Origin of the sequence: Niallia tiangongensis (genome assembly GCF_044704065.1) — a bacterium.
GTDB lineage: Bacteria > Bacillota > Bacilli > Bacillales > Cytobacillaceae > Niallia > Niallia tiangongensis.
Genome location: NZ_CP162613.1, coordinates 4897227 through 5012569 on the forward strand (window position 1 = coordinate 4897227; position 115343 = coordinate 5012569).

Consider the following 115343-nt stretch of genomic DNA (forward strand, 5'->3'; position numbering starts at 1 on the left):
CTACAAAATCGTCAGTGATTAGTTCTGCTGTCCGAGGAAATAAAAACTCAAATGGGAAGGTAGTTAATTTAGCCATTTGGATAGAAGTCGGCATCATCATGCATGCAATTAAGAAAATAAACAGGAAGATCATTTTTGGCCATGTTAATAGATTCTTACCCTTAAATACATTTGTAGGTGTAATAATAGACTTAAAATATTGCATCAAAAATGGTTCCGTTTTCTTCATTGTAATCCCACTCTCTTACTTTAAAATTCTTCGCTGTTTTCTTTATATGCTTCTTATTTTTCGAGACATCCGCACCACTCACTGGGTTTTAGCGCCCCCCACTAAACGAACATTTTCTTATTTTTATCCTTTTGAACCACCGCTAGTTAAACCAGATACGAAGTTCTTTTGCAGGAAGAAGAACAAGACAACAATTGGTAAGGCTGCTAGTACTGCACCTGCTGCAAACAATGCTACCTTTTGTTCACGAGGGTTGGATATTAGTGTTTGCAAACCAACTGCTAATGTTAATAATTCATTGGATCGTAATAAGAACTTAGATAATAAGAAATCATTAAATGGTGTCATAAATGCCCATAAAGCTTGAACTGCAAGCATTGGACGCACTAATGGTAAATTAATTTGTACAAAGATTCTCAAATGACCTGCTCCATCAATACGTGCACTTTCATCAAATTCACGTGGAATTGTATCAAAGTATCCTTTCATTAACCATACGTTCATTGGGATTCCTCCACCGATATAGATTAATGATAGTAACCAATATTGATCAATTGCTCCAAGGACTGTTGCTAGTACGTAGTAAGCCGTTAATGCTGCCATTGTTGGCACCATTTGAATAACTAGGAAGAAAATTAAGCTATATTTTCTTCCGACAAAGCGATAACGACTGAATACATATCCAGACAGCGTTACCAATGTTACTTGCACAATCATTACTGCGATAGCGATAATAATCGTATTTTTATACCAGCTTAAATAATTGGTTTCACTGAAAAGTCTTCGGAAATTATCTAGTCCCCAGTTTGCGTCCAATTTCAACGTAAATGCCGCCATATTGGTTGCTTGAAATGCACTTGATGCTGTTACCAATAATGGGTAAATGATTACTATTGATAGGATTCCGAGAAAACCATACGTCAATATTCTATTTATTAGTCTCGATGTTCTCATGCTCATCCTACATCATCTCCTCATTGCCAAAAGCATTTGTTTTCTTAAACGTTATGAGTGATACCGCAATAACGATTGCAGAAATAATCAATGTTACCGCTGCTGCAACTGCATATTGAGGTGCCTGACCTGTTGTAAGCTTATAAATCCAAGAAATTAAAATATCTGTTGATCCTGCGTTCCAGCCGATACTTCCCGGACCACCTTCATTAAATAAGTAGATGATAGAGAAGTTGTTAAAGTTAAATGTATATTGTGTAATCATAACTGGTGCTGTCGCAAATAAAATCATCGGTAATGTAATGTTACGGAATTGCTGCAAAGCAGTTGCCCCGTCAAGATTTGCTGCCTCATATAAATCATCTGAGATAGATTGCAATACTCCTGTTACCATTACAAAAATATACGGGAATCCAAGCCAACCTTGAATCATAATAAGTGCTGTCTTTGTCCAAGTAGCATCTGTCTTCCAAGAGATTGCCGGTATATCAATGAGCGGCAAATGATTAATCAACGGGATTACTTGTGCGTTAATGGCACCGATACTGTCATTGAACATATTAGAGAATCCCATGATAGAAATAAATGCTGGTACTGCCCATGGTAATAAGAATAGAATTCGGAAAAATGATTTTCCTTTTACATGCTTCTGATGTAATACAACCGCAGCAACGACTCCAAGAACAATTTGTAAAGTGGTTGCTCCAAATGTCCAAATCAATGTCCATACAAGAATTTTCATAAATGTTGCACGATAAGAACTTAAGAAGAAAATATTTGTAAAGTTCTCAAACCCAATCCAGTCAATTAGCTTAAATGGTGGGATATGCTGAAAATCGTAGTTTGTAAAGGCAATAAATAATGTAACTAATACCGGGAAAATAATGATAAAAGCCATTAATATATAAGATGGGAATGTAAAGATATAAGGGAATCCTTGCTCCCAAAGATTTTTCAAAATATCAAGTGTCTTTGTATTAATCTTTTCTCCTCTGTCTCTTAAAGTCCCAATTTTGCGAGCATCAAGGATATTCAAGATATAGAAGAATAAAAAGATAACAGATAAGATTAATTGCAATGTTCCTTTAATCATTAGGAATAACGAGTGATCATCACGAGGTATGCTTCCTAATGTAATTAGTCCTTCTAAAGCCTGAAATCCAGTAAGTGCCATCTCTATTGCAAAAACTAAAAAGAGAGCAAAGAAGATTATTCCTTTAAATGCTTGTTTATTATAAAACTGTCCTAACCCAGGAATAATGGATAACAGGGATGCTTTCTGTTTATGGTTTGTTTCATTTTTACTCATTACGGGCTATCCCCTTTCTATAAATTGCATATTGTTGCATATATGATAATTTATTGATTTACCAAAAAAAATCATCACTCGACCAACTTTTTTTGATAAACCAACTCTCGTTTGAAAGCATTTCCAATGCAAACGATTGCGTTAAGGAAAGAAGAAATTTCTAATTATCTGCTGTGATAATTAGAAATTTCGACTGAAGGGAGCTAAATACCTCCCTTCCCTTTTGATAACTTATTTGTATTTTTGTTCAATTGATTCTTTAATATTTTTAACTGTATCCTCTGCAGATTGCTCAGGTGTTTTCGCACCAGAAACTGCATCAAACATTAGATATTGTCCGCCATCCCATACTTCAGCCATTTGTTGAATATTAGGCATTGGAGAAGCGTTTTCAAAGTTTGCAATAACAGCTTGTGCTAATTCGTTATCTGCAGGAACTGCTTCACGTGCGATAGTGTTTGCAGGAATTTCGTTTGTTGCTTCAAAGAATTTTGTTGCATTATCCGCATTACCAACATACTCTAACCATTTAGCAGCTAATTCTGGATCTTTTGCATAAGAAGAAGCTACCCAAGCTTTTCCTCCACCAAATGCAGCGAATTTTTCACCGTTTGATAATGTAGGAATTGCACCAACTCCATAGTTTACACCAGCATCTTTGTAAGTAGATGCCATCCAAGGACCATCAATAATGACAGCTGTTTTACCAGTAGTAAACATTTCTGTGATAAAGTCACCGGAACCGGTTACGTCTTGCATACCTTTAGGCCATTGATCATACCAAGTTTTTGCATATTTAATTGCATCGATTGTACCAGCATTGTTTAAACCGATATCAGTTGGATCTGTTCCTTCGCTTCCGAATGCATATCCACCATATCCAGCAACTAATCCATAGCTAAAATAGAAGTCTGTCCATTTTGCTAAGAAAGCAGTGTTCTTGCCAGACTCAGATGCGAATGCATATTTGCTGTCTTTTGTTAATGCTTCTACTTCTGAGAAATCTTTTGGCATTTCACTTACTAAGTCTTTATTATAGTAACCTACTAATGTTTCGATAACAAATGGTGTACCATATTGTTTTCCATCAAACGTAACTAGTTTTGATTCTGTATCTGTAATTCCTTCTGGCTGTGTTGTTACTTCAGCTAAATGACCTTGGCTACCCATTGAACCAACGCGGTCATAAGGAGCGATAAATACATCTGGACCAGTTCCAGCAGGACCATCTAATGCTAAAGCATCCGCTTGGTCTGTCATTGCCATCACTACTACTTTTACTTCTGCATTATTTTCAGATTCGAAATCACCTTTAATGCTTTCAATATATTTTTTATACCCATCGCCATCAACTGACACGGTCAATGTTTGTTTTCCGTCAGTAGATCCGCCTTTTGAACTTTCTTTCGTATCATTGCCGCCGCAAGCGGTTAAAGAGAATGCAGTAAGTAATGCTACTCCTGACATTAATAGTTTTTTATAACTTTTCATGAAATTTTCCCTCCTTGTTTATCTCACATTCTTATTGTAAATTTGAAAACGCTTTAATGCAATCGTTTTCTCTGTGTTACCGATAACAGAATGTAACATGCAAACACATCAATGTATAGATTACGCTATTGTTGGGTAAATATACATATTTCCCTACGAATTAACCGTAATGGATCAAGGTAATGCTACGAATTCCTTCTTCTGTTATCTTTTCGGTTTCGTTATAGTGCTAATGGGCTTTGAGGGGCGCTTCTCTGTTGTTACCTTTCCAGCTTTTATTTATTGCTTGCGGGCTCAGAGGAGCGTTCTCTGTTACCTTTCCTCCTTTTATTTACTGCTTGCGGGCATAGAGAAGCTCTCTCTGTTACCTTTCCAGCTTTTATTTACTGCCTGCGGGCTCAGAGGAGCGTTCTCTGTTACCTTTCCTCCTTTTATTTACTGCTTGCGGGCATAGAGAAGCTCTCTCTGTTACCTTTCCAGCTTTTATTTACTGCTTGCGGGCTCAGAGGAGCGTTCTCTGTTACCTTTCCTCCTTTTATTTACTGCTTGCGGGCATAGAGGAGCTCTCTCTGTTACCTTTCCTCCTTTTATTTACTGCTTGCGGGCTCAGAGGAGCGTTCTCTGTTACCTTTCCTCCTTTTATTTACTGCTTGCGGGCATAGAGAAGCTCTCTCTGTTACCTTTCCAGCTTTTATTTACTGCTTGCGGGCATAGAGGAGCGTTCTCTGTTACCTTTTCGACTTTCGTTTCCTGCTAACAGGCACAGAGAACGTCCACCTTCACACGATAAACAAATAAAAATAGCCAAAACTATCCCTATTTAAGCGGACAGTTTTGGCTATTTTTAATAAATTTATCCTTTTACTCTTTTTAACGAAACTTTCCCCATATTAAGTTTAGAGAAAATAATTGTTAGAATAATTGGTACTGCAATTGCGACAACCATTGCAATCGCAAATGTTACCATATATTTTGGTTGAATCGATAGAATTCCTGGGATTCCACCTACTCCAATCGAGTTTGCCATTACGCCAGATCCAACAGAGATAATCGCGGCAAATAAAGAACCGATCATGGCAGCTAGGAATGGGAAGCCATATTTTAAATTAATACCAAACATGGCGGGTTCTGTTACTCCTAAGTAACAAGAGATAGCTGCTGGGATTGATACTTGTTTTTCTTGTTCGTCTTTACGATTTAAATAGATCATCGCAAGTACCGCTGATCCTTGTGCGATATTGGATAATGCGATCATTGGCCATAGATTCGTTCCGCCAAATTCGCTCATTAATTGTAAATCGATTGCATTCGTCATATGATGTAATCCTGTAATTACAAGTGGTGCATAAGCAAAACCAAATACTGCTGCAAATAACCATCCTAAAGTAGAAGTTAATCCAGAGTATACTACATCTGAAATTACTGAACCTATCTTCCATCCGATTGGGCCTAGTACTGTATGTGCAATTAATACAGTAGGTACTAATGCAAAGAATGGTACAACAATCATTGAAATCGCATTAGGTACTATTTTACGTAAACGTAACTCTAGGAATGAAAGTAATAAACCTGCTAAAATGGCGGGAATCACTTGCGCTTGATAACCAATCATTTCTACTTGAGCAAAACCAAAATCCCAAAATGGTACTTCTTGTGTTCCAGCTACTGCATATGCATTTAATAATTGCGGAGATACTAATGTAATCCCTAATACAATACCAAGAATTTGAGTAGCTCCCATTTTTCTTGCTACTGCCCACGTAATCCCTACAGGAAGAAAGTGGAATATCGCTTCACCAATTAACCATAAGAAACTATTCGTCCCAGCCCAAAACTGAGAAACTTCTACTAATGTTTTGGTTCCACCATCGACTAATTTAATTTCACCAATAACATTTCGGAAACCAAGTATTAATCCCCCAACTACGATAGCTGGGATTAACGGTGTAAAAATATCCGCTAAATGAGCTATCATTCTTTGCAGAAAGTTCATATTTTGTTTCGCTGCTTCTTTTGCAGCATCCTTTGAAGTATCACTCACTCCTGCAATGGCAATAAATTCATTGTAGAAAGAGGAAACCTCATTTCCGATAATAACCTGGAACTGTCCCGCTTGTGTAAATGTTCCTTTTACAAGCTTGATTTTTTCAATACTGTCTATATCCGCCTTCGATGGATCGTTTAAAACAAAGCGCATTCTTGTCGCACAGTGTGTCACAACAGAAATGTTATCGCTTCCACCAATGTGCTCAAGAAGCTCCTTTGCCTGTTCTGTATATTTCCCCATCATTCTTCCCCCTTTGTCTTTTCCCTCATTTATTTATTAATCCATTATCATTCTCTAACATACCCAAATCCTGTATATACAAGTATTGGTTACGTTTTCATTATAGTTGTATATACAGGTGGTGTCAATATAATAAAAAAATAAAATTTTTGGTATTAAAAGGGGCTATTTTAAATATAAGAGTAAGCAAAATAACTATGAATAATAAAAAAACAAACCCATATAATCTATTCATTATAAGCAGATTAAATGCCCTCGTAATGAATGATTATATGAGTTTAATTATTTTGGTAGTATTCCAAACCTACATAAATAGTGCGATGCTAGTAGCAATTAGAATCATCGTACCGAAATATAGATAATCAAATAAAGTGATATACGTCTTCTGAAAATATGTTCTATCCCTTTCCCCTGTAAATCCCCTTACTTCCATCGCAATCGCCATTTGCTCCGAACGACGGATTGCTTGTGTTAACAAGGGAACTGCATAGCGGAAGAAAGCTTTCCAAGTTCCACTATATTTATATCCTCGAATCCGATGTGCTTCTTTTAATTGTGCTAAATCAGATTGAAACATTGGAATACAGCGAAAGCCAGCCATCATTCCATATGCCCATTTCGGAGACAATTTCCATTGATGGATAAGACTCATCATTAATTCATATAAATTAGTCGTAGTAGTAAATAGCAGGCCAATCGTAACGAAGGCAAGCATGCGTGTAGAAATGAGGAAACCACTTCCCATACTTTCTTCTGTTACTTGAAACCAAGCCCACTTCCAAACCACTGTTTCTCCTTTTCCAAAAGCCGCTAGCATCCAAAAGGTAAGCACAAAAAAAACCGAATAAGGAAGAAGAACTTTAACAAGAAATTTCCCCTTCCATCCTCCAAGTGTTAAACCAAGTATCAACACATATATCCAAATTGCTAATGTAGAAAATGCGCTTTGAATCGTCATTAAGATAACCATTAGCAAAATATGTGTCATTAATTTCATCGCTGGATTAAGATGTGATAGATAAGACTCGTTGCTTTTGATTGTCTCCAGCCTCCTTTAAATCTGCGATTAATTGATAATGAAGAGGAGGCACAATAGCTAGCCTCTTACAAAGCTCTTGATTGGAAAAAAGAAGATACGGATGGTCAGCAAAAGCCATATTCTTCTGATGTAGGACTGCTACCTTATCTGCATATTGATCGACAATATCCATATCATGTGTAACCATAATAATAGAGGTTCCTTCCATTTTTCTTTTTTTAAGAACCTGTAATAAATCATGAGAAGATTTCGCATCTTGCCCAAAGGTAGGTTCATCCAACAGAAGAATATCTTGATCTAATAACAGCATGGTTGCTACACTCAATCTTCTTTTCTGTCCAAAGCTAAGGGTAAAAGGATGTTGATTTTGATATGGCTCTAAACCAAATTCCTTCAAAAGCTCTGTCGTTCGTTTATTAATATCCGCTTCCTTCCATTGATACTGAACACCAGAAAACGAAATTTCATCAAAGACCGTTTGATTAATAAATTGAAGCTCAGGATTTTGGAATACGAAACCTAAGCGCTGATACAAGTCTCTGTCTCGCCACTTTTTCAGATTCTTCCCATGAAAGCGTATATCTCCCTTTTTGCTCTTTTTCAAATGAGCAAGTATCTTTAAGAAAGTACTTTTTCCTGCCCCGTTGTTACCAATAACAGCAATCCATTCTCCCTTATTCACGGTAAAATCAATGTTTTCTATAATAGTTTCTTTATTATAAGCAGCTTCTAAATGATTCATTTCAAGAACCGGATCGTATAGCTTTTCAGACTCTATCTTTGCTTTTTTACTTTCATATTTATTGATTAAGTCTATTCTTCTTGGATGACTTCCATTTTGAATTAACTCATCCCACTTATAAGGGAACACTTGAGGTATCCATATTCCAGCATCTTGCATCTCCTCTTTATACTGTTTAAGGACCATTTCCGGTTTTCCATCCGCAATTATTTGTCCTTTTTTATTCAAAAGAATAACGCGATCCATCCATTCTATACAGCCATCTAATACATGCTCAACCATCACCATCGTTTGTCCGGTTCTAGCTGCTGTATTTTTTATTACCTCAAAAACTTCTTTTCTACCAGACGGATCAAGCTGCGCAGTTGGTTCATCCAAAAAGAGTACTTCTGGCTCTAATGCTAATAGGCAAGCTAGTGCTAATCGTTGCTTCATTCCTCCTGAAAGATTCGCAATAGGAGTATGGGGTTCTATCATTAATCCTACTGTTTCAAGCACATCCAAGATTATCGCATCCATTTGCTCCCTAGGCACTTTTCTATTTTCCAAACTAAAGGCAATTTCTTCATCTACATGCTGCATACAAAACTGTGTATCAGGATTTTGGAAAAGGACACCTGCCCTTTTCCTTCTAATCACTTCTCCTGACACATATGCTTCTATATGTTCCGGAATAATGCCAGCTAAAACAGATATAATAGTAGATTTACCGCTGCCACTCGGACCTAAAATCAAAACTTTTTCTCCTTGATTAATATGCAGTGTTACTTCTTTGAGGACAGGTTCCTTATCCTCAAAAAAGCGCACAGATAGATGGTTACATCCTAACAATGAACTCATCATTATTCTCCTTCTTCCGATTCGATCTATAAATAGCATATCCATTCAGGACACCTGTTTTACCAAGCCCCTCAACAATTGCTTTTGCTAATAATCCTCCTAAAATAAGACCACTAATCACTTGAATAATAAAGGTTAGAACAAGTGTTGTCGTCGTATAATAGGAAAAACCATTTGCTATTATGCTATATAACATGCTTCCACAAGCTGCTAATGCTCCTGACAGCATTAAGACAGAAACATGGTATTTTTTATAGCGAAATACCGCAAATGCTATTTCTGCTCCAATTCCTTGGAAGACTCCTATTAAAAGTGCTGATAATCCAAAATGGCTGCCAATTAACAGCTCAACCGAAGCTGCAACTACTTCTGCAATTAAGGCTGCGCCCGGCTTCTGTATAATATAGGCAACTATTGGACTAGCAATAACCCAAATTCCAAACATAAAGTTAGCACCAACTGGACCAACGAGTGCTGAAATCGGAAGCCACAAAGTGGACCACCCCATATAAAGAACGCCACATGCTACGGCAATAACAACTAATAAGACAACCTCTTTGATTTTCCAGTTCATACAGTCACCTCAAGGGTTTTCACTGGCCATTCCTCCAGATTATAAGCCATATCCCAAAACTTATATTCTAGTTGGCAGCTTAATAGAAAATACTCCGTTAGCTTTTCCTTCTGTTCTTCATTGAGCGTTTCAGCCAGTTCATCTAATCGCTGACAAAGAGATGTAGTAACAGTCATAGGACCATCTCCGTAGAAATGAATCCAGTCATAAAAAGGATGTGTACTATCTGGATTTACCTCTTCTAAAAGCTTTTTCCCGATTTCTACATATGTCCATGGACAAGGCAAAAGGACCGCTATAATATCAGCGATTCCGCCTTGATGAGCAACTGTTAGCATATGACGGATATAATGGTGAGCAGAAGGAGCTACTGGAAACCCTTGTAGGTCTTCGTATTTAACGCCTGCTACTTCACAAAAATTATTATGAGGATGAGTTTCACTATGTAGCACAAAGGAAATTTGGTTATTAAATAGCTCAATATCCTTTCTATTCGTGCTTTTTGAAATCGCCAATCCGTAAATCTTCATAAAGGCATTTAAATATTCAAAGTCTTGTTTCACATAATGAATAAGCTGTTCTTTCTTTAAATCCCCCTTCCTGATTCCTTGAACAAACGGATGTTCAAAAATTGCCTGAAAGATTGGTTCAGCCTGTTTACGTAATGCTTGTGAAAAACTCATTTGATTTCCTCCTTCTTTTGGTCTTCTAAGACCAACCATTAAGATTTTTTTGAAAAGGAAAACATGGAGCAACTTTTATATGCAAAAAAGCCACTCCAAAAAATGGAGTGGCTTTATATGAATAAAATAACATTTACATTCTATGCCGACTCCACTTTCCTACGCTAGTATGAACTAGATCAGGTTCAAAGGGTCCAAGTATCCTTGTCTCAGCCAAAAAGGCTCCCCCAGTGGATTTTCCTATTCAATTACTTATTACATTACCGAATGTCTCTGATTTTTGTCAATCATTTTCTTATAATTATTTTTTAATTATTCTGATTATCACTTTGTTAAAAGGGGATAGCTATAACTGAAATTTTAATAATGGCGTTGAGGTTTCCTTTTCTTAAAGAAACTTTCACAAAATCGACATATTTATGTGATTTTTTTCACATAATTTAAGTATATAATCACTATATAAACAGTATTAACATTTTACAAAAGAATGAATTTTAAGATACTATGGAGAATAGTAGCAACAAAGTAAATTATTAACGAATCTTGTTCTCCATTTAGTAATGAAATGGCTTTAAATACTATTAATCTATTAAATTTGAAAAAGGGAGTTGCAAAAGAATGAAACAACAAAATATAAATCGCGTCGTTTTAATTGGTACAGGTGCTGTAGGATGTAGCTACGCTTATTCATTAATTAACCAAGGTGTTACAGAAGAACTTGTTTTGATAGATGTAAATAAAAAAAGAGCAGAAGGGGAAGCAATGGATTTAAATCATGGTATCCCATTTGCTCCAGCACCGACAAAAGTATGGGCTGGCGACTATTCTGACTGTGGAGATGCGGATTTAATTGTCATCACTGCAGGTCTACCTCAAAAGCCTGGGGAAACTCGTTTAGATTTAGTTGCAAAAAACACAGCAATCTTCAAAAGCATTGTAAAAGAAATTACTGCTAGTGGATTTGATGGCATTTATTTAATCGCAACAAACCCAGTTGATATTCTTACTTATGTCGTTTGGAAAGAGTCTGGTCTTCCTAAAGAGCGAGTAATCGGTTCTGGTACTACATTAGATTCTGCCCGTTTCCGCTATATGCTTGGTGAGTATTTCGATGTAGATACACGCAACATACATGCTGCTATTATTGGTGAGCACGGAGATACGGAGTTGCCTGTATGGAGTAGTACAACCATTGGATTAGAAAGCATTGAAACAAAGCTAGCTAAAAATGATAAATACGCTCAAAAAGACCTAGATGAGATTTTCATTAATGTCCGCGATGCCGCTTACCATATTATAGAACGAAAAGGTGCCACTTATTATGGAATCGGAATGTCACTTGTCCGTATCACAAAAGCTATTCTCGGAAATGAAAATTCTATTTTGCCAGTGTCTGCTTACCTAGATGGCGAGTATGGCCATAAAGATATCTATATTGGGGTTCCCGCAATTATTAATCGTCAAGGAATCCGTGAGGTTCTTGAGCTAGAACTAAATGAAAAAGAAGAAGAACAATTTAACCACTCTGTGGAAGTTCTTAGACAAACTATGAACTCTGCCTTAAAATAACAGAGATGAAAGCCTATTGCTTTTTTACTGCAATAGGCTTATTAATTTTCATCCATTAGATGCAGCGGCTCATAACCGTACTCTATTAAATGAACCGATCCATTTTCCGCAAATACAATACCTTCTTCTTCTAACATCCTTCTTTGAAGTTGCCCATGTTGACCAGGTAATCCGATACAGCCTTTACTATTAAGTACTCTTTGCCAAGGAAGCTGATACTTTTCCGTTAAAGTATGAAGAATCCTAACCACTTGTCTTGCTGCCCTTGGACTGCCAGCAATCTTCGCAATTTGCCCATACGTCATTACTTTTCCCTTTGGAATATCCGCAATAATTTCGACAACCAACTTTGTAAATGGCCTCATTCTTTCACCTCCATTCTTATTTGGGGTCCTCTCAAAACTTTTTCTTTATTTTATCAGAGTTTTATTGCTCTTTTAATGGAGATTATGCTTTTATTGGTTAACTGTGGTTTTGTTATACACCTTTGTATGTGAAATGGATTCTTTTCTTACCGATTAGGCTGCTTTACTTACGACCTTTCTCCTTTTACTTGCGACTCTATCAACTTTACTTGCGGTTTTTCCCCTTTTACTTGTGACTATACATACTTAACTCACACTTCATCATTTCCCCGTAATCCTCTTTATTCCACTAAACCTTCCATACTCCATTTCAAACTATTTAAACTTTTTTATAAAATTCCCTATAAAACTCATTTTTTTCTTTTTATAGGGAATAAACGTACTAATAAGACATAGGAAGGAGTAATACGAATGAAAAAAATTCTATTCTTTTCACTCTTCACCTTTTCTCTCATAGCAAGTAGCTGTTCCAATGATCCACCAGGCAGTCAAACAGAAGCATCTACACAGGAAACTAATGTAGCAGGACAAGCTAATCAAACCACTGACAACAATAAAGAAACACCTTCTACTGGTAATCAGATAAAAGAGCTTCGATCGATGCTTAAAATGAAAGAGAACAAACTACCGACAAAATTCCCTGTAACCGATAATGAATATGTAGGCACCAAAATAAATAAAAATGAAACGGATGAATATTCTATTTCATTTTATCAAACACAAGAACCTGTACCAATTAACGATAAGTCTTTGTCTACAAATAATAACAGAATTGCGACCTTTAAAGCAGAAACTTTCGATGACCCAACTAAACAAAAGGAGCTGTTTCCCGAGGTTTCATTAGACTCTATACCAGATGATATGAAGGTAGATTTAGCCCATCAAATTAACGGTATGAAGGAAGGAGCAGCTGGAAGTTCGTATTTAGTTTGGAAGGAAGGACGCTGGGTGTTACAAATTAAATTCATTTCTGCTGATGAATTAGACACTGCCGATATTGCTAGAAAAATGGTTGACTATTTGGAAGAGAATGCACTCCCAATTCCGAAGGATAACGGACGGATGGAGGTTAGCTATCCGCACAATGCAGAAGACGTTGAGGTAATGGTAAGATGGGAAGAAGAAAATATTGTTTATACTTTAGAAACTGGAGAAGTACCGATAAATGCTTTAATGATGACTGTCTCAACAGAATGATTTATAACTGGGGATAGTACAAACTTGAATAATTCGACTATAACTAACCTGATTTCAGCAGGATTTTCGGTTTATCGGATCACCTCAATCTGCTTTTTAGTTAAACTTTTTGGGGTTTCAGCCTAAACTCACATGCTTTTCAGCCAAACCTCTATATAACAAAAAAGAATTATTGGAAAAGCAAATCACCTTCTCCAATAACTCTTTTTCCTTACAATCAACTGAAATTAAGCCCGTACTTTCATTACTGAACAATCATCGCATTGAATCATGTTTTTGATTAGTTCTTTGTTCTTTTCTTCAAATAGTTCATTATGAGACGACACCATTGCGCTATTGCTTGCTTCAGGCTGGATATATAATTTAGCTTTATTGACTGCATTTGCTGCATCTTGGAAAGCCCCTGCAATTAAATGAACTTTGCCTTCATGCTTTAGAATATCGCCAGCGGCAAATATACCTGGTACAGATGTCTCACTATTAACATTACCTGCTATGTAAAAATCTTCAAGCATGTCAATTTTTAATTTACTATTTTTTAATAGAGAAGAATCCATTTCATAGCCATGGTTAATAACCACTTCATCTACCTTTAGAGTAGTTACTTCTTCTGATTGTGTATTTGTTAATTCAACAGAATCAATACGATCATGATTTTCGTTAGCAATCAGTTTCGTAATAGATGTATAGAATAAACACGCAACATTGCTTTCTAATAATTCTCTTGCTTTTGCCTCGTGTCCTGCAAGTGTATCTTTTCTACATGTTAAATACACTTTCTTTGCTATCGGCTCCAGTTCAAGTGCCCAGTCAACAGCTGAGTTTCCGCCACCAGAAAGAACAACCACTTTGTCTCTAAAGTGCATTAAAGATTTCACCGTATAGTTTAAGTTTGACACTTCAAACCTTTCGGCACCTTCTATTTTTAATTTTTGTGGAGTGACTATTCCGCTTCCTACTGCTACAATAACTGTTTTGGAATAATGAATTTCTCCCGAATCAGTTTCTAATAAGAAAATGCCTTCCTCATTTTTAGAAATAGAATGAATCTTCGTATTTGTTACTACTTCGGGCTTAAAGGTCAAGCCTTGCTGTACTAGCTGCTCTCTTAACCTCTCACCTGGCATTGGAGTGATGCCGCCAACATCCCAGATCATTTTCTCAGGATATAAATGCAGCTTTCCGCCTAACTGTGGTAAAAACTCAATAATTTTTGTTTTCATTTCTCTTAGCCCACTATAAAAAGCAGAATACAGTCCTGCTGGTCCGCCGCCAATTATTGTCACATCGAATAGTTCTGTATGATCCATTAACCCGCTCACTCCTATTTTGAAAGTTTTATACTATCTATATATGATTAAATCGTTCTTTTATTAGTTAAATTGATTATCATTCTCATTTAAATACTACCTTTTTTTTCGATTTTTTTCAATCCTATAACAAAACTTTTATTGAACAGTTTATGAAATGGAATAACTTCCTTTATAAAGGATATAGTTTCACTGAAAATTGAGATCATACGTTCTTTTTCAACCTATCAATGTACAGAATCAAGAGTTATTTAGTGAATTAGGCAGTATTTTTAAGCATACAGCCTATTTAATTCAATCAGAAAAAACTTTACGAACGATATAAACTGTATATGCTTTATTTTCACGTTTGCGCTATATAATACTTGTTTTATATAATAAGGGTAACTCTACAGGAGAAGGATATGGATAAGTCCCATTACTATACTGGGAGTAACACAAGCAAGTAATACTATACTCAACACTATATTTACCCAAAGTTCCACTATAAGTATTGCCATAATACTCGCTTAATTCCTACTATTCCTCTATAAATAATCAAATTATATTTTTCAATTTCTAATTATTTATCCATATTCGGAAAATCTCCAAGATAAACCCTTTTAAGGAGAAGTGATTCATGCATAAAATCGAAGTCAAAAATCTCACTAAGATATTTGGAGGTAACCCGAAAGAAGGGCTTAAAAGACTCCAAGCAGGCGAAGAAAAAACGAAAATACTGAAAGAAACTGGGATGACAATTGGAGTAGATAATGCTTCTTTTCATGTAAAACAGGGAGAATTTTTTGTCATTATGGGTTTATCCGGGAGTGGAAAATCTACACTTATTCGTCTAATTAATCGACTTATCGAGCCAACTTCTGGTGAAGTGTTGATAGATGGGAAAAACATTACCACAATGAACAAAAAAGAACTTATAGATACCCGTCGGAAAAAGCTTAGCATGGTTTTTCAGAATTTTGCGTTATTTCCTAATCGAACTGTACAGGAAAATGTAGAATACGGCTTAGAAATCCAAGGCCATCCTAAGAAGGATCGCGCCGAAAAAGCTATAAAAGCCATACATGATGTTGGTCTAAAAGGCTATGAAGCAAGTTTCCCTAATCAGCTAAGTGGCGGTATGCAACAACGCGTAGGCCTTTCAAGAGCATTAGCAAATGATAGCGATATTCTTTTAATGGATGAAGCCTTTAGCGCGTTGGATCCACTTATTCGCAAGGAAATGCAGGATGAACTCCTTCGGTTACAGAACAAGCTAGGTAAAACGATTATTTTTATCACCCATGACTTAGATGAGGCACTCAAGCTTGGTGATCGAATTGCAATCATGAAAAATGGTTCCATTGTACAATTAGGAACAGCTGAAGAAATTTTAGAAAATCCAGCGAATGACTATGTATCTACCTTTGTAGAAGATGTCGATCGTTCTAAAGTATTAGTTGCTGGTCAAATTATGAAGCAGCCAGATCTTATTACCACTTGGAAGGATGGACCGAGGGTGGCAGTCCGCAAAATGGAAGAAGCTGGTCTATCAAGTATTTTTGTAGTTGATAAGGATAAACAACTAAAAGGTATCCTGACCATTGATGCTGCCATTAATGCGTACAAAGAAAATAAATGGGTAGAAGATGTTTTAGAGCATGATTTCCATTCCACCACATTCGATACCCCGTTAAATGATTTAATTGGAATCGCAGCTGAATCAAGATTCCCCATTGCAGTCACAGATAATAATAGATTGCTAGGAATCATCGTACGAGTCTCTATATTGTCTGGACTGATTCTCGGAAAAGAACAAAAGGAGGCTATCATATGAATTATTTCTTCTTTCCACTAGAAGATTGGACAAATCAATTTGTAGACAATTGGCTACTGCCAGTGTTAGGTGACTTTTTCAACTCCCTTAGCGGAGTACTAAGCGTATTTATAAACGCTGTCACTAATTTATTTACCTTTATTCCTGCTGAAATAATCGCAATACTTTTAGCGCTTTTAGCTTGGCGTCTTGCTGGAAAAGGAATAGCTATTTTCACTATTATTGGATCCCTTTACTTAGGATCCGTTGATCTTTGGACAGGAGCTATGCAAACATTATCTATTGTTATTGTAGCAACCTTTTTCTCCATTGTTGTTGGGGTTCCTTTAGGTATATTTACGGCAAAAAATCGAACATTAGATCATATCGTTCGACCAATCCTCGATTTTATGCAAACATTACCAAGCTTTGTGTATTTAATCCCTGCTATTCTACTCTTTGGTTTAGGAGAAGTTCCAGCAGTTATCTCTACTTTCGTTTTTGCTACTCCACCAGCAGTACGCATGACGAGCTTAGCAATTAAACAAGTTCCAGCTGATATCGTAGAAGCTGCAAAAGCTTTCGGTTCGACATCTTGGCAGTTACTGGTTAAAGTTCAGCTGCCAAACGCCATTCCAACCATTATGGCTGGAATTAACCAAACGATAATGCTCGCACTATCAATGGCCGTTATCGCTTCGATGATTGGATCACCAGGTTTAGGTAGCACTGTTTTATCCGGTATCTCTAGTGTAAATGTTGGATTAGGTCTTACTGGTGGATTAGGAATCGTTGTACTAGCCATCATACTTGATCGAATAACGCAAGGTTTAGGAAAAAAAGCGTAAAACTCTATCACAAAAATTAACAGGAGAAGGGAAGTATACAAATTTATGAAAAAATTAAAACTTAGCTTTTTAATGTTATTACTATTTACTCTTTTAATTGGGTGTTCCTCTCAAAGCCAAGAAACAGGGGGAAATGAATCAAGTAATAAAGAAACCATTACATTCGGTGTTACCCCTTGGACCAGTACCATTCCTCCAACAAAAGTTGCGAAGCTATTATTAGAAGATATGGGCTATACTGTAGAGGAGAAAAATGCAGATGCTGGCGGCGTTTATACTGGTCTTTCACGTGGCGATTTAGATGTATTTATGGATGCTTGGTTACCTGATATGCATGCAAATTACATGGATAGATACAGTAGCCAATTAGAAGATCTAGCAGTTAGCTATACAGAAGGTGAACTTGGCTGGGTTATTCCATCTAATGTAGAAGGAATTGAAAGCATTGAAGATCTAAAAGGCAAAGAAGATCTCTTTGGCGGAAAAGTATATGGTATTGAAGAAGGAGCAGGAATGACTGTTACTTCTAAAGAAATGATTGAAGAATACGGCTTGGATTTAGAATATGTTGCTTCTAGTGAAGGCGGAATGCTAGCACAAGCCTCTAAGCTTATGAAAAGTGGCGATCCTGTTCTTTTCCTAGGATGGCGTCCACACCCAATGTTTGTTGATTATGACTTAAAAGTATTGGAAGATCCAAAAGGTTTCTTTAAGACTTCAGAAGTTCATGTTGTTGTAAATAATGGTCTGAAAGAAAAGGCACCTGAAGTTCATGAATTCTTAAGTAAATGGAGCATGCCTGTTGAAGATATTGAAGAAATGATTGTCAAAATCGAAGAGGGTGCTGATGAAGAAGAAGTTGCTCAGGAATGGATTGACAATAATCAAGATAAAGTCGATGCTATGTTAGGGAAATAATCAAAAAACGGATACCTCAAGGGTAACGGGTTCCGTTTTGGGAGAGAAAACGTGAAATAACACTTTGTTTTTCATCCTAAATAGCACCCATATTAACACGAAATTTACAATGAATTAACCAGAAAAACGCTTGGAATTCCGAGCGTTTTTTACATTACTTACTTTACTTTAATTTAAAAGGGATTTCTTCTTCATATGCCTTTTTGTATTTTTCAATAAGTTCTTTCTTTTCTTCGTCACTATTAAAAGGTATATCCCCGCCAACAGGTATTACAGTGTGCCAATTTTCTTCTTTTAAGTACCTTGTGGCAAATAAATACGTTTGTCCTTCAACAAGAAGTTTGTCATCTTCCATCAGATACAAATATTCACCCTCGTACCCACCTTGTTGATTAACTTTAATAGTACCTTTCAACTCTCCCTTGATACTATCGAGCACTTCAACCTCAAATTGTGTTTCTGGATAACCATTTAGTGACTTTGTACCAACTTGTTTTATGACCTTTCCTAAAAATACATTATCTGAAAAACCTACAACTTCTCTTGGGTTGTATATATCAATAACAGTATTTGTTTCCATTGTTCTAATAATAGGGTTTTCTGGCGGATTATTTGAAAAGTAATTGGGACCGAAAATGCCTAAAGCAATTGATGCTGCTATTACTGGTCCTATAATATAAGACCATCTCCGTTTTGATTTTCCCATCTCTAATTTTGCTTTTGAAACACCCATTTTGCTTCTTTCACTTAGTTCTTTTGGTATTTCAATTCTATTCATTTCTTGTTTAATCTTATTGCTCATATAAACCAACTCCTTTCAAATCTTTACGGAGCTTGTCTAAAGCTCTATATAAAATTGTCTTTGCTGTACCCAAAGGTATTTCAAGAGTTTCTGATACTTCTTTAATTGTAAAACCTTCATAAAATCTTAAAATGATTACACTTTTCTCATCTTCGTTTAATCGTTCGATTAGGTCTCGAACTGTCATTTCTAAATCAATATCTTCATTGACATCTCCAATTATGAATTCCTCAAATTCTGGCTTCATTTGAACTACGTTTTTCTGCTTACGAAGCAGATCAATGGCACAACTAATTGCAATTCTTATTAACCAAGTTTTAAAGTATTTAGGTTCTTTCAGATTTTTAATTGATTTGAATGATCGATATGCGGTCTCTTGAACAACATCAAGAGCATCACTTTGGTTTTTTACATATATAAATGCTGTACGATAAATATCTTGTTCATATTTCTGGAATATTGTTAAAAACGCTTTGTCATTTCCGTTTTGAGCTTTCTTTATTAAATTCAACAACCGAGCCACCTCCTTAATTACCTTTCACCTATTAGACGGACAATAAATTCATTTGGCTTTATTTTTTATAAAAAATCACCCTGTCATTAAACAGGATGATTTACCTTAGATAAAGTATATCGTTAATTTGAAAAATCCTTTCAGTAATCCCTAATCTTTGTGCAGGGGTACGCTTTTCACCCTCAAGGCTTCACAAAAGTTATAAAAGGTACGAAGGATGGTTAAAGCATACTGTGTGCATGGATATAACTTTTACCATCGCCTCTTGCTGTAACAAGCGGTCTTTCTAATATCGACAGTCTTCTGCGAATTTGTTGCATAAAATTGTTCGTTGAATAGTCACTTACATTCAATACGAGATTGGCAATTTCCTTTGGCTCTAAAGAAGATAAATCCGTTTTACAGTCCACATAATAGAATCCTTTGTCCCTTGTTGGTATCGGGTGTTCAATTGGGGTTTCCGCCCATTTATGATGGTTTTCCGAGCCAACCATTAAACCTCCATTTCTTCTAACCCAAGTTGTTTAAGCAATCGCTTATTATTTCGTTTTTTCATAGCCCAATCAACAAACTCTTCGTCAGTAAGGATGTTCTTTAAGAATTCATCTACAACTTCACTTTCGGTATATTCACTGTACTCCGAAAACGCAGCTACAATGTTTCTTGTTTGTTCTGAGATAACCCAATTCACTCGCTCTGAATTAAGGTTTTTAGGCTTTATATAGTTGAATTTCTTCATCGGATTATTTCAATTCCTTTCTTTAAAATAACCATCCTTTTAACATATCTTTTAGCAGTAATTTTAGCACAACATTTTAACAGTGGACAACAACTATTGTCCTATTAAAAATTCATATGCTAATAGTACAGTTATTTCCAATGTTAATTCATCATAAACGTTTATTTGACAATCGAGTAGAGGGAAAAGTTAAGAACTTTCCGCCCCTCTCACACCACCGTACGTACGGTTCCGTATACGGCGGTTCAACTTATATTTCAGTGTGTACTTTTACGTATCGTTCTAAGGCAAAGGGGATTCCCCTTTGCCTTAGTCGCTTGTTAGACAAGGCTTTGTGTATAACTTTCGATAGGCCAATGAATCGGTAACCTTTCCTACAATATGTTAGGCCTTTGGCTTCTTCCTTCGGAATGCCAAGTTGAACAAGAGATTTAATTCTCTTCTTGTTGTTCTTCCACTGTTTCCAAATGATTACCCGAATTCTGGAGCGGACTTTTGCGTCTATGGAGCCAAGGATTTTCTTCATATTGGCTATCTTGAAGTAGTTAACCCAGCCGAAGATGACCTGTTTTAGCTTTACGATTCTGACATCTAATGAGATGCTCCAATTTCGTTTCGTAAGCTGTCGCAGTTTCCTTTGAAATTTCCGAATCGACTTTTCATGTGGCTTAGGTTGAAACTTCTGTTTGGTAGAATCATAATAAAACCCAAATCCCAGAAATTTCGTTTTACTTGGACGTGCGTTTCTGCTCTTTTCCAGATTCACCTTTAACCCTAATTTCTTTTCGATGAATTTTGAGATAGAAGTAAGTACCCTATTCGCTGCTTTTTCGCTTTTAACGAAGATAAGGCTATCATCTGCGTATCTAACGAAACGCAATCCCCTTGCTTCTAATTCCTTGTCCAACTCGTTCAACATAATGTTGCTTAGAAGGGGGCTAAGGTTGCCTCCTTGTGGTGTTCCAACTGGCGTGTCTTCATATTTACCACCCACCATCACGCCACTGACGAGATATTTCCTAATTAGGGAAATGACATCCCCATCTTTGATTGTTTGGGAGATGATTTTCATTAATTTATCGTGATGAACAGTATCAAAGAATCGCTCTAGGTCAATGTCTACTAACCATTCATGTCCGTCATTTACGTACTCTAATGCTTGAATGATTGCCATCTCACAATTTCTTCCCGGTCGGAAACCATAGCTGTATTCGCTGAATTGCTTTTCAAAGATTGGACTCAATTTCTGACTGATTGCTTGTTGTACCACTCGGTCGACAACCGTTGGGATTCCTAATTTGCGCTTTTTCCCGTTTTCTTTTGGGATTTCTACTCGTAGTGCGGGTGCTGGTTGGTATTTTCTTTTACGGATTTGAGAGCGAAGTTCATCTTTATGTTCTTTAAGATATTCCTTCAGTTCCTCCACACTCACTCCATCTATTCCGCTTGCACCTTTATTCCGATATACGCGCTTATAAGCCTGATTCATATTTTGGTTGCTTAAGATTTCTTCTAAAAGTTCCACACTCGTTTCTCCCTTTCCTCTCACGTGACGGTAAGACACTTCTCTTTTGAGTATCCTCTGAGATACGCTCATACTTTCCTCATTAACACATTCTGAAGTATATCTTCCGTGCATTCATGGTGTAGAAACACTATAAATTGTTCAGCCCTTCGTGATTTCTCACTACTATGGCTTCGGCTGACTTCTCACGATAAACCTTTTTCGACCAGCTTTCTTAATAGGGGACTCCTGAGCTGTCCGTGAGATCTCCCAGGGTAAGACAACTATCTTTCCTCTTTTACTCGCCTGATTTACTCCGTAGGATTACGCACACCTTTTAGGACTTTGACTTGTTATGTAGCCTTATCCTCCTACCAAGCCTTAGTATCAGATTTCTATTCGTCGAGCCAAGATTTTGATACACGCTTCCTTCAGCCCTTACCTCGCGATAAGTACCTTGCGCTTCTCTAGTGGTTAGTTGATGTGTACCTCCACAGTGGACTTTCACCACCTAGATAGTCGCCATGCCTGGCGCACATAAAAAAGCAGACCAAATCGCAATGCGAATTAGTCTGCCAATTGATGCTCTAATTGTAGTGTTTCTCTCCCTTATCGGAACCCGTTACCTCAAGGGTGTCCGTTTTTTGATTTAATTAATCTTCTTACTTCACCTATTAGGACGGTTTAATAACTATCCAATCCCTCATATCGGAAGTAAGCAAAGTCGGCGTGGGAGGCTGCTTTTTTATCCATATCGTGGACACCTATACCAATGAAATTACCTGTAAAACCTCCTGCTAAAAACAACAGGTCTTGACTGGTTCCTATTTCTTGCCAATCTTCCTCTTGGTCTGACCGGAAATAGAAATTTCCTATTGCACCATCCCCAATAACTTTTAAATATACTTCTTTTGATGTAATAGGGATGATACTTGGCTCTAATTGAAACACTCCTTGTTCACACCGCATAAACCGGATAACACGACCTTGTTCTTCATCAAAGGTTATGTAAGCATAAAGATAATTAGTATCGTTTAAATAAAGCATGAGTCCGGCCATTTGGTTATAGGTAGTAGGATGAAATTCAACTTTTGTTTCTGCAGAAAAGTGAAAGTCCTTTTGTCGGATTGCTAATAGATGATGCTCGAAAAGAGATTGAATGGATTCACCTGAAAACATACGTAAATAGCCTTTCCTACTTGTTAAATCACACCAAGATTCATCTGCTAAGATTCGCAACGTGTTCCACTCTTTTTTTAATGGACCTGTAAAATCATCCTCAAAATTAGTATCCTTTTTAAGAGCTACCGGTTCCTCTGTTATAATTTCTGTTAACAAACTAGGACCGTTTTCCCCTGTTACCAGTCTAATCCAGCCATCTTTTGTCCAGTAAACTTCTTCTATTGCTGTTTCTCTTCCTAGAATGGCTGCCTTTTTTTGCAAGGGGCGAGTTGCTAAATAAACCATATACCAATTTCCAAGTGGTGTCTGCACGATACTTCCATGACCTGAACATTGAAGGAGTGATTCTGGTTTATCACTGGCTGTCAGCATTGGATTTTTCGGGTCTAATTCATATGGACCCATTATTTCTTTTGAACGGCAAACCGTAACAGAATGACCTTTTCCAGTCCCTCCCTCTGCCGTTATTAAATAGTAGTAATCTCCATAGTGGTAGAGATGGGGCGCTTCGGTTTTAGCTAATTCTGTTCCATCAAAAATTTTATATACAGGACCGATTAACGCTTTTTTAGTTGGATTAAATTCTTGCATCACAATCCCTGCCGATTTATTTCCAGTTGTCATGCGATAATCCCATATCTCATTGAGCAGCCACTTACGCCCATCTTTATCATGAAATAAAGATGGATCAAAACCACTGCTATTTAAATAAACAGGTTCTGACCAAGGGCCATTTATCGTGGGGGCGGTAATCAAATAGTTATGAGAGTCCTTAAATGGCCTCTTCGTACTTTTTACATCTGTATAAATAAGATAGAATATCCCATCAGAATAGCTAATTTGTGGAGCCCATATACTGCCGTTTTGCGGATTTCCTCTTAAATCTACTTGGTCGGTTAGTACATCCGTTTCATGCTCCCAATTCACGAGATTGGAAGACTTATAGATACGAATACCTGGTAACCATTCGAAGGAAGATACTGCTATAAAATAGGTATCCTCTACTCTTATTATATTGGGGTCTGGATTAAACCCTCTCAATATCGGGTTTTTAATGGGAGTTCGGTACATAATGTTCTCCTCTCTTTGTAGAGCTAGCTACTTTTCGAAATAAACAGAAAGCTGCTGCTAGGAAAAAAAGAAACGCAATGGGAAAGGCAATAAATTGGGTACCGATTAAGGTTGAGAGTCCAGCAAACAGATAGAGTATAGCAGCCCACTTTGGAAAACGTTCTTTCCAAATGAAAGCCGTCGCAACCAATACGAGAACTAGTACAAGTAACAAAGTAATACCGAACCATATCGCCAAAGCATTCATTGCTTCCAAGCTATCATTTACATGACTGATAGAAACCCCCTCTTGAAGAATCGGAAATACCGTTTCTTTATAGGTCTCTTGATCCATAGAGGTCATCGTTAAAGAAAACCCTCCTAAAAAGATGATACAGAAAATAACACCCACCATACCAATGCTTACTTCCCATTTACGCTTCATGTTCTTCCGTCCCTTTCTACTTGGGTTCTATCTGAATCCAATCTAACTTTTTTATCAAATCCATTTGTTCATATACGTTGTCTTTTTCCTTATATGTTACGGTTTCTCGGTTCTCCTTCCGTCCCCAATCGTCCCATCTATCTGGATGAATATGAGCACCCATTCTACATTGAGAAAAAGTAACCTTCGCATAAGGTCTCCAAGGTCGGCCCAAATAAACATTCTCTACATTAGATTCTGCTGTTACATAGCAATGTGAAAAAGAGAATCCAATTTTTCCTTTTGGTGTACTTGCTGCCGTTATATACCCTGGCTGATCAGCTGGACGCTTAAGGGATTTCAATTCACAGTTTTCAAACAGGCCTTCTCCCCCACCAAAGATAAAATCCACTGTCCCTTCTATATAACAATGAATAAAGGATATTCGCTTATTTGGATATTCGTGCTTCATCTCAGGGGTTGAAAATGGAGAACCGTCCTTTTGCGCTGATGGCAAAGGTCCAAGGCAAATAGTATCTTGAAATCCTTTAAAGGAACTACTTTTAAAGACTATTTTGTTCCCTTCATTGTAGAGTGCCACTGCCTGCCCTACCGTTTCACCAGGTCCAGCATTATTTATAATTTCCACATTCTCTATCCATATATTTTCTGCATTGATAAAAAGTGTGGCTGTTTGAAAGGTTCCTATTTCTTTTCCCTCTACATCTACTTGACGAGCATGTTTATTTCCAATGATTCGAACAGTTCCGATTCCAATGAACTTCCTATTAGATTGATAGAGCAGGATATTTCCCTCATAATCACCACTTAAAAGAAGGAATGTTACAGCCTCTTCCATACCTGAACAATAATGGAGGGCTTCTTGTATACTCGTAAAATCACTACTTTCACTTTTTCCAATGACAAACTGTAACGGATTCTTCACAAATGCTTCTGCAGGAAGCTTTCCCATCGTTTCCTCATTTCCTTTGTCTCTTGATGACCACCTGTTACAATACACCCTTCCCAATTATCCTTTGCATGAAACGATTCATAAATAGTACCTAATTGTTCCTCCAGTAGAATGGCCCCTTCTATCGGACACATTCGGTCGTCTTTTCCAGTTAAGCTAAGGCGATATCTTGGTGCTATTAATGATTGCACCAACAAAGTAGAGAATTGCTTCAAAAATCCTGGTACGTAGTAATAATACCCATGATGATCTAAGCCACGTTTTTGCTTTAATGTTTCGATGTGTACCTGTGCAGCAATATCGACTGTTACTTTAATTCGTTCATCTAGTGCGGCAAGCCACCAGCTCATTAAACCGCCCATTGACATTCCAATGGTTGCTATTCTGGACTTATCCACATCTGGTCGTTTTACAAGATAATCTAAGAAGGAAATATTATCAAAAATCCGCATTCCCCAAAGCGCCCTTCCTTCTAAAAGCATCTCTTTCACCAATTCACTTTCTAATTTCCCTTTTCTTTCATTAAATCCCCACATATCAATGGAGCCAACAGCAAAACCTAAATCCGTTATTGCCTCAACAAAGGGAGGGGATTGTAAGTAGCTGCTGCTTTCTAGCAACTCCTCTTTCCCCTGATCAAAGTTCCCTCCATGCGAGTGGTTAAAAATAACGGTCGCTAGTGGCTCTTTCTGATTGATAGGCTTGGCAAAATAGGCAGGGACAGACTCTTCCTCATTTAGCTGCAGAATAAGACTTTCCAATATATAGTTCTTTCTTTTTTCTGTCTTAATTAATTGAGCTGTAATGTTGTTTGACTTTGGGTATTCACCTAATAGTTCTATTAGCTTTTGACGTGTCTCCCTCACTTTACGCCTTCACTTCCTTAATAAGCGCTTCTTCCTTCTTTGTATTTTTTGATTTGCAATAGATAACCTCTATATCCTCACAATTTTCCAGATAAAAAGCCGGCCCTTCATGATTTTCAATCGTAATCCGATTAAATAGTACATCTTTTGCAAAGCCAACATAGAAGCCGCGATTATTCATATCCTCTATTCCAGCCATCATTGCTGGTTTTCCAGGTATCGCATTCTCTGCCAAGGAGATATCAATTTGATTAAAGGTAAGCTCTGAGACATATTGCTCAGCAAGACCATAGATAAAGCCAGCTGAGGCATGAACTTTCCGGGCCGTAATATTAGCAAAATGTATCCGTCTAAACTTAGGTGTATCAACTGTTACAGGATATGGATTTTTATCCCAAACATATTTGTCCTTCCCTTTTGGACCACAGAAGTAATAAAGGTTTAAAATGAATGGGCAAATAACTCCGTCCATTACAATATTATCTACACGAATATCTTCTATCACACCTCCGCGTCCTCTTCTCGATTTCAACCGAATGCCACGGTCTGTATCCTGAAACACGCAATTATTAATGGTTACGTTCCGGATATCACCACTCATTTCACTTCCAAGCACGACTCCTCCATGCCCGTGAACCATCGTACAATTTGTAATCGTAATATTTTCACATGCTATTCGTTCTGCAGTGTCTTCCGTTCCTGCTTTGATTGCGATACAATCATCCCCTACATCGATATGACAATTACTAATTCTCACATTAGAACAAGATTCTGGGTCAATTCCATCTGTATTAGGAGAGTCTTTGGGATTCTTGATTGTAAGATTGTCTATTGTGATGTTTTGAGAGCAAATTGGATTAATTGTCCAGCTTGGAGAATTAATTAATGTTACATCTTTAATGGTAATATTTTCACATCCATCTAAACTAATGAGCTTGGGTCTAGGATAGGCAAGCTTCTCCCGTTCCTTACGAAAAATATGCCACCATTTCTCCCCATTCCCATTGATTGTTCCAAATCCTGTAATGGAAAGGTTGCGACTATTCTCTGCATATAAACAGGAAGCATAAACCTCTCTAGCTACTCCCTCCCACCTAGATGTGACAACGAAATAATCCTTTTGGTCATCTGAGAAGGTTAATTCTGCTCCTGCTGCCAAATGGAATTCCATATTATCTTTTAATAAAAGGGCACCTGTCAGAAATTCGCCTGGCGGAATAATGACTTTACCTCCGCCATTTTCAAATGCAGTATCTATTGCTTTTTGAATAGATGCTGTACATAGATTTCCGTCACTTTTTGCACCAAATTCGGTGATGATGTAATCATTCATTTTACAATCTCCTTATTCGTTAATTACTTCCTCCACTTCTACTAACGCCTGCAAAAATGCACCTAAACCCTTTTGGTCATTACAAATGATTGGTTCACTTATGTAATAAGTGTACGTCCCATCTCGCTTGTCTGCTCCTCCCAGTCCTGCTACCTGACAATTTTTATTTAAATTAACCCAGCCTTCTTTTGTCAGCAAAACAAATTCCTCTAATAAGCCTTGATAGCCTTTCTTTAATGGCTCTATCCATTCTTCTTTATTAAGATGACCTAAGCGAATTCCTTTTGCTATTGCACAAACGTACATACTGCTTGCAGATGCTTCTAAATAGTTTCCTTTTTCCCCCTGCTTATCGACGACCTGATACCATACACCACTTTTCTCATCTTGATATTTTAATAATGCCCTTAACGTGTCTGCTAATATTTTCTCTAAAAAAGAGCGATTAGGTGTATCTTCCGGGATAATTTCTAATGTATCCACTAGCGCTACCACATACCAGCCTATTGCTCTTCCCCAAAAATTCTCCGATAAACCAGTCTCTTTATTCGCCCACGGTTGCACCTTTTTCTCATCCCAAGCATGGTAAAGAAGCCCTGTCTTTTCATCTACTAAATGGTGATAGCTTACTTTAAATTGATGAAGGATATCATCAAGACCCTTTCCATCTTCGTATTCCATTTGATATTGTGCATAAAATGGTGCTCCCATGTATAATCCATCTGCCCAAATTTGGTATGGATAAATTTGTTTATGCCAAAAGACACCTTCAGAAGTTCTTGGGTGTTTTTCTAATTGAGACTTCAACAAATCAGCGGCTTTCCGATATTTATCCTCGCCTGTATCTTTAAACAGTTGAAATAATATTTTACCGTTATTAATATGGTCGATATTAAATTCGGATACCTCGTAGCCCTTTATCGATCCATTTTCTTGGATAAAACAGTCCATATTTTCCTTTATAAAATGAAAGTACCTTTCATCTCCGGTTCGTTTCCAAAGGCTTTCAAATCCTCTAAGAACAACTCCATAATCATAGGACCATTTTTTATTGTAGCCTTTATCTTCATATAAGCGCGGAAGTCTTTCCATGATGGAAAGAGCCGTTCTAGCTGACCAACTCATTTCTGCCATCCTTTTATTCCCCCATTTTATGTGGATTTTTTATTACTCTAGTTTTTTACTTACTCGCAAATATTTTTCAAGGTGAGCGTCTAGCTAAAATTTGCTTTCTTCTCACCTCGTTTTTTAATATGTTTTATTTATTTCTCCCTTATTTCGTTTGCTCATATGCTGCTTTGTACTCTTCTTTAATCGTATTACCGCCAGAATCTTCCCACGTTTTAACAGCTTTTTTGAAACCATCTAAATCAATTTCCCCTAATATATACTGATAAGTAGCATCTGTAATAATCTTTTGCAATTCCGATCCCTGCGATGTATTCGTAGGTGATTCTAAAGAATACGCAGGATTCAATACTGCATAATTAGCATTTTCCGCTATCATCTCATCAGCCAAAGCTTTAATAGGATTCGGGTCCTTTAACCCATATCCAGATTCCTTTGGTCTGGATGCTGCGAATGGCTGAACTTCCTGTGTCCATAAGTCTTGATTAATAATTTCATAGGCTCCATCATCTGTCAGTTTATAATGTAAATCCTCGATTCCATAGGTCATCAACGTATATATTTCAGGATCTAATAAGTCATTAACAAACTTGAGAACTCGCTTTAATTCTGCTTCGTCTTTTACTTCTGAGCGTGGGAAAGCTAATAATCCGCCAATTCCATTGTTTGCAGCCCATATAGCACGCTCTGGATTAGAATCTGAAACCATATCATTAACTAATGCTAGCTCCATATTATCTTGGATACCAGTTGCCATTGTTTGCAGATTTTTCGCGTCAAAAAGTGCGCCAATATAAATTCCTGCTTTTCCTTGTGCAAAGCTTTGCTGTTGGTCTGTTTTCGCTGTAACTGCAAAGTCTTTATTAATCCAGCTATTATCATAAAGCTCTTTCATATAATCCATTGTTTCCACATATCCTTCTGTTTCGAATTCAGGAATAAAGTTTCCACTTCCATCCATATCCCAAACGTTTGGCGTACCATAGTAAGAGCTCAATGTTTTAAATGCACCGTATATTAAATCGCTTCGATCAGCAAACCCTGTTGTATCATTTTTCCCATTACCATCAGGGTCGTCTTCTGTAAACGCTTTCGAAATTGTCATTAATTCATCCACTGTCTTAGGTAGATCCAAGCCTAAGTTATCAAGCCAATCTTTACGTAAAACAACACCATTCCGAGCTAAATCCTTCTGAAATGGAACTCCATAGAGTTTTCCTTCAATAGATGCTGAAACACGTACATCTTCCGAGATTTCTTTAAGATTTGGAAATTCATCTAAGTAGTCTTCTACATTCCAAAACATTCCTGATTTTAACGCATTACGCACGGAAGAGTTTTCCATAATGGTTAATGTAATGATGTCAGCTAAGGAATCAGAAGCTAAAGCTGTATTAATTCGTTCTTCCTTAGAAGCATCCGGAATCCAAGAAAATTTAATTTCCGTATTTGTTTTTTCTTCAATTTTATCTAAAACAGTATCTGTTGGCGGAGAGGCTGTGTGTAAAATATTTAACCAAGTTATTTCGGCTTTACTATTTTCATCGTATGTTCCAGATGATTGCTCCTTTTCCCCACTGCATCCTGCCAATAATAGCATACCTGCAAAACTAACGCTGGCTAACTTTGATAGTTTTTTCATTTATACGCTCCTTTGCAATTTGATATAAAGTTGTATCTTCTACGTCTTCTGCATTTTGTAATTCCATTCTTGTAAACACTTGATTGGCTGTCCAAGTAATCACATAGAATAGGAAACTAACACCGAAGAATGTGAGAATCCCAGGAAAAAATGTAATCGCCGCCCAATAAAGAGCACCTATTACAACAAACAACAACAAGGAATACTGTAAACAAGAAAAACCAAAGATAAAGGACATTTTTATTCGAAAGAATATTCCCTTCCAATTATAGTGAGCCATTAGCGGAAAGATATAAACGGCTGAAAGAAAGTAAAGAAGGGAAATGATCACTATGCTAACTTTCAAATACCAATTTGACACATATAGTAAGTCAATCACTAGCACATAACCGATTAGTGCATAGATCCAGCTTATAATCACGGATTCCTTAAAGGACTCTTTATAGTACTTCCAATAAGAAGAAAAAGTAGGGATACTAGTATTTCCTCTTACCCACTGCCTCATAATGCTAACTAGAGCATAGGTTGAGGGACCAACTCCCAATATCCCTAGTCCTAATAAAGTAAAGAACCACCAGAGGAAATTGATATATACCAGTTTTAGTATCGTTGTAAAAATCTGATTTATTTTTTCCACTGATTTTAACATCATATCCCTCCCCTTCTATATCCTAATAAACGCCGTCCTCTCCAAACTTTTTAGCTAATTTATTCGCAAGCATGACTAACACTAAGCCTACTATTCCCTTAAATAAACCAACAGCTGTACTAAAGCTTAACTGTCCATTCTTTAAACCTGCCGTATAAATATACGTATCAAATATTTCCGCAACACTTCTATTTAATGAATTTAATAATAGATACATATGTTCAAATCCTAAATCTAAAGTGCTGCCGATTTTTAAAATAAGTAAGGTAATAATTACTGGACGGATTGCCGGTAATGTTACATGCCATGTTTTTCTTAACCTACCTGCTCCATCCATCTCTGCTGCTTCATATAATTGCGTGTCAACAGCAGTAATGGCAGCAATATAAATAATGGTTGACCAGCCAAGTTCCTTCCATATAACTTGTGCCATATAAACTGTTCGCGTCCAATCAGGTGATGTTAAAAAGCTTACTTTCTCAAATCCAATTACCGCCAGCATTTCGTTAATTAAGCCACCATCTACATTTAAAAAGACATATGTAATGGAAACAATAATTACCCAGGACATAAAGTGAGGAATATAAATTAATGTCTGTACGCTTGATTTAAAGTATTTGTTTTTCACTTCATTTAACATAAGCGCTAAAATGATGGGCATTGGAAAGAAAATGAAAATATTTAAGGCAAACAAGATCAATGTGTTGCTTAAAAGCATGAAAAAGGTAGGCTCTGTAAATAAGCGGATAAAATGCTTCATCCCTGCCCAAGGACTTCCCATAATTCCTAAAAACGGCTGATAATCTTGAAAGGCAACGATCAATCCGCCCATTGGCAAATACTTAAAGAGTATAAAATAGAGAAAGCCAGGGAAAATCATTAAATAAAGCATTTTGTTTTTTTTGACATCTGCCCAAGTCTTCTGTCTTCTAATCCTTTTTTTTTGTTTCGTATTTAGCTCAGGAACTGGATGATCACTAGGCTTAATAATACTTTCCATTATTTACCCCCTTACTTTATGTGTGTATTGAAATTCTTACCTTAAGCATATTGAAAAAGTGAAATTACGTATATAATCATTATTTGATAACGCTTACAAACCTTGTGTTTCACAAGCTTTTTTCTGTTTAACCCAATGTAATGATAACTTTATCTGCTATATGATTATCTATCTCTCTAATACAATAAATAATCAAAAGGTAAGCGTTTTCACATTCTGTGATTCTGATTATATACGAAATAAAACGACAATGATAAGGTGTTTTTATAGTTATATACTGTAATAGGTTTTAGTAGAGCTTCTAGCAAAAGAAATGCTAAGACTAAAGTTTTGCAAACATCAAGCTAGAGGCTCCTGCAGAGGTTATAAAAAATAAAGGAGGATCTTTATGGAGAAAACACAAAAGAATAGGAAAATCACAAAAGGGGGACGGGCTTTTTCTATTATTAATGGAGCTATTTTGATCATCATTGCCTTAATTTGTTTTTTACCCTTCGTTAATGTTATAGCCAGCTCTTTTGCTTCCACACAGGAAGTTGTAGCTCGAAGATTTATTATGATTCCTCGAACCTTTTCATTAGATGCATACCGATATATTCTTTCAACTCCGACCATCTTTAAATCCTTAGCAGTATCTGTTGGAGTGACAGGAATTGGTACACTTGTAAGTATGGTATTAACATCCTTAATGGCCTATGGATTATCTCGTAAATATCTGAAAGGCAGAGGATTTCTTAACTTTCTTGTTGTTTTCTCCATGCTATTCAGTGGTGGAATGATTCCAACATTCTTAGTAGTAAAGGCCCTTGGTTTAATTGATTCTTACTGGTCACTAATCTTACCTGTAGCAATTAATGCGTTTAACTTAATCATTATGAGAAACTTTTTCCAAGCCCTGCCTGATAGTTTAGAAGAGTCAGCTAAAATGGACGGGTGCACTGATTTAGGCGTTTTTTGGAAGATTATGCTACCTTTAGCACTGCCATCTATTGCAACTATTTCTTTATTCTACGCTGTTACTTACTGGAATACGTACATGACTGCTATTCTCTACATTAACGACTCCACCAAGTGGCCAATTCAAGTCTTACTGCGCCAAATTGTTATAGTCTCAAGTGGGATGCAAGCAGAGGGCTCCTCTGTTGATGTGATTCCGCCTGCTCAAACGATTAAGATGGCAGTAATCGTTATTGCGACAGTGCCAATGCTTATTGCTTACCCATTTGTTCAAAAGTATTTTGTGAAAGGAGCATTGGTTGGATCTGTGAAAGGATAATGTTTCAATAACAAAGCGTGTAAGTATATAAAAATAACTTACACGCTTTTATTTGTTAGTTAACATATCGCTTTCGATAGTCACCTGGGGTCATCCCTACTTTTTTCTTAAAAAAGCGGATGAAGTTTTGAGAATTACGATACTGCAATTTTTCTGCTATTTCCTTAATAGTCATATTTGTTTCCTGTAGCCATGTTTTTGCCTTTTGCAATCTGAATCCCATTAAATAATCGACAAAGTTTTCCCCATATTCTTTTTTGAAGACACTGCTTAAATAATTGGGATTGTAGTGTAGCCGATCGGCAATGATGTCTAGAGAAATCTCTTTATCATATTCCGTCTGAATGATTTGGACAATTTTATCGGATAAGGATCGGAATTCCTTATCTGTCTTATCCTGTGTACTTATAATTATTGGAGAAATAAGGTGTTCAATTAGCATTTCTTTCATTCGGTGTGGATTATAAGCATTTATTGCCTCATAATAAAGGGGCTTAATGCTATCAAAAATTTTCGCCTCTGCTCCTAAAAGCTGCCCCAATTGAATGATTTCATTGATTAGTCGAATAAGGGTAACTTCTAAGCTTACTGGGTTTTTATTTAGACCAAAGATTTCATCAATTAGTGTATTTACCGTTACCTTTACCTCTTCCTCACTACCTGAGCGAATCTTATTCAACAGCTCATTTTGCAGCTCCACAGGATATTTGGGAATGGAAGCATCATTCAGCATCGGAGCAATATCATCATAGAAAATAATCGACTCTGGTCCAACATTGACGCGATAATGAAGTGCCTCTTTCGCTAAATCAACTGCCTTTTTACTATAAATTAATGTTTTATAAACAGGACTTATCCCTATGCTGATAGTGATATTCAAGTATTCCTTCGCTGCTAATTGAATTTCCTCATAGTACTTCATAATTCTTCGTCCAGAATCATGATCATTTTCATCCGTGATAAAGATTGTTGCTTGCATTTCGTCATTTAAAACAATGGGGATTAATCGTTCTTTATTAGGGACAATTTCCTCCACGATATTATTTAGCGCTAATAAGTATAAATCCTTCTCTACTATTTTCACATTATCTAGATTGTCCATTTGAATCAAACCTGTGTAAAAATGATTATTCTCCTGAAAGTAATAGCCAAACTGCTTTAAGCGGTGCTTAGCTTCATTAGCAGTAATTCTATTTCGAAATAAGCTCAAAACAAACAAAGTCTCAAGCTGTGGTTTCTGCATGGTGAGACTGGCCATTAATGTTTCGTTTTGTCCAATCATTCTATCTACCGAATCTACAACGAGGGATAGCTCATTTTCCTTCCCACTCATCTCATGGTGTATTGCTAATTTTTCCTGAAGCTTTCGGATAGGTCGAGAAAAGGAATTGGCGAGCATATAAGAAATAATGCCTACTAACAGTATTAGTAAGGTCGATACAATTAACAATCCAATTCTTGTATTATTAATCATGCTGGAGATTTCCTTCGGTTCAATTTGCACTAAATATATCCAGCGATTATAGTCTGATTGAGCATACACATACTTTTTCCCATCTGCTTCTACTATTTCGACTGCTTTCCCCTCTTTTGCGATTTTCTTATAGTTTTCAGAAGACAATCGCCTTTCTTCTTTCCTGCTTGAATATAATAATTCATTCTTACTATTATAGATTTCTACTAAATTATCCTTTTCATTATCAACGATTTCATCTATGCTGCTTCTTGGAATACTGGAGATTCCTAATGCAAACTTATCCCTCTGATAGATTGGCAAGGTCATAATCATCTCAATACCAGTATCAACCGGCCGCCAGAATAAACTTTGATTCGCTTCATTTATATATTCTTCCCTATAACGCTCGACTTCCAGCTCTTTCAACCCTTTTAAGGAACCATCTATAATTGCCCAATTTTGAGCAAGACTAATTATATTGTGTTTACTTCCTTCTATCCCCATCATTTCAATATAGCTTAATTCTTTTTTTATATCTCTATATGTATCAAAATCCTTGCCAGACAACGGCTTCTTAAAAATTGTCTCAAAATTAGAGGTGGAGCTATACGCTGTGTACCCATATTCAATGGTTCGTACCTTTTGCTCTAAATTGTTAAGAATTTGTTTTGTGTAGTTCTGTTTGTCTTTAAGAAATTCCTCTTCAACAGAGTGATAGGTAGAATTATAGATAAATACACTAAAGCCTACTACAATACCAATCCCTAATAAGAAAAAGGGAAAAAACAATTTGTAAAATAACCTTAATTTCCTCAAATTCTCACACTCCTTGACAGATCTATCCATTAGTATACGCTTGTTGAAAGCGTTATCAAATAATTGTTCTCTTTTCTCTTTCTTTATTCAGATGTAAAGAAAGGAGCAGAATCATTTTCACATACAGGAAAAATGATTATTTTCTATTTTTTGGATAGGAACATACCTATAATAGCATATTTACCTTATCTTTTGCGAGAGGATTTTTTCACGTGTGCATCATCTGTTCGATTGACAAATGTATGAATCAATTATAAAATGTGAACGTTAACATAATTATCAGGAGGACCTATGGTTACCATAAAAGATATTGCAAAACTTGCAGGTGTTTCTCACACCACGGTATCTAGAGCGCTAAATGATAGTCCCCTAATTAAGCCTGACACCAAGAAGAAAATCAAAAAAATAGCATTGGAGCTACATTATGTACCTAACTTTAATGCTAAAAGTCTCGTAAACCAGAAATCTTATACGATTGGCGTTTTTTTCTCTAGTATTAGCCATGGAACAAGCTCCAGTTTTCTTGTTGACGTGATTAAGAGCGTTAATTCCGTTTTGGACGAAAATTACAGCATAGCCGTAAATGGCATTGATACTCTTGTACATTTTGATAAAATTATTCCCCAACGTTTTGATGGGATTATCGTCCTAAGTCAAAGTGATACGGACAATGCATTTATCTACTATATTCAGCAAACTGGCATTCCAATGGTTGTGTTAAATCGACAGTTAGATGATCCTGCTATTCCCAACGTTTCAGCCAATGATCAGCAAGGTGCAGAGAAAGCAGTAAATGAGGCAATTAAGCTTGGTCATAAAAGACTAGGCTATATCAATGGGAAAAATTCATTTCGGTCTTCAGCAGAACGAAAACAAGGTTTTCTAAATAGTTTGCTTAAAGCCAATGTAGCGGTAAAACCTGACTATATGGTTGATGGGGACTATAGTATGGAAAGCGGATTTGCCAAAATGAATCAGCTATTAACACTTCCCACCCCACCAAGTATCGTATTTTGTGCAAACGATGATATGGCAATTGGGGCATTAAAGGCTTGCTTTTCGAAAAACAAAAGAGTACCTGATGATATTTCCATTATTGGATTTGACGATATCTCATTTGCTCAATATTCAACACCAGCCTTAACAACCATTCATAAGCCTATTGATGAAATAAGTAAAATTGGGATGCAAAAATTAATTGCTCTTATGAACGGTGAAGCCTTAGAGGAAACCCAAGTTTTAGTAGATACCTATTTAGTAAAAAGAGAATCTCTTAGTTATCCATCAAAACAGTCATAACTGTTTTGATTTTTCATAAAATGTTAACGTGTGCAAAAGGAGGAAATAAAGTGGAGAAGCTTTCAAAACAACTAAATTCAAATTTATCTTTTTTCCCTGAAAAAGTCATTCAATTTGGAACAGGAAATTTTTTAAGAGGCTTTCTAAATTGGCAATTGCAACAAATGAATAAGCAACACCTCTTTAATGGTAGTGCAGTCCTAGTAAAACCAACCCCTCATCCAGCAAAAGGTGCATGGGAAGAGCAAGACTATCTTTATACCGTCATTCTTGAAGGCTTTTATGAAGGAGAGACCGTTCATTCTAGTGAAATTATAACAACCGTAAATCGATTAATTAATCCATATGAACAATGGGAAGATTATTTACAATTAGTAGAACAGGAGGAATTAGCATTCATCATTTCCAATACTACCGAAGCAGGAATCCAATTAGATGAAAAAGACAGCGCAAGCGATGAGCCTCCCAATAGCTTTCCAGGTAAACTGACTGCTCTTTTATACAAACGTTTTCAATTGAAAAAACCAGGGTTTACAATCATTCCTTGTGAGTTAATTGACCGGAATGGCGAAAAACTGAAGGAGATGGTTTTACAGTATGCAGACCTTTGGAATTTGGAATCAGATTTTCATCATTGGATACAAACAGAAAATACTTTTTGCTGCAGCTTAGTTGATCGCATTGTTCCAGGATTCCCCCATGACAAGGCTGAAATGCTTAACAAAGAGCATGGTTATATGGATGAGCACATGGTCACAACGGAACCTTACTTACTATGGGTTATTGAAGGACCACAAGAATTAAAGGAGTCCTTTCCACTTGGAAAAGCAGGGTTAAATGTGATTATTACAGATGATATGACACCATATCGAGAAAGAAAGGTTCATTTATTAAACGGACCCCATACTGCAATGGTGCCCCTTGGATTACTTGCTGGTCTTGAAACCGTAGAAGATGTCATGAAGGATGAAGATTTCGCTGTCTTTATTGATCAATTAATGCATGAAGAGATTGTCCCATTACTCCCTCTGCCTGCAGATGATTTACAGCAATATGTGAAATCGATTATCGAACGATTCAAGAATTCTTTTATTCGCCATGAATTAACTTCTATTGCTTTAAATAGTATTTCTAAATACAAAGCAAGATTATTACCTCTTTTGATAGAATACCAACAAAAAAATAAACAATTGCCACCTTATATGACAGCTTCCCTTGCTGCTTTATTTCTAACTTACAGAGGAAGCCAATACAAACCGAAAGATAACCAAGATGTTCTCGATGCATTTTCAAAAGCGTGGGAAAACCCGGAAACGATTACCTCCACTATCTTAAGTAATGAGGCTCTTTGGGATACTGATTTAACAACTGCTGTTCCTGGTCTAGCAGAAGAAGTGGCTAGCTATATGAATAAACTTAGAAAATACGGAGTCCGAGCTGTTTTACAAGAAATCGCTCAAGAGCAGCAGCCTCCTTCTCTCTTAAAATTAAACGAGCGAGACAATGTGGCAGTGACGTTGCGACCAATTTCAGCTTTAGAATCATTAAAGTTTGCCGGTCTCTCTATTACCGTAAATCAAGATATACCACAAGGACACAAAATAGCCTTAACAGAAATTCCTGCACATACAAATGTCATCAAATATGGTTATCCAATTGGCCATACACTTGTGGACATCAATCCGGGAGATTGGCTCCATACGCATAATGTAAAAACTAATTTAGACCGTGAATTACACTATACGTACCAACAGGATATCCATCAAGTAAACTATCCCAAAAAAGAGCTTACTTTCCAAGGATATAGACGTCCTAATGGCAAAGTAGGAATCCGCAATGACTTATTCATCGTTCCTACTGTCGGGTGTGTAAATGGAACAGCGGAATATATGCTAAAAGAATTTGAGGCCTTACATCCAGACTTTGGTACATTTGATAATATTACTATTTTAAAGCATCCCTATGGCTGCTCCCAATTAGGAGAGGACCATGAAAACACACGCAGTATATTAATCGATGCAGTAAAGCACCCAAATGCTGGGGGCGTGTTGGTTTTTGGATTAGGCTGTGAAAATAACGTTGTCGCTGAATTTCGGGAGTTACTAGGAGACTATGATTCAACTAGAGTTAAATTCCTAGTTGCTCAAGAGGTAGGCAATGAAATCGATGCAGGATTGGAACTATTAGAAGAAATATACGAAGCTGCCAAAAATGATCATAGAGAAGCTATTCCAATTAGCGAATTAAATGTTGGCTTAAAATGCGGCGGGTCCGACGGTTTTTCTGGTATTACAGCTAACCCACTATTAGGCGCATTTTCCGACTTCTTAATCGCTCAAGGCGGCAGCACTATTTTAACGGAAGTACCAGAGATGTTCGGCGCAGAGCAAATGCTAATGGCAAGAGCCGAAAATGAAAAAGTCTTTGAGGATATTGTCCATTTAATTAACGATTTTAAACAATACTTTCGATCATACGGGGAGCCTGTCTATGAAAACCCATCTCCAGGAAATAAAGCTGGGGGCATCACAACTTTAGAAGATAAGTCACTAGGCTGTACCCAAAAAGCAGGCACCGCACCAGTTGTTGATGTACTGCAATACGGAGAGAAAATCTCCAAAAAAGGATTAAGCTTATTGCAAGCTCCAGGTAATGATTTAGTCGCTTCTTCTGCACTTGCTGCAGCAGACTGTCACTTAGTACTCTTTACTACTGGCAGAGGAACGCCATTTGGAAGCTTTGTGCCAACCGTAAAAGTAGCAACAAATTCTACTATTTACAATCACAAAAAGCATTGGATGGATTTTAATGCCGGCCCTTTGTTAGAAAAGACCATGGAGGAAGTACTGGAAGCCTTTATTGAAAAAGTTATTGCTGTGGCAAGCGGAGAAAAAACGCGTAATGAAGCAAACGGAGTTCGGGAGATTGCTATTTTTAAAACAGGGGTTACGTTGTAAATTGATAGATAGTTAGAGCTGTGCTTATGCTTAGGCTTTGAGAGGGGGCTCTGTTACCTTGCTTGCTTAGTTTTTGGGGCTTGAGGGGTGCTCTCTGTTACCTTGCTTGCTCCGTTTTTGGGCTTTCGGGCTTAGAGACGCTCTCTCTGTTACCTTGCTTGCTCTATTTTCGGACTTTCGGGCTCAGAGGCGCTCTCTCTGTTACCTTGCTTGCTCTATTTTCGGACTTTCGGGCTCAGAGGCGCTCTCTCTGTTACCTTGCTTGCTCTATTTTCGGGTTTGCGGGCTCAGAGGCGCTCTCTCTGTTACCTTGCTTGCTCTATTTTCGGGTTTGCGGGCTCAGAGGCGCTCTCTCTGTTACCTTTTCCGCTCGTTTCTCGGGTTTGCGGGCTCAGAGACTCTCTCTCTGTTACCTATTCCGCTCGTTTCTCGGGTTTGCGGGCTCAGAGGCGCTCTCTCTGTTACCTTTTCCGCTCGTTTCTCGGGTTTGCGGGCTCAGAGGCGCTCTCTCTGTTACCTTTTCCGCTCGTTTCTCGGGCTTGCGGGCTCAGAGACGCTCTCTCTGTTACCTTGCTTGCTCCGTTTTTGGGCTTTCGGGCATAGAGACGCTCTCTCTGTTACCTTGCTTGCTCCGTTTTGGGGCTTGCGGGCATAGAGACGCTCTCTCTGTTACCTTTTCCGCTCGTTTCTCGGGTTTGCGGGCTCAGAGACGCTCTCTCTGTTACCTTGCTTGCTCTATTTTCGGACTTTCGGGCTTAGAGGCGCTCTCTCTGTTACCTTTTCCGCTCGTTTCTCGGGTTTGCGGGCTCAGAGACGCTCTCTCTGTTACCTTGCTTGCTCCGTTTTTGGGCTTTCGGGCATAGAGACTCTCTCTCTGTTACCTTTTCCGCTCGTTTCCCGGGTTTGCGGGCTCAGAGACGCTCTCTCTGTTACCTTGCTTGCTCCGTTTTTGGGCTTTCGGGCATAGAGACGCTCTCTCTGTTACCTTGCTTGCTCTTTTCTCGGGCTTGCGGGCTCAGAGACGCTCTCTCTGTTACCTTTTCCCATTAAAATTCAGCATAAACAAACGGTGACAAACTTAATTACATCCAGTTTATTAATCTATTTCTTCAACAATACAATAAAAAATAACGAAAGAGGGATTCGAATGTTTCTTCATGATAACTTCCTATTAAAAACAGAAATCTCGCAAAAACTTTTCCATGATTTTGCAAAGAATATGCCAATTATCGACTATCATTGCCACTTAGACCCTAAGGAAATTTATGAAAACAAAAACTTTAATAACCTTACAGATGCTTGGCTTGCTGGGGATCATTATAAGTGGCGATTGATGCGCGCAAACGGAATTCCAGAATCTCATATTACAGGTGATGCTTCTGATTATGACAAATTTTTAGCATGGGCACGCACTGTTCCAAAAACGATTGGCAATCCTTTATATACTTGGACTCACTTAGAATTAAAGCGTTTCTTAGGAATTGATTTATTGCTGAACGAAGAAAATGCACCTATTATTTGGGAATTAGCTAATGAAAAATTAGCTTCCAATGAGTTTAAAAGACGGAATATTATCATTAACTCCAATGTAAAAGTTGTCTGTACGACAGATGATCCAACCGATACACTTTATTATCATCAACAGTTACAAAAGGAGGAACAACACTTTCAAGTACTCCCTTCCTTCCGTCCTGATAAAGCTTTAAATATTGACCAAAGTGGCTTTATCGAGTGGATTGAGAAGCTAGGCACACAATCACAAACACCAATAAATTCCTATCAAACATTAATAGAAGCGCTTAAAGGTCGTGTTTCCTTTTTTCATCAAATGGGTGGAAGATTATCGGATCATGCGCTAGATATATTGACATATGACGAGGCAGACGAGGAAACCCTTGAAGCTATTTTTCAAAAGAGAATCAAGAATGAAACTTTAACACCATACGAAATTAGCGCCTATCGTACAGAAACACTTACTCGTTTAATTGGATTTTATTATACCCAAGGCTGGACGATGCAGCTCCATATCCATGCATATCGCAATACCAATTCAGCGATGTTGGAACAATTAGGGCCTGATACTGGATATGATGGTGTCAACGATCTTTCTCTTACAATTCCTTTACAGCGCTTATTAAATCGTGCGGAGAAAGAAGGAAAATTGCCTAAAACGATTCTTTATTCCCTTAACCCGAATGATTTCTTTATCTTAGCTACTTTAATGGGCTCCTTTCAAAAAAATACGCCTGGTAAGCTCCAGTTAGGATCTGGATGGTGGTATAACGACACACGAGCAGGAATGCGTCATCAATTAACCGTTCTTAGTGATGTTGGGCTCTTGTCAACCTTTGTAGGAATGCTAACAGATTCTCGCAGCTTCCTTTCCTACACAAGACATGAATACTTCCGTCGTGTACTTTGTGAGTTTATTGGAGAAATCGTGGAACGAGGCGAAGCACCAGAAGACGAAGCATTACTTGGAAATTTAGTTGAAGCGATCAGCTACCAAAATGCCCAACAATACTTTGGATTTGAGCGTTCATATGCTAAAAATCATACACGATAAATTTAGCAAGGACACTATAACATCTAATCAGCAAATGACTTTAAGTCTTTCCCTTTTAGATGATCATGAAAGACCCTTCATTCTGGTTTTTCCAGGTGGAGGGTACCGCCATTTGGCAGAAAAGGAAGGGCTGCCTGTCGTAAAATGGCTTCATTCCATCGGTTATCACGCTGGAATTCTCTATTATCCTATCGGCACAATTGATCATTTAAACATGATAAAAGAACTAGAGGAAGTATTTATTCAACTACGTCAGCAGGCAAAAAAGTGGCACATACTAGAAGATAAGATTGTAGCGTTAGGATTTTCTGCGGGAGGACATTTAGCTAGCTTAGCCGGTACAAAAATTACCAATCGGGCAAACGCTTTGCTCTTATGCTACCCTGTTATCACGTTCACAGAACCGTTCGGTCACTCTGGCAGTCGTGAGCATTTTTTAGGAAGCAAACAGCCTTCTAAGCACTTAGTAGAAAGTTATTCCATTGAACATCTCATCGACGAACATACACCACCAACCTTTTTTTGGCACACTACTGACGATCAGTCTGTACCGATTCAAAATACAATACTCTTAGCTAACAGCCTCGCTCGGCACAATATTCCATTTGAATATCATGTATTTCCTTCTGGAAAACATGGATTGGGAATGGCAAAGGAGTTTCCGTATGTTGAGCGATGGTTGAGCTTTGCTGAAATATGGCTAAAAAGCATATTTAACGAATAGTGACGTACCAAATAGAATATTGGAGGAAAAGCATGCCTGACAAAACAACTATTTTTCTAGCAGGAGATTCCACAGCAGCAGAAAAACAGACTAATACACGTCCAGAAACAGGCTGGGGAGAAAAGCTTCAATCCTACTTCACAGAAGATATAGTCATTGAAAATAGGGCCGTCAATGGCAGGAGTACAAAGTCCTTTATACAGGAGGGGCTGCTTACTGCTATCGAGGAAGCAATTCGACCTGGTGATTATTTATTTATCCAATTTGGCCACAATGACCAAAAACCTGACCCAGCTCGCGGAACAGTTCCTTACGGAGATTATCAATCAAATTTACATACCTTTGTAAATGCTGCCTATCAGCATGGCGCTACACCTGTCTTACTGACGTCCGTTTCTCGCCGGCATTTTATTAACAATTCGCTTGATTCTTCTTCTCTTGGTGAATATCCTCGAGCAATGAAGGACTTTGCAAGACAACATAATATTACCCTTCTTGATATTCATAAAAAATCCATAGAACTATTCCAAGCATTAGGTCCAGTGTTATCTAAAAAGTATTTTCTCCATTTGGAATCCAATGAATCAAGTAATTATCCAAATGGCATAAAAGATGATACCCATTTTAACGATCAAGGGGCTGCAGCAATAGCTCACCTAATTGTTAAAGAGATTAAGAAAGGCAATTTATCCTTAAAGCGCTTTCTAATATAAAAATAAAGGAGATAACCATAATGAATACACTAAATCTTGGTATTCGCGCCCATGATTTAGGGCAGCTAGAGTTGCAGGAACTATGTGAGCAATTAAAAAGCTATCAGTTTACCAATATTCAATTTGCTATAAAAAAATCCTTTCCAGAGCATGTCCCTTCCTTTCAAAGCTTATCTCCAGGAATCGCGAGCTTTTTTGGCGATTATTTCGCTAGGAACGGAATCAAAATTAGTACACTAGGCTGCTATGTTAACATTTCAAGCAAGCATACTTCTGTTCGCAAGGAAGCTTTAGAAGACTTTAAAACCCATATACAGCTCGCTCGCGATTTTCGGGCTAGCCTCGTTGGAACAGAAACCGGCAGTGTTGGCAACGGCTATACTCCTGAAAATTTTACAGAAGAAGCCTATCAAATTGCGAGAAGATCTGTAATCGAGATGGTAGAATTCGCTGAGCATTTTGGCGTTACAGTAGGAATCGAAGCAGGACTTAATCATCCTCTCTATTCTGCTAAATTAGCAAGACGTCTTGTAGAGGAAGTTCAATCCCCTCATTTAAAAATAATTCTGGATGTGGCAAACTTGATCAATCTTGAAAATGTATCAAACCGGGATGGGGTTCTATCGGAAGCAATCGATTTATTGCATGACCATATCGCGATGATTCACTTAAAGGATTTTACTGTTAATAATGGGAAAATTGAAATCGTTCCTGTTGGAAAAGGGATGCTGAATTTCGAACCTATTCTATCTTATCTAAAGCATGATAGACCCTTTCTGCATGCTACTCTAGAAGAAACACAAGGAGAATCGATTAAACCAGCAATTGATTATATTCAAGAAATATATCATCGTCTATAAGGCATTGGTTTAAGGAGTGGGATTTCGTTGGATACATTAGAGAAAATTGTTCAGCAAAGCTATGACACCCATCAAAAAAAATCTTTTAAAGTATTGATTCATCTATACAAAGGACATTATGTTAAATTATTGCTCTCCGCTGTTTTTTATACGATCAAGCATATCCCGGCATGGGTAATGCCAATCGCCATTGCTAATGTAATCAATGCCGCTACCCTTAAAGATGGGGGCGGCATTCGTACCATTTATATAAATGCGATAGTCATGCTAATTCTCGTTTTACAAAATATTCTTACTAACTATTATCATACGAAATATAATAGCTTAGCTATCAGAAGTGTGGAATCTGGACTTCGTGCTTCTCTTATCAAAAAACTACAGGAACTGTCCATTCCATTTCAAAAAGAAATGCAGTCTGGTCGTCTTCAATCCAAAATAATGCGCGATGTGGAGGCTGTTCAAACTCTGTCCTCCCAAGTTTTTGTTTCAAGCCTAAATATCCTTGTAAACCTAATTGTTGCATTAGGCATTACCTTATATAACAGTCCGACTGTATTTTTATTTTTTCTATTAACTGTTCCGATTTCAGCTATCATTATTGTTGCATTTCGTAAAAAAATTAAACATTCCAACTCAGAGTTCCGGCGAGAAATGGAAGAAACGTCTGCGCGCGTGATTGAGATGATTGAGTTAGTTCCCATTGCTAGAGCACATGCATTGGAAAAGCAGGAAGTCACGCGTTTGAATAATCGCTTCCAGCAGATTCTGTCAAAGGGCTTTCATTTAGATATGATTCAATCTTTATTCGGTTCAGTAAGTTGGGCTAGCTTTCAAATCTTCCAAATTATTTGTTTAGTATTCACCGGTATTCTAGCTTTAAGAGGAACGATTACCCCTGGGGAAGTGGTCATGTATCAAACATACTTTACAACCGTAGTTAACTCTGTTTCCAGTATGATTACTTTGATTCCAACTATTGCAAAAGGAATGGAATCTGTTGAATCGATTGGGGAGATTTTGACAGCTGGAGAAGTAGAGAAACATGATAATAAAATAAGGATCAAGGATGTAAAAGGTCATTTTTCTATCCAAAATGTTAACTACCGATACACCGATGAGAAGCAAGACATTCTCCATAACTTAAATGTAGAAATAAACTTAGGTGAAACGGTTGCATTTGTGGGGGAATCTGGATCTGGAAAATCGACCATTCTTCATTTATTAATTGGCTATATCCAACCTACAAAAGGAAAAATTTTATTAGATGGAAATGATATGAATTCTCTAGATTTACGCTCCTACCGAAATCATTTAGCAGTCGTGCCTCAATCGACCATTCTTTTCTCCGGAACGATAAGAGAGAATATTACCTATGGGATGCCGAGTGTTTCTGAAGAGAGATTAAAGGAAGTTTTAAAAGCCGCAAATCTTTGGGAAGTCATAAAAAAAATGCCCGATGGCTTAAATACAAAGATTGGTGAGCATGGAGATAAGCTATCAGGAGGACAAAGACAGAGAGTCTCTATTGCTCGTGCCCTAATTCGCAATCCTAAAGTAATTATTTTAGATGAAGCAACATCAGCTTTAGATAGTCATTCAGAGGCAAAGATTCAAGAAGCATTAGCTATTTTATGCAAAAATAGAACAACACTTATTGTCGCTCATCGATTATCTACTATTAAAAATGCCGATAAAATCGCCGTAATTGAAAAAGGCCACTGTATGGAATTTGGTACCTATAATGAGTTAATGCTAAAAAAGGGGAAATTTTTTCAATTAAAACAATTGCAGAGTTAGAGATAAGGATACCCTTTTTAAAGGAGTATCCTCCTTTTTTTCCACAAATAGAATAATAATTTTCTATGAAAAAAATACCCTTTCTTCTAAAATGTTTTTAAAATTTTTTATCAGGGTAATGTATTAATACCTCTATTCCTTGCTCAATCAATTATTATACATAATTTGAAATATTCTGATAATGGTGTATAATTGAAGATGTTCTGTTCTATTTATTATCTGAGAAAAACAATGCCAGCAGTCTTATCACCTATAAGGGATAGAACAAATAAAACAAAAGGAGATGAAAATCGATTTACATTTCAAACACAAATATAATAATAAACTCGAGAAAAATCATTATTATAAGAGGAGGAGAAAGTAAATACAATGAGTGATCAATTAAACCCTGACAGTAGGAACAATAAAACAAATCAAAAAAACAATTTAAGAATCATTGCAATTATCTCCACATTTGGCGGTCTTCTTTTTGGCTTTGATACTGGTGTAATTAATGGAGCCTTACCATATATGGCTCGTCCAGATCAGCTTAACCTCAATGCAGTCACGGAGGGTCTTGTTGCTAGTTCCCTATTATTTGGAGCTGCATTCGGAGCCATGTTTAGCGGAAAACTCGCCGACAGCTATGGACGAAGGAAAGTTATTCTTTATCTTGCCGTTATCTTTCTTATTACAACACTCGGCTGTACTTTTGCACCAAACGTCCCCATAATGGTTACTTTCCGCTTCTTACTCGGTATCGCTGTTGGAGGAGCATCTGTAGCTGTTCCTACCTTCCTGGCAGAAATGTCCCCTGCCGAACGCCGTGGTCAAATGGTAACGCAAAATGAACTAATGATCGTTACAGGTCAATTACTGGCCTATATAACAAATGCTATAATCGGAAATACAATGGATGGTTCCGGACACGCTTGGAGATACATGCTCGTCATTGCAACAATACCTGCCATTGTCCTATGGATAGGCATGCTCGCAGTACCCGAGAGTCCTAGATGGTACGCATCGCAAGGCAAATATAAAGATGCTTTTCGTGTATTATTGCATATTCGAAAAGAAAAACGTGCAAAAACAGAATTACAGCAAATCAAGAAAGCGATTGAAACAGAAGAACAAGTCAAACAAGTTGGCTTTAAAGATTTAGCCGAACCTTGGATAAGAAGAATTGTTTTTCTAGGAATTGGGATCGCTATTGTTCAACAAATCACAGGTGTAAATTCGATTATGTACTACGGTACACAAATATTGCAAAATACAGGATTCTCTACCGAGGTTGCATTAATAGCAAATATCGCAAATGGAGTAATTTCTGTTTTAGCTACCTTCGTAGGAATATGGCTACTTGGACGTGTCGGAAGAAGACCAATGCTAATTACAGGATTAATTGGTACAACAACCACTTTACTCTTGATCGGAATTTTTTCGTTCACTTTAAGTGGAACAGCTATTCTTCCATACGCTGTACTAAGTATGACCGTTACCTTCCTTGCCTTCCAACAAGGAGCCATATCGCCAGTTACTTGGCTTATGTTAGCGGAGATATTCCCTTTAAAGCTTCGCGGATTAGGAATGGGAGTTTCCGTATTTTGTCTGTGGACAACAAACTTTCTCATTGGTTTGGTTTTCCCGATACTTCTCGATAAATTTGGCTTATCCAATTCATTCTTTCTGTTCGCTATACTAGGTATATTTGCGATAACGTTTGTTAGCAAATTCTTGCCTGAGACAAAAGGAAAAACATTGGAACAGCTAGAACAATATTTCCGAAACTTTGACAAAAAGTCTCGAGATGTCCGGAAAGCTAAAATAGGAGAAAACCAATTCCCTTCTTAATGTTTATTAAGCATAAAAGATTTGTTCGAAAAAGGAGCATTTTTATTAAGGAGTTCCCTCATAAAAAGGAGGGAACTTTATTATTTTTACATTTTGCACTTTTTTCAGAAGATATTTTTTCATTTTTTAAAAATAATCATCTAAATTATTGCAATTTATATAGAGGATTTAAAAAGCACAATCACTTTTTCTATTTTTCGCTTTTACGCGTTGAAGCATTAAAAATAATCATTGACGCTTATCCAAATTTTACATATAATAAACTCCAAATTCAAGGTGAATGGGGAGTTCAAATGTGAAAGAGTTTTTCAGTAAATTATTAAATGGTATGAGTATCGGAATTGTCGTTTCTTTAATCCCTAATGCACTGCTTGGCGAAATATTAAAGCTCTTTATTCCTTTCTTTCCTCCACTTCAACACGTATTAGATATTACTGCATTTATTATGAGCTTATTGCCTGTGTTGATTGGTGTAATGGTTGGAATATCTTTTAAACTCTCCTCTATTCAAACAGCTAGTATCGGAATTGCTGCAATGGTTGGTAGTGGAGTGGTTCAAAAAACTGCAGAAGGATTATTTACTTTAAATGGTATCGGAGTGGTTGTAAACACTGGTATTACAGCTGCACTTGCCGTATTATTTGTTCAATTTGTCGGCGACCGATTAAAAGCATATTCTATTCTTCTTTTACCGACCTTAAGTATTTTAATACCAGGAATGGCAGGATATTTATTATTGCCATTTATGAAATCTACTACTGGATTAATTGGCGTTGCTATCGCCACTATTACGAACTTACAGCCAGTCCTTATGGGCATGATCATTGCAGTAGCATTCTGCTTAATTATTCTTTCTCCTGTCTCTACAGTAGGTGTGGCAACTGTTATATCTCTTTCTGGCGTTGGATCAGGGGCAGCAAATCTCGGTATTGTGGCTGCAGGGATTGGATTAGCTATAGCAAGCTATAAGGCTAACTCTTTAGGAACTGCCTTAGCACATGTGCTTGGATCTCCTAAAATTCAAATGGGGAATTTCTTTATGAAACCGAAGATTGTTATTCCGATGATTATTACCGCTGCTGTGTTAGGTGGATTAGCTGGATTCTTAAATATTCAGGGAACACCGTATAGTGCAGGCTTTGGATTATCAGGTTTAGTAGGTCCGATGAACTTTATGCGCTTAGCAGATGGTGGATGGAGCAGTAAAAATATCGCCATTATGATTTCTACCTTTTTAATTATACCGTTCCTTTTAAACGTGTTCTTCCTTTATTTATTTTCGAAAAAATTGAAAATAATAAAATCAGAAGATTATAAATTGAATTTCGATTGAGTTATGGAAGAAAAATCTTTTTCCTCCTTTTCTAGTGGGCTTTCTCAAGACATATTTACAGCAAAAAGAGGATACCAATTTTCTAACATTGGTATCCTCTTCCCTATTTTCCTATTGCAATAATTCCTTCTTCTTCATCAAGCACTAATTTCAATCCAATATACGGATCTAAATTTAAATACTCGTCTAACCATAAACGCAGTGCTTCAATTATATTTTGTGTGATTAGCACTTGTTTTCGATCATGGACGTAGACTTCAGCAGAAAAACCATAATCATCATCATACATTAACTCTACTTCTACTTCCTCTGGTCTGACTTGTTTCTTACGCGCCACATAGACACATATTGCATTAATAATATCCTGTTCTAGGATAATTAATTTCTCCAATTATTTGCTTCCTCTCTTTTTTTGTTTCGATAGAAAGTGAATAAACGCTTGATTAAATTAAATACCACTACAATGGCAATGATATTAATTAAAAGCCCTAATATAGATCCAAATGCTCCCATATTGGCAAAAAAACTACCAAACAGTAAACCTGCAAGCCCACCGACCATTAGCCCTCTCATTAGCCCTCCGCCTGAGAAGAAGCCACCAGATTTTTTTGCGGTAGTGGATTGATTAGATTTTGTCGTGTCATTTGTATTATTTTTCTTTTGGAAAAAAGAATTTGTGTTTGTATTACTATTATTGTTATTAAAGCTTCTTTTTCCAGATTTATAGGACTTGGCCTCTACCGTTGTAACTGTATCTTGAAATAAAATACTTACCGGGGATAAAACCAAACCTAATGTGAGAATTGCTGATAAAATTTTCTTCATTTTCTATTCCTCCTGATTATTGTTCATCCACTTTGGATTATACTTAGGCTCCTATGTTCTTCTAGCTCCCTATAGTATTTGCTAGAAAAAATAAAAAGCCCTACCATTAATTTGGTAAAGGCTTGAAAAATCGATCTATTTATCCCTTTACCAAAGAACGGCAAAGGTCTCGCAAACAACATTTAGTTGCCAGTTAAGCCGGCGATTTAATCGCGTATTGACGACGTAACTGTAAGCTACTCCCCTTTGGAGTATGCAATTATTAAGTATAGGTACATTCTAATATAAATAGGATTACTAGTCAACTTATATGATGAAAGCCTCTTCAACAGAATACAAATGAATAGGCTGTCTTTATTCTTTTTAAATATTTTGAAATATTTCCCATCTATATCCAATGTTTGCAATAGGTGAATAAGATTAACTTTTTTTCATAACCTATATGCATATTCCAAAATTAGTAAGTAGGTATACAAATGAATGAAACAATAACCTTTCCAAAAGCAAAATACAGTACAGCCGGTATTACCTATATTATGTATCACAGACCCTGTGTTGTCGCTTGGTGGTCAGCTGTATTTCCTGGGTTTGGACATTATCTGATTAATCAATATACACGAGGAACATTACTGACACTTTTAGAAGTAACTATTAATACTGGTGCACATATTAATGAAGCAATGGTTTATTCCTTTTGTGGAGAAGTGGAACTAGCAAAATCAGTAATCAATCTAGATTGGATGATCGGCTATATTATCATTTATCTAATAACAATAGGGGATAGTTATCGAGCGGCAAACCAATTTAATAAGTTGGTGGATTTATCTACTCCCAATTTATCTAATGCAAAAATATTCCCATCAGAAATACAATACTTACAGATTAGAAATCCTTTGATTAGCGCTTTATACTCTCTTCTATTTCCTGGATTAGGGCAGCTATATAATCATAGACTATTTCTAGGCTTTTACGCTATTTTTTGGTGGTGGACGTATATTTTACTTTCACATGCACATAAAGCGATAACATTAATTATGCTTGGTGAGTTTGATTCTTCCAATACAATGTTAGCTCCACATTGGTTATTATTTATGCCTTCCGTTCTTGGTGGGTCCGTTTACCATGCGTATATAACTTGCGTTCACCATAATATTCTTGTTCAAGAATCACAAGAAGAACGCTTAACTAATCGATATGCTGGTTCCAAATTTAGTTTAAGAGGTATAAAAGGATGATTATAGTTGGAACTTTTCAGCCATCCATTGAAATCGAACATGCACTTGCCGAAATTGAACAATATGGAATTCTTCCAGAAGAGATGATGGTTCTTTATATGAATGAATTCCCGCCTATCAGTAATAAAAAAAAATTCCCAATCGATATCCATGTTTCTTCCTTTGAAATTGGAATTGCATTTGCTACAGGGTTAGCAGTCATAGGCGCAAGCATTGGCTTTAAATTAATTTTAGGACCCATTTTTAGCGGCCTCCTTGCTGCCATTATCGGTTTTGCCTTCGGATATAGTATCTATTATTTTTTCCATCGAAAGAAAGAGAACACGAAGCATAAAAGCCTACCAGAAATTATTTTAATCATCCAAAGTCCAAAAGAAATTGCTCCATCCATTAAACAAATACTATGGAAGCATAAAGCAAAGAGTGTTGGCATGAGAAAAAGAATGTAACTAGCCGAATACTTTCAAAAGCCAAAAATCTTATGGAGAATAGGTTTTAGGCTTCTGTTAGTATTCGGTTTTTTCTACCATACACCACTTTTAAACGAATTGACTAAATATTTTTAGAAAATTTAGATATATTATACATACAATAAACAAATGAACATGTTAATATATTGGCAAGACACAATAATGTAAGGAAAGTTCACATTGATTTTTTATTTGCAAGGGGGAGGAAGTCACCAATATGAGTTTAGAAGCCTTAAATAACCGGATACAAGCAGATCTAGCTTATCTTAATTACGGAGGGCCAAATTGGGTTCGTACAAAATCTCATTCAGAGGGTCATGTTTTCGATGTTGTCATCGTTGGTGGAGGGCAATCTGGATTAGGTATTGCATTCGGACTCTTACGAGAAAGAGTTTCGAACATTCTTGTAATCGATGAAAACAAAGAAGGCCTTGAAGGACCGTGGGAAACCTATGCCCGTATGGTCACTTTACGCACTCCTAAACACTTAACCTCCATTGATCTTGGAATCCCGTCCCTTACCTTTCGTTCTTGGTGGGAAGCGCAGTTTGGTGTAGAAGGATGGGAAAAAGTCGATAAAATTCCACGTAGTGATTGGATGAATTATCTAAGATGGTATCGACAAACCCTTCAATTACCTGTTCAAAATGAAGTAAAGCTGACTTTAATTGAACCATTAGATAAAGGATTACATCGTCTTCATATTCAAAAAAACGGAAAAAATCCTTCTTCCTTACTTGCTCGAAAGGTAATTCTAGCAACCGGCATCCAAGGAGGAGGAGAATGGCATGTTCCACCAATGATTTCCAATAATCTCTCCTCTTATTTATATGCTCATACCTCCGCACCAATTAATTTTGATTCCTTACAAGGGAAAAAGGTTGCTATATTAGGTGGTGGTGCATCAGCTTTCGATAATGCTAATTTTGCTTTATCACAAGGGGTATCTGAAGCACATGTATTTGTCCGACGCAAAAAAATGCAGCGCATTAATCCAATTAGGCAAATGGAAGTGTCTGGCATGATTGAACATTTCCCTGCTTTATCAGATGAAGATAAATACGCAGGCATTGCCCACTTTTTTCAGCATAATCAACCACCTACGAACGATACTTTTAACCGAGCATCTTCCTGGTCAGGATTTCATCTTCATCTTGGCTCACCATGGGTGAAAGTAGCAGAAAAAGGAGATAAAGCAGAAATAACTACTCCAAAAGGGACCTATCTATTTGACTTCTTATTTATTAGCACAGGCTTAATAACGGATTCTAAACTCCGTCCAGAATTACGGTTAGTTGAAAAATATATTACCCGTTGGAAAGACCGATACGATGCTCCTGAAGAAATAGCATCACCAACACTCGATGCACACCCTTATTTAAGCCTTGGTTTTTCTTTTATTAGCCGAGACGAAGAAGGCGAAGCATCGCTCCATGGCATATACTCTTTTAATTACGCTGCTTTAATTAGCTGTGGATTATCGGCTTCTGCACTATCTGGCATGAGATATGGTATACCTCGCATTGTTTCAGCTGTAACGAATGAATTATTTTTGGATGATAAAGAGACTAACTTAAAAGATTTTTTCGAATACGATGTAGAAGAGTTCACTGGCGAATGGCCAGTGAATCAAGAAGATACGTCAGAGGTAGTTTAACAGAAAGGGCTAAGACTGGTATAAGAGTCTTAGTTTTTTTTTGCGTGTTTTAAATATAATAATAAGTTGGGTATAAATAACAATACTGATTATTAATTGATACATATTATCATATGAGAGGTGTTTTAATGAACAATAAGAAATTAGAACAATTAAAGAAATACACCATTGATAATGAACAATAAGCTGGGTTAACGACCAACCAAGGCTTAAAAATGGCAGAAGATGAATTCTCATTAAAAGCTGGATTAAGAGGACCTACTTTAATGGAGGACTTTCACTTTAGGGAAAAAATGACCCATTTTGACCACGAAAGAATTCCTGAACGGATTGTGCATGCACGCGGAGTTGGTGCATACGGCGTCTTTCAACTATATGAATCTCTTGAACGGTACACCAAAGCCAATTTCCTAAATGATACAAGTAAAACCACACCTGTTTTCGTTCGATTTTCTACTATCCAAGGCTCTAGCGATACAGTTCGAGATGTGCGCGGGTTTGCTGTTAAGTTTTATACAGATGAAGGAAATTACGATTTAGTTGGAAATAATATTCCTATATTCTTCATCCAAGACGCCGTTAAATTTCCTGATTTTGTCCACGCGGTAAAGCCAGAGCCTCATAATGAGATTCCACAAGGAGCTAGTGCGCATGATACCTTTTGGGATTTTGTTGGTCAAAATCACGAAACCGCCCATATGGTTATGTGGGTAATGAGTGATCGAGCTATCCCTCGAAGTCACCGGATGATGGAGGGCTTTGGTGTACACACCTTCCGCCTTGTTAATAAAGAAGGAAAAGCTCACTTTGTTAAGTTTTGTATCCCACTCTTTTTTTATCCTCGAAATCAGAAGTCAATATGTATGGAAAGGATACAGATCCATAAACGAATCGGGTTGCTTTTCTCGATAATCCTTTGGTGTACAAAGTTTTATCTTTACAAAGTTACGATTGAATGACCGTATGCTTTCATAACCACAAAGAAAAGCTATTTCAGATATATTTTGTTCTGAATAGATTAATAGATAACAAGCATAGTTTACTCTGGTTTCATTTAAAAAATCCACAAAAGACATATTAACGTTATGATTAAAATACTTCGATAGATAATTATAATTGTAACCTAACTTACCAGCGATACTTTTTAAAGATATAGATTCTGTAAAATGGGCCTGGATAAAGGTTAACAATTTATGAAGTAACTCTGGATCTTGTTTTTCGCCTTTAATTAAGCTGGTTTGTTCCATTAGCTCTGATAATAATAAATAAAGACAAGCTTTTTGTTCTAGCAGATTGGAGTTGTCTTTGAAAAGTTTCCTAGAAATCAGTGTATCCGCTTCCGAAGATAGGTTGAAAATTGGATTTTCAAGTGAACAATTTTCTATCATCTTGTGAAATGTCGGGACGTAGTCAGGTGGAAAAATACAAATTTTTGCGCGAGAATGAGATTTTGTAATAAACGAGTGAATTTCATACGGCAATATTAGTAAAAATTGTCCAGTACTCAAATGGTAACTTCTTTGACTAATAATGACTTCCATTTCCCCATCCATGAGGATTAATAATTCGAAGCAACGATGGAGATGGCTTGGAAAGTTTAAATTTAATGTATGATAGTTTGATATAAAATTAAAATGGTGTGCTTCATATATTAGCATACGCATAACATCCTCAGTAAAGAATAAATTTTGTCTAGGATTATATAAGTTTTTACTTGTTGTGTCAAACCTATAAATGGTAGATTTATCGATAATAAAGTAATCTTAATGACATAAAAAGGAGATACGCTATGGAAAAACTTAGAATTGGAATGGTTGGCTATAAATTTATGGGAAAAGCACATAGTCATGCTTACCGGGATCTTCCACTCTTTTTCCCGAATACCGTTCATCCTGAGATGAAGGTTATTTGCGGACGTGATCTAAACGGTGTAACAGTTGCAGCCAAGCAATTCGGCTGGGAGGAATATACAACAGACTGGAAGAGCCTCCTAGAAAGAAAGGACATTGATCTAATTGATATTAATGCACCTAGTAATGTTCATAAAGAAATAACCATTGCCGCAGCAACTGCTGGCAAACATGTCTTTTGCGAAAAACCGTTAGCGCTTACATTAAAAGATTCAAGAGAAATGCTCAATTTAGTTGAGTCTGCTGGAGTCAAACATATGGTTGGATTTAACTATCGCTTTGCCCCGGCAGTTATGCTGGCTAAGAAACTTATTGACGAAGGACGGTTGGGCGATATCTATCATTTCCGTGCCTGGTATTTACAGGATTGGCTCGTGGACCCAAACTTCCCTCTAGCTTGGAGACTTCAGAAAGACATTGCAGGTTCAGGTTCTCACGGAGACCTAGGGGCTCATCTTATCGATTTGTCTCACTATCTAATCGGCGATATTACAGAAGTTATTGGAATGAAGGAAACGTTTATCAAAGAACGGCCAATCCCCTCACAGATGACGGGCTTATCAGCAAAAGGGAGTGATAGTTCTAAAAAAGGTGAAGTGACCGTAGATGACGCTACACTATTCTTGGCTCGTTTTGCGAACGGTGCTTTAGGGAGCTTTGAGTCCACACGTTTTGCTGCAGGCCATCGCAGTACAAATTCCTTTGAAATCAATGGAAGTAAGGGAAGTGTCATCTTCGACTTTGAACGTATGAATGAGCTGCAGGTTTACTTCACAGATGATAAGGAGGATGTACAAGGTTTCCGCCGCGTATTAGCAACTGACCCTTCTCACGCTTTTGCGGAAAACTGGTGGCCTCCAGGACATACGATTGGCTATGAGCATACCTTTATTCATGAGATTGTTGAACTTATGGAGTCATTCCGAGAAAATCGACAGCCTGTTCCAAACTTCCGAGATGGCGTAAAGTGCCAAGAAGTCTTAGAAGCGGTCGACTTATCGATTGATAACCGCCAATGGATCCGAATTGCTGACGTTTAAAAAAAACTTAATAAAGGAGTTGTATTTACTATGAAAAAAAGCGCATTGATTGTTTGGGGAGGCTGGGATGGTCATCAGCCTGAGAAGGTATCAGAAATTTTCAAAGGAATCCTGGAAGAAGAGAACTTTCAAGTAGAGGTATCTAATTCACTAGACTCCTATGCAGACAAAGAAAAATTAAAAACCTTGGATTTAATCGTTCCTCACTGGACGATGGGTGAGATCGAACAAAAATATGTTTTAAATATTTCTGAAGCAGTCGCAGCAGGTGTTGGATTAGCTGGGTGCCATGGTGGTATGTGTGACTCTTTTCGTAATAATGTCGACTGGCAATTTATGACGGGTGGTAATTGGGTTGCCCATCCTGGAAATGATGGGGTGGAATACACGGTCAACATCAAACATTCTTCTAGTCCACTTTTAGAGGGTCTCTCTGATTTTAAAGTCGCTAGTGAGCAATATTACCTTCATTACGATCCGGCTGTTGAAGTATTAGCTACCACTCGCTTCCCGATTGTTCACGGTCCTCATGCTGCAAATAAAGCTGTGGATATGCCTGTAGTATGGACCAAACGCTGGGGTCTGGGAAATGTGTTTTATAATTCATTAGGCCATCAAGCTAATATCATTGCTCTGCCGGAAGTTTCACTTATTATGCGCCGTGGATTTTTGTGGGCATCTGAAGGAAAAAAACGAATCGAAAAGTTGAATGAAGCCTCCATTTATGAAAATGTACGTAACTATACAGGTATGGGAGACAGTCAATAAGGAAGAGTTAAACATAATATACCGGAGGGTTCTTTATGAGAAAACTTAAAATTGGCATCATTGGTTGTGGGAATATTAGTTCTATTTATATGGAAAACTGTCCGAAGTTTCCCCACCTCGAGCTTGTCGCCTGTGCAGATTTAGATGTCCAGCGTGCCCGATCTCAAGCTGAAAAGTTCGGTATTCCAATATCTTATTCTGTTGAAGAACTACTTTCAGATCCCGAGATTGAACTAGTAATCAACTTAACCATTCCAAAAGCACATGCCTCTGTCAGCATCCAAATACTTGAAGCAGGCAAGCATGTTTATACCGAAAAACCACTTGCTGTAACACGCGAGGAAGGAAACCAAATTTTAGAAGCAGCTAAGAAGTATAATCTTCTCGTTGGCAGTGCACCTGATACCTTCTTGGGTGCTGGGATTCAAACTGCTATCAATCTGATTGAACAAGGTGAAATAGGAACACCAATTGGCGCATCTGCCTTCATGATTTGTCGTGGCCATGAGCATTGGCATCCAGACCCAGCCTTTTATTATGATATTGGCGGCGGACCAATGTTTGATATGGGACCTTATTACTTAACAGCCTTAGTGGCTCTTTTAGGACCGATTAAACGAATTTCTGGTTCTGCTCGTATTAGTTATCAAGAAAGAACGATACTTAGCAAACCAAAAGCAGGTACCAAAATGAAAGTATCAACCCCTACGCATATCTCAGGAGTGATAGATTTTGCATCGGGTGCAATTGGAAATATTACAACAAGCTTTGATGCCTTTGGCGGTAGCTCATTTCCTCCTATTGAAATTTATGGAAGTGAAGGAACACTACTTGTTCCTGATCCTAATACGTTTGATGGTCCTATAAAAATAAGGAAACGCGATGAAAATGAATTTAAAGATGTACCTCTTGCATATGGATATACCCAAAATAATAGAGGGCTTGGCATTGCTGATATGGCCAAAGCAATTCTCGAAGGTGGGAACTATCGAGCAAATAGCGAATTAGCATATCACGTTTTAGAAGCGATGTATGGCTTCCAGGATTCCTCAGATAGTGATAAACATTATATAATGGAAAGTACCTGTGAGCGGCCTGAATCAGTATCTTTAGAATTAAAGGATTAGTAATTCGATTCTTGTAACTACTAGAATATCCGCTTAAAACGATATAAAAGGAATCTCCCTCTTTGGTTTGGAGATTCCTTTTATTATGAAAAAGCAAACAAAAGTACAAATTGGTATAATGTCTCCATAATATTTACAAAAATTATATTTTCCATATTAATCCACCGAACTAGTGGCATCATCTTATATCATAAATTGGTTTTTCTTCTTATGCCATGCAGGTTATCTCCCTAAGATAAAATAGATTTTTATTTTTAATCTGTCTATCTAAGGGGAAGTATAACAAAAAGTGTTTTTGGATCCATATTCAATTATTTTTCGTTCATTTGCCATTCTATTTTAAGAAAAGACTCTTTCAGCCATTCAGATCTCTAAAATAGCGATATATTTTATCTAGATTTTTCGCTTGTCCTCTTGCTTCCATGCTTCCGAACTCAAAAAACTTCACTTTTTTCATTCCGACAAAGCGAAATACTGCTTTTTTCATTAAATTCCTATGAACATTCTGTAAGAATAACGCTTGATATATTCGTGGGCCTTTCATAGTTGAGATACATATGACTGATTTTCCTTTTAACAGTCCCTTTGCAGTATATCTCCCTGTATCTTTATATGCAAAATTAGCGGAAAATACCTGATCAAAATACCCAAGTAACATTGCTGGGGGTCTTCCCCACCAAATTGGATAAATAAACACGATTTTATCTGCCCATAGCAACTGGTCTCTATACTTAGAAAAATTCGGGCTCTTATACAGATGACGCCTTTTTATTGTTTCGTTAAAAAGTAAAATAGGGTTAAATTTTTCTTCATATAAATTTAAAACCTGTATATCCTTTATAGAACTGTTTTCCTGACTACCGTTTACTACCTTTTTTAAAAATGCTCCATTCAAGCTTTTCTGATTCGGATGTGTAAAAACGATCAATAGGTTCATAAGAACCCCCCTCTACATAGTTATCATTTGATAACTATCATATCAATAATCTTTTAGTTATCAAATGATAATTGTTTATTGATAACTTTTTATGCTATCTTACCAATGAGGTGATTCATTTTGAACGAAAACCATTTTTTCCAAAACTTTATTACATTTACAGCTTCTGTCCATCAACTAAAGCATGCATTAACTAGTGATTTAAGACCAAAAAATTTAACTCCTATTCAATACAGTATACTTGAATATATTTCCGTAAATCAGCCAGTAATTCCAAGCGATATAAGTGAATGTCAGCAAATATCCATGCCCAACATAAGCAGAGAATTAAAAAAATTAACGGAGAAAGACTTAATTACTAAACATGCCGATGAAAAAGACCGGAGAAAACAATATATTGTCCTTTCCAAAGAAGGAAAAGCGATCATGGATTCCGTATTTTATGAAATTGATTATAAATTAAAAGAAAGACTCCATATTCTTGAAGAAGAAGAGCTGCTTGAAATCAACAATGCCATGGATTTATTACAAAAAAAATTATTTTTTTCAAAATAAAAACCAGAGGTGAATAACAATGTACCATTCCTCTCCCGTTTCTTATACACACCTGCCACCAAAAAGGAATTTAACGGTGTATGGAAGTAGCACACTGTCTATTGAACCAAATGTTTGTAAAATCATGCTTGGCATAAACACAGAATCGGAAAATGTAACAACCGCCCAGCAGGAAAATGCTAGTATCCATCAACAAGTCGTTACAGCTATTCTAGGGTTGGGCATCCCTTCTGCTAATATCCAAACGGTTGACTATACTATTTTTCCACAATATGATTATGTGGAAAATAAACAAGTCTTTAGAAGCTATAAGGTAACCCACTTGCTATCTATCCTTGTTGAAACGATCCAACTAGCAGGAACAATTATTGATACTGCCGTTCATAATGGTGCAAATCAGGTGACTAGCATTCAATTTGACGTTAGCAATCCTTCAAAATTTTATGAGCAAGCACTTCAAAATGCTTTAAAAGATTCTGTTTCAAAAGCAAAGACTATCGCTGAGACTTTAAACATTACAATCGATCCTATTCCTGTAAGGGTATTAGAGATTTCACCTCGTTCTGCCAATCCCATCCCGCTAGCAAAGATGTCCTTTGGAGAGGTTGGCGGAATATCTACCAATCTAGAACCTGGTCAATTAATAATGGAGGCTAAGGTCGAAGCTAAATTCTCTTACTAATTGGAAAGTTTTTTCTTTAATTCATTCCTATTTATAAACATACTATTTTCCAATAAAGTAAAACTACAATCAGTGAGGCTTTTTTCTGCCCCACTGATTATTTATTGAGGGCTATTACAGAGATCTTTTGATGAATTTTATCTTCCTAACTGAGGTCCCCTGACTCTCCTCTCCAAATGATAACGCTTCAATAAAATTTTTCCATTAGTTGAAAAATCTTTGACATCCTGACAAAAATGCTGTAAAGTACCTAATGGTCGAACGTTTTTAAATAAACAGACCTTAATATTCGTGTTTAGGAGTGTATTTAATGGATAACGTGTTTGATTACGAAGATATACAATTAATTCCGGCAAAATGTATTGTGGATAGCCGTTTAGAATGTGATACAACAGTAACATTAGGTGGACATACATTTAAGCTTCCGGTAGTCCCTGCAAATATGCAAACCATTATCGACGAAAAAATCGCTGTATATTTAGCTGAGAATGGCTATTTCTATATTATGCATCGTTTCCAGCCAGAAACACGTAAGACTTTTATACGTGATATGCAATCTCGTGAGTTAATCGCTTCTATTAGTGTTGGTGTGAAACCAGAGGAATATGACTTTATTATCCAATTAGCAGAAGAAAATATCGTTCCTGAATTTATTACAATTGATATCGCACATGGCCATTCTAATGCCGTTATCAATATGATTAAGCATATTAAAAAGCATTTACCAGATAGCTTTGTTATTGCTGGTAATGTGGGAACTCCTGAAGCAGTAAGAGAACTTGAGCATGCAGGTGCAGATGCTACAAAAGTAGGAATCGGACCTGGTAAAGTTTGCATAACTAAAATTAAAACAGGTTTTGGAACAGGCGGTTGGCAATTAGCTGCATTGCGCTGGTGTGCAAAGGCTGCAAGCAAGCCAATTATTGCAGATGGTGGTATTCGCACACATGGTGACATCGCAAAATCTGTTCGTTTTGGAGCAACGATGGTAATGATCGGTTCCTTATTTGCTGGACATGAAGAGTCTCCAGGTGAAACAACTGAAAAAGACGGAAAGCTTTATAAAGAGTATTTCGGTTCTGCTTCTGAGTTTCAAAAAGGAGAAAAGAAAAACGTCGAAGGTAAAAAAATGTATGTAGAGCATAAAGGCTCCTTACAAGATACATTAACAGAAATGGAACAAGATCTTCAGTCGTCTATCTCTTATGCAGGCGGAAAAAAATTAGATTCCATTCGCAATGTTGATTATGTAATCGTTAAAAACTCTATCTTTAACGGTGATAAAGTATATTAATTTTCAAAAAAACAGGGAAGGACTTACTCAATAAGTCTTTCTCTATTTTTACAAATGCACCCAGTTAAAATAGTGACATAGATTCATAATCAAAGTATAATATAGTTAACCTCTAGAATTACCTCTCATATTCCCCAAAACAAAATAGAAACAGAAAGGTTGATTGATTTTTTATGAAGCGCTTTTCTTTCCACACAAACTACCGCGAACGGTCGAAATCCCCAGAAACCAGAATTAAACTCATCCCACTTACCGGCACACAAAGCAGAAGCGAGATACTGAAGAAAATAGAAATTAGTTCCCAATTTAATATGCGATATAGAGGACTGTTTGAGTATTATGGAGATGATTTAATTGCTTATAAAATGGAAAATCCTACTGATTTTTTTCGTAATGAGTTTCTGCGAACATTCTCCAGTTATCTTACCGATTACTTAGAAGATAACATGCCTACCTCTTGGCATAAATGCAGGAAATCTTTTGTCGAGTTACTCCTTTTTATTCACCTACCTAATGCATTAAAAATCTCCAAAGAAAGCAATAGTCTCCAATACTTTATCTACGAACTCAAAAAATTTTCCATATGGCTAGACCAAAGGCAGAAAACCTCCTGGACAAAGACATTAGCTCCTTACGAGGAAACGTTTCATGAGTTACAGTTATGTGAGGAATTGTTAAATAGATTATATCTGCAAATGTATCCTAAATTTTTCGAATCAGATTGGGATTATCAAGAAGATTTATCAAGAGTTAGCCAACGCCTAGAGGAATGTAAAGAGGTGGAAGATAATTTCTTTCAAATAATCAATATTGATGGAAACACCGTTTATCTTTCCAATCTTCATACAAATAAACAATTTCAAGTAAATAATTTTCCTATTGACGAGCAGTTTCTGGGGCTAATTCTGCATGGTTCCATCGGCCGTTTAGAAGGGCAAGCAACATGGTCTCTGCTTCTTACAGCAGGGATATATCCAAAGCGGGCAAAGAGATATTTAACTTTTAGAGAAAAATGAGAGTAAAAAGAAAAGAAGCATGAAAAGAGGCTGGTACATAAGTATTCCAGCCATAAACAAACCCGAACAACCATACGATACTTCATATGATTGTTCGGGTTTATATCGGTTTATAAAAGGCTGTTTCAGTAAAGATGGTGTTATTATCCGCAGCCTAAAATACACTTCGCTTTCCATGGGGCGAGCGCCGAGCCGCTTCGTCACTTAAGTTCCTGCAGGGTCTCGGACTTTCTCGCAGCTCCCATAGTCTACGTGTATTCAGGCTGCTCCGTCTTTCCAATTAATTAATTTTTTCTATTTCCATAATAGTTATAGAAAAACAATCTTTAATAACGAATTAGTTTTTACACTGACTATATTTAAAATCATAAATAACTAGCATGAAAAAGTAGCCTATATTTAAGAGCTAAATTAAGGGTTGTTCGTCTTTTCAGATTGGCTATTTAGTTTTGTCCCAGCCTCTTTTTCGTTCTGTTAAATTGATAGGAATGAACAGCAATTTATTGAGAACTAGAATCGTTAGTTTGTCCGCCATTTTGATTCCCATCTGAGGCTTCTCCACGCCCACCTTCAAAATTACCGCTTGGTGGTGTTCCACCACCCTGTCCTCGTCCACCACCGCCACCTGGTCCTCCCATATTATTGGTAGGTGCCTCTGAAATACCAGATTCATCTACATAGGTTAATGTATCGGAAACAGTATATTCAACAACTTTTGTCCCTTTTTCATATGAACCTGTAGATAAACCATTACTTTGTACCTTTGTGCTACTCCCACCAGAATACAATACATAAGTGCTTTCTTTTGCAATCTTCGATGTGCTGATCACAACTGTTTGGTAATCCTTGTTCGGTTTTACTGTTACAATAGTATTCCCATCACTATCTTCTAAATGAACAATAGTGCCAGCTTTTTGCGTTTCTGAATAGGTCATCATAATCGAGTTTTGCTTAGATGTATCAGATGTTGTCTGGGCCATCCCTGAACTGCCTAGCGCTATCAATGTCCCACCGCTTATTTCAAGGCTACCATCATAGTCCAGTGCTCCGTTTCCGGCATTCGTTGGGCCATTAACAATGATCGTACCGCCTGTTACCACGATTGACCCATTTGCATCCAATCCATCTCCATCTGCCTCTACGTAGACATTTCCTCCATTAATGGTTAGTAGTGCATTTCCTGCTGATTCCATGCCCATTCCTCCACCAGGAGCGGCACTTTCACTGCTACCATCACTAACGTTAATACCGTCATCTGCTGTTATAACGGAGAGATCTCCGTTATTAATAGTGACTATTTTTCCTTCTATTCCTTCATAACTTTTTTTAATATCGATCGTTCCATTAGCAATTAAGAGCTCATTCTCTGCATGAATACCATCATCACCAGTTAGAATAGTAAATTCCCCATCCATAATCGTAATATTTGTGTCACTATGAACGGCATCATCTAACGTATCTATCTCAAACGTTCCACCACCAATAGCAATCTCCTTATTTGCTTTTAAACCTTTTGTACTTGGTGTTTCCTCCGCTTCTGTCTCTTCAGCCGTGCTATTTCCCCAAGGTTGTCCTCCCATCATTTCCTCTCTTACTTCAATAGTCTCAGGGCTTCCTCCACCTGCTGTAATGGTAAAATCGCCATCTGCCACATAGAGAGAAGACTCAGCTTGTATTCCGTCTGTTCCAGCTTTTATATTAAATGTACCATCTTCAATGGCAATGATACCTTTTGTATCATTTGTATTCGTTGATTTAATGCCATCTCCACCTGCATTAATTTCAACCGTTCCACTCTTTATTGCTACTAAATCTCTGCCTAAAATAGCATCATCTACTGCCGTTACTTTTATATTTCCTTCCATAATTCGCAAATCATCTTTACTTCCAATTCCATTATCATAATTTCCTACTACTTCTAAAGTACCTGTCCCATTTATTGTTAAGTCATCCTTACTAAAAATTGCTGCATTGGGCTCACCAGATCCATCATCTTCCGTATAAGTTTCTCCATCAGACACAAGATTTTCCGTATCCTCTGCAAGGGTAATAATGGTATCTTCTGCTTCTTTTATAAAAATCGCCGCAGACTTACTATTATGAATGTCTACTTCATTTAAAACTAATTGAACCTTTCCTGTATCTGGTGCATCAACTACTATCTGCCCGTCATCCAAATCACCGCTTAAAACATATACTCCTCCAGATCTTATGGTAACAGTTGATCCAGATGTCATTATTGCCGTAGATTCATCATAAGAAACTTTGTCCCCATCTAAAGCAATAAAAATAGGATTTTCTTCTTCCCAATTCGTTCGATAATCCTCCTCTTCATAACTTATATTTTCACTAATATATGCACTCACATCCATTTCACTAAGTGAGCTAGCATTACTATTTTTGGAGTTATCACTGTCCTTACTACATGCAAATAAAAGCAAGGTACATGCAATAGGCAAGACAAACTTTTTCAATTTACTTTTTTTCATTATCATGTCTCCTTTCATTCACCATGCCTTCATTATGAGTACAAAACCTTAACAATTCCTTTAGAATTTAATTTTTATTTATTTTTCCAGTTTTCTTCCCATATATGGAGAGAAAAGGTCTCATCTATCCCATCCTTCATCTGTTCTTACACTAATTTCACAAAAAATTAAAACCTACTTAAAAATCTTAAGGATAGATTAAGGTTTATAAATGATAATGTGTCCAAGCAGTTAACAGGAAGGAGAATCAAAATGGAAGCACAAAAACTAGACGGCCTAAATGGCAGAACCGAACTAAAACATGAATTAAATCAAATAGATTGTTATCTATTAAGAAATAAATTAAAGCATGTGATGGAAGTTGACCCCCATGCTACCAATAATGGGAAGTATCTAATTAGAAGTGTTTATTTCGATAATTTCGAAAACAAAGCACTTATACAAAAAAAAGAAGGCCTTCTTAATCGGGATAAATTTCGAGTAAGGTTGTATGACTATAATACAAACTTCTTAAATTTAGAAAGAAAAAGCAAACGCAATAATTTGACCTATAAAGATAAATGTAGGATCACAGCAGAAGAATATGAAAAAATCCGCCTTGGAGATATTAAGTGGATGGAAAATGACCATCGCGAATTGGTCAAAGAATTATTCATTCATATGAGTTTATATCAGTTAAAGCCACAGACGGTTGTAGATTATGTACGTGAAGTCTTTATATATCGTTATGGAAATGTCCGGGTAACCTTTGATAGCTCTATCCAAACAAGCTTTCGAAATAATGATGTTCTAAACAGAGATTTACCAATGGTTGAAACCAATCCGAATATCACCATTTTAGAGGTTAAATACGATGAGTTTTTGCCTGAAATGATCAAAAATCTTCTTCAATTAAGTGATAGAAGAAAAGGAACTTATTCTAAATATCAAATCAGCAGAATGTATGGATAAATTTATATAAATTCAAGGAGGAACAACAAAATGAGTAATATTAGCTTCGAAGATATTTTCAAATCAAGTATTTTAGAAAAAACAAGTAACTTTTCAGTAATTGATTCATTAATAGGACTGTTAGTAGCTTTTGGTGTCGGTTTATTTATCTATTATGTTTACAAGAAAACTTTCTCAGGTGTAATTTATTCCCACACCTTTAATATCTCTCTTATTATTATCTCAATGGCAACTGCCTTAATCATTATCGGGATATCATCCAATGTTTTATTATCACTCGGAATGGTCGGTGCCTTATCGATTGTACGCTTTAGAACCCCTATTAAAGATCCTATGGATTTAGTTTATCTATTCTGGGCAATTGTTACAGGCATACTTTGTGGAGCAGGATTTATCGTCCTAGTTATATTAGGTGCACTCTTAATTGGAATAGTCCTTATTCTGTTTACAAACCGAATCAAAATTGAAAATCCGTATTTATTAGTTGTTAAATATACAAATGAAGCATTAGAGGATTCGTTAACAAAAACTATTTCAAATCATGCAAAAAAATTCTCTATAAAATCAAAATCCATTATGCCTGGAAATGATTTTGAAGTAACATACGAAATTCGTGTGAAAGAGAATAATTCTACCTTCATTAATAGTATTTCTAAGCTTGATGGCGTGAAATCAGCAATTATGCTTAGCTATGATGGCAATTTCACCGCATAATGAAAAATTATCAAAATACCGAATTCAATACTACAATCCCTTTCCATGAGATTTAGCCCTTCGTGGATCTTTAAAACAACAAGTTTTATAAACAGAAGGAAACATCCAATCTAAGAAAATTCTTATATTGCGATGTTTTTTTCTTTTCCCCGTCTCTTACTTTCCATTCTATAATACTTATAATTATTATTATCCAATAAATATCTGTATAATTGGAGTTATATATACTAGAAGGTTATAAATAAAAGAAGTTATACATAATTTATTTCTTAACATCATAATAGACAAGGAGTTATAAGAATTATGACTATTCTTTTAGTAGATGACAATACTGTCAATCTATTTGTAATGGAAAAAATACTAAAAAATGCTGGGTACGATGATTGTGTATCGCTTACGTCAGCCCAGGAATTATTTCATTATTTACAACTTGATGCTCCTCTTTCGACAGGGAATAGTGTGGATTTAATATTGCTCGATATTATGATGCCAGAAATCGATGGCATTGAAGCTTGTAAACGCATTAAAAAAGTGGAACACCTTAAGGATATTCAGATTATCTTTGTAACAGCATTAGAAGATAAGAATAAGCTCGCGGAAGCTTTGGATATTGGCGGCGTAGACTATATTACGAAGCCTCTAAATAAAATCGAACTCCTTGCAAGAATACGCGTTGCTCTACGGTTAAAGGCTGAGCTGGATTGGCATACCCAACACGAGAAAAAAATTCAATATGAATTAGATTTAGCAACACATGTTCAAAGAAGCTTATTGAGCACACCCTTAAAAGATGAGCATATGCATATCGAAGTTTCTTATTTACCTTCCTTTAATCTTGCTGGTGATATGTATTACTGGCATAAAGTGGACGATCACAAATACGCTATCATTCTTTTAGATATGATGGGACATGGAATCTCTGCCTCTTTAGTGTGTATGTTTATCTCTTCTGTTCTAAGAGAATCAGTTAAACAATTAGTAAAGCCTGAACTTGTTATTAAAGAGTTAAATCGTTATATGACTCTATTAAAAAATGAAAAAGAAGGTCTTCCTTTTTACTTTACCGCCATCTATTTAGTAATTGATACAGAGAAGAAAACAGTGGAGTACGTCAATGCAGGTCATCCCTATGGATATATGCTAATGGATGAAAAGGAAGTAGTGGCTTTAGAACAAGGTACTTGCGCAGTAGGATTTTTTGATGAAATGGAAATTAATACAAAAGAAGTTTCCTTTGAGAAAGATATACAAATCATACTTTATACAGATGGTGTACTAGAAGCAATGGGACCCTGTGAATTTGAAGCAGAAAAGCAAATTCAAGCGATCACCTCCAAAAAATGGGAACACACCTGTTCCGTGATGGATCATCTATTAACGAAAGAGCAGCAGTCCAATCAGCCTGATGACATGTGTGTATTAATGATTCAAGCAAAAGCAAGTAATTAAACCTTTTGTACCTTTTTAACGTTTTACATAGTAAATAAAAGAGGCTGGGACAAAACAAAATAGAAGATCTGTAAAGGCGAACAATCCCTAATTTACTATTAAATAACCGTTGTGCTATCATATATTTGGTTATTTGTGTTTTTAAATATAGTTAAGTGTAAGAACAAGTTCGTCTTTAAAGATTATTTTTCTAAAAAATGTTTTTTAATAGAAAAAATTAATTATTTGGAAGAACTGAGCAGTCTGAATACACGTAGACTCCTATGGGAGCTGCGAGAAAGTCCGAGACCTTGCAGGAACTTAAGTGACGAAGCGGCTCGACGCTCGCCCCATGGAAAGCGAAGTGTATTTTAGGCTGCGGATAATAACACCATCTTTACTGAAACAGCCTTTTATAAACCAATATAAACCCGAACAATCACACGGAACCACCGTATAGTTGTTCGGGTTTATCTATGGCTGGAATACTTATGTCCTAGCCTCTTTTATTGTTTTAGAAAAGCTCATATGGTTCTTAGTACATTTTCTGATAAAGTCTTTCTCCACCGGCAAGCTCTCTATATTTTGGCATGACTTCAACAAAGCTTAATGTCTCTTTATCTCCTAAACCAATAAAACCTTCTTTACTCAAGCTTTCATAAAATAGGTGATGCACCTGGTTTTGGAGCATGGGATTAAAATAAATCAGTACATTTCTACAAATGATGACATGAAATTCATTAAATGATTGGTCTGTTACTAAATTATGTTGGGCAAATATAATGTTTTTCAATAGATCAGAATGAAAATAAGCATATTGATGGTCGGTTTTATAATATTCTGAGAACGCATTTGTTCCTCCGGCAAGCATATAATTTTTCGTATATGCTTGCATTTTATGTAGAGGAAATACCCCTTCGCTTGCCTTTTGAAGTACATTTTCATTCATATCAGTTGCATATATAACTGCCTTTTCCTTTAGCCCCTCTTCTTCCAATAAAATAGCCATCGAAAATACTTCTTCCCCTGTAGCACATCCCGCATGCCATATCCGGATTTCATCATACTTTCGTAAATGTGGGATTATTTGCTCTCTAAATGCACGAAAAAAGGTTGGATTCCTAAACATTTCCGTTACATTGATAGAAAAATCATTTAAAAGCTGTTCGAGGAAAACTTCTTCATGAATCACTCGTTCCAGCAATCGAGTAATCGTGGGAATATTATCCATTTCCATTCTGTAGTAGATCCTGCGCGTAATAGAAGACCGGTTATATTGACGAAAATCAAAACCTGATAATCGAAATATCCCTTCAAGCAGCAGATCCACTTCTATGTCTGCATGATCTGGATTCTCTACCTCTTGATCGTTATTCAGGAATGGATTATTCATAACCGACTCCTCCTTACTTAACTAGCCAAACTCTTAAAACTGAATATAATTGATCTAAATCTAGTGGTTTACTAATATAATCCGACGCGCCCGCTTCTAGGCATTTTTCGCGATCGTTTTTCATTGCTTTAGCGGTCAATGCAATAATAGGTATTTCGGTCAAGTTCATCGTTTGACGAATAATAGTCATTGTTTCATAACCATTCATATTTGGCATCATAATATCCATTAGAATGACATCTAAGTCAGGTGTTTCTTCAATGATTCCCAAGGATTCCTTTCCATTTTGTGCGACAAGGACGTCCATCCCTATTTTTTCAAGAGTTGTTTTAATGGCAAATATATTTCGGTTATCATCATCAACAATCAATACTTTTTTTCCTTTAAATACATCATCATGTTTATCAGTAGACAACAGGATTTCCGCTTTTCTTTCTTCCTCATGCCTTTTCTCTTCTTTATCTATTTCAAATCGAGCCTCTTGCTTTTTCACTTCCATTGTAGCAGCAACATTTATGTCACTAATATTGATCTTTGCATCAGCTATTCCATTAGGAAGACTTGGAATAGTTAGGGTAAATGCACTTCCTTTTCCTTCTGAGCTTTTCAAGGAAATCCATCCACCTAGTAATCTAGCAAATTCTCTACAAATAGATAGCCCTAGACCAGTACCACCATATTTGCGTACAGTTGCCCCATCTGCCTGCTGGAATGTTTCAAAGATTAATTTATGTTTATCTCTCGGAATCCCGATACCTGTATCCGATACCGAAATTTCCAGCCACTCGTTGCTTAATTCTCTCATGCTTCGGCTTATCTGGTTCTTTTCCTTAATATTTAAAGAAACTGATCCACTTTCCGTAAACTTAAATGCATTGGATAATAGATTTTTTATAATTTGTTGGAATCTCTTTTCATCTGTATACACGATATCTTTGAGTGTTTCCTGCTTATGTATAATAAATTCTACTTCCTTCTGCTTTGCAATAGGGGCAAAACTTCTTTCCAATTGTAATGAAATATCATTAATGCTTACCTCACTAAAATGAACATCGAGCTTTCCTGCCTCGACTTTGGAAAGATCAAGAATATCATTTATAAGAGAAAGAAGATCTTTACCAGAAGAATGAATAACGTTTGCAAACTCCATTTCCTCTGCCGACAGACGATTTGAGTCATTTTCTGCAAGCATTTCCGAAAGAATTAGAATACTATTTAATGGCGTTCTTAATTCATGGGACATATTTGCTAAGAACTCTGATTTATAATTAGAATTTTGAATGACCAATTCTGTTTTCTCTTCTAATTCCTCTTTTGCTTTTTCTAAATCTTTAGTCTTCGCTTCCGCCTCTCTTGTCCGATCTTCTAGTTGTTCATTTGTAGCCATCAGTTCTTCTTTTTGCATTTGCAACTCTTCAGACTGTGATTGTAATTCCTCTGACTGTGTTTGCAGTTCTTCAGATTGAACCTGTAGCTCCTCGGTCATGGCTCTAGATTCGTTTAATAAGCGAACAATTTCCATTCTACCCATGATACTATTAATCGTTAATCCAAATGATTCTACTATACCAACAATCAGATCTTGCTGAAGCTTCGTAAACTCAGTCATTGTTGCAAGCTCCAAGACAGCAATAACGTCTTCCTCAAACATAACTGGGACAATAATAATACTGCTCGGTGAAACATTCCCTAAACCTGTTGCGATTAAACGGTAATCACTAGGTATTTCCTTATAGTGAATCATACGCTGTTCTTTGGCACTTTGACCAATTAGTCCTTCTCCTAATTGGAAAGTGTCTCTGCCAATCGTATCCCCTGATTCTGCAAATGTTGCTGCTTTCACATAAGTTTCCCTTTTTTGTTGTGCATCTTTCACATAGAATGCCCCAAAACTAGCATCTGTTTTTTTAGCCAGTTCCGTGATAAACATGTTAGACAAAGCTTCAATAGAAGCAATCCCTTGAAACTTCATGACAATATCAGCAACATTAGACTGGAGCCATTCTCTCTGCTCTACACTGTCAAGAAGGTGATTAGTCGCTTCTGCAAGCTCCTTTATTTCATCATTAGTTCTCACATGTATGCGTGTATTAATGATGCCTTTAGATGCAGCAATGGTACTAATGGAGCCTGTAACTTCTTTTATCGTTCTAACAATCGATTTAGAAATTTGGCTCGCCATTATAATAGCGACGAGGGAAATCAGAACTAATACGCCAAATAGCCCAATGGTTACTGTATTATTTTGTTTATCCAACTTTGCTGCTTGATTATCAGATGCTGCTTTTTCTGTATCTCTGAGCGAGCTAAACTTCTCTGTAATCTCATTAATATAATCCCGACCAGAATCTGTCTCAAAAAATGCATTAAGTGCATCTGTATTATTCTGTTCTTTGTATTGGATGGTTGGCTCGCCTGCTGTCCTAATCCAATTCTCAATATTATCTTTTATTTCTAATAAATTTTTCTGCTGAGCAGGTTTATCTCTCATTAACTGATAAAGTTCATTAAATTGCGCTTCCCAGTTTTCCTTTCCATCGTTATACGGAATTAAGTAGCTTTGGTTACCTGTAATTATAAATCCACGCTGACCGGTTTCCATATCTAATACACTTTTTTCAATGGCAGCAGTTAATTCCTGTATGCGAGAATCATAATTAATAATCGAGTTACGTTCCTGTTGCAGGGATCGAATTTGATTATTGAGCAAAATTACCGACACAAGTAAACAAAGGATAATAACAATGTAACCAAGGATAATTTTGGAGCGAATTCCGAACTTGAATTTCGATTCCATTTAAATTACCTTCCTTAACTTAGTTTCTATTTTAATAGTATAGTATTTAGGAAAAAAATGAAAAGGAAATTAGCTCTATTTTCTTTTATTAATTTTAGTGTAAATGACTTTTGCTTTTGACTCAACTTATCTATTTTAATAAAACTTCTAATCAACAAATAAATAAATACTTGATTAATCGTAGGAAAGAGGCTGGGACATAAGCATTTCAACTAATAATAAACACAAACTTTTATATAGTTATAATATACATAAAAGTTCGTGTTTATCAGTTGGGAAAAAGGTTTAAAAACGAAGTGAAATGGAGCGGAGGACGCTCGACTCCTGCGGGAAATAGAGACGCTTTAGACCCCGCAGCGCAGCGAGGAGGGCACAGCTTCCTCCCCTGCGCATCGTGCGTCTGTAGCGCAATGGAACGACTTAGTTTTTACACTTGACTATATTTAAAAACATAGATAACCAACATGAGAAAGTAGCTTTATTTAAGAGCTAAATTAGAGATTGTTCTTATTAAAAATTATTTATTTAGTTTTATCCCAGCCTCTTCTTTTTCCCTTGCTCTGTCAGCAATATGCAATAGAATACTATTCCAAATTATGTTCTATAAAAACAATCATTACAAATAGAAAATTTAAATCTAGATGACAGCTCTTTTCCACACTTCCTACATGTTTTAACGCGCTTTTTCCCTTTAATCCCAGCTTTCAAATGATCATTTATTTGATCACTCAATTCTCCTCTTAGCTTTTCCCAATAATAAGCTTCCGTTCTTCGTTCTAATTTATATAAAAATAATAAATGAAGGCCGATAGACTTATACGATAACTCCAACTCCTCCAAGCTATCGCTTTTTATTTTTGGCTCTGGTAAATCTTTATTCTCAACAATTGCCTCCATATTGATTTTCCATTGAGCACGTAAAGCTGCTTCACTTGTTGCAAATGGAAGCTTTAAAAAGCTGAATAAGTCATGTAAGGACATTCTTGCTTCCACCATTGTATCCATTATCATCTCATATAATTGTACTTCCTCTGCTAACGATGCTTTTTTGGTTCCCTCTGGACTTTTAAAATGTCCCCATAAATAAAAGAAAAGTCCGAGATTATTGGAATACTTTTGAAATCTTTCTAATACAGCATTGGTTGGTGCAATCGTAAATCCATAAAGATCTTCATCCTTTTTTTCTAATAGATACTTCATCTTTTTACGATCGCTTGTAAAAGCAACTCTACCAACATCATAAATTCCTTTTCTCCCTGCTCTACCCGCAATCTGCTTCACTTCCTGTGAGCTTAAAATCCTTCTTCTTATGCCATCAAATTTGTCATTCTCTAAGAAAACAATTCTTCTTATCGGCAAATTAAGCCCCATTCCAATGGCATCTGTTGAAACAATTACCTTTGTTTCTCCTTCAATAAACCGCTGCATTTGTTTTTTTCTAGCTTCTGGAGGCATACTTCCGTAAATTACACTTACTTGCCAGCCCTTTCTTTGTAGCTCAGAAGCCGTTTCTAGTACCCCTCTTCTTGAAAAGCATACAAGTGCATCTCCTTTTCTCGTATGGCTCAATTGAAATAAATCCATTTCTATTTGTAATGGCGTATCTCTATGATACTCATGGATCTCCACATTCTTATCTCCCAATAGCTGTAGAAGCATATTTTTTGCATGTAGACTTGCAATAATATGAACCTCTTTCGCATTTGCCTTTGTAATGGCTCGATACCACGAAAACCCTCGTTCCTTATCTGCAATCATTTGCGCTTCATCGATAACTATAACGTCATAAAAATCTTTTTCATGAAACATTTCTACTGTACTAGATTGATGTTGAGCCTCTAGTTTAAGCTTTTCCTCTTCTCCAGTTTTAAGGGAGCAAGGGACACCATTCTGATTTAATGTTTCATAAATTTCCAGTGCCAATAGCCTTAACGGAGCCAAGTATAGGCCGCTGTTTGCTTCCATCATACGAGTAATTGCTTGATAGGTTTTACCAGTATTCGTTTCACCAATATGCAATACATATTTTATATCCCTACTAGTCGGAGGATAGTATTCCTTACCAAAAATATCCTCGATCATTCTAGCTTCTTCGTCTTTTCGGCGCCTTTGTTCCTCTCTATCTTCCGCTTCCTTCTGTTCTTTCCTTTGACGATCCTTTTCCATTATCTCCTTATGGATTTCCACATCAAAAGGAATATCTAACAGCTTCTCTAGATCGATGATATATTCAGGAAATAAATCTTCTAGAAACTCTGCTGTTATTTCTTCAAGTAACGGCGCACTAACTTCTAATAAAAAAGAATTGGATAAGGAACTATCAAATACTTCTTCGTATTCTTCTTTGATCCGAGTTGGCAGTTTATCTTTTACCCATGTAGGGAAAAAATCAAGCAAATGTTGAAACATTAAATTTTCATAGGCTTCTGTTCGATCCTCTAAAAAATAAAATTGATTATAAGCCATATCCATTTCATTTGATAAATATTCTTCAAACGTTACTTCCATGGAGGATAACAAAATCCCATTTCGATCAATCTCAACAGCAATATTACATCCAGTTAAATAACGAATATAGAGAAAAAGTTCCTCATAGTGCTTCTCCATTAATTGCTCGATATAATAAGAGAATTTAACTGTATATTTACGCTTTTTTTCCAGTTCCATTTGTTCTTCTACTTTTAGTAAATAAACTTCTCTTTTCTCTTCATATCTTTTTTTCCATATTTCCTTATTTTCTCCCAGCTTTGTTCTCAGCCATGCCTCATATGGAAATACTTCGACCTCTCGAATTTCGTTTCGAAACAATCGATTAATGTCCTTTTTATTAAGATTGCTGATGCCTAGCCCTATGTTTGTAAGATAATCCTTTTTTTCAGCATAACGAATATGACTAGTTGCCGTATTAAGCCAAGTATTTAACCACATTTGCTCGATAAACACTTTTCGATCTTCCATATATTCTTCAAAGGTTGGTAGACTTTCTTGTTTTTCTAAATATTTATTTACGTCATTCATGATAAGATTTTTTGTTTGGTGAATCGCTCTATCATATTGGATTTTTAATATTGAATTAATCATTATGAACTCCTATGAAAATGTATTTCCACTCATCTTTTACTTATTTTCCTTTATTTTATCTTAGTCATGTAGTTTTTTTAATATTTTTTGGAGTTTCTTGTGTTTTTTAGTGGAGTTTTAATTTTTAACAGAGACCAGAGCCTTTCCTTTCTTCAAACATGCTATTGTTTACTTAAATGGGAATGTCCCGTTTTTATCGTTTTTTAGAAAACGATTTTACCTTCATTTAGGATTACATGTGTAAGGATAGGGGAAATAAGAAGAATACAGATTTCATTTCCGAGAAATGAAAAAATCCTTGCATCGTGGCAAGGATTATTTGGGAGGGTCTTCTTTAATAAATTAAATTTATTACTTAGTTTTCTTTAGGCTTAATTCTCGTTTGTATTTCTCTAATTCTTTCGTAGTACAACGCACAAAGTGACCTGGAGTTACTTCTCTTAACTCTGCTGGCTCATTAGTATCATGTACAGATGGATCATAAGCAATTCTTGTACGCTCACGTTCATAACGTGGATCCGGAAGTGGAATTGCGGACAATAATGATTTTGTGTATGGGTGAATAGGATTTTCATAAAGCTCATCCGCTTCTGCAAGCTCAACCATATTCCCCATATACATAACACCAATGCGATCACTTATATATTTAACCATAGACAAATCATGGGCAATAAATAAATAAGTTAGTCCTCGTTCTTTTTGTAGCTTTTTCAAAAGGTTAACAACCTGCGCTTGAATAGAAACGTCAAGTGCAGAAATTGGCTCATCACAGATGATGAAATCTGGCTCTACAGCTAGTGCACGAGCAATCCCAATTCTTTGTCGTTGACCACCACTGAATTCATGTGGGAAGCGTGTAGCATGCTCTTTATTCAATCCAACGACTTCCAGTAATTCTTCTACTCTCTCTCGACGTTCTTCGGGCGTCTTTGCAAGCTTATGATTATCAATGCCTTCTGCAATAATATCCAGTACCGTCATACGCGGATTTAGAGAGGAATGAGGATCCTGGAAAATCATTTGCATTTTTCGGTTAAAATTGCGAAGCTCTGCCTTTGATTTTTTCCCGTGCACATCTTCACCATCAAATTTAACCTCTCCACCTGTTGCATCATAAAGACGGATAATGGTTCTACCTGTTGTAGATTTTCCACAACCAGATTCTCCAACAAGACCAAATGTTTCTCCTTTAAAAATATCAAAGGATACGCCATCCACCGCTTTAATGATTCTATCTCTACCTGCAGAAAAGTGCTTTTGCAAGTTTTTCACTTCTAATAATTTTTCTCTAGTCAACGTTTTTCACCGTCCTTGCGACCTGATTTGGAGAAACCAAGCATTCTTTGTTTAACCGATTCTGGTGGTTCAATTTTTGGAGCATCTTCATGTAATAACCAAGTTGCTGCATAATGTGTATCAGAAACTTTAAACATTGGTGGTTCCATCACTGTGTCAATTTCTAGTGCAAATTGATTTCTAGGCGCAAACGCGTCTCCTACTGGAGGCTTTAACATATTTGGTGGGCTTCCAGGTATAGCAAATAGTTCTTCATCCTTACTATCAAGTGTTGGCATTGATCCAATTAATCCCCAAGTATAAGGATGCTTTGGATTATAGAAAATATCATCTACAGTACCAATTTCAACAATTTTACCAGCATACATAACAGCTACGCGATCGGCAACATTTGCTACTACACCAAGGTCATGGGTAATAAAAATAATCGCACTATCCGTTTTCTTTTGAATGTCCTTCATCAATTCAAGGATTTGAGCCTGAATCGTAACATCAAGTGCTGTAGTTGGTTCGTCAGCAATTAAAATCTTAGGATTACACGCAAGCGCAATCGCTACAACCACACGTTGACGCATTCCTCCTGAAAATTGATGTGGAAATTGATTAATGCGAATTTCTGGCTGTGGAATACCAACTAATTCAAGTAGCTCGAGAGCACGTTTCTTTGCATCAGATTTATTCATATTTTGATGCTTGATTAGACCTTCCATGATTTGGTTCCCAATTTTCATTGTTGGATTCAAAGAAGACATTGGGTCTTGGAAAACCATTGAAATATCTTTTCCGCGAATTTTTTGCATTTCCTTCTTAGACTTTTTAACAAGATCTTCGCCCTCTAATAATATTTCTCCACTTTTAATGACACTTTGTGGTTCAGGAAGAAGTCTCATTAAAGCATTAGAAGTAACGGATTTACCAGAACCGGATTCCCCTACAATTGCTAGTGTTTCCCCTTTATTTAACTCAAAGCTAACACCGCGAACAGCTTGTACTTCACCGTTGTAGGTGTTAAATGATACTCTTAAATCTTTGACTTCTAATAATTTACTCATTTATAAACACCTACTCTCCTATTTATGCATTTTAGGGTCGAATGCATCACGCAAGCCATCACCTAATATATTGAATGCAATCATTAATACTGACAATACAGTCGCTGGGAAAACTAGTAAATAAGGATACAATCGTAAATTTGCAAATCCTAGTTCAATTAACGCACCTAATGAAGCATTTGGAGGTACAATACCTAAACCGATAAAGCTTAGAAATGCTTCGAAGAAAATCGCTCCAGGAATGGAGAACATCGTATTAACAATGATAATCCCAGTAATATTTGGAACTAAGTGTCTTCTAATAATCGTACCATTTGATGTTCCTAATGTTCTTGCTGCAAGTACAAATTCTTGATTTGTTAGTTTTAATACTTCTCCACGAACGATACGGGACATCCCTATCCATCCTGTAATGGCTAATGCAACAACAATGGAGACAATACCAGGCTGGAGAATCAGCATCATTAATAGAATAACTACTAGGTTTGGTATACCTACTAATATTTCTGCAATACGCTGTAATATGTTATCGACTCTTCCACCATAAAACCCAGAGACACCGCCATATGTTACCCCAATTAATAAATCAAGGATAGCTGCGACAAAGGCTATAATTAACGATACTCTTGTTCCTTCCCAAAGTCTTGTCCATTGGTCACGACCAAGTGTATCTGTACCAAACCAGAAGTAGGTATCATTCATATCTTTCGCTTCATAGATATGGAATGTTGCTCTTACTTCAGCTGAATTTCTTGAACCGTCGCCTTCTTCAAGAACTTTAATATCAACAAACTCTTCTGTGCTTTTATAACGAGCCATTGCTTTTGCAGTTGCATCTTCTACATCTGTGCCTTCATATCTACCTGCTAAAGTACCATTTAAGCCTAACCAAGAAACATTTTCTAACACTGGTACTCTTGGAGGAAGCTTTGCACGGGAAAGATCTTGACCATTATTGTCATAGTCATTCATATGCGGCCCAAAGATACTCAACAAGATTATCAATAGTATTATAAATATACTGACTATTGCAGGTTTATTTTTCAATAATGTTCTTCTTGCATCCTGACCAAAGGTCCTACTTGGAGCAGTTATTTTCTCACTAATATTCTCTTCTTGCTTAAGAGGTTTAAATAAATTTTTATCCATTTGATTAAGATTTTTTTTATCCATTTTATTTTTTTCCTCCTGCAATTCTAATTCTAGGATCAATTAATCCATATAGGAGGTCAATGATTAAAATTATGATAACAAATCCAAAGGCAAACAATAATGTTGTTCCCATAATTGTCGGATAATCATTTACAGTAACCGATGTAACAAATTGCTCTCCAATTCCAGGAATAGCAAAGATTTTCTCAATAACTAATGATCCTGTCATTAAGCCTACTGCCATAGGACCTATAACTGTAACTAAAGGTATCAAGGCATTTCGTAATCCATGCTTGAAGATAATTCCTGCTTCACTAACCCCTTTTGCACGAGCTGTCGTTATATAATTGGAATGTAGTACCTCTATCATTTCTGTTCTTGTGAACCTAGCAGCAACAGCTAGAGGAGATATTGCTAGTGCGATAGTTGGTAGAATCGTATATTCAAAACCGCCCCACAGCGCAACAGGGAGCAAATCCCATCTTACTGCAAAGAAATATTGTAATAGTCCTGCAAATACGAACGATGGAACCGATGTCCCGAGTACAGCTATAATGGTAGACGTATAATCGATTGGACCGTTCCTATAAATAGACGCTATTAAGCCCAGTAGAATTCCGACTACTGTCCCCAGCACTAATGCCTGTCCACCTAAAAGTGCAGACGGACCGATTTTTGCTGACAATATTTTTGTAACAGGAGTATTATCAAATGCAAATGATATACCTAAATCCCCTTGCACAAGCTTTCCTAAATAATTTACATATTGAACTGGAATCGGATCATTCAATCCATATTTTTCCAATATAATTGTTTTTTGTTCTTCACTTAATTTATCGTCAGCCTTCAACGGACTTCCTGGAAGGAACTTCATCAGGAAAAAGGAGACTGTTGCGATAATGAACAGTGTTATGAACATATACCATAATCGTCGAAGAAGATATCGAACCATCTGTGCACCTCCTAATTTTCTTTGTTTATTATAGCATAATAATTTATTTTTGCTATAATCAGAATTTTCCTACTCGAAAATACAAGAGAGTATATGCTATAAAAGCATACACTCCCTCTTCATTTCATAGCATCGAATTTTTCAAAAAAGCGAAATTATTCTGCAGCTCCTACACTAGTCCATTTGTATTCATAAGTTGGTCCAAATGGATTTTCGATTAAGCCTTGAATTTTTGGAGATGATAGGAATGCACCACCGCGTTGATACACAGGAGCAATTGCAGCATCTTCAAATAGGATTTTTTCAGCTTCTAAGAAGTTTTGGTAACGAGCTTCATTATCTGTAGCAAGAGTTGTAGTAGATTCTTCTAACAATTTATCGTACTCTGCATTTGAGTAACCCATTTTGTTATTTCCGCCATCTGTAATCCATAAGCTTAAGAAAGTATATGGATCAAGGTAGTCAGGACCCCAACCTGCTAATTGAAGATCATAATCTTGCTTAGTATCAGCATCTAAACGTTGTTCAAATGGTACTTGTTTCAGTGTTACTTTCAAACCAGGTAAGTTTGTTTGTAATTGGTTAGCAAGGTATTCATTCATAGTTTTTGATACATCTGTATCTCCGCCTAAGAATTCGATTTCTACTGAATCAGTTCCTAATTCTTCTAAACCTTTTTCCCAAAACTCTTTAGCAGCAGCAGTATCATAAGTTACAAGATCTCCACTAACTTCACGGAAATCACCACTACCATCTGGCATTGGAGTGAAATCAGCTGGTACTAAACCATTAGCAACGATAGAACCGTTGTTTAAGATTGTATTTACTAAAGCCTCTTTATCAAACGCACGGCTGATAGCTGCACGGATGTTTGTATTAGCAAGGGCTTCATTTCTAGTTTGGTTAATTTTCAAATAGAACACAGAGTTGTCAGCTTTGATTGTATAGTCTTCATCAGAAGAATATTGGTCAACTAAGTCTGAAGATAAACCAGTACGGTCTACTTCGCCTTTTTCGTAAAGGTCAACACTTGTTTGAGCATCTTTAACTACTACATAATTAATCGTTTCTAACTTAACTGAATCAGTATCCCAGTAAGTGTCGTTCTTAGCAAGATTCCATTTTTGAGCAGTACTTTCCCAGTTTTCTAATGTGAAAGGACCGTTTGCCAATAGATTTTCAGAGCTAGTAGCGAAAGCATCGCCTTTTTCTTCAACGAATTTTTGGTTCAACGGTAAGAATGTACCGAAAGAAGTTAAAGATTCGAAATATGGAGTTGGGTTTGCAAGTTCAACAACTAAAGTATAGTCGCCATCTGCTTTAACTCCTAATTCTTCTACTTTCTTTTCGCCTTGGCTGATTTCAGTAGCATTTTTGATTACGCCACCCATCATGTAAGGACCGTACTCAGAACCAGTATCAGGATTAACTGCACGTTGCCAAGCATATACGAAATCGTTAGCAGTTACAGGATCTCCGTTTGACCATTTTGCATCTTCACGTAACTTGAATGTCCAAGTTAAGCCATCTTCAGATACTTCATGGCTTTCAGCAATACCAGGTACAGCTTTAGCGCCTTCACCTAAACGGTATAGACCTTCCATAGTAGCACCCAAGAATTGGAAACCATATTCATCTGTTGCCATTGATGGATCCATTGAAGGAATCGCATCTCCGTTAATTAAGTTTAAAACTTGTTCAACATTTGTCTCTTCTGCTTGCTTATCTGTACCTTCAGACGCGTTATCATCGCCGCCAGAACACGCTGCTAAAAATACACTCAATATCAGTGTAAGTGAAAGCAGCCAAGTTAATTTTCGCTTCATTAAAAAAGACCCCCCATTGTTATATTATTCTGTAAATTACATCTAAAAAAGAAGCTAAAGAGAGTATACTATTATTCTAGTAGAGTTGTAAAGACTAAATATAGAGATAATTTCAAATATTGCTATAGCGTGCTGGAGTGTTTTTGCATAAAACCAACAAAGATAGCGCTTACTTTTATATTGAATTTCTAAAAATTTCTATAAAAAAAACAGAGAAATATATGGCAAAAGAACGGTTAATTGTAAATAATATCCATATCCCAATATACTTTTCTACCTTAAATTAGAAGATTGTTTTACTATTGTACAATTTTATAATAGGATATATTTACAATATTAGTCCTATATCTTCCTAGAAAACAGCACCCTTCCTATTGGATTAATTCACCCTCTTTCCAGTTTAACTAAGAAGTATCCACTCTTACTTAGTGACTATTTGATAGTATATAAGCCCCCGATTATAACAACATTTTATTGCCGTATAGCTTCCTAAAATGTACATTCTAAAAGAGTTAGGTTAAAATACGTTTATTCGTGTTACAAACATAATGAATCAATTTCATAAATTTAACGCTTAGAGTCTCAAGGTCTCAGAGACACAAAAAAAGGAGTACCTCCCCAAAATGTCGAATTTAGTAAGCACTACACAAACTAATAAGACTGGAGGAAGACTCCCTATGACTATTATACGACAAGGAAGCCTATTTGACCTACAAGAATTATATCATTTAGAACCTACCCAACGGTTTGAAGCTGTTTTTTCTACCATTGACATCGAACCGATCTTCGCTGTGGTAACGAAGAAATCGCGTTTTGGAAGGCCTGTTGGGCTAAACTATGCAGCGATGATTTATTCGCTCATCGCTAGAATTACGGAGCGAATTCCGTTTATTAAGGATTTAGTGAAACGGTTAAAATATGACATGATCTTTCGTCTCGACTGTGGGTTTTTAGTTTCAGACTCTATCCCCTCAGAAGCAGCTTATTCTAGAATGATTACTGTTCTTTGTGAATCCGATGTTCTTGAAAATGTGCAAGGAACACTGCTCCATCAAGCCATTTCAGAAGGCTTTGTGGAGGATGACACAGTTGCCATTGATGCCACGCATGTACTAGCCAAAGATGCAGCACCTCCAAAGGAAGAACAGCCAAAATCGGAACCGAAAAAACGTGGACGTAAATCAAAAGAAGAGCGTGAACAATGGCTTATCGAAAAAGCAGAACAGGAAGCCAACCTTCCACTTTATGACAAGAAAATAGAAGAACAACTAGATATTCCTCTGGATGAACTTCGAGCTGAAATTCCTCAAGATCCTCAATGGGGAATCAAGAAAAACAGCCAAGGAAAAAATGTTTTTTGGTATGGCTACAAAGCTCATTTAGCTGTAGGGACAAAGAGTCAGTATATCTTTCAATCTCTTCTATCTTCCGCTAATTTAAATGATGGAAAAGCTGCGATCCCTTTATTAAAAGGACTTCACGAACACGTTTTGTTTCCTTCATTACGTTATCAAACAATGGATGCAGGCTATGATTTTGAGGCGATTTATACCCAAATTCATCGAATGGGCCATCAATCTGTGATTGCTTATAATAAGCGGAATGAACCCGAACCTATTGGATTTGATAAGCACTTCGCCCCTACATGTGTTCGAGAGCATTCTTACCGTTACGATAGCTTTGATCATCAGTATGAAACATTAAAATATACACGTCCAAAAGAGTGTAAAGACTGTCCGTTAGCGAATGATGGTCTTTGCCAGAAAGTATACAAAGTAAAAATCACAACCGATCTTAGAAGATATACCGCACCAGCCCGTGGATCAAAAACTTGGAAAACCATCTTTAAACGACGTACAGCGGTTGAGCGAGTAAATGCCTATCTTAAAGGTTATTTCCAGCTCAATAATGTTCGTTATCGTACTGGGAAAAGAGCGAAAGTCCATTTTGATCTCGTAACGCTTGTTTACAATGCTTCCAAGTTAGGAGCAGATAGGATTAACCGTAAGTTAAGTAAGCAACAAGCAGCTTAAAAATTTTATAGGAGATAAAATTCTGTAAGTCTGTGTTTCTTTAAAAGCTCGAATTATGAAATTAACTCAATTAGTAAAGGTGAAAAATCATGCATAATAAAAAATGGTCTGTATTACTAATAAATATCTTCATAACGGGGATTCTTTTTTTTATTTTTTCTTCCGAATATTCTTTTGTTCATTATATTAATACCGTCTTTTATCTCTCTTTCTTTTATATCGTTGTTTTTCTATTTCTATATATTGCAAAAGGGGGATTTTTTGACGGGGTAACGTTCAGCTTCCGAAGGTTCCATCACGTTATTCTAAAAAATGATGATTATTTGGAAGAATGGAAGGAAAAACCTCTTCCATCTCAAAAATTTAACAAAAGACTTTACGCTGCCCTTAAATTTCAAGCATTACTTCTTTTGATTTATTTATTAATTTTGCTTTTCATTCACTATATTTAATACTGTTTTTATGGCCCCTATTCATTAGGAATTCTCCATTAACTCGGAGGAGATAATTATCTCCTCCGAGTTGTACCTTTATATAGTAACGTTTTTACTCTATGTTCTTATCAATTTTTAAAATGTAGGAATATTTATTCAATTACAACATTAAAATTGTATATATAGTGTTTTCCCATTATAATAGTGTTGTAAAAAAATTGAAATGAGGGGGATGTATCAATGAAATTGGAAGCGTTTCCACCCGTTAAAGGCAAGCATAACCTTGAAAACTATGAGGACTTGTACCAGCATTTCAAATGGGACCAAGCAGAAATGGAATTTTCTTGGCATCAGACTGAAAAAGTTAATCTGGCCTATGAAGCAATTGACCGTCATGCTGAAAACTACCGCGCCAACAAAGTAGCCCTCCACTATTTTCATCCATCAAGAAAAGAAACTTACACATTTAAAGACTTAAAGAAATTTTCAAATAAAGCTGGAAATGTTTTAAAGGAGGTAGGAAACGTAAAAAAAGGCGATCGCGTGTTTATTTTTATGCCTCGTTCACCAGAATTATATTTTGCCTTACTTGGAGCGATAAAATTAGGAGCAATCGTTGGTCCACTGTTTGAAGCATTTATGGAGGATGCCGTAAAAGACCGTCTCCATGATAGCGAAGCAAAAATAATCATTACTACACCTGAACTAGTAAATAGAATCCCACACACAGAATTACCTGCTTTAGAAACAATTTTTATTGTTGGAGAAGACATAAAAGAAGACGATAAAACAAAAGATTTTCTTCAGCATTTTCAAGCAGCTTCAATGGAATTGGACATTGAATGGGTCGATCGCAAGGATGGATTAATCCTTCACTATACTTCAGGTTCCACCGGAAAGCCAAAGGGTGTGCTTCATGTCCACAATGCGATGATTCAACACTATCAGACAGCAAAGTGGGTATTAGACTTGCAAGAAGATGACGTCTACTGGTGCACAGCTGATCCTGGATGGGTTACAGGTACTTCCTATGGCATTTTTGGACCATGGCTAACTGGCTCAACAAATGTTGTTGCAGGTGGTCGCTTTAGTCCTGATATATGGTATAAAACGATTGAAACATTTGGAGTGACCGTTTGGTACAGTGCACCTACCTCATTCCGGATGCTAATGGCAGCGGGTGAAGAGGTTACTGAAAAATATACCCTCTCCTCCTTGCGACATGTTCTAAGCGTCGGAGAACCTCTAAATCCGGAAGTAATCCGTTGGGGTCATGAAGTATTTGGACATCGCATTCATGATACTTGGTGGATGACTGAAACTGGAGCTCAGCTGATATGTAATTTACCTTGTATGGACATTAAGTTAGGCTCCATGGGGAAACCGCTTCCTGGGATAGAAGCAGTTATTCTAGACGATAGCGGGAATGTTTTGCCGCCAAACCAGATGGGGAATTTAGCCATTAAAAAAGGCTGGCCATCGATGATGCATACAATTTGGAACAATCAAGAAAAGTTCAATAGTTATTTTCAACATGATGAATGGTATGTTTCTGGTGATTCAGCTTATATGGATGAAGAAGGTTACTTCTGGTTTCAGGGCAGGGTAGACGATGTTATTATGACCGCTGGAGAAAGAGTTGGTCCATTCGAAGTGGAAAGCAAATTAATTGAATTTCCAGCAGTAGCAGAAGCTGGGGTTATTGGGAAACCTGATCCTATTAGAGGGGAAATTATTAAAGCCTTTATTGCGCTAATTGACGGCTATGAAGAAACAGATGAGTTAAAAGAAGAAATACGTTTATTCGTAAAAACAGGCTTGGCCGCTCATGCAGCTCCAAGAGAAATTGAATTCTGCGAAAAGCTTCCTAAAACCCGTAGTGGAAAAATAATGAGACGTGTTTTAAAGGCTTGGGAACTAGGACTCCCTACCGGGGATCTTTCTACAATGGAGGATTAAAATATCAAAATAATAGGAAATGAAGTGCTTCTTCCATCTCGAAATAGGAGTGCACTCCTTTCCTATTTTCTTTGCTAGAAAAGGAATATTTTTTCGATTTCATAAGTCTAAAAATTGGTGTTCCTCTCCTTTCTATGGCAAAATATAAATGGCTCGATATGATAAGAAAATTTTGCTATACGAAATTTTTAAAGCGTTTTCTATTAAGAGAAGGGACTGAGAAACGTGAGAACAATCAAACTAGGTAGCAGTAATTTAGAAGTGCCAGTAGTAGCGGTTGGCTGCATGCGTATTAACTCTTTAGAAAAAAAGGAAGCAGAGCAATTTGTACAAACTGCTTTAGAACAAGGCGCTAACTTCTTTGATCACGCAGATATTTATGGCGGCGGTGCTTGCGAAGAGATATTTGCAGATGCTATTCATATGTCTCCAAGTGTTCGCGAAAAGATTATTTTACAATCCAAATGTGGCATTCGCAAAGGAATGTTTGACTTTTCAAAAGAACATATCTTAAACTCCGTTGATGGAATTTTAAGCAGACTAAAAACAGAATACTTAGACACCCTTTTGCTTCATCGTCCCGATGCGTTAGTAGAACCAGAGGAAGTTGCAGAAGCATTCCATATTCTTGAGCAATCTGGAAAAGTTCGTCATTTTGGCGTTTCTAACCAAAATCCGATGCAAATACAACTATTGCAAAAATATGTGAAACAACCTCTTGTGGCTAACCAATTGCAATTAAGTATTACAAATGCCAATATGATTTCAAATGGAATCAATGTAAATATGGAGAATGACTCTGCGATTAGCCGCGATGGTAGTATTTTAGACTTCTGTCGCTTACATGATATAACAATCCAGCCTTGGTCCCCATTCCAATATGGTTTCTTTGAAGGGGTATTCCTTGAAAATGAGAAATTCCCTGAATTAAATCAACAAATAGATGAAATTGCTGAAAAGTATCAAGTTAGCAATACAACAATTGCCATTGCATGGTTATTGCGTCATCCTGCTAACATGCAACCGGTTATCGGAACAATGAATGTGGATCGTTTAATAGATTGCATAAAAGCAAGTGACGTTCTTTTAACTAGAGAAGAGTGGTACAGTATTTATCGCGCTGCCGGAAATATTTTGCCTTAATCTATTTCTTATTAATAGAATAAACCTTATTTAAAAATGCAAAAAACCTGTCAACCACTCAAAATAATGAGTGGTTAACAGGTTTTTTTATTATCGATTATCTACTTTTTCTGGGTACATATCATGGTTCATTAAACGGTGTGCTGCCATCTCTTCAAATTTAGTCCCTGGTTGTCCATAATTGCACCATGGGTCGATTGAAATTCCGCCACGTGGAGTGAATTTCCCCCAAACCTCGATATATCTTGGATCTAATAATTTGATTAAATCATTCATAATTATATTGACACAATCCTCATGAAAATCTCCATGATTTCGGAAACTAAATAAATATAATTTAAGGGATTTACTTTCCACTATTTTCTTATTTGGTATATAGGAAATATACATCGTTGCAAAGTCAGGTTGTCCCGTTATTGGACAAAGACTAGTGAACTCCGGACAATTAAATTTCACAAAATAATCTCTCTCAGAGTGAAGATTATCTACCGATTCTAACACCTCTGGTGCATAATCGCTTTTATATTGGGTATTTTGATTTCCTAATAAAGTTAAATCCGTTAATCCTTCTTCTTTCTTTCTTCCAGACATTTAAAACTCCTCCTTGTTTCGTGTTTCCCAACACTGCTTAAAAGAGAGGTATTTTACCTTACGCAGAAAACTAGCTGAATCAAACAAAAAAGCCACATCCTTATTATGGACATGGCATAGATTGCATGTATCCATAGTTTTTTATAGAGGGTATTCGCTATGAACCTCTCCCGCTTCAGTACGGGTATATCTTTTCTAACTATATAGAACCAGCAGAAATTCGTCAATTAGAAATTAATAAACTAATTGCTTCGTTCATAAGCCTTTTTTAAAATTTATTAACCTACAAGCCTGAATACAGATTCGCTTTCCACGGACTAAATCTCTTTTAAATGGTCTGAATTCCCATTTCACACTAAGAAATATTCTATTTATACTGAACTTCCACCGTCTCGATTCCTTTCTCTTCCATTTCAGCCTTTAAATCATCTTGTACTGTTACATCCGCAAGCTTTACTTTGGAACGATAGGCGGAACGAACGACTACATGGGATGCAACAGGTGAGGTTAGGAAAACAAAGAAAATTCCTAGAAATAAACGAATACTAAAATTGCCTTCTATGATAAAAAAAACAAACGTTCCAACAAGGGTAAAAAGCACTCCCATAGTAGAGCTTTTGGAAGCAGCATGTGATCTTGTATACACATCTGGCAGCCTTATTAGTCCTAATGAGCTAAGAAAACAGAAGATAGCACCAAAAAATATTAGTAAAACTGCTATTAACTCAATCGGATTGTTTACGCTCAATGACTACACCTCTTTCAATATATCGTGCAAAAGCAATCGTTCCAATAAAAGATAGAATCCCGATTAATAAAATCACTTCAAAAAAGCCTGTATTTCGAAGTAACACCGAAAAGATAGCTACTCCGGCAATTAAATTAATTCCCAAACAATCAAGCGCCTGGATTCTGTCTGGTGCAGAGGGCCCTTTGACCAGCCGATAAACCGTTGCAAATATAGACAGAATAAGTAAAATTAAGGATCCAACCAATAAATTATCAATCATAACGAGTCACCCTCTTAATAGCCTTTTCAAATTTTTCCTTTGAACGAAAGATCGATTCTTTTTGAGCAGGAATATCCATTGCATGGATAAAAAACTTTTTATTATCAGAAGTCACCTCAACAACAACTGAACCAGGGGTTAAATTCATCAATAAGGCTAACAAGGAAACCTCTAATTCTCCCTTTAATTCCGTCTCTAAGGAAAATATTCCTGGGGATATATTAATCCTTGGTTTTGTTATTTGTCGAATGACGACTACACTCGATGTAAACAGTTGTTCAATAAAAACAACGAACAATTTAACCACTGCAAAAAACGTCTCTAAATAAAATTTAGTTGGCATATAACGACGCAAGATAAAAAGAACGAGTATTCCAAATAAATAACCTGTAAAGAAGGTCAATACATTCCAGGTATCTTGCAAAAACATCCATACAACACCTATTAACAAGTTAATTAGTATTTGCATAGGCATGGTTATCACCTCTTTCCATCTATTAAATTACTCCTTTTATTTTCCATTCCCCAAAACAGATTCTATATAATAAAGAGGATTCATTAACCCTTCCACTGCCATATCTACATATTCATGTATTGCTTCTGTACCAATACCTAAAGCAATCGTCAAGAAAGTAAGCAGAGCAATTGGCAGCATTAATCCTTTTGTTGTCCCTTTTTCTTCTTCTAGTGTTATATCGGTATATCCCCAAAATACCGACATAAATACTTTCATAATAGAGTAAAGAACAAATAAACTACTAATCAGTCCGAATGCGCCTAGCCAATAATATCCTGCCGTAAAGGTCCCTTCCGTGATAAATATTTTTCCTAGAAAGCCACTTAAAGGTGGAATCCCTGATAAGGATAATGCTGCAATAAAGAACATCCAGCCTAATTGAGGATGCAAGCGAATCAATCCGTTCATATCGTCTAATTTACTTGTTCCCGTAAGATGGATAATGGTGCCCCCTAATAGGAAAACAAGTGCCTTAATCACCATGTCATGGATAAAATAATAGATAGAACCAGTCATCCCCGCAGTTGTGTAAGTAGCGACTCCTGCTAAAATAAAGCCGACACCAATGACCACATTATAGGTCATTACCTTATAAATATCTCTATAAGCAACCGCTCCGATTGCTCCAAGGGTCATCGTGATAGCTGCAAGGATGCCGATTAATAGATGTGTAATTTGTACTTCATGATAAAATATCAAGGTAAATACTCTGATAATTGCATACATTCCTACTTTTGTTAAAAGAGCAGCAAAAATAGCAGCAATAGCTGTCGGTGGTGCACTATAGGAGCCAGGAAGCCAAAAGAATAAAAATAGCCCTGCCTTTAAACTAAACACAATTAAAAATAAAATAGCCACTGTTGTCATTAATCCATCTTGACCAACTTCGGCAATTCGAACGGATAAATGCGCAAAGTTTAACGTTCCTGTAATCGCATATAAATAAGCAATAGCCACAAGAAAGAGAAATGACGAGATAATGTTTATTAAAATATATTTTATCGACTCTCTTAACTGAACCCTTGTTCCTCCTAAAGAAATTAATACATAAGAAGCAACTAGCATTACTTCAAAGCAAACAAATAGGTTGAAAATATCTCCTGTAAAAAAGGAACCATTTACCCCCGTTATCAGAACCAAAAATAACGGATAAAAATAATATTTCTCCCTTTGCTCACCGATTGAATGAAATGCGTATAATAAACAACAAAATCCAACAATACTCGAAACTAAAACAAGAATCGCTGCAAACATATCTGCAACCATACTAACTCCAAATGGCGCCTCCCATCCTCCTAACTGAATGGACTGAATTCCTTCTGCTTTAATTTGTGTAATTAAAATGATAGTCACAATAAAAACAGAAGTAGTCGCCACTAGACTTAAAATCCGATGTAACATCACTTTGTCTCTAAAAATCACCATGATCATCGCAAATACGATAGGAAGGATGATCGGAAATATCACAAGATTATTCATCCTCATTACCCCTCAATAAATCAGTATCATCGGTGCCAAGCACTTTATATGCACGATAGCTTAGGACTAAAAACAAAGCAGTCGTTGCAAAGTTTATTACAATGGCTGTAAGCAGCAATGCTTGCGGCAAGGAATCTGCAAAAGTATGATCGGTTATTCCTAAAAGAGGCGGACCGCCCTTATTCAATCCACCCATTGTAATAATTAGCAAGTTTACACCGTGACCAAGAATCGACGTTCCTAAAATAATTCGTAATAACGTCTTTGTTAAAATAAGATAAATTCCGATGGAAAATAATACTCCCACCAGAATAGACATTAATGTCTCCATTATCGATCATCCCCAATCGTCATAATAATGGTTATCGCTGTACCGATAACGGCTAGAGCAACTCCAATGTCGAAAATGACCGCCGTTGCTAACTCTGTTTTTCCGAAAACGGGCAATTCAAAATATCCGAATGCTTGGGTCAAAAACGCTTCTCCAAATACCATTCCACCAACGCCAGTTAAAACAGCAATTAGCACACCTACCCCTGCTAACACTTTGAAATCGACAGGAATATTTTTTCGAACAGTCTCAATATCAAAGGTGAGAAAAAGCAAAATAATCGCAGCAGCAAACGTAAGACCGCCAATAAATCCGCCACCTGGAAAATGATGCCCAGATACAAACAGATTTATCGCAAAGGTGAGGATAATAACGACTGCAACCTTTGTGACACTTCGGATGATAATATCATTTGGTTTCTTCATTCTTATCCCCTCCTACAAGTCTAACCTTTATTAATGTGTACACTCCTAGACCAGCAACTGTAAGGACAAGGATCTCTAACATTGTATCTATTCCTCGGAAATCAACTAATATAGCATTGACAATATTTTTTGCCCCTGCCAATTTATATGAGTCTTCATAGTAGCTCGAAATAGAGTCAAATAGATGTGTCCCATTAGCAGAAAGAGCAACAATGGTTACAACTGCACCTACTCCTACAGAAATAATGGCGTTGACCGCTTTAAAACGGATTTTACTCATTTCCTTCTTTAATTGCGGTAAATGATAGAAGCACAGCAGGAATAAAACAGTGGTTACTGTCTCTACTACTAATTGAGTCAGTGCTAAATCTGGAGCTCTGAAAAGAACAAAGAAAAACGAAACAAGAAAGCCTAGGGCTCCGACTGCTACAATTGATGTAATCCTTGACTTTGAGAAAAGAACAGTAACAGAACTTATAATCATTGCAATAACTATTCCAATATCAAAAAAACTAATTGGTGAGTCTTGAGACATATCGAAAGTAACCCCATTAAACAGCACTAGAGATCCCCCAATTATCACAATGATGAATCCGAATATATAGACTAAATAATCACGAAGGAATCCCGTCATATAAAAATCAGTTATTAATTTTGCCAGTTTTTCTGTATATTCCAAACTAAGATTATATAAATTGCTTAATGTGATAGTCTGTGGATAGAGGCGATAAATCTTATACCATTTTCTTAATAGTAGATATAAGATAATTCCTACTACCACAACCCCAATGGTCATCCAAAGTTCTGTGTTGAATCCATGGAAGGCACTGATTTTTTTGGATTCCACCGTATGCGCAAGAGATGGTAATACCGATGCAAACGCTGGTTTTAATAAATACTTGGATACCACATTGGGAATAAAGAAGAACAGAATAACAAGTGCTCCTAAAATAATAGGCGAGATTAATAAACCAATTGGCGCTTCATGAATCTCTTTATCTAATTTTGGCGCTTTGTTTTTTCCTCTAAATGTTTTGAAAACCAAGATCATGCAATATACAAACGTAAAGATACTTGCAATCCACGCGATAATCGGAAGAAACATACCGATATGCTGAAGATTGAACATTTCCATATGTGAGGCATTCACTACAGCTGTAAAGAACATTTCTTTACTTAAGAAACCATTGAATGGAGGAAGACCTGCCATCGAAAAACCACCAATTACAGTAAGAGTAAAGGAAACGGGCATTAAGTGAATTAATCCACCCAGTCTCCGAAGATCCCTAGTACCAGTCTCATGGTCAATAATCCCTACAACCATAAATAAAGAACCCTTAAAGGTGGAATGGTTTACTAAATGAAAAATAGCTGCAAAAATAGCTGTTGCATATAATCCCGCCTCTTCTACTCCTAAATCCTTATATAATGCAGCAGAACCTATACCCAGTAAACTCATAATCAGTCCCAATTGACTAATCGTTGAATAGGCTAATAATGCCTTTAAGTCTGTTTGTTTCACGGCATTAAAGGAACCATATAATAAAGTGAATAGACCAATTCCTACAACAAACCAAAACCACTCTGCTGTGCCGCCGAAAATCGGTGTCAAACGAGCAACTAAATAAATTCCTGCTTTTACCATGGTCGCAGAGTGTAAATACGCACTAATGGGCGTAGGTGCTTCCATAGCATCCGGCAGCCAGATGCTAAACGGAAATTGCGCTGATTTTGTAAAAGCGCCAAGCAAAAGAAGAATCATGGCTGGTATAAATAAACCGTGATTTTGGATTAGATGGACATTCGCTATGGTCTCTCTAATACTTGTCGTATCTGCCATAATAGAGAGCATGATCAGTCCTGCTAACATAGCTAGTCCGCCAAAGACAGTAATCAACATTGCTTTTTGGGCACCATATCTTGAGCGATCTCTTTCATACCAATAAGCTATTAGTAAAAAGGAGGATACACTAGTAATTTCCCAAAATACATATAAAACAAAATAATTATCAGATACTACTAGCCCAAGCATAGCTCCCATGAATAGCAATAAATAGACATAGAAGTTATGCAAAGCTTCCCGGTGCTTTGATAAATAGAAAATAGAATACAGAATCACCAAAGCCCCTATTCCTGCAATCAATAATCCAAATACTAAGCTAAGCCCATCCAAATACGTAGTAAAGTTAATATTGTAAGCGGGTATCCACTTGACTGTAGAAGTATACACTTCTCCTCTCGCTATTTTTGGGATGTACATCAATAGGAAAAGAAAAATGGTTAATGGAACAAACAGGACGAACCAGCCTGTATGAATTCGAGGCGTTAGCCTTTTATATATAAAAGGTACAATTAGTGCAAACATAAATGGCAGCAATATCATAAAATGGAACCAAGTCATTTGTTGTATCCTCCTCCTTTTATGCGAGTTTATATTTTTGGTTTTCTTTAGATAGAACGTATTTATAATCAAAACTATGTCTAACCTTACTATTAGTAAAAGAAACGGATTATATTTGTCATTTGGATAATTTAAGAAATACATTGACTCATAAAGTAGCATACGTTATAGTCATACATAGTTTATTATTAGTGGTGTAAATCATTCACATCTATTGAGGTGAAAAAAATTATGGTAAATGGAAAAGAACGCATGGATGAAAGTATTCTAGTCTGCGTTTATTACGGACCTAACGGTGAACGCCTTATACAAAGAGGCTGTAAAATAGCTAATATGCTTGATTGTCCACTCTATATCCTTACTGTTGATCCGAAACCGTTTGATGAGTTGGATGCTGAAAAATCAAATTATATTGCTAGATGGAAAGAATTAGCTGAACGTCATAGCGCTGACGCGTTTATCATTAAAGATAAGGAATCGAGGCCTATCTCTAAAGTAATTGCAGAAGTAGCTAGAGAAAAGAAAATCACCCAAATTGTTCTTGGTCAAACAGCACAAAGTCGTTGGGAACAGATTGCTAAAGGCTCTATTATTAATTCGTTATTACGTGAAATCCCTTTTGTTGATCTTCATATCATTTCTGTTGCCCGCTTTTTGAAAAACCCAGAAGGCCAATATGAAAAAGGTGTACGTGCATATTTAGTAAAAGAAGAAAACGGATATCGCCTAATCTTCAATCATACAAAACATGTAATGTATGAAGGAATTTTCTTTAAAGAACAAGGTACAGATTTCAATAATGGTGTTTTTAAATTTATGAAAGATAAAGAAACATTGCAAGTGCAAGTACATGAGGATATTGTTAACGAATTAACAAACGTTGATATCGATACAGACGCTAGTAACGATGATGACTATTTATAAGTTTGACTAATCTCCACCTAATTTGGTGGAGTTTTTTTTAGAGATTGACATCCACTTTTACTAATCGCTTTTCTTGCTTTTTAATCCCAATATATTTTAGCGTTTCAGACCGGGAAGTATGATTATATACATTCATCAGTAAAGAAATCGCAATCCCTTTTCGATACGCATGATAGCCAAATGTTTTTCTCAACGTATGCGTTCCAATTTTTCCAGGAATTCCAACTAGCTTCGCCGCCTTATTAATAATTCGATAGGCTTGCTGGCGGGTAATTGGTTGATTATTTTTCTGTGACTTAAAAAGAAACTCATCCTCTTCGAATTCACGTTCCTCCATATATTTCTCTAACTCCGTATGCACCTTACCGTTTAAATAATATGCCTTTACTTCATCATCATCATGAAGATACAAAAACTCTTTCATTCCAGATTCATCTTTTACATCCCGAACCTTCAATGCGAGTAAATCGCTTACTCTTATCCCCGTATTAATACCTAACACAAAAAGTAGCAAATCTCTTTGTGATTGTTTACGCAATACTTCTTTAATTGCATTAATACTTTCGATTTCTTTTATAGGATCGACATATTCCATCGGTTTGCCTCCCAATAATGTTACATAACTTTATGTTATCATCATTTAAGTAACATTACAACGATTAACTGTGAATCTAACGTTTTTTCTTTTGTAGTATGCTTCTTTTGTTTTGGAAATAGTCTGTTGAAGAAGCTTCTTGGGAAAATGATTTTAGCTGCTGTAGGAAAGGGGGTTTTGATTGATTTGAAAAAGAATAGGAACGTGTTTTTGCGTAACCTTCTTTTTTTATGAAATGGGCTTCGGGCTTTGTTTTGCCCTCTCTGTTACCTTCACGCTTCTTTTTTCTTCCGTTCGGGCCCAGAGACGGGCTCTCTGTTACCTTCGCGCTCCTTTTTTCTTCCGCTCGGGCTTAGAGACTGGTTCTCTGTTACCTTCGCGCTCCTTTTTTCTTCCGCTCGGGCTTAGAGACTGGTTCTCTGTTACCTTCGCGCTTCTTTTTTCCTCCGCTCGGGCTTAGAGACTGGCTCTCTGTTACCTTCGCGCTCCTTTTTTCTTCCGCTCGGGCTTAGAGACTGGCTCTCTGTTACCTTCGCGCTTCTTTTTTCTTCCGCTCGGGCTTAGAGACTGGCTCTCTGTTACCTTCGCGCTCCTTTTTTCTTCCGCTCGGGCTTAGAGACTGGTTCTCTGTTACCTTCGCGCTCCTTTTTTCTTCCGCTCGGGCTTAGAGACTGGCTCTCTGTTACCTTCGCGCTCCTTTTTTCTTTCGCTCGGGCTTAGAGACTGGTTCTCTGTTACCTTCGCGCTCCTTTTTTCCTCCGCTCGGGCTTAGAGACTGGCTCTCTGTTAGTCTAATGCTCTCTTCTTTTTCTGCCAGTTGTTGATAGTATTTTATTATGCCGGTTAAATCCTTTTGTAAAAAATTATCAATAGCCTCTATTGCCGGTTGTTCTAATCCAACTTCTCTTAGTTCTTCCTTTATTTTATCTAAGCTAATTTTTTCGATTTTATCTACTATCAAAATCGTCCGATTTATCAATTGATCCGCAATATTCAATTGACAAAGAAATCCAACTAATAATTTCCGATTATTGTATTGTATCGTTACTTCCATCTTTAATTTTTTAAATATATCTAAAGCCATCATCATCAGCTCTGCTTCTGCCAATTGCGATGGAACGCCTACAATATCCACATCACACTGTGTAAACTCTCGATATCTACCTGTCTTAATCGGACCATCTCGAAAAACCTTGCCAATCTCATAACGTTTAAAAGGCATTTTAAGCGTTGGATTCATCGCAACTACTTTCGCAAATGGAATCGTTAAATCATAGCGCAATGCCAGTTCCCTTTTGCCCCGATCAGAAAGTGTATACATTTCTTCTAAAATTTCTGCTCCACCTGCATATTTAGAAGCAAGCAATTTTTGATAATTTAAGATAGGTGTCTCAATCGGTTTACAGCCATACTGAATAAATACGTCTTCAATTGTTCTACGAATATTTCTTCTAATTTCTTCCTCTCTCGGCAAATAATCCAGCGTTCCTTTTACATTTTGATAATTCATCTTCTTCATTTTTTCATTCCTCCTATTAAAATAAAGGCTATTTTCGTAAAGTTTGTTGCTATCGCCCGCAGCCGGAATACACTTCGCTTTCCGTGGGGCTCGCGCTGAGCCGCTTCGTCGCTACGCTCCTGCAGGGTCTCAGACTGTCTCGCTAATCCCACAGGAGTCTACGTGTATTCCGGCTGCTAATTATTTCCAACTAATTCTTTTTCCTATTGAAAAAACAACAATCTTTTAGAAAACAATAAAAATAAAAAACCGCCCTTGATTTAAGCTTAATCAAATGCGGTTTCATGAGAAATAGTCTTCCTATATACGATTTTTAAATCGAAATAGCAAGACTACTTTTTATGATGATGTAATTGTGAAAGGTTGATGCTGTGCGTACGTGTAACCATTTCAATCACCTCTTATTTTCCAAATACTTTAACATATTGGAAATTAGAAAACAATAACAAATTAGCTTTTTAATAAGATGATAGCTATCCTCTATATCCGCATTTTTCCATTTACTTGTTTTATTAGAAAAGCTTCTAGTACTTTCGCATAAATCTCCGGTTGTTCATCCTGTACTAAATGCGCGCCAAAAGGGATAACTGCAGTGTGTACATTTGAATTTATTTCTCGATAATAGCAAGCACCCTCTACCTCTTCTCTTTTTCCTTCGCCTACTATACAAAGAATCGGCATCTTTAATGAACGTATATCCTTTATTTCTTGAAATGGATACCAAGCTGGATCTTGAGTTGTTAAAAGCATTTCTCTCCAATCCCCCATATGAATTTGGTTAAAATAAGCTGCTACCTCTTCATTTTTTAAAAGATGCGTTTGCTGTTCTACTTCGTTCTTATGTATTTCTTGCCAATCGGCAGGTTTTAAGGGCATAACCCCCGAGATAGTTAAACTCTTTACTTTTTCAGGATACGTTTTTGCAAAAATAATTGCTACCAATGCTCCTAATGATCCTCCTACAATATGGGCAGAGTCTATTCCTACATGCTCCAATGTTTCAAACAAATCATTAGCAGATTCATCATAGTAATTAGAGAAATTTGCAACTACTGAATGCCCATGCCCTCGTAAATCAGGAGAAATCACCTGATAATGCCTTTGAAAAAAATCTCTTTGATACTCAAAATCTGTTAGCCCTGTTTGCAAACCAGTATGAATAAATACAATCGGTTCTCCTTTTCCTTGGATAGAAGTATGTAATTTCAATCGCTTCCTCTCCTTATTTTACTAATTTTCTAAATTTTTATATTTCATCAAGTATAACTGATTTTTCACAGTAAATATATGGTACACTATCTGAATTAGACTTTTTATTGGTAGGTGTTGAAACATGATAAAAGAAGTTTGCTTAGAAAACTTCACCCTTGTTCCAAGCGCTATTCAAAAGGGAGCAGATCGCATTGAGCTCTGCGATAATCTATCAGTAGGAGGAACTACTGTTAGCTATGGCGTTGCTGCAAAGACCATTTCCTATTGTAGAAATACTCATACAAACGTGATGGCCATTGTTCGTCCAAGAGGTGGTAACTTTATATATAACGAAGATGAAGTAGATATTATGTGCCAAGATATTCTCCTTTTTAAGAATCTCGGAATCAACGGAGTGGTTGTTGGTTGTCTGAATAAGGATAATTGGATTGATGAAATAGCAATGGAGAAATGTTTAAATGCTGCAACAAATATGGAGATTACCTTTCATATGGCCTTTGATCAAATTGCTCCTACTCGAAAATTTCAAGCAATTGACTGGCTCGTTGCTCATCAAGTGAGCCGTATTTTAACACACGGTGGGCCTCTATCTACTAGAATAGAGGATAACATACCAGTGCTAAAAAGTTATATAGAATACGCTTCTGGAAAAATCATTATTGTTCCTGGTGGGGGAATAACATCTGCTAATCTCCCTTTTCTTTCTGCCCAGTTAGGTATTGAAGAAGTACATGGGACAAGAATTCTTGGGGATTTATAAAAAGTTTTAATCTGCCAACTCTTCCGTTAACAAACAAGTAAAGGGACTATCCCTAATTAAATCGGACAGTCCCTACCACTAATTATTTCCTCTAGTATAGTTCTCGTCAAACCATTTTAATACAATCTGAATGGTTTGATCCCAAAATGCCCAATTATGATCACCTGGCATTTCAACATAATGAAAATCTTTTATTTTTTCTTTCGCTTTCTCTCTAAACTTTAGATTATCTTGATAAAGAAAGTCTTCTGTACCACAGATTTGCAGCATAGCTATCTCATTTTTATCATCAAAGTTCTCTAATAAGTGAAATAAATCATTCTTACTTCCTTTCAATTCATTAATGGAACCAAAAATATTAGCAAACTCTTTATCTCTATTTCTATCCCTTTTCCACAGTTCTACAACGTCCATTGCCCCGGATAAGGAAGCAAAGCTATTGAACCGATTCGGATAAGTTAGAGCCAATTTTGTTGCACCATACCCTCCCATTGATAGTCCAGCCACAAAACTAGCTTCTTTCTGATCCGAAATGCGAAACCATTTTCTAACTAACGCTGGTAGTTCTTCTGATAAAAACGTCCAATAGCGATTTCCATGTACCATATCTGTGTAGTAACTTAAATCTACTTGGGGCATCACAATAGCAAATTCATAGTCTGATGCGTATCTTTCAAGTGATGTAGCAGTTAACCATGCTTCATCATTATCGGACCATCCATGTAATAGATAGATAACAGGCATAGGGGCGCTATTCTCTTTATCAGGAAGATATATATTCATAGAAGTTACTTTTCCTAAAACATCAGAACGAAAATTCATTTTGGAAACAGCCAATTTATACACCTACTTTTTATTCATTCTTGTTTTTCTCGATATTTTAATGAATATTATAGAAATGTTTCGATATAAGTTAGTATATATTACACTCTAATAATTTGGAAGCGTTTTCTTTTAATCTTTTTATATAGAGACGTTTCACAAAATAAAAAAGCCCATCAATGATTAAGATACTACATTATCAATATATTTCCTTGATAGCGCTTCTCTCTAACCATTGTTGGGACAGTCTTACCCTCTAAAAAAATCCTTCAACACTTGGAAATCCTCCGTTACATCAATCTTATTCGGTTCCGTGCTTTGCAATCTTTCAATAATAGCTAGTATCTCATTTAAATCTTTATTATCGGTATATTCAATAAAAGATAATTCATGCAACCATTCATTATAAGAATACTTTGCTTTTCCATAGCTATTACCAAATACTAAACAAGGAGTCTTTGTGATAATAGAAAAGATCATTGCATGCAAACGATCCGTGATAATTAATTTTTTGGAACCAATTTTATCAAGCATTTTTAATAATTGAGTTTCTCGGTCAACATAATCAATCACATCCACCTCTGAAAGCACGGTATCCGTTCGTTCCACCGGATTATCTTTTCCAAGCAAGTTCATTAAGTCCGATACGAAATTTTCTTCTGTTACTTTTTCCTTATCTGCTCTTAAAACAAACAGAACACCTTCCCTTTCAAGGTCCCTCGGTTCAATGGAAAGGGATAGCACCATATCCGGAGTGTACAGTACATTTGCTTGGAAAGTATCTTTTAAGATTTCTAATGTCTGATTCTCTCTTGCTACTAAAGTGAGGTTAGGATTTTTGTTATATGCCTCTTGGCTTTTTTTCTTCTCTGCTTGTCCTTCCTCTGTATCCTCAAAAAAGGCAGATTGTGGGAATACAATCGTTCGATAATCTTTAAATGACTCGATGACCTTTCTGCGATCTTCCTCAATATCCAAGTACAAACTTCCTAAATTCCCTCCCCCTGTAAAACAAACAACATCATCCGCTTTAATAATCTTTTTAATTAAATCGATTCCTTCCTCAGTTGCATAATCCATAATTTCAATATATTCATAGTAAGGGAAGCAATTTTTAATAAATTTCTCTTCCGCATACGCTATAGCCTGATCACCGATATTCGTATAACTTGGAGAGCCAAACAGAAACACTTTTCTTTTATTATTTAATAAAGCTTCCTGATTTACATTAGGAGCAATTCCTTTTACTATATTAAACTCTTTTCTCGCTTGATTTAGCATAATGCCATTCCTCCTTCTATAGATCTTAGGGTTTACTGTCATGTACCCCAAATAAGCAGTATTTATTCTCCAATTAGTAACTTTCTCTCTTACTTCTTCTGTTTCCATGCCAATAGAATTGCCTTGCCATCACTTGGAGCATTTTCTCCATAATCAAAAGGAAGCAATGCAAAAAAGATATAGTATAGGGAGAAATACGCAAATTGATAGAAAAAGGAGTTCTTTGGCAGAACTTCCTGTACGATTAAGAAATTGACCAAAAGAATGGACAATAAGTTAAACAAAGCGCCTCCCCCATGAATCAACATCTGTTGCCATCTCTTTTTCTTCTCAATCCCTTTATAATGACAAGCTGCGTCCACAAAATAGAACAAGTGAATATGGATGGGACCAATACAAAATATCTCATTCCCCTTTCCAACGATCAAATCACCCTTTCCACCAAACAGCCAAACAAAAAAATGATGTCCAGCGGCATGAATCAAGCTAACGATAGGCAATATAACGAAAAAGGCCCATGCGAATTTATCAAGATCGCTTAGAGAAAACATCCTCATCCTCCCTTCTTCCTATCAGGATGAACGGTTCAAGTATGCCTAGTTTGTTAAAAAATAGATATAGTTAAGATACCTCCACTCCCCTTGGATAAATCCTCTAAGCGAAATTTGATAGATATTGGTAATATTTATATAAAATTCATTTGTCAGAAAATTTCGTTATGAAGGGGGAACCATCTTGATACAAAAAATCTTGACAAATCGGCATAACAATAAAAACTTTAGATGATGCTATTCAATTTTATAAAGAAAAACTTAGTCTTACCCTTTTATTTGAAACAGATACTATGGCCATTTTTGATTGTAAAGGTTTGCGTTTACTCATCACTCTACCGGAAAATAAAGAATTCGATCATCCAAGCTCAACGATTTATTTTCAAGTGGAGGATATCAAATCAGCTTGCGAGAAGTTAATAAAGAATGAAGTTGTTATTGTAAGTAAACCACACCTTGTTGCTAAGATGGGAACTACCGAAACATGGATGGCCTTCTTCCGTGATTCCGAGGGAAATATGCATGCATTAATGAGTGAGATAGAGGCTGCCTGATTAGGTAGCTTTTTATTTGTACTTTTTGGGTTAGGTTGATGAACACCACTTTTTCCCCGCTCCATTATTAGTTTTCACCTCACTAAACACGATCCTCTAGATAAAAATCAAACTTCTAATTGACAAATGCTTCCTTTCTATATAAAATACTGAATAATTTTGCAAAATTATAAATTTGATTCGCCGATAAGCGAATCAAAATAAAAGGAAGAGATCCATGGATAACGTAAACCTTTGGATTCAAAAACATGTACGCATTATTTACTCCCCATTTCGTGAATTATTAACAAGCTTACATGTTTTACACAATCCAGTTCATCACCTGACGAGGCTAGAATGGGCAGAAGAAATCAAAAAGGAAATACCAAATCACCTTTGGGAAAAAATCCACTTCTTTGGCGAATTAAGCAATGAATGGCTCAACTTTCTCGATTTAGAAGATTATCTTTTATTCGAAGAGAAACATGTGGAGGAAGCAATAGAGCGATTACGCTTATTGTCAGAAAAACAATTTATTGCATTCCTACTTGGTAAGAGAATACATGCTAAAGCAAATGAAGCTGAACAAAAGCTACTTAAGAAGCCAAATTATTACCGTAATCAACTATGTGATTTGCTGTACGATTACCACCAAAAATATTTTGCACGTGCCTTATATCGAATGGAACCTTGGCTAATTAAATCCGTTCATCAGTTAAAAAAGGCAATAGAGGCGGACCCTTTTGAAGCAATGAACTTTATCCACCCTCGCTTTAAGCTTGATCAGAAGTCTATACGATTTTATAAAGCAGAAACCTGGATTTTTGCTTATGAAGAAGTTGAAACATTGACGATTTATCCATCCAGCTTTATTGCGCCTCATCTCTTAGTTGGATTGGAAGTACCAGCAATCATTGTTTATTTGCATGTTCCTTTTCCCAATCAGCAGGAGAGTAAGCAAGACACTATTCCTGTAGACTTGCTATCTGTTCTGGCCGCATTAGGGGATAAAACAAGACTGCAGTTATTAAAACAGATGTCTCAGCATCCTTTTTGTACACAACAATTATCTGAATCTATAGGTCTTGCAAAAGCAACTATTTCTAAGCATTTAAAAATATTAGAAAAAGCAGAGTTAATCACAGGCGAAAGGCATGGACATTTTGTCTTTTATGAAACAAATTTACCAAAATTGGACCAACTGAAGGTAGACTTAAACCAGTTTTTTGATCAGCCTTCCCTTGGTCAAAAGGAGGATACATAAATGTGGTTAAGCATTTCTGCTACCTTTTGGCGGAATTATCTCGTTATGAGAAGAGCTTTCCCCTGGTCTTTTTTTCTAGGTCATATATTAAGTGCCATTTATATTATAATCTTTGCCTATCTCACTTATTTCTTTGTCTTCAAAGGTGATTTATCATCCAGCTTCTCTACCTATGCAGGTACAGATGATTATCTATCTTACTGCATTTTAGGAGGATTATTATATTCCTTTTCCGTGTCACTTTTAATGATTACAAGTCGCACACTCATCACAGAACTTAGAGAAGGTACACTAGAATCACTTTTGCTAACACCATCGACAAGAAAAGGGTATTTTCTCGGCTATGTTGCCCTAGGGTTAATTAGAATACTGATGGAATTTCTCGTCATTATTGCTATTGGTTCTCTCTTTGGTCTTCACTTGCAACAGATCAACTGGCTTTACGTGCTAATCGTCCTTGCCTTATTGATTCTGTCCACCTTTTCTATGGCATTAGTGTTAGGTTCTTTTATGCTCTACTTTAGAGATACGTATATAACGCAAAATACTTTATTTGTTCTTATGGGACTTGTTTGTAGTATCACTTTCCCTAGTGACTTTTTGCCAGAAGGAGTAAGATGGATCAGCCAAATTATGCCGCTGACTTATGGAGTAGATGCATTACGAATGGTTTGGATAGAAGGAATACCAATTAATGATCTTTTCTCTCCACTACTAAAAATGTCTATCCTCGGATTAATCTATTTGCCTATTGGCTCATATTTTATGAAAAGAATGGAGAAATACGTATTAGAAAAGCACTTTGGATAAGGAGTGAAGAAAATTGATAGAAGCAAAAGGAATCAGTAAATTTTATACAGTAAAAAAAAGAAAGAATTTTTTCCGCACAGAAAGACAAATAGTATGTGCAGTAAAAGATTTAAATCTATCCATAAAAGAAGGCGAAATAGTTGGACTGCTCGGTTTAAATGGAGCCGGAAAAACAACTACCATCAAAATGCTAAGTACATTACTAAATCCAACAGAGGGGCAAATAACCATTGATGGATATGATGTTGTAAAGAATGCAATGAAGGTAAAAAACAAAATTAACATGATCGCTGGGGGAGAAAGAATGCTCTATTGGCGATTGACAGGGGCTGAAAACCTCCGCTATTTTGGAAAATTATATCAGCTCTCTGGCCTCCAATTAGAAAAAAGAATTGCCTATCTCCTAGATCAAGTTGGATTAATAGAATCGAAAGATATTCCTGTTGAACTATATTCAAAAGGAATGAAACAAAGACTCCAAATTGCTAGAGGGCTTATAAATGATCCAAAATACTTGTTCCTTGATGAACCTACACTTGGTTTAGATGCTCCAGTCGCCAAGCAATTGAGAGAATTAGTCAGAAGCTTAGCTAAGAATGAGAAGAAAGGAATATTATTAACTAGCCATTATCTGGAGGAAGTAGAGGAACTTTGTGATCGGGTCTATATTATCGAAAAAGGATCAATTATTTTAGCTGATACACCTGAAAAAATTATTGCTTCCGTTGTAAAAAACTATCATTTGATGATAGAAACAAGTTCCCTATCCGTTACTACGCAAAACAAAATGAAACGAGCATTAGTAGATGGTAGCATTCAATTTAATGAGTTAGCAGATAGTACCTCCATTCATATAAATGCGCCATTTGACCCTACTTCTTTTTTTATAAATATTTGTATAGCTGAAGCTGTTTCTATTCTTAAACTTGAGCTAAAGCGGCCCCGATTAGAAGATGCGATTCTCACCTTAGCAAAGGAGAAATCGGCATGAAGCTGTTTACTATTTTACAAGCTGAGTTTGTAAAAAGCCATAAGCATAACTTTCATAATAAGCTAATTTATTTTTCTTTGCTCTTATGGCCTGCTTTATTGTTTGTTACATCCTATTATTCATTCAAGCCTTTCAACCTAACAGATACTAGTCCCTTATCAGCATATATGAATGTTGATCAAATTACGATGTTTCTATTAACCGGATACTTAGGCTATATTTTTTTCTGGAGCCTAGTACAATCCGCTTGGAATATGAGCTATGAGCGTCAAGCAGGGACACTTGAGCTTATCTTTCTAACCCCTGCAAACCGGTTAACCATTATGTTTGCTAGAGCTGCAGGAAACTTACTAGAGGCTGTTTGGCTTTTTACTGTTTTCATCCTATTAGTCCTTGTCGTTACAGGAAAGGGAGCTGAAATCCATTGGGGATATTTACCACTCGCACTATTACTTCTTAGTGTTTCTGCAATCGTTTGGGGGGCTTTCTTAAATATTGTGTTTTTATTTTCTCGCGACGCTGGAATTCTATTTACTATTTTTGAAGAGCCCATGCAATTCTTCTCTGGTGTCCGTATTCCTGTGCTCGCCTTTCCTATATGGGGCAAAGCAATTGCTTATCTTTTCCCATTAACCTATGTACTAGATATTTTTCGAGACCTTGTATTAAACGGAAAAAGCTTTGAACAGATGATCGGACAATATTTGCTCTTATGTACGATCATCCTATTACTATGTATTTCCTCTGTCTTTCTGTTAAAAAAAGCAGAAACCCATGCGAAGAAAACAGGTAATATGGTTCTTTATTAAACAATTAAAGCCTCCAGGTTTCACGTGAAACTTGGAGGCTTTTAACGATATATCTATATTTCCTAGAAAATATTCTTGTTCTCTTCTACATTTAAACTAAAAAAGCAAAAAACTTGATAATAGGTGCTAAAGTTTTTATAGCTATTCTCTTCCAAAATGCCACATCTGCTTGCTCTACATCTTCTTTCGCTTTATAGCTTCCATCTTCTGAAACCTGAAGACTATGGTTATCGACCGTTTTATTTAATTCTTTCTGCAAAAAGTGAGCAAATTCTTCACTATCAATTAAAAGCATTGTTTCTGTGTTTAAGAACGTACTTCTAGCATCTACATTGTAGGAACCAATTAAACTAATTTTTTCATCAAAAATATATGTTTTTCCATGAAGAGACTCTGTTTTTTCCTGATATTCATATAATTCATTCACCCAATTAATGATAGCTTTTCGGTTTGACCAGTATCCTGAAAAAGCAACCATATTAGGTGTTGATGCAGCAGAGTTTGTCAGCATCTTCCAATAATCTACTTTTATTTTCTCTGGCTCTACATAATCCAGCATTTTCTGTGTAGGAACAATATAAGGACTTTCTAAATAAATGGACTTGGTAGATTGCTCAGTTAAAGAAACTAGCTCCTTCCAAATTAATGGATCTTTATTAACCCGCTGATGTGGATTGTGCAGTAAAACTACCTTATCTGTTGAATAAGCATCTTTTTTCCAATCTATCGCTCTATCTATTGGTAATGGATACACATCTTTTGCATGTGCTAGTAGGTGCAAAGCTTCTTCCACTTTTTCTTTCCCTTTTTGTTCCTTCCTATGCGATACTTTTTTTACTGCATTCTCTGTAAAAGGATGATCCCATACATATTGATAATATTCGTCTATTTGCTTCAACACACTGGTCTCATTTCCTTCTTGCTTCTCGGTATACACAATAACATCTCGATCATTTGACGCCCCTTTTGTTCCTGCTGCGCTAAAGTATTTATCCCCTATATTTCTACCACCAACTACGGCAAGCTCACTATCAATGATAAAAAGCTTATCATGAAATCGATTATTCCATGTCCAAGGATTTCCTAAATGAAGAGGTTCATAATACTTTAATTCGATATTTGGATGAGTAAATATTGCATAACTATATAAACGCAAATCTTTGTTGAATTGATTGACTATGCCATCTAATAAAATCCGCACTTTTACACCACGATTTGCTGCCTCAAACAGACAGCCAAAGAATAAATTAGCATATGGTCCCTTATGAATCGCATAAGTAGATATATCAACAGATTTATTTGCATTCTTTATCAATTGCAGCCTTGCCAAACCTGAGTCTTCCCTATCTTGAAGTAATACGACTTTATCTGGTGATACAACTTTTTTATCGTTCTGATTGAGTTTAGTCGTTGGCTTCCAATAAGGGTCTGCCTTGGGATCATAAAAATAAGGAACAATGACACAGGAAATTACAATATAAAGAAGGTAAACTCCAGCAAGTACCATGATTGTCTTCAGACTATTACCGATCATATTGTCTCCCACCATTTTTTTATCTTATTCTTACTATCTTCTCCCTAATTTGGAGAATTATTAAAAAGAAAATTTTCACTGAATAATTATTACTATTTATCGTTTTTAAAAAGTATTCATGGAGAAGTGGAAAGAAGTCAGTCTTGATTCAATAAAGTGGGGATTTAAAAGGGTCAAAAGATATCGTAATATCTTTTGACCCTTTTAATGACCTTATATCCAAATCTTAAATAAACCATCATTGATTCCGATGTTATACATATAATAAATTCCAAATAGGATACTGATGATTCCTGTTATTTTTATAAAAAGGGCATTTACCGTTACCCCTTTGTTTGAGAATACAAATGGAACACCTAATACAGTAGTAAATAGTAACATGCCGACACAGGTCCCTATACCAAAAATAATGATATAAATTGCACCTTCCCAAATGGTATGCACTGTACTCATCGTTAATAGAACCATTGCAGCACTTCCCGCAAGTCCATGAACTAATCCTAATAAAGTGGACTTCCAATAAGAAGTTGCTCCATTTTTGTGATGGGAATGTGTTTGTCTTTCTTTTACAAAAACATTTGAAATTCCTAAATAAACAAGGACGATGCCAACTATAAACTCCAAAGACATTGCTACTGGATCTGATATTTCCTGTTTTAATCCAATGACAATTAACCCAAATACAAATAATGTAAAGGTATGTCCGATTCCCCAAAATACCCCAGACAAAGAGGAATTCCATAAATTTTTGCTTCTACTCGCAATCGTAGAAACTGCAATTACATGATCTGGTTCTAATGCATGCTTAAATCCAAGTATTAGTCCAAATAATAAGATGGATAGAAATCCAAATTCCATTATTGATGTTCCTCCGTTTGACTTATTATGTTAGTATTTTCTCCATTTAAGTGCTTCTTTTCCTAAAAGAAGCTTCCGCGCATAGGTATGAACTGATTGAAAGATACGCTCAATTATTCCGGTATTACAAGCTAAAATGCGTAAAATAACTCCATTTTCAGGTAGTTTGGAAATACCAAGACGGATATCCTCTTCCTCCTTTTCCACTAAGTGATTCAATTCTTGATAAAAGGAGCGATCCGCTTGGTCATGTACAAGTAGAAGTGTACCAATATGGGTGAAACCTTCCATTTGCATAATAGATGTAAAGTCTTCTTCCGGTTTCAAATAAAGATGATCAAAGAAGATTAGTTTATTATTTCTATATATTTTTTGCTTGGAGCGAATCCATGCATATTTAAAGAAACTCCCATCCGCCGCCCATCCAGGAGTAATGATATCACTAGCAAAATAACAGGATCCTTCTTCCATATGTACAACTGTATTTTGAAAATATTTAGCTTGTTCATAAGCGATTATTGGGTCAGGAAAGTGTTCTAATATACTATTTCTTTCAAGGGTAATTACCGTATCTTGCTTCACATAATCCATTGGTGTTCGATATATTTTTGTAGAGGATTGAGTGGTAACAGAGATTGCGGCGTTTTCCTCTACACAAATGGATGTTTTATATCTATCTCCATCCACATAGCCTCCTCCTACATGAATACAATAAATGGATGGTGCACTTTCTTCTAAATAAACTGGCCGCGTAATTTTCATAGCTCCTTCATAATAACAATCACTAAGCACTGTTTTATGTTGTCTTTTCTTTGCAGAAAATTGCAAAACACCTGTATAAGTCATTATCTATAGTCCAATTAGAAATGCTTGCTTTTTAATCCATTCCACTACTTCTGAAAGTCCAATTTCCTCTTTCAAGTTTGTAAAAATAGAAGGCTTCTCTCCTCTTGCTGCAATCGTATCTCGCTCCATCACTTCCAAGCTCGCACCAACATAGGGAGCTAAATCAATTTTATTAATAATAAACAAGTCCGATTTAATCATCCCTTGTCCACCTTTTCGTGGGATTTTTTCTCCTTGAGCTACGTCGATAATATAAATAGAAAAATCTACAAGCTCTGGACTAAAGGTTGCAGCCAAGTTATCTCCGCCACTTTCGATAAAAATTAGCTCTAAGTCTGGATGTAATTCCTTTAGCTCATCAATAGCTGCGAAATTCATTGATGCATCTTCTCTTATTGCTGTATGAGGACATCCTCCTGTTTCTACACCAATAACTCGATTTTCTGGCAAAACACCATTTTTTAGTAAAAATAAAGCATCTTCTTTCGTATAAATATCATTTGTTACAACGGCCATGCTAAGCTCATGTTGCATAGCACGAGTTAATTTTTCAACAAGCATTGTTTTTCCTGCGCCAACCGGGCCTCCGATTCCAATTCGTATTGCTTCCATTTATTTCACTCTCCATTTGCTAAATAATTAAACTTATGACATAAAAAGACGGACATGTAACTGTTCATGCCTCATTTGTGCGATCTCAAGTCCGGGACTAACACTCGCAAAATCATCTATTGTTAACCCCATAATGGTATCCACACACGTATCTATTAACGGCTGAATTTCAACCAGTATCTTTTGTCCATTGGTTTGTCCTAAAGGGATGCCGCGCACAGCATTTTGCACAAGGGAAGAGATTGATGTAAAAAGATAGGTTTTCAAAGCTGTCGCTTCTTCCACATTCAAATAGTGAGCAAGAATCGCAAATACAATGCTTGTATGTCCAAAAGCATCCTTTTCTTTTATATGAGAAATATATTGTGTTAAATTGACAGAAGCATATAGATCTTGGCAGAGCTTAGCCATCCTTTCCCCCATTCTTTTATTTCCCATTCTCGTTTCTTCTGCTAGAGAGGAAACATATAAAAGTCTATCTATCTCTAAAACCTTATCCCAGCTACTAGTTGCGATTCCTTCATATGCTAAGCGAAAGGCAAGACCATCTATATAAACAAGCTGTTTCTTTAAATAAATGCTTATTGCCTCATAAAAGCTTTGCTTATCCGTTAACTTCCCTTCTTGGATATATGTTTCCAAGCCAAAGGAGTGAGAAAAAGCACCTGAAGGAAAATTAGAATCACTTAGCTGCAGTAAGGGATATAAAGAATTAGTCATGGCTATGCCCAATATGACGGAAAGCCTGTTTTACCTTTCTATTCTCTCTTTTATACGGAATCAATAATTGCTGTAATAATTCTTCTACCAAATAATCATATTGAACGATCATATCATTGCCTTCAAATTGTGCAGGTAAATGACGGTTTCCAAGCTGATGTGCTATTTCGCCCATTTGCTGAATACTTAACGGCTGAATCGTTAGGACATCATCTACCTTCACAGAAATCACAATCATATTCTTATCATCCATGTATAATACGTCTCCATCAAAGAGTTCTCTCTTATCTGTTAAACGAATGCCGATTTCCTTTCCATGGTCTGTAACGACTCGCTGGACTCTTTTTAATAAATCATCACTTTGCAAATAAACTCTTTCTACGTGATTTGCTCTCTTTTCTAATGTTGCTATATTTCCAACAATCTTTTCGATAATCATCTTATTCACCTCAAAATAAAAAATATCGCTGTGCCATTGGCAGCGTCTTTGCAGGCTCGCATGTCGCAAGCTTTCCATTCACCTTTACTTCATAGGTTTGCGGATCTACTTCAATGGTTGGCGTTTCTCCGTTAAAAAGCATATCTGCTTTTTTTAATTTTCGTATTCCAGCTACAGGCTTGACTATTTTTTGCAAATTAAGCGCTTGATGAACTCCTTTTTCATAGGCTGCTTTTGAAACAAATGTCATCGATGTTTGATATTTTGCACGACCGAAACTTGCAAACATAGGCCGATAAAAAACAGGCTGTGGTGTGGGAATACTAGCATTTGGATCCCCCATTATGCTATGAGCAATTAATCCTCCTTTTAAAATAAGATCCGGTTTCACTCCAAAGAAAGCAGGATCCCATACAACTAAATCAGCTAACTTTCCTACTTCAATCGATCCAACATATTCAGAAATCCCATGAACAATTGCTGGATTAATCGTATATTTTGATACATAACGCTTTAGACGAAAGTTGTCCCCAACTCCCTTGTCTTCCTCCAATTTCCCTCTTTGCTTTTTCATCTTATCCGCCGTTTGCCAGGTTCTAGTAATTACTTCACCAATCCTTCCCATTGCTTGAGAGTCAGATGAAATCATGCTGAAGATTCCTAAGTCATGAAGAATATCCTCTGCTGCAATGGTTTCTTTGCGAATGCGAGAATCGGCAAAAGCTATATCTTCCGGAACGGATGGATCTAAGTGGTGACAAACCATCAGCATATCTAAATGCTCTTCCAGTGTATTTATCGTATAAGGTCTTGTTGGATTTGTAGAGGATGGCAAAATATTAGAAAAGCTAGCTGCCTTAATAATGTCTGGCGCATGGCCTCCACCTGCGCCTTCTGTATGATAAGTATGGATAACTCGTCCATCAATGGCAGCAATGGTATCTTCAACAAAGCCGCCTTCATTTAAAGTATCTGTATGTATAGCTACCTGAACATCATATTTATCCGCTACCTTTAGACTTGTATCAATAGCTGCAGCTGTAGTCCCCCAATCCTCATGCAGCTTCAATCCAATAGCCCCCGCTTCAATTTGCTCTGCCAATGCTTCTTCACTAGATGCATTTCCTTTGCCAAGAAACCCTAAATTCATCGGAAAGGCTTCTGCTGCCTCAAGCATGCGATGTATATTCCAAGCTCCTGGTGTACATGTTGTAGCATTCGTTCCTGTTGCAGGACCAGTACCTCCACCAATCATCGTGGTAACCCCCGAACTAAGAGCCGTTTCTATTTGTTGAGGACAAATAAAATGGATATGTGCATCAATCCCACCAGCCGTAACTATCTTTCCTTCTGCGGCAATCACTTCTGTTGCAGCTCCAATCACTATATTGACACTATCCATCAACAAAGGATTGCCTGCTTTTCCAATTGCTGTAATTTCCCCATCCTTAACGCCAATATCTGCCTTGTATATCCCTGTATAATCAAGAATAATTGCATTTGTTAAGACCAGATCTACCGTATCCTTCCGTGTAGCCAGCGGATGCTGTCCCATCCCGTCACGTATCACCTTTCCGCCGCCAAATTTTACTTCATCTCCGTATGTCGTATAGTCTTTTTCTATCTCCAGAAAAAGCTCTGTATCTGCTAAACGAATGGCGTCTCCAACTGTTGGCCCAAACATATCTGCATATTGATTTCTTGTCATCCGAAAACTCATTAATATGCCCCCTTTCTTTCAACCTCTTATACCAATCCATTTGTTTGATTGTTTAAACCATAGACCTTTCTCTCCCCCGAAAAGGGAACAAGCTGCACTTCCTTTTCGTCTCCCGGTTCAAAGCGGACAGCTGTACCGGCTGGTATATTTAAATGCATTCCAACGGTTTTCTCTCGACTAAACTGCAAGGAATTATTTACTTCATAAAAGTGAAAATGAGACCCCACCTGAATGGGACGATCGCCTTTATTTAACACTTTTACTGAAATAGCATTTTTTCCTTTATTGCAAATAATTTCTTCCTTCTTCAAAACGTATTCACCAGGAATCATCACACTTCTCCTTTATCTTATGGGATCATGAACGGTAACAAGCTTTGTTCCATCAGGAAAGGTTGCCTCTACTTGTATATCTGGAATCATCTCTGGGACTCCTTCCATTACGTCCTCTCTTTCCAAGATGGTTGCTCCATATTGCATCAGCTCTGCTACTGTTTTGCCATCTCTCGCACCCTCTAAGACTTCATATGTAATAATCGCAATGGATTCTGGATAATTTAATTTCAAACCTCTTTCTTGCCGTCGACGGGCAAGATCCGCAGCAACCACAATCATTAGCTTTTCCATTTCCCTAGATGTTAGTTTCATCATAAACTCCCTTCCACCAGTAAAAAAGTTAATTTTTTAAATTTTTAAAATTATATATACTATTTTCTACTAGAACGATTAAAATTCCTTCTAGAAGTTTTGTAGAGGGAATGGCTTTTACTAATAAATTTAATTAATGATTCTTAATTGAGAAAAGACCTTAACAAATGAAATTACTGACAATGTAACAAAAACACCATAGATTCCATGCTAATGTTATTAACTTTTTATGAAATTCAGCTATAGACTTAGTTATAAAAATTAAAATAATTCTTATTACGTTCTATCTTTACCTTGACAAAATAATTAAGTTTATATAATAATAAATGTTGAATTGTAATAATTATTATTTGAATAAGTTTGGATTATTCGTCTAAACTAGTAATAAATTTTATTCATATCAGGAGGAATTTAAAAAATGTCAATTATCGGAAGAGAAGTCGCGCCATTTAAAGCTCAAGCATTTCATAACGGTGAATTTATTGAAGTAACAGAAGAAAACTTAAAAGGTAAATGGAGTATTTTCTGCTTCTATCCAGCTGATTTCACTTTCGTATGCCCAACTGAACTAGAAGATTTACAAAATGAATATGCTACATTAAAAGACCTTGGTGTAGAAGTATACTCTGTTTCAACAGACACTCATTTCACACACAAAGCATGGCATGATCATTCAGATGCTATCGGTAAAATCGAATACATCATGATCGGTGACCCAACACAAAGAATCTCTCGTGACTTCGAAATTCTAAACGAAGAAGCCGGTCTTGCAGATCGCGGAACTTTCATTATCGATCCAGATGGTAAAATTCAAGCAGTTGAAATTAACGCAGATGGCATCGGCCGTGACGCAAGCACACTTGTAAACAAAATTAAAGCCGCACAATATGTTCGCAACAATCCAGGTGAAGTTTGCCCAGCAAAATGGCAAGAAGGTAGCACAACACTTAAGCCAAGCCTAGACCTTGTTGGTAAAATTTAAGGGAGTGGCTCTATATGTTATTAGATAATGAGATAAAAGGGCAACTGAATCAATATCTACAAATGATGGAAGGCGATGTGGTTCTTAAGGTTAGCGCGGGTTCTGATGATGTTTCCCGCGACATGCTAGCCCTAGTCGATGAACTAGCTACCATGTCTTCACATATTAAAGTAGAAAATATCCAATTAGAGAGAACACCAAGCTTTAGTGTAAACCGTGTCGGTGAGGACACTGGAATTACTTTTGCCGGTATCCCTCTTGGTCATGAATTTACTTCATTAGTGTTAGCTTTACTTCAAGTAAGTGGTAGAGCTCCTAAAGTAGACCAAAAAGCAATCGATCAAATTAAAGCAATCAAAGG

The 115343-nt window shown here is 36.6% G+C and carries 102 protein-coding genes, 3 pseudogenes and 1 riboswitch (2 of these 106 cut by a window edge); of the genes and pseudogenes, 43 read left to right on the forward strand and 62 right to left on the reverse strand.

Features of this window, described 5'->3' with window-relative positions; all coding sequences use genetic code 11:
• The 9 genes from AB3U99_RS23175 to tenA all read right to left on the reverse strand — a co-directional run.
• A protein-coding gene (locus tag AB3U99_RS23175) for a DUF1189 family protein (protein ID WP_400244254.1) crosses the window boundary here: on the reverse strand, positions 1–229 show its 5' end (the start). Its footprint begins 644 nt before the window's first position; only the first 229 of its 873 coding nucleotides appear in the window; it begins with the start codon at positions 227–229; the stop codon falls past the left edge of the window.
• A 123-nt stretch (positions 230–352) separates the two neighbouring features.
• Entirely contained in the window at positions 353–1189 is an 837-nt protein-coding gene (locus tag AB3U99_RS23180) for a sugar ABC transporter permease (protein WP_400244256.1), read from the reverse strand.
• 1 nt (position 1190) lies between these two features.
• Complete coding sequence (locus AB3U99_RS23185) at positions 1191–2492, reverse strand: ABC transporter permease subunit (protein WP_400244258.1); 1302 nt, start codon at positions 2490–2492, stop codon at positions 1191–1193.
• Between the two features lie 231 nt (positions 2493–2723).
• Entirely contained in the window at positions 2724–3983 is a 1260-nt protein-coding gene (locus AB3U99_RS23190) for an extracellular solute-binding protein (protein WP_400244259.1), read from the reverse strand.
• A gap of 853 nt (positions 3984–4836) precedes the next feature.
• Positions 4837–6270 carry a PTS system trehalose-specific EIIBC component gene (treP, locus tag AB3U99_RS23195; protein WP_400244261.1) on the reverse strand — a complete coding sequence of 478 codons (1434 nt, stop codon included), beginning with the start codon at positions 6268–6270 and terminating at the stop codon, positions 4837–4839.
• 304 nt (positions 6271–6574) lie between these two features.
• Positions 6575–7309 carry an energy-coupling factor transporter transmembrane component T family protein gene (locus AB3U99_RS23200; protein ID WP_400248165.1) on the reverse strand — a complete coding sequence of 245 codons (735 nt, stop codon included), beginning with the start codon at positions 7307–7309 and terminating at the stop codon, positions 6575–6577.
• Positions 7275–8891 (reverse strand): ABC transporter ATP-binding protein, encoded by a 1617-nt coding sequence (locus tag AB3U99_RS23205; RefSeq protein WP_400244262.1) that lies wholly within the window; start codon positions 8889–8891, stop codon positions 7275–7277. The genes AB3U99_RS23200 and AB3U99_RS23205 overlap by 35 nt, the downstream gene beginning before the upstream one ends.
• On the reverse strand, positions 8869–9465 hold the full coding sequence (locus tag AB3U99_RS23210; protein WP_400244263.1) for an ECF transporter S component: 597 nt from the start codon (positions 9463–9465) through the stop codon (positions 8869–8871). The genes AB3U99_RS23205 and AB3U99_RS23210 overlap by 23 nt, the downstream gene beginning before the upstream one ends.
• Positions 9462–10148 (reverse strand): thiaminase II, encoded by a 687-nt coding sequence (gene tenA / locus AB3U99_RS23215; RefSeq protein ID WP_400244264.1) that lies wholly within the window; start codon positions 10146–10148, stop codon positions 9462–9464. The genes AB3U99_RS23210 and tenA overlap by 4 nt, the downstream gene beginning before the upstream one ends.
• Before the next feature lie 139 nt (positions 10149–10287).
• Positions 10288–10387: riboswitch (TPP riboswitch) on the reverse strand.
• A 379-nt stretch (positions 10388–10766) separates the two neighbouring features.
• On the opposite strand from tenA, the gene AB3U99_RS23220 reads away from it, so the two are divergent.
• Positions 10767–11717 (forward strand): L-lactate dehydrogenase, encoded by a 951-nt coding sequence (locus AB3U99_RS23220; RefSeq protein WP_400244266.1) that lies wholly within the window; start codon positions 10767–10769, stop codon positions 11715–11717.
• A 41-nt stretch (positions 11718–11758) separates the two neighbouring features.
• On the opposite strand, the gene AB3U99_RS23225 is transcribed toward AB3U99_RS23220, so the two are convergent.
• Positions 11759–12082: an MGMT family protein gene (locus tag AB3U99_RS23225; protein ID WP_400244268.1), complete on the reverse strand. Its 324-nt coding sequence runs from the start codon at positions 12080–12082 to the stop codon at positions 11759–11761.
• Positions 12083–12493: 411 nt separating this feature from the next.
• On the opposite strand from AB3U99_RS23225, the gene AB3U99_RS23230 reads away from it, so the two are divergent.
• Positions 12494–13279 carry a hypothetical protein gene (locus AB3U99_RS23230; protein WP_400244270.1) on the forward strand — a complete coding sequence of 262 codons (786 nt, stop codon included), beginning with the start codon at positions 12494–12496 and terminating at the stop codon, positions 13277–13279.
• Positions 13280–13506: 227 nt separating this feature from the next.
• Here the strand turns inward: AB3U99_RS23230 and AB3U99_RS23235 are convergent, their stop codons facing one another.
• Complete coding sequence (locus AB3U99_RS23235; protein ID WP_400244272.1) at positions 13507–14589, reverse strand: NAD(P)/FAD-dependent oxidoreductase; 1083 nt, start codon at positions 14587–14589, stop codon at positions 13507–13509.
• Between the two features lie 619 nt (positions 14590–15208).
• On the opposite strand from AB3U99_RS23235, the gene AB3U99_RS23240 reads away from it, so the two are divergent.
• The 3 genes from AB3U99_RS23240 to AB3U99_RS23250 are packed head-to-tail and all read left to right on the forward strand — an operon-like array spanning position 15209 to position 18150.
• Positions 15209–16405 (forward strand): glycine betaine/L-proline ABC transporter ATP-binding protein, encoded by a 1197-nt coding sequence (locus AB3U99_RS23240; protein ID WP_400244274.1) that lies wholly within the window; start codon positions 15209–15211, stop codon positions 16403–16405.
• Positions 16402–17232, forward strand: a complete 831-nt coding sequence (locus tag AB3U99_RS23245; protein WP_400244276.1) for an ABC transporter permease — start codon at positions 16402–16404, stop codon at positions 17230–17232. The genes AB3U99_RS23240 and AB3U99_RS23245 overlap by 4 nt, the downstream gene beginning before the upstream one ends.
• Positions 17233–17277: 45 nt before the next feature.
• Positions 17278–18150, forward strand: coding sequence for a glycine betaine ABC transporter substrate-binding protein (locus AB3U99_RS23250; RefSeq protein WP_400244278.1), 873 nt, complete (start codon positions 17278–17280; stop codon positions 18148–18150).
• Positions 18151–18313: 163 nt separating this feature from the next.
• Here AB3U99_RS23250 and AB3U99_RS23255 read toward each other — a convergent pair whose 3' ends face one another.
• From AB3U99_RS23255 to AB3U99_RS23320, 14 genes and pseudogenes are all read right to left on the reverse strand, one after another.
• Positions 18314–18952: a hypothetical protein gene (locus AB3U99_RS23255; protein WP_400244279.1), complete on the reverse strand. Its 639-nt coding sequence runs from the start codon at positions 18950–18952 to the stop codon at positions 18314–18316.
• The gene (locus AB3U99_RS23260; RefSeq protein WP_400244281.1) at positions 18942–19466 is read right to left on the reverse strand and encodes a sigma-70 family RNA polymerase sigma factor; all 525 of its coding nucleotides are present in this window, start codon (positions 19464–19466) and stop codon (positions 18942–18944) included. Before AB3U99_RS23260 ends, AB3U99_RS23255 begins: the two co-directional genes overlap by 11 nt.
• 100 nt (positions 19467–19566) lie before the next feature.
• A pseudogene (locus AB3U99_RS23265) lies at positions 19567–19948 on the reverse strand (insertion element protein); the annotation flags it as partial.
• Positions 19949–19959: 11 nt separating this feature from the next.
• The gene (locus tag AB3U99_RS23270; protein ID WP_400244283.1) at positions 19960–20205 is read right to left on the reverse strand and encodes a hypothetical protein; all 246 of its coding nucleotides are present in this window, start codon (positions 20203–20205) and stop codon (positions 19960–19962) included.
• 250 nt (positions 20206–20455) lie between these two features.
• Positions 20456–21730 carry a group II intron reverse transcriptase/maturase gene (gene ltrA, locus AB3U99_RS23275; RefSeq protein ID WP_400244284.1) on the reverse strand — a complete coding sequence of 425 codons (1275 nt, stop codon included), beginning with the start codon at positions 21728–21730 and terminating at the stop codon, positions 20456–20458.
• Between the two features lie 663 nt (positions 21731–22393).
• Complete coding sequence (locus AB3U99_RS23280) at positions 22394–23962, reverse strand: glycoside hydrolase family 43 protein (protein WP_400244286.1); 1569 nt, start codon at positions 23960–23962, stop codon at positions 22394–22396.
• Positions 23943–24386 carry a hypothetical protein gene (locus AB3U99_RS23285; protein WP_400244288.1) on the reverse strand — a complete coding sequence of 148 codons (444 nt, stop codon included), beginning with the start codon at positions 24384–24386 and terminating at the stop codon, positions 23943–23945. Before AB3U99_RS23285 ends, AB3U99_RS23280 begins: the two co-directional genes overlap by 20 nt.
• A 16-nt stretch (positions 24387–24402) precedes the next feature.
• The gene (locus tag AB3U99_RS23290; RefSeq protein WP_400244289.1) at positions 24403–25338 is read right to left on the reverse strand and encodes a pectinesterase family protein; all 936 of its coding nucleotides are present in this window, start codon (positions 25336–25338) and stop codon (positions 24403–24405) included.
• Positions 25308–26204 (reverse strand): alpha/beta hydrolase family protein, encoded by an 897-nt coding sequence (locus AB3U99_RS23295; protein WP_400244290.1) that lies wholly within the window; start codon positions 26202–26204, stop codon positions 25308–25310. The genes AB3U99_RS23290 and AB3U99_RS23295 overlap by 31 nt, the downstream gene beginning before the upstream one ends.
• A gap of 1 nt (position 26205) precedes the next feature.
• A complete protein-coding gene (locus tag AB3U99_RS23300; RefSeq protein WP_400244292.1) occupies positions 26206–27537 on the reverse strand; it encodes a glycoside hydrolase family 28 protein in 1332 nt (443 codons plus the stop codon).
• A 12-nt stretch (positions 27538–27549) separates the two neighbouring features.
• Entirely contained in the window at positions 27550–28671 is a 1122-nt protein-coding gene (locus AB3U99_RS23305; protein ID WP_400244294.1) for a glycoside hydrolase family 105 protein, read from the reverse strand.
• Positions 28672–28810: 139 nt separating this feature from the next.
• On the reverse strand, positions 28811–30307 hold the full coding sequence (locus tag AB3U99_RS23310; protein ID WP_400244295.1) for an extracellular solute-binding protein: 1497 nt from the start codon (positions 30305–30307) through the stop codon (positions 28811–28813).
• On the reverse strand, positions 30276–30956 hold the full coding sequence (locus AB3U99_RS23315; protein WP_400244297.1) for a YesL family protein: 681 nt from the start codon (positions 30954–30956) through the stop codon (positions 30276–30278). The genes AB3U99_RS23310 and AB3U99_RS23315 overlap by 32 nt, the downstream gene beginning before the upstream one ends.
• Positions 30957–30978: 22 nt before the next feature.
• Positions 30979–31848 (reverse strand): ABC transporter permease, encoded by an 870-nt coding sequence (locus tag AB3U99_RS23320; protein WP_400248167.1) that lies wholly within the window; start codon positions 31846–31848, stop codon positions 30979–30981.
• 496 nt (positions 31849–32344) lie between these two features.
• Between AB3U99_RS23320 and AB3U99_RS23325 the strand changes: the two genes are divergently transcribed.
• The gene (locus AB3U99_RS23325; RefSeq protein WP_400244299.1) at positions 32345–33232 is read left to right on the forward strand and encodes a carbohydrate ABC transporter permease; all 888 of its coding nucleotides are present in this window, start codon (positions 32345–32347) and stop codon (positions 33230–33232) included.
• Between the two features lie 55 nt (positions 33233–33287).
• On the opposite strand, the gene AB3U99_RS23330 is transcribed toward AB3U99_RS23325, so the two are convergent.
• A complete protein-coding gene (locus AB3U99_RS23330; RefSeq protein ID WP_400244300.1) occupies positions 33288–35504 on the reverse strand; it encodes a helix-turn-helix domain-containing protein in 2217 nt (738 codons plus the stop codon).
• Positions 35505–35795: 291 nt separating this feature from the next.
• Here AB3U99_RS23330 and AB3U99_RS23335 point away from each other — a divergent pair, with 291 nt between their 5' ends.
• The 10 genes and pseudogenes from AB3U99_RS23335 to AB3U99_RS23380 all read left to right on the forward strand — a co-directional run bounded on the left by AB3U99_RS23335 (position 35796) and on the right by AB3U99_RS23380 (position 49583).
• Positions 35796–36803, forward strand: a complete 1008-nt coding sequence (locus tag AB3U99_RS23335; protein ID WP_400244302.1) for a LacI family DNA-binding transcriptional regulator — start codon at positions 35796–35798, stop codon at positions 36801–36803.
• Between the two features lie 20 nt (positions 36804–36823).
• Positions 36824–38245, forward strand: a pseudogene (locus AB3U99_RS23340) (tagaturonate reductase); the annotation flags it as partial.
• 63 nt (positions 38246–38308) lie between these two features.
• Positions 38309–39760: a UxaA family hydrolase gene (locus AB3U99_RS23345; RefSeq protein ID WP_400248168.1), complete on the forward strand. Its 1452-nt coding sequence runs from the start codon at positions 38309–38311 to the stop codon at positions 39758–39760.
• Positions 39761–40907: 1147 nt separating this feature from the next.
• Complete coding sequence (gene uxaC / locus AB3U99_RS23350) at positions 40908–42326, forward strand: glucuronate isomerase (RefSeq protein ID WP_400244304.1); 1419 nt, start codon at positions 40908–40910, stop codon at positions 42324–42326.
• 34 nt (positions 42327–42360) lie between these two features.
• On the forward strand, positions 42361–43050 hold the full coding sequence (locus AB3U99_RS23355; RefSeq protein ID WP_400248169.1) for an alpha/beta hydrolase: 690 nt from the start codon (positions 42361–42363) through the stop codon (positions 43048–43050).
• A gap of 32 nt (positions 43051–43082) precedes the next feature.
• Entirely contained in the window at positions 43083–43763 is a 681-nt protein-coding gene (locus AB3U99_RS23360; protein WP_400244306.1) for a rhamnogalacturonan acetylesterase, read from the forward strand.
• 20 nt (positions 43764–43783) lie between these two features.
• On the forward strand, positions 43784–44623 hold the full coding sequence (locus tag AB3U99_RS23365) for a sugar phosphate isomerase/epimerase family protein (RefSeq protein ID WP_400244308.1): 840 nt from the start codon (positions 43784–43786) through the stop codon (positions 44621–44623).
• 27 nt (positions 44624–44650) lie between these two features.
• Positions 44651–46420, forward strand: a complete 1770-nt coding sequence (locus AB3U99_RS23370; protein WP_400244310.1) for an ABC transporter ATP-binding protein — start codon at positions 44651–44653, stop codon at positions 46418–46420.
• Positions 46421–46789: 369 nt separating this feature from the next.
• A complete protein-coding gene (locus AB3U99_RS23375) occupies positions 46790–48250 on the forward strand; it encodes a sugar porter family MFS transporter (protein ID WP_400244312.1) in 1461 nt (486 codons plus the stop codon).
• A gap of 295 nt (positions 48251–48545) precedes the next feature.
• Entirely contained in the window at positions 48546–49583 is a 1038-nt protein-coding gene (locus AB3U99_RS23380) for a PTS transporter subunit IIC (protein WP_400244313.1), read from the forward strand.
• A gap of 103 nt (positions 49584–49686) precedes the next feature.
• Here AB3U99_RS23380 and AB3U99_RS23385 read toward each other — a convergent pair whose 3' ends face one another.
• Both AB3U99_RS23385 and AB3U99_RS23390 read right to left on the reverse strand, forming a co-directional pair.
• On the reverse strand, positions 49687–49974 hold the full coding sequence (locus AB3U99_RS23385) for a YxcD family protein (RefSeq protein WP_400244315.1): 288 nt from the start codon (positions 49972–49974) through the stop codon (positions 49687–49689).
• Positions 49962–50408 carry a hypothetical protein gene (locus AB3U99_RS23390; protein WP_400244317.1) on the reverse strand — a complete coding sequence of 149 codons (447 nt, stop codon included), beginning with the start codon at positions 50406–50408 and terminating at the stop codon, positions 49962–49964. Before AB3U99_RS23390 ends, AB3U99_RS23385 begins: the two co-directional genes overlap by 13 nt.
• A 476-nt stretch (positions 50409–50884) precedes the next feature.
• On the opposite strand from AB3U99_RS23390, the gene AB3U99_RS23395 reads away from it, so the two are divergent.
• The 4 genes and pseudogenes from AB3U99_RS23395 to AB3U99_RS23410 all read left to right on the forward strand — a co-directional run.
• Positions 50885–51643, forward strand: coding sequence for a hypothetical protein (locus AB3U99_RS23395; protein WP_400244319.1), 759 nt, complete (start codon positions 50885–50887; stop codon positions 51641–51643).
• Positions 51640–52092 (forward strand): hypothetical protein, encoded by a 453-nt coding sequence (locus AB3U99_RS23400; RefSeq protein WP_400244321.1) that lies wholly within the window; start codon positions 51640–51642, stop codon positions 52090–52092. The genes AB3U99_RS23395 and AB3U99_RS23400 overlap by 4 nt, the downstream gene beginning before the upstream one ends.
• Positions 52093–52330: 238 nt before the next feature.
• Entirely contained in the window at positions 52331–53770 is a 1440-nt protein-coding gene (locus AB3U99_RS23405; RefSeq protein WP_400244322.1) for an NAD(P)-binding domain-containing protein, read from the forward strand.
• Positions 53771–53898: 128 nt separating this feature from the next.
• Positions 53899–54588: pseudogene (locus AB3U99_RS23410) on the forward strand (catalase); the annotation flags it as partial.
• A 36-nt stretch (positions 54589–54624) separates the two neighbouring features.
• On the opposite strand, the gene AB3U99_RS23415 reads toward AB3U99_RS23410, so the two are convergent.
• The gene (locus AB3U99_RS23415; protein WP_400244323.1) at positions 54625–55434 is read right to left on the reverse strand and encodes a helix-turn-helix domain-containing protein; all 810 of its coding nucleotides are present in this window, start codon (positions 55432–55434) and stop codon (positions 54625–54627) included.
• 125 nt (positions 55435–55559) lie between these two features.
• Here AB3U99_RS23415 and AB3U99_RS23420 point away from each other — a divergent pair, with 125 nt between their 5' ends.
• The 3 genes from AB3U99_RS23420 to AB3U99_RS23430 are packed head-to-tail and all read left to right on the forward strand — an operon-like array spanning position 55560 to position 58615.
• Entirely contained in the window at positions 55560–56720 is a 1161-nt protein-coding gene (locus AB3U99_RS23420) for a Gfo/Idh/MocA family protein (RefSeq protein WP_400244325.1), read from the forward strand.
• A 30-nt stretch (positions 56721–56750) separates the two neighbouring features.
• The gene (locus AB3U99_RS23425) at positions 56751–57488 is read left to right on the forward strand and encodes a ThuA domain-containing protein (RefSeq protein WP_400244326.1); all 738 of its coding nucleotides are present in this window, start codon (positions 56751–56753) and stop codon (positions 57486–57488) included.
• A 35-nt stretch (positions 57489–57523) separates the two neighbouring features.
• Complete coding sequence (locus AB3U99_RS23430) at positions 57524–58615, forward strand: Gfo/Idh/MocA family protein (RefSeq protein ID WP_400244328.1); 1092 nt, start codon at positions 57524–57526, stop codon at positions 58613–58615.
• Between the two features lie 355 nt (positions 58616–58970).
• Here AB3U99_RS23430 and AB3U99_RS23435 read toward each other — a convergent pair whose 3' ends face one another.
• Positions 58971–59552 carry an NAD(P)H-dependent oxidoreductase gene (locus tag AB3U99_RS23435; RefSeq protein ID WP_400244330.1) on the reverse strand — a complete coding sequence of 194 codons (582 nt, stop codon included), beginning with the start codon at positions 59550–59552 and terminating at the stop codon, positions 58971–58973.
• Between the two features lie 120 nt (positions 59553–59672).
• Here AB3U99_RS23435 and AB3U99_RS23440 point away from each other — a divergent pair, with 120 nt between their 5' ends.
• From AB3U99_RS23440 to AB3U99_RS23455, 4 genes are all read left to right on the forward strand, one after another.
• Complete coding sequence (locus AB3U99_RS23440; RefSeq protein WP_400244332.1) at positions 59673–60107, forward strand: MarR family winged helix-turn-helix transcriptional regulator; 435 nt, start codon at positions 59673–59675, stop codon at positions 60105–60107.
• Positions 60108–60126: 19 nt separating this feature from the next.
• The gene (locus AB3U99_RS23445; RefSeq protein WP_400244334.1) at positions 60127–60789 is read left to right on the forward strand and encodes an SIMPL domain-containing protein; all 663 of its coding nucleotides are present in this window, start codon (positions 60127–60129) and stop codon (positions 60787–60789) included.
• Between the two features lie 310 nt (positions 60790–61099).
• Entirely contained in the window at positions 61100–62083 is a 984-nt protein-coding gene (guaC, locus tag AB3U99_RS23450; RefSeq protein WP_400244336.1) for a GMP reductase, read from the forward strand.
• 173 nt (positions 62084–62256) lie between these two features.
• Entirely contained in the window at positions 62257–63099 is an 843-nt protein-coding gene (locus tag AB3U99_RS23455) for a hypothetical protein (RefSeq protein WP_400244338.1), read from the forward strand.
• 500 nt (positions 63100–63599) lie between these two features.
• Here the strand turns inward: AB3U99_RS23455 and AB3U99_RS23460 are convergent, their stop codons facing one another.
• Positions 63600–65588, reverse strand: a complete 1989-nt coding sequence (locus AB3U99_RS23460; RefSeq protein ID WP_400244340.1) for a carbohydrate-binding domain-containing protein — start codon at positions 65586–65588, stop codon at positions 63600–63602.
• 252 nt (positions 65589–65840) lie between these two features.
• Between AB3U99_RS23460 and AB3U99_RS23465 the strand changes: the two genes are divergently transcribed.
• The 3 genes from AB3U99_RS23465 to AB3U99_RS23475 all read left to right on the forward strand — a co-directional run bounded on the left by AB3U99_RS23465 (position 65841) and on the right by AB3U99_RS23475 (position 68702).
• Complete coding sequence (locus tag AB3U99_RS23465) at positions 65841–66539, forward strand: polyphosphate polymerase domain-containing protein (RefSeq protein WP_400244342.1); 699 nt, start codon at positions 65841–65843, stop codon at positions 66537–66539.
• Between the two features lie 30 nt (positions 66540–66569).
• Positions 66570–67253 (forward strand): DUF4956 domain-containing protein, encoded by a 684-nt coding sequence (locus AB3U99_RS23470; RefSeq protein WP_400244344.1) that lies wholly within the window; start codon positions 66570–66572, stop codon positions 67251–67253.
• Positions 67254–67556: 303 nt separating this feature from the next.
• On the forward strand, positions 67557–68702 hold the full coding sequence (locus tag AB3U99_RS23475) for a SpoIIE family protein phosphatase (RefSeq protein WP_400244346.1): 1146 nt from the start codon (positions 67557–67559) through the stop codon (positions 68700–68702).
• A 514-nt stretch (positions 68703–69216) separates the two neighbouring features.
• Here AB3U99_RS23475 and AB3U99_RS23480 read toward each other — a convergent pair.
• The 8 genes from AB3U99_RS23480 to AB3U99_RS23515 all read right to left on the reverse strand — a co-directional run bounded on the left by AB3U99_RS23480 (position 69217) and on the right by AB3U99_RS23515 (position 82230).
• A complete protein-coding gene (locus AB3U99_RS23480) occupies positions 69217–70074 on the reverse strand; it encodes a CheR family methyltransferase (protein WP_400244347.1) in 858 nt (285 codons plus the stop codon).
• Positions 70075–70087: 13 nt separating this feature from the next.
• Positions 70088–72871 (reverse strand): ATP-binding protein, encoded by a 2784-nt coding sequence (locus AB3U99_RS23485; protein ID WP_400244348.1) that lies wholly within the window; start codon positions 72869–72871, stop codon positions 70088–70090.
• A gap of 594 nt (positions 72872–73465) precedes the next feature.
• Positions 73466–75952 (reverse strand): helicase-related protein, encoded by a 2487-nt coding sequence (locus AB3U99_RS23490; protein ID WP_400244349.1) that lies wholly within the window; start codon positions 75950–75952, stop codon positions 73466–73468.
• A gap of 351 nt (positions 75953–76303) precedes the next feature.
• On the reverse strand, positions 76304–77248 hold the full coding sequence (locus tag AB3U99_RS23495; RefSeq protein ID WP_400244350.1) for an ABC transporter ATP-binding protein: 945 nt from the start codon (positions 77246–77248) through the stop codon (positions 76304–76306).
• On the reverse strand, positions 77245–78300 hold the full coding sequence (locus AB3U99_RS23500; RefSeq protein WP_400244352.1) for an ABC transporter ATP-binding protein: 1056 nt from the start codon (positions 78298–78300) through the stop codon (positions 77245–77247). The genes AB3U99_RS23495 and AB3U99_RS23500 overlap by 4 nt, the downstream gene beginning before the upstream one ends.
• 18 nt (positions 78301–78318) lie before the next feature.
• The gene (gene opp3C / locus AB3U99_RS23505; protein ID WP_400244354.1) at positions 78319–79473 is read right to left on the reverse strand and encodes an oligopeptide ABC transporter permease; all 1155 of its coding nucleotides are present in this window, start codon (positions 79471–79473) and stop codon (positions 78319–78321) included.
• A gap of 1 nt (position 79474) precedes the next feature.
• Positions 79475–80404 carry an oligopeptide ABC transporter permease gene (gene opp3b, locus AB3U99_RS23510; protein ID WP_400244356.1) on the reverse strand — a complete coding sequence of 310 codons (930 nt, stop codon included), beginning with the start codon at positions 80402–80404 and terminating at the stop codon, positions 79475–79477.
• A gap of 155 nt (positions 80405–80559) precedes the next feature.
• Positions 80560–82230, reverse strand: coding sequence for an ABC transporter substrate-binding protein (locus AB3U99_RS23515; RefSeq protein ID WP_400244358.1), 1671 nt, complete (start codon positions 82228–82230; stop codon positions 80560–80562).
• Positions 82231–82907: 677 nt separating this feature from the next.
• Here AB3U99_RS23515 and AB3U99_RS23520 point away from each other — a divergent pair.
• The 4 genes from AB3U99_RS23520 to AB3U99_RS23535 all read left to right on the forward strand — a co-directional run bounded on the left by AB3U99_RS23520 (position 82908) and on the right by AB3U99_RS23535 (position 87799).
• On the forward strand, positions 82908–84263 hold the full coding sequence (locus AB3U99_RS23520) for an IS1182 family transposase (protein ID WP_400243959.1): 1356 nt from the start codon (positions 82908–82910) through the stop codon (positions 84261–84263).
• An 89-nt stretch (positions 84264–84352) separates the two neighbouring features.
• A complete protein-coding gene (locus AB3U99_RS23525; protein WP_400244360.1) occupies positions 84353–84715 on the forward strand; it encodes a DUF3899 domain-containing protein in 363 nt (120 codons plus the stop codon).
• A gap of 222 nt (positions 84716–84937) precedes the next feature.
• A complete protein-coding gene (gene acsA, locus AB3U99_RS23530; protein WP_400244362.1) occupies positions 84938–86656 on the forward strand; it encodes an acetate--CoA ligase in 1719 nt (572 codons plus the stop codon).
• Positions 86657–86881: 225 nt separating this feature from the next.
• The gene (locus tag AB3U99_RS23535) at positions 86882–87799 is read left to right on the forward strand and encodes an aldo/keto reductase family oxidoreductase (protein ID WP_400244364.1); all 918 of its coding nucleotides are present in this window, start codon (positions 86882–86884) and stop codon (positions 87797–87799) included.
• 90 nt (positions 87800–87889) lie between these two features.
• Here AB3U99_RS23535 and queF read toward each other — a convergent pair whose 3' ends face one another.
• From queF to AB3U99_RS23575, 8 genes are all read right to left on the reverse strand, one after another.
• The gene (gene queF, locus AB3U99_RS23540; RefSeq protein WP_400244366.1) at positions 87890–88390 is read right to left on the reverse strand and encodes a preQ(1) synthase; all 501 of its coding nucleotides are present in this window, start codon (positions 88388–88390) and stop codon (positions 87890–87892) included.
• Between the two features lie 367 nt (positions 88391–88757).
• Positions 88758–89138, reverse strand: a complete 381-nt coding sequence (gene mnhG, locus AB3U99_RS23545; RefSeq protein WP_400244368.1) for a monovalent cation/H(+) antiporter subunit G — start codon at positions 89136–89138, stop codon at positions 88758–88760.
• Positions 89116–89400 (reverse strand): Na(+)/H(+) antiporter subunit F1, encoded by a 285-nt coding sequence (locus AB3U99_RS23550; RefSeq protein ID WP_400244369.1) that lies wholly within the window; start codon positions 89398–89400, stop codon positions 89116–89118. Before AB3U99_RS23550 ends, mnhG begins: the two co-directional genes overlap by 23 nt.
• Positions 89393–89875: a Na+/H+ antiporter subunit E gene (locus AB3U99_RS23555; RefSeq protein WP_400244370.1), complete on the reverse strand. Its 483-nt coding sequence runs from the start codon at positions 89873–89875 to the stop codon at positions 89393–89395. Before AB3U99_RS23555 ends, AB3U99_RS23550 begins: the two co-directional genes overlap by 8 nt.
• Before the next feature lie 36 nt (positions 89876–89911).
• Positions 89912–91396: a Na+/H+ antiporter subunit D gene (locus AB3U99_RS23560; RefSeq protein ID WP_400244371.1), complete on the reverse strand. Its 1485-nt coding sequence runs from the start codon at positions 91394–91396 to the stop codon at positions 89912–89914.
• Positions 91389–91727: a Na(+)/H(+) antiporter subunit C gene (locus AB3U99_RS23565; protein WP_047940925.1), complete on the reverse strand. Its 339-nt coding sequence runs from the start codon at positions 91725–91727 to the stop codon at positions 91389–91391. Before AB3U99_RS23565 ends, AB3U99_RS23560 begins: the two co-directional genes overlap by 8 nt.
• Positions 91727–92152 (reverse strand): Na(+)/H(+) antiporter subunit B, encoded by a 426-nt coding sequence (locus AB3U99_RS23570; RefSeq protein WP_400244372.1) that lies wholly within the window; start codon positions 92150–92152, stop codon positions 91727–91729. The genes AB3U99_RS23565 and AB3U99_RS23570 overlap by 1 nt, the downstream gene beginning before the upstream one ends.
• Positions 92136–94553, reverse strand: a complete 2418-nt coding sequence (locus AB3U99_RS23575) for a Na+/H+ antiporter subunit A (protein ID WP_400244373.1) — start codon at positions 94551–94553, stop codon at positions 92136–92138. The genes AB3U99_RS23570 and AB3U99_RS23575 overlap by 17 nt, the downstream gene beginning before the upstream one ends.
• 231 nt (positions 94554–94784) lie before the next feature.
• Between AB3U99_RS23575 and AB3U99_RS23580 the strand changes: the two genes are divergently transcribed.
• Positions 94785–95477: a universal stress protein gene (locus AB3U99_RS23580; RefSeq protein ID WP_400244374.1), complete on the forward strand. Its 693-nt coding sequence runs from the start codon at positions 94785–94787 to the stop codon at positions 95475–95477.
• Positions 95478–95514: 37 nt separating this feature from the next.
• On the opposite strand, the gene AB3U99_RS23585 is transcribed toward AB3U99_RS23580, so the two are convergent.
• The 3 genes from AB3U99_RS23585 to AB3U99_RS23595 form a co-directional block, all read right to left on the reverse strand.
• Positions 95515–96072: a tyrosine-type recombinase/integrase gene (locus AB3U99_RS23585; protein ID WP_400244375.1), complete on the reverse strand. Its 558-nt coding sequence runs from the start codon at positions 96070–96072 to the stop codon at positions 95515–95517.
• A 682-nt stretch (positions 96073–96754) separates the two neighbouring features.
• Positions 96755–97591: an ATP phosphoribosyltransferase regulatory subunit gene (locus AB3U99_RS23590; protein WP_400244376.1), complete on the reverse strand. Its 837-nt coding sequence runs from the start codon at positions 97589–97591 to the stop codon at positions 96755–96757.
• 480 nt (positions 97592–98071) lie between these two features.
• Positions 98072–98800, reverse strand: a complete 729-nt coding sequence (locus AB3U99_RS23595) for an alpha/beta fold hydrolase (RefSeq protein ID WP_400244377.1) — start codon at positions 98798–98800, stop codon at positions 98072–98074.
• 124 nt (positions 98801–98924) lie between these two features.
• Between AB3U99_RS23595 and AB3U99_RS23600 the strand changes: the two genes are divergently transcribed.
• Positions 98925–99563, forward strand: a complete 639-nt coding sequence (locus AB3U99_RS23600; RefSeq protein ID WP_400244378.1) for a copper homeostasis protein CutC — start codon at positions 98925–98927, stop codon at positions 99561–99563.
• A gap of 78 nt (positions 99564–99641) precedes the next feature.
• On the opposite strand, the gene AB3U99_RS23605 is transcribed toward AB3U99_RS23600, so the two are convergent.
• The 3 genes from AB3U99_RS23605 to AB3U99_RS23615 form a co-directional block, all read right to left on the reverse strand.
• The gene (locus AB3U99_RS23605) at positions 99642–100400 is read right to left on the reverse strand and encodes an alpha/beta hydrolase (RefSeq protein ID WP_400244379.1); all 759 of its coding nucleotides are present in this window, start codon (positions 100398–100400) and stop codon (positions 99642–99644) included.
• Between the two features lie 234 nt (positions 100401–100634).
• On the reverse strand, positions 100635–101666 hold the full coding sequence (locus tag AB3U99_RS23610; protein WP_400244380.1) for a polysaccharide pyruvyl transferase family protein: 1032 nt from the start codon (positions 101664–101666) through the stop codon (positions 100635–100637).
• Positions 101667–101755: 89 nt separating this feature from the next.
• On the reverse strand, positions 101756–102217 hold the full coding sequence (locus tag AB3U99_RS23615; protein WP_400244382.1) for a hypothetical protein: 462 nt from the start codon (positions 102215–102217) through the stop codon (positions 101756–101758).
• A 218-nt stretch (positions 102218–102435) separates the two neighbouring features.
• Here AB3U99_RS23615 and AB3U99_RS23620 point away from each other — a divergent pair, with 218 nt between their 5' ends.
• The 5 genes from AB3U99_RS23620 to AB3U99_RS23640 all read left to right on the forward strand — a co-directional run bounded on the left by AB3U99_RS23620 (position 102436) and on the right by AB3U99_RS23640 (position 106624).
• Entirely contained in the window at positions 102436–102771 is a 336-nt protein-coding gene (locus AB3U99_RS23620; RefSeq protein WP_400248170.1) for a VOC family protein, read from the forward strand.
• Positions 102772–102988: 217 nt separating this feature from the next.
• Complete coding sequence (locus AB3U99_RS23625) at positions 102989–104014, forward strand: ArsR/SmtB family transcription factor (RefSeq protein WP_400244384.1); 1026 nt, start codon at positions 102989–102991, stop codon at positions 104012–104014.
• Positions 104015–104824 (forward strand): ABC transporter permease, encoded by an 810-nt coding sequence (locus tag AB3U99_RS23630; RefSeq protein WP_400244386.1) that lies wholly within the window; start codon positions 104015–104017, stop codon positions 104822–104824.
• Between the two features lie 13 nt (positions 104825–104837).
• Entirely contained in the window at positions 104838–105815 is a 978-nt protein-coding gene (locus AB3U99_RS23635) for an ABC transporter ATP-binding protein (protein ID WP_400244388.1), read from the forward strand.
• Positions 105812–106624 (forward strand): ABC transporter permease, encoded by an 813-nt coding sequence (locus AB3U99_RS23640; protein WP_400244390.1) that lies wholly within the window; start codon positions 105812–105814, stop codon positions 106622–106624. The genes AB3U99_RS23635 and AB3U99_RS23640 overlap by 4 nt, the downstream gene beginning before the upstream one ends.
• A 91-nt stretch (positions 106625–106715) precedes the next feature.
• Here the strand turns inward: AB3U99_RS23640 and AB3U99_RS23645 are convergent, their stop codons facing one another.
• The 9 genes from AB3U99_RS23645 to AB3U99_RS23685 all read right to left on the reverse strand — a co-directional run bounded on the left by AB3U99_RS23645 (position 106716) and on the right by AB3U99_RS23685 (position 114000).
• Positions 106716–108158 carry a phosphatidylserine/phosphatidylglycerophosphate/cardiolipin synthase family protein gene (locus tag AB3U99_RS23645; RefSeq protein ID WP_400244392.1) on the reverse strand — a complete coding sequence of 481 codons (1443 nt, stop codon included), beginning with the start codon at positions 108156–108158 and terminating at the stop codon, positions 106716–106718.
• Positions 108159–108371: 213 nt separating this feature from the next.
• Positions 108372–109016, reverse strand: a complete 645-nt coding sequence (locus tag AB3U99_RS23650; protein WP_400244394.1) for an urease accessory protein UreH — start codon at positions 109014–109016, stop codon at positions 108372–108374.
• Between the two features lie 30 nt (positions 109017–109046).
• Positions 109047–109862, reverse strand: coding sequence for an urease accessory protein UreD (locus AB3U99_RS23655; RefSeq protein WP_400244395.1), 816 nt, complete (start codon positions 109860–109862; stop codon positions 109047–109049).
• Between the two features lie 3 nt (positions 109863–109865).
• Positions 109866–110474: an urease accessory protein UreG gene (ureG, locus tag AB3U99_RS23660; protein WP_400244396.1), complete on the reverse strand. Its 609-nt coding sequence runs from the start codon at positions 110472–110474 to the stop codon at positions 109866–109868.
• A 33-nt stretch (positions 110475–110507) separates the two neighbouring features.
• Positions 110508–111194 (reverse strand): urease accessory protein UreF, encoded by a 687-nt coding sequence (locus tag AB3U99_RS23665; protein ID WP_400244398.1) that lies wholly within the window; start codon positions 111192–111194, stop codon positions 110508–110510.
• Positions 111187–111633: an urease accessory protein UreE gene (gene ureE / locus AB3U99_RS23670; protein WP_400244400.1), complete on the reverse strand. Its 447-nt coding sequence runs from the start codon at positions 111631–111633 to the stop codon at positions 111187–111189. The genes AB3U99_RS23665 and ureE overlap by 8 nt, the downstream gene beginning before the upstream one ends.
• Before the next feature lie 10 nt (positions 111634–111643).
• Positions 111644–113353 carry an urease subunit alpha gene (ureC, locus tag AB3U99_RS23675; protein ID WP_400244402.1) on the reverse strand — a complete coding sequence of 570 codons (1710 nt, stop codon included), beginning with the start codon at positions 113351–113353 and terminating at the stop codon, positions 111644–111646.
• A gap of 26 nt (positions 113354–113379) precedes the next feature.
• Complete coding sequence (locus AB3U99_RS23680) at positions 113380–113685, reverse strand: urease subunit beta (RefSeq protein ID WP_400244404.1); 306 nt, start codon at positions 113683–113685, stop codon at positions 113380–113382.
• A gap of 12 nt (positions 113686–113697) precedes the next feature.
• Positions 113698–114000, reverse strand: coding sequence for an urease subunit gamma (locus AB3U99_RS23685; RefSeq protein ID WP_400248172.1), 303 nt, complete (start codon positions 113998–114000; stop codon positions 113698–113700).
• 418 nt (positions 114001–114418) lie between these two features.
• Between AB3U99_RS23685 and ahpC the strand changes: the two genes are divergently transcribed.
• On the forward strand, positions 114419–114982 hold the full coding sequence (ahpC, locus tag AB3U99_RS23690) for an alkyl hydroperoxide reductase subunit C (protein ID WP_400244406.1): 564 nt from the start codon (positions 114419–114421) through the stop codon (positions 114980–114982).
• 14 nt (positions 114983–114996) lie between these two features.
• Positions 114997–115343, forward strand: the start of a protein-coding gene (ahpF, locus tag AB3U99_RS23695) for an alkyl hydroperoxide reductase subunit F (protein ID WP_400244408.1). The gene runs 1183 nt beyond the window's last position; 347 of the gene's 1530 nt are visible here — the first part of the coding sequence; it begins with the start codon at positions 114997–114999; its stop codon lies beyond the right edge, outside the window.

Excerpts from the sequence above, each read along its gene's own strand:
- AB3U99_RS23240 (WP_400244274.1), top strand. The coding sequence starts at position 15,209 with ATGCATAAAATCGAAGTCAAAAATCTCACTAAGATATTTGGAGGTAAC.
- AB3U99_RS23255 (WP_400244279.1), bottom strand. The coding sequence starts at position 18,952 with ATGAGCAATAAGATTAAACAAGAAATGAATAGAATTGAAATACCAAAA.
- AB3U99_RS23190 (WP_400244259.1), bottom strand. The coding sequence starts at position 3,983 with ATGAAAAGTTATAAAAAACTATTAATGTCAGGAGTAGCATTACTTACT.
- AB3U99_RS23625 (WP_400244384.1), top strand. The coding sequence starts at position 102,989 with ATGGATAACGTAAACCTTTGGATTCAAAAACATGTACGCATTATTTAC.
- AB3U99_RS23610 (WP_400244380.1), bottom strand. The coding sequence starts at position 101,666 with ATGCTAAATCAAGCGAGAAAAGAGTTTAATATAGTAAAAGGAATTGCT.
- AB3U99_RS23300 (WP_400244292.1), bottom strand. The coding sequence starts at position 27,537 with ATGAATGATTACATCATCACCGAATTTGGTGCAAAAAGTGACGGAAAT.
- AB3U99_RS23640 (WP_400244390.1), top strand. The coding sequence starts at position 105,812 with ATGAAGCTGTTTACTATTTTACAAGCTGAGTTTGTAAAAAGCCATAAG.
- AB3U99_RS23305 (WP_400244294.1), bottom strand. The coding sequence starts at position 28,671 with ATGGCAGAAATGAGTTGGTCAGCTAGAACGGCTCTTTCCATCATGGAA.
- AB3U99_RS23270 (WP_400244283.1), bottom strand. The coding sequence starts at position 20,205 with ATGAAGAAATTCAACTATATAAAGCCTAAAAACCTTAATTCAGAGCGA.
- AB3U99_RS23650 (WP_400244394.1), bottom strand. The coding sequence starts at position 109,016 with ATGGAATTTGGATTTCTATCCATCTTATTATTTGGACTAATACTTGGA.
- AB3U99_RS23685 (WP_400248172.1), bottom strand. The coding sequence starts at position 114,000 with ATGAAACTAACATCTAGGGAAATGGAAAAGCTAATGATTGTGGTTGCT.
- AB3U99_RS23395 (WP_400244319.1), top strand. The coding sequence starts at position 50,885 with ATGAATGAAACAATAACCTTTCCAAAAGCAAAATACAGTACAGCCGGT.
- AB3U99_RS23520 (WP_400243959.1), top strand. The coding sequence starts at position 82,908 with ATGACTATTATACGACAAGGAAGCCTATTTGACCTACAAGAATTATAT.
- ureC (WP_400244402.1), bottom strand. The coding sequence starts at position 113,353 with ATGAGTTTTCGGATGACAAGAAATCAATATGCAGATATGTTTGGGCCA.
- AB3U99_RS23420 (WP_400244325.1), top strand. The coding sequence starts at position 55,560 with ATGGAAAAACTTAGAATTGGAATGGTTGGCTATAAATTTATGGGAAAA.
- AB3U99_RS23665 (WP_400244398.1), bottom strand. The coding sequence starts at position 111,194 with ATGACTAATTCTTTATATCCCTTACTGCAGCTAAGTGATTCTAATTTT.
- AB3U99_RS23180 (WP_400244256.1), bottom strand. The coding sequence starts at position 1,189 with ATGAGCATGAGAACATCGAGACTAATAAATAGAATATTGACGTATGGT.
- AB3U99_RS23355 (WP_400248169.1), top strand. The coding sequence starts at position 42,361 with ATGACTTTAAGTCTTTCCCTTTTAGATGATCATGAAAGACCCTTCATT.
- AB3U99_RS23550 (WP_400244369.1), bottom strand. The coding sequence starts at position 89,400 with ATGATTGATAATTTATTGGTTGGATCCTTAATTTTACTTATTCTGTCT.
- AB3U99_RS23400 (WP_400244321.1), top strand. The coding sequence starts at position 51,640 with ATGATTATAGTTGGAACTTTTCAGCCATCCATTGAAATCGAACATGCA.
- AB3U99_RS23600 (WP_400244378.1), top strand. The coding sequence starts at position 98,925 with ATGATAAAAGAAGTTTGCTTAGAAAACTTCACCCTTGTTCCAAGCGCT.
- AB3U99_RS23435 (WP_400244330.1), bottom strand. The coding sequence starts at position 59,552 with ATGAACCTATTGATCGTTTTTACACATCCGAATCAGAAAAGCTTGAAT.
- AB3U99_RS23630 (WP_400244386.1), top strand. The coding sequence starts at position 104,015 with ATGTGGTTAAGCATTTCTGCTACCTTTTGGCGGAATTATCTCGTTATG.
- AB3U99_RS23210 (WP_400244263.1), bottom strand. The coding sequence starts at position 9,465 with ATGAACTGGAAAATCAAAGAGGTTGTCTTATTAGTTGTTATTGCCGTA.
- AB3U99_RS23645 (WP_400244392.1), bottom strand. The coding sequence starts at position 108,158 with ATGATCGGTAATAGTCTGAAGACAATCATGGTACTTGCTGGAGTTTAC.
- AB3U99_RS23585 (WP_400244375.1), bottom strand. The coding sequence starts at position 96,072 with ATGGAATATGTCGATCCTATAAAAGAAATCGAAAGTATTAATGCAATT.
- guaC (WP_400244336.1), top strand. The coding sequence starts at position 61,100 with ATGGATAACGTGTTTGATTACGAAGATATACAATTAATTCCGGCAAAA.
- AB3U99_RS23570 (WP_400244372.1), bottom strand. The coding sequence starts at position 92,152 with ATGAAGAAACCAAATGATATTATCATCCGAAGTGTCACAAAGGTTGCA.
- opp3b (WP_400244356.1), bottom strand. The coding sequence starts at position 80,404 with ATGGTTCGATATCTTCTTCGACGATTATGGTATATGTTCATAACACTG.
- AB3U99_RS23565 (WP_047940925.1), bottom strand. The coding sequence starts at position 91,727 with ATGGAGACATTAATGTCTATTCTGGTGGGAGTATTATTTTCCATCGGA.
- AB3U99_RS23615 (WP_400244382.1), bottom strand. The coding sequence starts at position 102,217 with ATGTTTTCTCTAAGCGATCTTGATAAATTCGCATGGGCCTTTTTCGTT.
- AB3U99_RS23500 (WP_400244352.1), bottom strand. The coding sequence starts at position 78,300 with ATGAGTAAATTATTAGAAGTCAAAGATTTAAGAGTATCATTTAACACC.
- AB3U99_RS23320 (WP_400248167.1), bottom strand. The coding sequence starts at position 31,848 with ATGCTTTATTTAATGATTTTCCCTGGCTTTCTCTATTTTATACTCTTT.
- treP (WP_400244261.1), bottom strand. The coding sequence starts at position 6,270 with ATGGGGAAATATACAGAACAGGCAAAGGAGCTTCTTGAGCACATTGGT.
- ureE (WP_400244400.1), bottom strand. The coding sequence starts at position 111,633 with ATGATTATCGAAAAGATTGTTGGAAATATAGCAACATTAGAAAAGAGA.
- AB3U99_RS23455 (WP_400244338.1), top strand. The coding sequence starts at position 62,257 with ATGAAGCGCTTTTCTTTCCACACAAACTACCGCGAACGGTCGAAATCC.
- AB3U99_RS23285 (WP_400244288.1), bottom strand. The coding sequence starts at position 24,386 with ATGAAGCGTAAATGGGAAGTAAGCATTGGTATGGTGGGTGTTATTTTC.
- AB3U99_RS23290 (WP_400244289.1), bottom strand. The coding sequence starts at position 25,338 with ATGGGAAAGCTTCCTGCAGAAGCATTTGTGAAGAATCCGTTACAGTTT.
- AB3U99_RS23225 (WP_400244268.1), bottom strand. The coding sequence starts at position 12,082 with ATGAGGCCATTTACAAAGTTGGTTGTCGAAATTATTGCGGATATTCCA.
- AB3U99_RS23580 (WP_400244374.1), top strand. The coding sequence starts at position 94,785 with ATGGTAAATGGAAAAGAACGCATGGATGAAAGTATTCTAGTCTGCGTT.
- AB3U99_RS23465 (WP_400244342.1), top strand. The coding sequence starts at position 65,841 with ATGGAAGCACAAAAACTAGACGGCCTAAATGGCAGAACCGAACTAAAA.
- AB3U99_RS23470 (WP_400244344.1), top strand. The coding sequence starts at position 66,570 with ATGAGTAATATTAGCTTCGAAGATATTTTCAAATCAAGTATTTTAGAA.
- AB3U99_RS23360 (WP_400244306.1), top strand. The coding sequence starts at position 43,083 with ATGCCTGACAAAACAACTATTTTTCTAGCAGGAGATTCCACAGCAGCA.
- AB3U99_RS23185 (WP_400244258.1), bottom strand. The coding sequence starts at position 2,492 with ATGAGTAAAAATGAAACAAACCATAAACAGAAAGCATCCCTGTTATCC.
- AB3U99_RS23445 (WP_400244334.1), top strand. The coding sequence starts at position 60,127 with ATGTACCATTCCTCTCCCGTTTCTTATACACACCTGCCACCAAAAAGG.
- AB3U99_RS23590 (WP_400244376.1), bottom strand. The coding sequence starts at position 97,591 with ATGAAGAAGATGAATTATCAAAATGTAAAAGGAACGCTGGATTATTTG.
- AB3U99_RS23220 (WP_400244266.1), top strand. The coding sequence starts at position 10,767 with ATGAAACAACAAAATATAAATCGCGTCGTTTTAATTGGTACAGGTGCT.
- opp3C (WP_400244354.1), bottom strand. The coding sequence starts at position 79,473 with ATGGATAAAAAAAATCTTAATCAAATGGATAAAAATTTATTTAAACCT.
- AB3U99_RS23245 (WP_400244276.1), top strand. The coding sequence starts at position 16,402 with ATGAATTATTTCTTCTTTCCACTAGAAGATTGGACAAATCAATTTGTA.
- AB3U99_RS23475 (WP_400244346.1), top strand. The coding sequence starts at position 67,557 with ATGACTATTCTTTTAGTAGATGACAATACTGTCAATCTATTTGTAATG.
- AB3U99_RS23335 (WP_400244302.1), top strand. The coding sequence starts at position 35,796 with ATGGTTACCATAAAAGATATTGCAAAACTTGCAGGTGTTTCTCACACC.
- tenA (WP_400244264.1), bottom strand. The coding sequence starts at position 10,148 with ATGAGTTTTTCACAAGCATTACGTAAACAGGCTGAACCAATCTTTCAG.
- AB3U99_RS23460 (WP_400244340.1), bottom strand. The coding sequence starts at position 65,588 with ATGAAAAAAAGTAAATTGAAAAAGTTTGTCTTGCCTATTGCATGTACC.
- AB3U99_RS23525 (WP_400244360.1), top strand. The coding sequence starts at position 84,353 with ATGCATAATAAAAAATGGTCTGTATTACTAATAAATATCTTCATAACG.
- AB3U99_RS23680 (WP_400244404.1), bottom strand. The coding sequence starts at position 113,685 with ATGATTCCTGGTGAATACGTTTTGAAGAAGGAAGAAATTATTTGCAAT.
- AB3U99_RS23425 (WP_400244326.1), top strand. The coding sequence starts at position 56,751 with ATGAAAAAAAGCGCATTGATTGTTTGGGGAGGCTGGGATGGTCATCAG.
- AB3U99_RS23230 (WP_400244270.1), top strand. The coding sequence starts at position 12,494 with ATGAAAAAAATTCTATTCTTTTCACTCTTCACCTTTTCTCTCATAGCA.
- AB3U99_RS23560 (WP_400244371.1), bottom strand. The coding sequence starts at position 91,396 with ATGAATAATCTTGTGATATTTCCGATCATCCTTCCTATCGTATTTGCG.
- AB3U99_RS23310 (WP_400244295.1), bottom strand. The coding sequence starts at position 30,307 with ATGAAAAAACTATCAAAGTTAGCCAGCGTTAGTTTTGCAGGTATGCTA.
- uxaC (WP_400244304.1), top strand. The coding sequence starts at position 40,908 with ATGTTTCTTCATGATAACTTCCTATTAAAAACAGAAATCTCGCAAAAA.
- AB3U99_RS23365 (WP_400244308.1), top strand. The coding sequence starts at position 43,784 with ATGAATACACTAAATCTTGGTATTCGCGCCCATGATTTAGGGCAGCTA.
- AB3U99_RS23555 (WP_400244370.1), bottom strand. The coding sequence starts at position 89,875 with ATGCCTATGCAAATACTAATTAACTTGTTAATAGGTGTTGTATGGATG.
- AB3U99_RS23205 (WP_400244262.1), bottom strand. The coding sequence starts at position 8,891 with ATGAGTTCATTGTTAGGATGTAACCATCTATCTGTGCGCTTTTTTGAG.
- queF (WP_400244366.1), bottom strand. The coding sequence starts at position 88,390 with ATGTCTGGAAGAAAGAAAGAAGAAGGATTAACGGATTTAACTTTATTA.
- AB3U99_RS23235 (WP_400244272.1), bottom strand. The coding sequence starts at position 14,589 with ATGGATCATACAGAACTATTCGATGTGACAATAATTGGCGGCGGACCA.
- AB3U99_RS23485 (WP_400244348.1), bottom strand. The coding sequence starts at position 72,871 with ATGGAATCGAAATTCAAGTTCGGAATTCGCTCCAAAATTATCCTTGGT.
- ahpC (WP_400244406.1), top strand. The coding sequence starts at position 114,419 with ATGTCAATTATCGGAAGAGAAGTCGCGCCATTTAAAGCTCAAGCATTT.
- AB3U99_RS23280 (WP_400244286.1), bottom strand. The coding sequence starts at position 23,962 with ATGTACCGAACTCCCATTAAAAACCCGATATTGAGAGGGTTTAATCCA.
- AB3U99_RS23490 (WP_400244349.1), bottom strand. The coding sequence starts at position 75,952 with ATGATTAATTCAATATTAAAAATCCAATATGATAGAGCGATTCACCAA.
- AB3U99_RS23480 (WP_400244347.1), bottom strand. The coding sequence starts at position 70,074 with ATGAATAATCCATTCCTGAATAACGATCAAGAGGTAGAGAATCCAGAT.
- AB3U99_RS23415 (WP_400244323.1), bottom strand. The coding sequence starts at position 55,434 with ATGCGTATGCTAATATATGAAGCACACCATTTTAATTTTATATCAAAC.
- AB3U99_RS23515 (WP_400244358.1), bottom strand. The coding sequence starts at position 82,230 with ATGAAGCGAAAATTAACTTGGCTGCTTTCACTTACACTGATATTGAGT.
- AB3U99_RS23315 (WP_400244297.1), bottom strand. The coding sequence starts at position 30,956 with ATGTTAAAATCAGTGGAAAAAATAAATCAGATTTTTACAACGATACTA.
- AB3U99_RS23325 (WP_400244299.1), top strand. The coding sequence starts at position 32,345 with ATGGAGAAAACACAAAAGAATAGGAAAATCACAAAAGGGGGACGGGCT.
- AB3U99_RS23430 (WP_400244328.1), top strand. The coding sequence starts at position 57,524 with ATGAGAAAACTTAAAATTGGCATCATTGGTTGTGGGAATATTAGTTCT.
- AB3U99_RS23655 (WP_400244395.1), bottom strand. The coding sequence starts at position 109,862 with ATGACTTATACAGGTGTTTTGCAATTTTCTGCAAAGAAAAGACAACAT.
- AB3U99_RS23375 (WP_400244312.1), top strand. The coding sequence starts at position 46,790 with ATGAGTGATCAATTAAACCCTGACAGTAGGAACAATAAAACAAATCAA.
- AB3U99_RS23405 (WP_400244322.1), top strand. The coding sequence starts at position 52,331 with ATGAGTTTAGAAGCCTTAAATAACCGGATACAAGCAGATCTAGCTTAT.
- AB3U99_RS23575 (WP_400244373.1), bottom strand. The coding sequence starts at position 94,553 with ATGACTTGGTTCCATTTTATGATATTGCTGCCATTTATGTTTGCACTA.
- AB3U99_RS23250 (WP_400244278.1), top strand. The coding sequence starts at position 17,278 with ATGAAAAAATTAAAACTTAGCTTTTTAATGTTATTACTATTTACTCTT.
- AB3U99_RS23390 (WP_400244317.1), bottom strand. The coding sequence starts at position 50,408 with ATGAAGAAAATTTTATCAGCAATTCTCACATTAGGTTTGGTTTTATCC.
- acsA (WP_400244362.1), top strand. The coding sequence starts at position 84,938 with ATGAAATTGGAAGCGTTTCCACCCGTTAAAGGCAAGCATAACCTTGAA.
- ureG (WP_400244396.1), bottom strand. The coding sequence starts at position 110,474 with ATGGAAGCAATACGAATTGGAATCGGAGGCCCGGTTGGCGCAGGAAAA.